The sequence below is a fragment of the Rhodomicrobium sp. Az07 genome, assembly GCF_018619475.1.
Classification (GTDB): Bacteria; Pseudomonadota; Alphaproteobacteria; order Rhizobiales; family Rhodomicrobiaceae; genus Rhodomicrobium.
Window position 1 is genome coordinate 1 of the sequence record NZ_JAHFZG010000014.1, and the last position, 104819, is coordinate 104819.

Annotated in this window: 102 protein-coding genes, 1 tRNA gene and 1 riboswitch; of the genes, 64 read left to right on the top strand and 39 right to left on the bottom strand. The window is 61.1% G+C overall.

What is annotated here, in order from left to right:
- Positions 1–153 precede the first annotated feature (153 nt).
- Genes KKP04_RS11060 through KKP04_RS11070 form a run of 3 tightly spaced genes read left to right on the top strand, consistent with a single transcriptional unit; the run spans position 154 to position 1883 of the window.
- A complete protein-coding gene (locus KKP04_RS11060) occupies positions 154–756 on the top strand; it encodes a hypothetical protein (protein WP_215030926.1) in 603 nt (200 codons plus the stop codon).
- A complete protein-coding gene (locus tag KKP04_RS11065; protein WP_215030929.1) occupies positions 757–1326 on the top strand; it encodes a hypothetical protein in 570 nt (189 codons plus the stop codon).
- A 56-nt stretch (positions 1327–1382) separates the two neighbouring features.
- Positions 1383–1883: a hypothetical protein gene (locus KKP04_RS11070; RefSeq protein ID WP_215030931.1), complete on the top strand. Its 501-nt coding sequence runs from the start codon at positions 1383–1385 to the stop codon at positions 1881–1883.
- A gap of 321 nt (positions 1884–2204) precedes the next feature.
- Here KKP04_RS11070 and KKP04_RS11075 read toward each other — a convergent pair whose 3' ends face one another.
- The 3 genes from KKP04_RS11075 to KKP04_RS11085 form a co-directional block, all read right to left on the bottom strand.
- Entirely contained in the window at positions 2205–3608 is a 1404-nt protein-coding gene (locus KKP04_RS11075; protein ID WP_215030934.1) for a tail fiber domain-containing protein, read from the bottom strand.
- Positions 3609–3634: 26 nt separating this feature from the next.
- A protein-coding gene (locus KKP04_RS11080) for an IS5 family transposase (RefSeq protein WP_215030937.1) occupies positions 3635–4413 on the bottom strand; the annotation gives its coding sequence in 2 pieces (ribosomal slippage) (positions 3635–4071 and positions 4071–4413; 780 coding nt in all).
- Between the two features lie 49 nt (positions 4414–4462).
- A complete protein-coding gene (locus tag KKP04_RS11085; RefSeq protein ID WP_215030940.1) occupies positions 4463–5050 on the bottom strand; it encodes a hypothetical protein in 588 nt (195 codons plus the stop codon).
- Between the two features lie 191 nt (positions 5051–5241).
- Here KKP04_RS11085 and KKP04_RS11090 point away from each other — a divergent pair, with 191 nt between their 5' ends.
- A complete protein-coding gene (locus KKP04_RS11090; RefSeq protein ID WP_215030943.1) occupies positions 5242–5796 on the top strand; it encodes a recombinase family protein in 555 nt (184 codons plus the stop codon).
- A gap of 3 nt (positions 5797–5799) precedes the next feature.
- Here the strand turns inward: KKP04_RS11090 and KKP04_RS11095 are convergent, their stop codons facing one another.
- Together KKP04_RS11095 and KKP04_RS11100 are read right to left on the bottom strand one after the other, a co-directional pair.
- Positions 5800–6087: a hypothetical protein gene (locus KKP04_RS11095; protein ID WP_215030946.1), complete on the bottom strand. Its 288-nt coding sequence runs from the start codon at positions 6085–6087 to the stop codon at positions 5800–5802.
- A gap of 15 nt (positions 6088–6102) precedes the next feature.
- Complete coding sequence (locus tag KKP04_RS11100) at positions 6103–6561, bottom strand: N-6 DNA methylase (RefSeq protein ID WP_215030949.1); 459 nt, start codon at positions 6559–6561, stop codon at positions 6103–6105.
- 370 nt (positions 6562–6931) lie between these two features.
- Between KKP04_RS11100 and KKP04_RS11105 the strand changes: the two genes are divergently transcribed.
- Positions 6932–8113, top strand: a complete 1182-nt coding sequence (locus tag KKP04_RS11105; RefSeq protein ID WP_215030952.1) for a hypothetical protein — start codon at positions 6932–6934, stop codon at positions 8111–8113.
- 46 nt (positions 8114–8159) lie between these two features.
- Here the strand turns inward: KKP04_RS11105 and KKP04_RS11110 are convergent, their stop codons facing one another.
- Positions 8160–8372 carry a histidine kinase gene (locus KKP04_RS11110; protein ID WP_215030954.1) on the bottom strand — a complete coding sequence of 71 codons (213 nt, stop codon included), beginning with the start codon at positions 8370–8372 and terminating at the stop codon, positions 8160–8162.
- A 70-nt stretch (positions 8373–8442) separates the two neighbouring features.
- Here KKP04_RS11110 and KKP04_RS11115 point away from each other — a divergent pair, with 70 nt between their 5' ends.
- The 4 genes from KKP04_RS11115 to KKP04_RS11130 all read left to right on the top strand — a co-directional run bounded on the left by KKP04_RS11115 (position 8443) and on the right by KKP04_RS11130 (position 11331).
- Positions 8443–8889, top strand: coding sequence for a helix-turn-helix domain-containing protein (locus KKP04_RS11115; RefSeq protein WP_371818771.1), 447 nt, complete (start codon positions 8443–8445; stop codon positions 8887–8889).
- A gap of 177 nt (positions 8890–9066) precedes the next feature.
- Positions 9067–9882, top strand: coding sequence for a hypothetical protein (locus KKP04_RS11120; protein WP_215030956.1), 816 nt, complete (start codon positions 9067–9069; stop codon positions 9880–9882).
- Positions 9883–10051: 169 nt separating this feature from the next.
- Positions 10052–10510: a GNAT family N-acetyltransferase gene (locus tag KKP04_RS11125; protein ID WP_215030958.1), complete on the top strand. Its 459-nt coding sequence runs from the start codon at positions 10052–10054 to the stop codon at positions 10508–10510.
- A gap of 11 nt (positions 10511–10521) precedes the next feature.
- Entirely contained in the window at positions 10522–11331 is an 810-nt protein-coding gene (locus KKP04_RS11130) for a nicotianamine synthase family protein (protein WP_215030959.1), read from the top strand.
- A gap of 614 nt (positions 11332–11945) precedes the next feature.
- On the opposite strand, the gene KKP04_RS11135 is transcribed toward KKP04_RS11130, so the two are convergent.
- The 16 genes from KKP04_RS11135 to KKP04_RS11210 form a co-directional block, all read right to left on the bottom strand.
- Entirely contained in the window at positions 11946–13079 is a 1134-nt protein-coding gene (locus KKP04_RS11135; RefSeq protein WP_215030961.1) for an ATP-binding protein, read from the bottom strand.
- A gap of 266 nt (positions 13080–13345) precedes the next feature.
- Positions 13346–14299 carry a tyrosine-type recombinase/integrase gene (locus tag KKP04_RS11140; RefSeq protein WP_215030964.1) on the bottom strand — a complete coding sequence of 318 codons (954 nt, stop codon included), beginning with the start codon at positions 14297–14299 and terminating at the stop codon, positions 13346–13348.
- Positions 14300–14302: 3 nt separating this feature from the next.
- The gene (locus KKP04_RS11145) at positions 14303–14653 is read right to left on the bottom strand and encodes a nucleotidyltransferase family protein (RefSeq protein ID WP_215030967.1); all 351 of its coding nucleotides are present in this window, start codon (positions 14651–14653) and stop codon (positions 14303–14305) included.
- A complete protein-coding gene (locus KKP04_RS11150) occupies positions 14634–15089 on the bottom strand; it encodes a nucleotidyltransferase substrate binding protein (RefSeq protein ID WP_215030970.1) in 456 nt (151 codons plus the stop codon). Before KKP04_RS11150 ends, KKP04_RS11145 begins: the two co-directional genes overlap by 20 nt.
- A gap of 99 nt (positions 15090–15188) precedes the next feature.
- Complete coding sequence (locus KKP04_RS11155; protein WP_215030973.1) at positions 15189–15416, bottom strand: hypothetical protein; 228 nt, start codon at positions 15414–15416, stop codon at positions 15189–15191.
- Entirely contained in the window at positions 15413–15694 is a 282-nt protein-coding gene (locus KKP04_RS11160; RefSeq protein ID WP_215030976.1) for a type II toxin-antitoxin system RelE/ParE family toxin, read from the bottom strand. The genes KKP04_RS11155 and KKP04_RS11160 overlap by 4 nt, the downstream gene beginning before the upstream one ends.
- Positions 15691–15933 carry a CopG family ribbon-helix-helix protein gene (locus tag KKP04_RS11165; RefSeq protein WP_215030979.1) on the bottom strand — a complete coding sequence of 81 codons (243 nt, stop codon included), beginning with the start codon at positions 15931–15933 and terminating at the stop codon, positions 15691–15693. The genes KKP04_RS11160 and KKP04_RS11165 overlap by 4 nt, the downstream gene beginning before the upstream one ends.
- Before the next feature lie 318 nt (positions 15934–16251).
- Positions 16252–16488: a hypothetical protein gene (locus tag KKP04_RS11170; protein ID WP_215030993.1), complete on the bottom strand. Its 237-nt coding sequence runs from the start codon at positions 16486–16488 to the stop codon at positions 16252–16254.
- A gap of 436 nt (positions 16489–16924) precedes the next feature.
- The gene (locus tag KKP04_RS15940) at positions 16925–17443 is read right to left on the bottom strand and encodes a Mov34/MPN/PAD-1 family protein (protein ID WP_215030996.1); all 519 of its coding nucleotides are present in this window, start codon (positions 17441–17443) and stop codon (positions 16925–16927) included.
- Complete coding sequence (locus KKP04_RS15945) at positions 17431–19185, bottom strand: ThiF family adenylyltransferase (RefSeq protein ID WP_215030999.1); 1755 nt, start codon at positions 19183–19185, stop codon at positions 17431–17433. Before KKP04_RS15945 ends, KKP04_RS15940 begins: the two co-directional genes overlap by 13 nt.
- Positions 19186–19188: 3 nt before the next feature.
- A complete protein-coding gene (locus tag KKP04_RS11185) occupies positions 19189–20229 on the bottom strand; it encodes a cyclic GMP-AMP synthase DncV-like nucleotidyltransferase (RefSeq protein WP_215031002.1) in 1041 nt (346 codons plus the stop codon).
- A complete protein-coding gene (locus tag KKP04_RS11190) occupies positions 20222–21328 on the bottom strand; it encodes a patatin-like phospholipase family protein (RefSeq protein ID WP_215031005.1) in 1107 nt (368 codons plus the stop codon). The genes KKP04_RS11185 and KKP04_RS11190 overlap by 8 nt, the downstream gene beginning before the upstream one ends.
- A 63-nt stretch (positions 21329–21391) precedes the next feature.
- Positions 21392–24580, bottom strand: a complete 3189-nt coding sequence (locus KKP04_RS11195; protein ID WP_215031008.1) for a type I restriction endonuclease subunit R — start codon at positions 24578–24580, stop codon at positions 21392–21394.
- Positions 24577–25902 (bottom strand): restriction endonuclease subunit S, encoded by a 1326-nt coding sequence (locus KKP04_RS11200; protein WP_215031011.1) that lies wholly within the window; start codon positions 25900–25902, stop codon positions 24577–24579. Before KKP04_RS11200 ends, KKP04_RS11195 begins: the two co-directional genes overlap by 4 nt.
- The gene (locus tag KKP04_RS11205) at positions 25902–26996 is read right to left on the bottom strand and encodes a Fic family protein (protein ID WP_215031013.1); all 1095 of its coding nucleotides are present in this window, start codon (positions 26994–26996) and stop codon (positions 25902–25904) included. Before KKP04_RS11205 ends, KKP04_RS11200 begins: the two co-directional genes overlap by 1 nt.
- Before the next feature lie 82 nt (positions 26997–27078).
- Positions 27079–28662 carry a class I SAM-dependent DNA methyltransferase gene (locus tag KKP04_RS11210; RefSeq protein ID WP_215031015.1) on the bottom strand — a complete coding sequence of 528 codons (1584 nt, stop codon included), beginning with the start codon at positions 28660–28662 and terminating at the stop codon, positions 27079–27081.
- A 348-nt stretch (positions 28663–29010) separates the two neighbouring features.
- Between KKP04_RS11210 and KKP04_RS11215 the strand changes: the two genes are divergently transcribed.
- Positions 29011–29895 (top strand): ArdC family protein, encoded by an 885-nt coding sequence (locus tag KKP04_RS11215; RefSeq protein ID WP_215031025.1) that lies wholly within the window; start codon positions 29011–29013, stop codon positions 29893–29895.
- 514 nt (positions 29896–30409) lie between these two features.
- Here KKP04_RS11215 and KKP04_RS11220 read toward each other — a convergent pair.
- Positions 30410–31897: an ATP-binding protein gene (locus KKP04_RS11220; RefSeq protein ID WP_215031028.1), complete on the bottom strand. Its 1488-nt coding sequence runs from the start codon at positions 31895–31897 to the stop codon at positions 30410–30412.
- Between the two features lie 489 nt (positions 31898–32386).
- Here KKP04_RS11220 and KKP04_RS11225 point away from each other — a divergent pair, with 489 nt between their 5' ends.
- Genes KKP04_RS11225 through KKP04_RS11245 form a run of 5 tightly spaced genes read left to right on the top strand, consistent with a single transcriptional unit; the run spans position 32387 to position 33825 of the window.
- Positions 32387–32611 carry a hypothetical protein gene (locus KKP04_RS11225; protein ID WP_215031031.1) on the top strand — a complete coding sequence of 75 codons (225 nt, stop codon included), beginning with the start codon at positions 32387–32389 and terminating at the stop codon, positions 32609–32611.
- Positions 32608–32775, top strand: a complete 168-nt coding sequence (locus KKP04_RS11230; protein ID WP_215031034.1) for a hypothetical protein — start codon at positions 32608–32610, stop codon at positions 32773–32775. The genes KKP04_RS11225 and KKP04_RS11230 overlap by 4 nt, the downstream gene beginning before the upstream one ends.
- Positions 32772–32969 (top strand): hypothetical protein, encoded by a 198-nt coding sequence (locus KKP04_RS11235; RefSeq protein ID WP_215031039.1) that lies wholly within the window; start codon positions 32772–32774, stop codon positions 32967–32969. The genes KKP04_RS11230 and KKP04_RS11235 overlap by 4 nt, the downstream gene beginning before the upstream one ends.
- The gene (locus KKP04_RS11240) at positions 32966–33175 is read left to right on the top strand and encodes a hypothetical protein (RefSeq protein WP_215031041.1); all 210 of its coding nucleotides are present in this window, start codon (positions 32966–32968) and stop codon (positions 33173–33175) included. Before KKP04_RS11235 ends, KKP04_RS11240 begins: the two co-directional genes overlap by 4 nt.
- Positions 33172–33825: a hypothetical protein gene (locus KKP04_RS11245; RefSeq protein WP_215031044.1), complete on the top strand. Its 654-nt coding sequence runs from the start codon at positions 33172–33174 to the stop codon at positions 33823–33825. The genes KKP04_RS11240 and KKP04_RS11245 overlap by 4 nt, the downstream gene beginning before the upstream one ends.
- Positions 33826–33929: 104 nt before the next feature.
- On the opposite strand, the gene KKP04_RS11250 is transcribed toward KKP04_RS11245, so the two are convergent.
- Together KKP04_RS11250 and KKP04_RS11255 are read right to left on the bottom strand one after the other, a co-directional pair.
- The gene (locus tag KKP04_RS11250) at positions 33930–34382 is read right to left on the bottom strand and encodes a hypothetical protein (protein ID WP_215031046.1); all 453 of its coding nucleotides are present in this window, start codon (positions 34380–34382) and stop codon (positions 33930–33932) included.
- On the bottom strand, positions 34366–35073 hold the full coding sequence (locus KKP04_RS11255; protein WP_215031048.1) for a ParA family protein: 708 nt from the start codon (positions 35071–35073) through the stop codon (positions 34366–34368). The genes KKP04_RS11250 and KKP04_RS11255 overlap by 17 nt, the downstream gene beginning before the upstream one ends.
- A gap of 343 nt (positions 35074–35416) precedes the next feature.
- Here KKP04_RS11255 and KKP04_RS11260 point away from each other — a divergent pair, with 343 nt between their 5' ends.
- On the top strand, positions 35417–36472 hold the full coding sequence (locus tag KKP04_RS11260; RefSeq protein ID WP_215031050.1) for a replication protein RepA: 1056 nt from the start codon (positions 35417–35419) through the stop codon (positions 36470–36472).
- Between the two features lie 432 nt (positions 36473–36904).
- Here KKP04_RS11260 and KKP04_RS11265 read toward each other — a convergent pair whose 3' ends face one another.
- On the bottom strand, positions 36905–38050 hold the full coding sequence (locus KKP04_RS11265) for a hypothetical protein (protein ID WP_215031052.1): 1146 nt from the start codon (positions 38048–38050) through the stop codon (positions 36905–36907).
- Positions 38031–38441: a hypothetical protein gene (locus tag KKP04_RS11270; protein ID WP_215031054.1), complete on the bottom strand. Its 411-nt coding sequence runs from the start codon at positions 38439–38441 to the stop codon at positions 38031–38033. Before KKP04_RS11270 ends, KKP04_RS11265 begins: the two co-directional genes overlap by 20 nt.
- 231 nt (positions 38442–38672) lie before the next feature.
- On the opposite strand from KKP04_RS11270, the gene KKP04_RS11275 reads away from it, so the two are divergent.
- On the top strand, positions 38673–38891 hold the full coding sequence (locus KKP04_RS11275; RefSeq protein WP_215031057.1) for a hypothetical protein: 219 nt from the start codon (positions 38673–38675) through the stop codon (positions 38889–38891).
- 238 nt (positions 38892–39129) lie between these two features.
- A complete protein-coding gene (locus tag KKP04_RS11280) occupies positions 39130–40251 on the top strand; it encodes a Fic family protein (RefSeq protein WP_215031060.1) in 1122 nt (373 codons plus the stop codon).
- A gap of 289 nt (positions 40252–40540) precedes the next feature.
- Here KKP04_RS11280 and KKP04_RS11285 read toward each other — a convergent pair whose 3' ends face one another.
- The 3 genes from KKP04_RS11285 to KKP04_RS11295 all read right to left on the bottom strand — a co-directional run bounded on the left by KKP04_RS11285 (position 40541) and on the right by KKP04_RS11295 (position 43493).
- Positions 40541–41719: a site-specific integrase gene (locus tag KKP04_RS11285; protein ID WP_215031065.1), complete on the bottom strand. Its 1179-nt coding sequence runs from the start codon at positions 41717–41719 to the stop codon at positions 40541–40543.
- 869 nt (positions 41720–42588) lie between these two features.
- Positions 42589–42807, bottom strand: coding sequence for a hypothetical protein (locus KKP04_RS11290; RefSeq protein WP_215031068.1), 219 nt, complete (start codon positions 42805–42807; stop codon positions 42589–42591).
- A gap of 212 nt (positions 42808–43019) precedes the next feature.
- A complete protein-coding gene (locus tag KKP04_RS11295) occupies positions 43020–43493 on the bottom strand; it encodes a DUF2059 domain-containing protein (RefSeq protein WP_215031071.1) in 474 nt (157 codons plus the stop codon).
- 178 nt (positions 43494–43671) lie between these two features.
- Here KKP04_RS11295 and ahcY point away from each other — a divergent pair, with 178 nt between their 5' ends.
- Positions 43672–45072, top strand: coding sequence for an adenosylhomocysteinase (ahcY, locus tag KKP04_RS11300; protein ID WP_215031073.1), 1401 nt, complete (start codon positions 43672–43674; stop codon positions 45070–45072).
- Positions 45073–45194: 122 nt separating this feature from the next.
- On the opposite strand, the gene radC is transcribed toward ahcY, so the two are convergent.
- Both radC and KKP04_RS11310 read right to left on the bottom strand, forming a co-directional pair.
- Positions 45195–45956 carry a DNA repair protein RadC gene (radC, locus tag KKP04_RS11305; protein WP_215031076.1) on the bottom strand — a complete coding sequence of 254 codons (762 nt, stop codon included), beginning with the start codon at positions 45954–45956 and terminating at the stop codon, positions 45195–45197.
- 192 nt (positions 45957–46148) lie between these two features.
- Complete coding sequence (locus KKP04_RS11310; RefSeq protein WP_215031079.1) at positions 46149–46730, bottom strand: TIGR00730 family Rossman fold protein; 582 nt, start codon at positions 46728–46730, stop codon at positions 46149–46151.
- A gap of 197 nt (positions 46731–46927) precedes the next feature.
- Here KKP04_RS11310 and KKP04_RS11315 point away from each other — a divergent pair, with 197 nt between their 5' ends.
- The 16 genes from KKP04_RS11315 (at position 46928) to KKP04_RS11390 (ending at position 61103) form a co-directional block, all read left to right on the top strand.
- Positions 46928–48922: an ABC transporter ATP-binding protein/permease gene (locus tag KKP04_RS11315; RefSeq protein WP_215031082.1), complete on the top strand. Its 1995-nt coding sequence runs from the start codon at positions 46928–46930 to the stop codon at positions 48920–48922.
- A gap of 148 nt (positions 48923–49070) precedes the next feature.
- The gene (locus KKP04_RS11320) at positions 49071–49856 is read left to right on the top strand and encodes an outer membrane protein (protein ID WP_215031085.1); all 786 of its coding nucleotides are present in this window, start codon (positions 49071–49073) and stop codon (positions 49854–49856) included.
- A gap of 413 nt (positions 49857–50269) precedes the next feature.
- Complete coding sequence (gene infA / locus KKP04_RS11325) at positions 50270–50488, top strand: translation initiation factor IF-1 (RefSeq protein ID WP_013417974.1); 219 nt, start codon at positions 50270–50272, stop codon at positions 50486–50488.
- Positions 50448–51188 carry a Maf family nucleotide pyrophosphatase gene (locus KKP04_RS11330; protein WP_215031088.1) on the top strand — a complete coding sequence of 247 codons (741 nt, stop codon included), beginning with the start codon at positions 50448–50450 and terminating at the stop codon, positions 51186–51188. The genes infA and KKP04_RS11330 overlap by 41 nt, the downstream gene beginning before the upstream one ends.
- Positions 51166–51459, top strand: a complete 294-nt coding sequence (locus tag KKP04_RS11335) for a hypothetical protein (RefSeq protein ID WP_215031091.1) — start codon at positions 51166–51168, stop codon at positions 51457–51459. Before KKP04_RS11330 ends, KKP04_RS11335 begins: the two co-directional genes overlap by 23 nt.
- Entirely contained in the window at positions 51444–51647 is a 204-nt protein-coding gene (gene yacG, locus KKP04_RS11340; RefSeq protein WP_215031107.1) for a DNA gyrase inhibitor YacG, read from the top strand. Before KKP04_RS11335 ends, yacG begins: the two co-directional genes overlap by 16 nt.
- Positions 51648–51875: 228 nt before the next feature.
- Positions 51876–51961: transfer RNA gene (locus KKP04_RS11345), tRNA-Leu, on the top strand.
- A gap of 16 nt (positions 51962–51977) precedes the next feature.
- Entirely contained in the window at positions 51978–53081 is a 1104-nt protein-coding gene (locus KKP04_RS11350) for a D-alanyl-D-alanine carboxypeptidase family protein (protein ID WP_215031110.1), read from the top strand.
- Positions 53082–53480: 399 nt separating this feature from the next.
- Positions 53481–53747: a helix-turn-helix domain-containing protein gene (locus KKP04_RS11355; RefSeq protein ID WP_215031113.1), complete on the top strand. Its 267-nt coding sequence runs from the start codon at positions 53481–53483 to the stop codon at positions 53745–53747.
- Positions 53744–55762, top strand: coding sequence for a hydrogenase 4 subunit B (gene hyfB, locus KKP04_RS11360; protein ID WP_215031116.1), 2019 nt, complete (start codon positions 53744–53746; stop codon positions 55760–55762). Before KKP04_RS11355 ends, hyfB begins: the two co-directional genes overlap by 4 nt.
- Positions 55762–56727 carry a respiratory chain complex I subunit 1 family protein gene (locus tag KKP04_RS11365; RefSeq protein WP_215031119.1) on the top strand — a complete coding sequence of 322 codons (966 nt, stop codon included), beginning with the start codon at positions 55762–55764 and terminating at the stop codon, positions 56725–56727. The genes hyfB and KKP04_RS11365 overlap by 1 nt, the downstream gene beginning before the upstream one ends.
- The gene (locus tag KKP04_RS11370) at positions 56724–57389 is read left to right on the top strand and encodes a hydrogenase-4 component E (RefSeq protein ID WP_371818774.1); all 666 of its coding nucleotides are present in this window, start codon (positions 56724–56726) and stop codon (positions 57387–57389) included. The genes KKP04_RS11365 and KKP04_RS11370 overlap by 4 nt, the downstream gene beginning before the upstream one ends.
- Positions 57386–58822: a hydrogenase 4 subunit F gene (locus KKP04_RS11375; RefSeq protein ID WP_215031133.1), complete on the top strand. Its 1437-nt coding sequence runs from the start codon at positions 57386–57388 to the stop codon at positions 58820–58822. The genes KKP04_RS11370 and KKP04_RS11375 overlap by 4 nt, the downstream gene beginning before the upstream one ends.
- Positions 58819–60333 carry an NADH-quinone oxidoreductase subunit C gene (locus KKP04_RS11380; RefSeq protein ID WP_215031135.1) on the top strand — a complete coding sequence of 505 codons (1515 nt, stop codon included), beginning with the start codon at positions 58819–58821 and terminating at the stop codon, positions 60331–60333. The genes KKP04_RS11375 and KKP04_RS11380 overlap by 4 nt, the downstream gene beginning before the upstream one ends.
- Before the next feature lie 9 nt (positions 60334–60342).
- A complete protein-coding gene (locus KKP04_RS11385; RefSeq protein ID WP_215031138.1) occupies positions 60343–60864 on the top strand; it encodes an NADH-quinone oxidoreductase subunit B family protein in 522 nt (173 codons plus the stop codon).
- 2 nt (positions 60865–60866) lie between these two features.
- A complete protein-coding gene (locus tag KKP04_RS11390; RefSeq protein WP_215031141.1) occupies positions 60867–61103 on the top strand; it encodes a sulfurtransferase TusA family protein in 237 nt (78 codons plus the stop codon).
- Between the two features lie 26 nt (positions 61104–61129).
- On the opposite strand, the gene KKP04_RS11395 is transcribed toward KKP04_RS11390, so the two are convergent.
- The 4 genes from KKP04_RS11395 to KKP04_RS11410 form a co-directional block, all read right to left on the bottom strand.
- Complete coding sequence (locus tag KKP04_RS11395) at positions 61130–61879, bottom strand: molybdopterin-binding protein (RefSeq protein ID WP_215031144.1); 750 nt, start codon at positions 61877–61879, stop codon at positions 61130–61132.
- A 98-nt stretch (positions 61880–61977) separates the two neighbouring features.
- The gene (locus tag KKP04_RS11400; protein WP_215031147.1) at positions 61978–62442 is read right to left on the bottom strand and encodes a YbgC/FadM family acyl-CoA thioesterase; all 465 of its coding nucleotides are present in this window, start codon (positions 62440–62442) and stop codon (positions 61978–61980) included.
- 144 nt (positions 62443–62586) lie between these two features.
- Positions 62587–63078, bottom strand: a complete 492-nt coding sequence (locus tag KKP04_RS11405; RefSeq protein WP_215031150.1) for a ferritin-like domain-containing protein — start codon at positions 63076–63078, stop codon at positions 62587–62589.
- A 98-nt stretch (positions 63079–63176) separates the two neighbouring features.
- Positions 63177–63866 carry a PRC-barrel domain-containing protein gene (locus KKP04_RS11410; RefSeq protein WP_251134055.1) on the bottom strand — a complete coding sequence of 230 codons (690 nt, stop codon included), beginning with the start codon at positions 63864–63866 and terminating at the stop codon, positions 63177–63179.
- A gap of 346 nt (positions 63867–64212) precedes the next feature.
- On the opposite strand from KKP04_RS11410, the gene purD reads away from it, so the two are divergent.
- The 19 genes from purD (at position 64213) to KKP04_RS15950 (ending at position 88087) form a co-directional block, all read left to right on the top strand.
- Entirely contained in the window at positions 64213–65469 is a 1257-nt protein-coding gene (gene purD / locus KKP04_RS11415) for a phosphoribosylamine--glycine ligase (protein WP_215031153.1), read from the top strand.
- 176 nt (positions 65470–65645) lie between these two features.
- Positions 65646–69101 (top strand): DNA polymerase III subunit alpha, encoded by a 3456-nt coding sequence (gene dnaE / locus KKP04_RS11420; protein WP_215031156.1) that lies wholly within the window; start codon positions 65646–65648, stop codon positions 69099–69101.
- A gap of 67 nt (positions 69102–69168) precedes the next feature.
- The gene (locus tag KKP04_RS11425; protein WP_215031174.1) at positions 69169–70794 is read left to right on the top strand and encodes an SUMF1/EgtB/PvdO family nonheme iron enzyme; all 1626 of its coding nucleotides are present in this window, start codon (positions 69169–69171) and stop codon (positions 70792–70794) included.
- Positions 70795–71062: 268 nt separating this feature from the next.
- A complete protein-coding gene (locus tag KKP04_RS11430) occupies positions 71063–72136 on the top strand; it encodes a 30S ribosomal protein S2 (RefSeq protein WP_215031177.1) in 1074 nt (357 codons plus the stop codon).
- Between the two features lie 57 nt (positions 72137–72193).
- Positions 72194–73123 carry a translation elongation factor Ts gene (gene tsf, locus KKP04_RS11435; RefSeq protein WP_215031180.1) on the top strand — a complete coding sequence of 310 codons (930 nt, stop codon included), beginning with the start codon at positions 72194–72196 and terminating at the stop codon, positions 73121–73123.
- A gap of 64 nt (positions 73124–73187) precedes the next feature.
- The gene (pyrH, locus tag KKP04_RS11440; protein ID WP_215031183.1) at positions 73188–73916 is read left to right on the top strand and encodes a UMP kinase; all 729 of its coding nucleotides are present in this window, start codon (positions 73188–73190) and stop codon (positions 73914–73916) included.
- Positions 73917–73958: 42 nt separating this feature from the next.
- Positions 73959–74525 (top strand): ribosome recycling factor, encoded by a 567-nt coding sequence (frr, locus tag KKP04_RS11445; RefSeq protein ID WP_215031186.1) that lies wholly within the window; start codon positions 73959–73961, stop codon positions 74523–74525.
- A 382-nt stretch (positions 74526–74907) separates the two neighbouring features.
- Positions 74908–75630, top strand: coding sequence for an isoprenyl transferase (locus KKP04_RS11450; RefSeq protein ID WP_256437991.1), 723 nt, complete (start codon positions 74908–74910; stop codon positions 75628–75630).
- Between the two features lie 42 nt (positions 75631–75672).
- Complete coding sequence (locus KKP04_RS11455) at positions 75673–76506, top strand: phosphatidate cytidylyltransferase (RefSeq protein WP_215031189.1); 834 nt, start codon at positions 75673–75675, stop codon at positions 76504–76506.
- 7 nt (positions 76507–76513) lie between these two features.
- Positions 76514–77767 (top strand): 1-deoxy-D-xylulose-5-phosphate reductoisomerase, encoded by a 1254-nt coding sequence (dxr, locus tag KKP04_RS11460; RefSeq protein ID WP_215031192.1) that lies wholly within the window; start codon positions 76514–76516, stop codon positions 77765–77767.
- A gap of 114 nt (positions 77768–77881) precedes the next feature.
- Positions 77882–79042: an RIP metalloprotease RseP gene (rseP, locus tag KKP04_RS11465; RefSeq protein WP_215031195.1), complete on the top strand. Its 1161-nt coding sequence runs from the start codon at positions 77882–77884 to the stop codon at positions 79040–79042.
- A gap of 203 nt (positions 79043–79245) precedes the next feature.
- Positions 79246–81606 carry an outer membrane protein assembly factor BamA gene (gene bamA / locus KKP04_RS11470; RefSeq protein ID WP_215031198.1) on the top strand — a complete coding sequence of 787 codons (2361 nt, stop codon included), beginning with the start codon at positions 79246–79248 and terminating at the stop codon, positions 81604–81606.
- Between the two features lie 100 nt (positions 81607–81706).
- A complete protein-coding gene (gene lpxD / locus KKP04_RS11475) occupies positions 81707–82759 on the top strand; it encodes a UDP-3-O-(3-hydroxymyristoyl)glucosamine N-acyltransferase (protein WP_215031201.1) in 1053 nt (350 codons plus the stop codon).
- Between the two features lie 11 nt (positions 82760–82770).
- Entirely contained in the window at positions 82771–83292 is a 522-nt protein-coding gene (fabZ, locus tag KKP04_RS11480; RefSeq protein WP_215031204.1) for a 3-hydroxyacyl-ACP dehydratase FabZ, read from the top strand.
- A gap of 7 nt (positions 83293–83299) precedes the next feature.
- Positions 83300–84100 carry an acyl-ACP--UDP-N-acetylglucosamine O-acyltransferase gene (gene lpxA / locus KKP04_RS11485; protein ID WP_215031206.1) on the top strand — a complete coding sequence of 267 codons (801 nt, stop codon included), beginning with the start codon at positions 83300–83302 and terminating at the stop codon, positions 84098–84100.
- 84 nt (positions 84101–84184) lie between these two features.
- Positions 84185–85030 carry an LpxI family protein gene (locus KKP04_RS11490; RefSeq protein WP_215031210.1) on the top strand — a complete coding sequence of 282 codons (846 nt, stop codon included), beginning with the start codon at positions 84185–84187 and terminating at the stop codon, positions 85028–85030.
- 240 nt (positions 85031–85270) lie between these two features.
- Positions 85271–85504 carry a FeoA family protein gene (locus tag KKP04_RS11495; protein ID WP_215031213.1) on the top strand — a complete coding sequence of 78 codons (234 nt, stop codon included), beginning with the start codon at positions 85271–85273 and terminating at the stop codon, positions 85502–85504.
- On the top strand, positions 85501–87834 hold the full coding sequence (feoB, locus tag KKP04_RS11500) for a Fe(2+) transporter permease subunit FeoB (protein WP_215031216.1): 2334 nt from the start codon (positions 85501–85503) through the stop codon (positions 87832–87834). Before KKP04_RS11495 ends, feoB begins: the two co-directional genes overlap by 4 nt.
- Positions 87835–87841: 7 nt before the next feature.
- On the top strand, positions 87842–88087 hold the full coding sequence (locus KKP04_RS15950; protein ID WP_215031219.1) for a FeoC-like transcriptional regulator: 246 nt from the start codon (positions 87842–87844) through the stop codon (positions 88085–88087).
- A gap of 96 nt (positions 88088–88183) precedes the next feature.
- Here KKP04_RS15950 and KKP04_RS11510 read toward each other — a convergent pair whose 3' ends face one another.
- Positions 88184–89809: an acyl-CoA synthetase gene (locus KKP04_RS11510; protein WP_215031222.1), complete on the bottom strand. Its 1626-nt coding sequence runs from the start codon at positions 89807–89809 to the stop codon at positions 88184–88186.
- A 412-nt stretch (positions 89810–90221) separates the two neighbouring features.
- Here KKP04_RS11510 and KKP04_RS11515 point away from each other — a divergent pair, with 412 nt between their 5' ends.
- Positions 90222–91517 carry a Ppx/GppA phosphatase family protein gene (locus KKP04_RS11515; protein WP_215031225.1) on the top strand — a complete coding sequence of 432 codons (1296 nt, stop codon included), beginning with the start codon at positions 90222–90224 and terminating at the stop codon, positions 91515–91517.
- Positions 91480–92202, top strand: a complete 723-nt coding sequence (locus tag KKP04_RS11520) for an RlmE family RNA methyltransferase (protein ID WP_215031227.1) — start codon at positions 91480–91482, stop codon at positions 92200–92202. Before KKP04_RS11515 ends, KKP04_RS11520 begins: the two co-directional genes overlap by 38 nt.
- A gap of 35 nt (positions 92203–92237) precedes the next feature.
- On the opposite strand, the gene KKP04_RS11525 is transcribed toward KKP04_RS11520, so the two are convergent.
- Positions 92238–93482, bottom strand: coding sequence for a DUF2865 domain-containing protein (locus KKP04_RS11525; protein ID WP_215031229.1), 1245 nt, complete (start codon positions 93480–93482; stop codon positions 92238–92240).
- A 283-nt stretch (positions 93483–93765) separates the two neighbouring features.
- Between KKP04_RS11525 and cysS the strand changes: the two genes are divergently transcribed.
- Both cysS and cimA read left to right on the top strand, forming a co-directional pair.
- Positions 93766–95184 (top strand): cysteine--tRNA ligase, encoded by a 1419-nt coding sequence (cysS, locus tag KKP04_RS11530; protein ID WP_215031232.1) that lies wholly within the window; start codon positions 93766–93768, stop codon positions 95182–95184.
- A 100-nt stretch (positions 95185–95284) separates the two neighbouring features.
- Positions 95285–96940 carry a citramalate synthase gene (gene cimA / locus KKP04_RS11535; RefSeq protein WP_215031235.1) on the top strand — a complete coding sequence of 552 codons (1656 nt, stop codon included), beginning with the start codon at positions 95285–95287 and terminating at the stop codon, positions 96938–96940.
- On the opposite strand, the gene phaR is transcribed toward cimA, so the two are convergent.
- Entirely contained in the window at positions 96937–97647 is a 711-nt protein-coding gene (gene phaR / locus KKP04_RS11540) for a polyhydroxyalkanoate synthesis repressor PhaR (protein ID WP_215031238.1), read from the bottom strand. The two genes, cimA and phaR, sit on opposite strands and share 4 nt — an antisense overlap.
- Positions 97648–97862: 215 nt before the next feature.
- On the opposite strand from phaR, the gene KKP04_RS11545 reads away from it, so the two are divergent.
- The 6 genes from KKP04_RS11545 to def all read left to right on the top strand — a co-directional run bounded on the left by KKP04_RS11545 (position 97863) and on the right by def (position 104713).
- Positions 97863–99053, top strand: coding sequence for an acetyl-CoA C-acetyltransferase (locus KKP04_RS11545; protein WP_215031241.1), 1191 nt, complete (start codon positions 97863–97865; stop codon positions 99051–99053).
- Between the two features lie 320 nt (positions 99054–99373).
- Positions 99374–100099: an acetoacetyl-CoA reductase gene (gene phbB / locus KKP04_RS11550; protein ID WP_215031244.1), complete on the top strand. Its 726-nt coding sequence runs from the start codon at positions 99374–99376 to the stop codon at positions 100097–100099.
- Between the two features lie 352 nt (positions 100100–100451).
- Positions 100452–101729: a DUF2254 domain-containing protein gene (locus tag KKP04_RS11555; protein ID WP_256437987.1), complete on the top strand. Its 1278-nt coding sequence runs from the start codon at positions 100452–100454 to the stop codon at positions 101727–101729.
- A gap of 87 nt (positions 101730–101816) precedes the next feature.
- Positions 101817–102015: riboswitch (cobalamin riboswitch) on the top strand.
- Positions 102016–102164: 149 nt separating this feature from the next.
- Positions 102165–102509: a cysteine-rich small domain-containing protein gene (locus tag KKP04_RS11560; protein ID WP_215031248.1), complete on the top strand. Its 345-nt coding sequence runs from the start codon at positions 102165–102167 to the stop codon at positions 102507–102509.
- Positions 102506–104095, top strand: coding sequence for a cobyric acid synthase (locus tag KKP04_RS11565; RefSeq protein WP_215031252.1), 1590 nt, complete (start codon positions 102506–102508; stop codon positions 104093–104095). Before KKP04_RS11560 ends, KKP04_RS11565 begins: the two co-directional genes overlap by 4 nt.
- 87 nt (positions 104096–104182) lie before the next feature.
- On the top strand, positions 104183–104713 hold the full coding sequence (gene def, locus KKP04_RS11570) for a peptide deformylase (RefSeq protein ID WP_215031255.1): 531 nt from the start codon (positions 104183–104185) through the stop codon (positions 104711–104713).
- The last annotated feature ends 106 nt before the right edge of the window (positions 104714–104819 follow it).

The window sequence follows — 104819 nt, forward strand, 5'->3', positions numbered from 1 at the left end:
TGTTCAGGTCGGTATCGTAGCCCATGCCATGTCTCCTTCTTATGGCATCATATTATAACTATTATATTAGTTGTTCAACAGGCTCTTAGGCAGCCCGGTTGCCCCGCGCGCGTGCTCTTGGCAGTCTCCTTTACAAAAAGGAGAACAAAAACAATGAGCGAAGCGCCAGCACGCGGCAATTTCATTGCCGGTCTCAATCGGGGCAAGGAGATGGGATCGAAGGATCCTGATTTTACGGGCCGTCTCGGCGTTCCCGGACGCGAGCATGAGCACCGGCTCGTGCTGTGGACGCACCGGGACTCCCGGGGGCGGGCCTATTTTGCAGGGTCCATCAACGGGCTTCCCATTGACGGGAACGCGCTTGCACAGATCGAGCGGCTGGCCGACCAGCACCAGACCGCGACAGGCGAAGTGCTTGAGGTCGCGCCGAACCTGGAGCTTGGGCCGCGTCAGGTCATCCTGTTTCCTAACGGCTTCAAGGAACCGCAAGCGACCGACACGCCCGAAGAGGCGGAAAAGCGGGCGAAGCGGCCTGATTTCTGGGGGCGGTTGAATCCCGGCGACGGCACGCCGCCAGTGGCCCTGTCGGTCTGGCTTCGGACGGACCGCTACCAGAACCCTTTGCTGACCGGCAGCACCGGCTATCCCATACCGGGCCGGAGGGATGGGCTCGACGAGCAGGCTCCCGATCAGGCATCCGCCGATACGGGTCGCCGGAGCCGTCGCCGTTCGGCTGAAGAGGGGGTGGAACGATAGGTGTCTGACGGCACCGCCCGCTATCTCACCGAGCGGGCAATGGCGGAGCTGGAGCAGTTCCGGGTGCGATTGCGCCGGTCGGTTCTGGATGAAACCACGGCCCTATCGGCGGCGCTGGTGCGGCAATTGCCTGATGTTGGGGTGACCTTGAATGGCAGGGCCGCTCCGCCCGCGTCTTGGACGGGGCGGATGCTCACCCTCCATGTGTTCGTAAAGCGAGCCCGCGACAGCCTGCTTCTTCTCAGTCACACGATGCTCGACCAGACAGCGCGGCAGGATGAGGACGGGCGTCCGTTCGGCTGGACGTGCTCTCTCCGGCAGGAGTTGCATGGGGCCGATCTTGCCGTTTTGCGCGCGCGGGAGATTGCGGTCACCTATTCCGGGGCGCTGGGGGATGAGCCGCTGCCGGTGAAGCTTTCGGAGGCGGCGCAGGAATTTGCGGCTGCGCTGGAGGCTGGGCGGTTCGCCATCGGGGTTTCCGGGCTGGTGCAGGAGATGGCTTCTGCCGCACGGCCTTTTCTGCGCCAGAAACCCGAGCACCGTTCCGGCAGATCTGTGCGCGGGCGGTGAAGCGGCGGCAGGCGAGGACTGTTCTCTATCGTCCGAAGGAGGCGTTCATCACCGGCATGACGCAATCCGTATGTCTTCAGCTTTACCGGCATTGGGCTTCGGGGGAGGGACCGTTCCGGGAAGCGTTGGAGCCGTCGTTGTCAGCTTTTATGGGGGCAACGAGGCATTGCTACCGGACGCGCGAGGAGCAGGAGGTTCAGTGGCGGGCGATGGTTCTGGAACGACTTGAGAGGGCGCCGGAGCGGCTTGCGGTGCTTTTGGGGGAGCGTTCCGGGCTTCCATCCGTCGTGATGGCGGAAGAGCGTCTCCGGAACATCCTGCGGCGTTGCCCGGTGCTGCCGTCGCCAGCCGCGTGGGGCCTGATGGATGCCGGGCTCCGGCAGGCCTATGTGGATGGGGTGCTTTATGCGCTGGCCGAGGTTGGGGTCGAGACGGAGGTCTCTGCGCGGGTGGAGCGGGGGCGGGAGGTGGTAACTCATACCTTTCAGAGTGTGCAGGCGGTTACAAATGAAACCTGCTGCCAGAGAGGTTCAGCACCAATCAGGGTGAGTAGGTAATCACCAGCAACCCGCCGGTGCCCGCACCGCCCGCTCCACCGGCGGAACCGCCGCCGCCACCGCCGCCGTATTGATAGGCTGCCGTTCCAGATACAAACGTACCTCCCATCCCTCCGGCACCGGATCCGACGGTTCCCCATTCGGTACCAGCCGCCATCACTGTCCCGTTATTCGCATACCCGGGGCTTGGACCGATACCCGAGGCTCCGTTAGGGCCGGTTATAGGCTGGGTGGCTCCCGCTGCCATCGTTGTGCCGTCGGAGGCGGATGCATTATAGCTCCAGAGCAACCCCATGATAATCAGTATACGGAGTAATAGGATCATGGATGGGCTGCTTTGTAAGCGTTGAATTCCCGGCGCAGGCTATCATTGGCAGCTTTGAGCTCGGCGATGGCTTCATGGTTGGCCTCAAAAAGGCTCTTGAGCTCCCTGATGGCTTGGATGACCGGGGCCATCAGGCTATCGTAGCTGACGGATTTCATGCCCTGGCCATCGGTATTCACCGCCTCGGGCATCACCTTCTCCACATCCTGAGCGATAACACCGGCGGAAGGCGTGCCGTCCTTTTTCCAGTTGAAGGTCACCCCCTGAAGCCGCGAGACAACATCCAGCCCCGCCGCAGGTGCGATATTGTCCTTCAGTCGGCGGTCCGAGTGTTGGAAATGGTTGTTGGCGTAGATATCCCCGCTGGTCCACATGCCTCCCGCACCATATATTACTGAAGTCGTAGTACCACTTCCATTGAAAACGTGGAGGTTTGCATTTGCATAACCGGAATAATTGAATGCAAACTCGCAGTATGTACACCCATCTTGGATATTAAATTGATTGCCTTGCATCTCGATATTATTACCAACATAAAGGGAATTATATCCTTCAATCAGCACGTTTCCATTAATAGCAAGTTTTTGACTTGGCGTTGTCGTTCCAATCCCCACATTCCCGACAGCGTTCACGAACAAGCGGTCGGCGTTGTTTGTCCGTATGGATACCGTGCCAGCTTCTTCTGCCGTGATATAAAGTGTACCTGTTCCTCTATGGACAAGTGCGCTGTAGGTGTTTGGCCCCGTGTTTCCCCTTAGCAACCGCAACCCATAATCTGCGTATGTAGCATCTCCCGTAAGATCTAAATAAGCGAAATTGTTTGAAGTTGAGTCTTTGCCGATTTCAATCGAGCCGCCTTCATGGCCAACAATAAGGGATTGGTATGTCTTATCCCAATAGAAGTTGGCGTCGGCGGCAAGAGCGTTTGCTTCGTTGTATTGGACATAACCGTTGGACCCCGCTGCCGCCCCGGCGCTGGCGAGTTGGGCGGGGGTTCTGCAATTTGCTCCGTCTCTATCGCAAAGATAACTTGTTCTAAGTTGCGTGTCGGCAAGGATCGTTCCCGCCGTATAGATATTTTTGTTGCCAGCGGCGCGAATCCAGACGTTGTCGGCCATATACCACCCGCCGCCATAAGTTTGGCTATACCATCCCTGGGATCCGTCTGTGCGTAGCCAGCCTGTCGCGTGAATGTCTCCGGCAACGTCAAGGGAGTAGCTTGGGCTCGTTATCCCGATGCCGACGTTACCGGTGGGGCCGAGAATCGTCATGGGCACACTGGCTACAGACCCTGAAACGTTTGCGAAAATGAAATTAAAGCCGCCCATCCCAAGACCGGGGAAATTGACAAAATCGGTTTCACCGCGCCCACCGCCATTGCCATTCCATCCGATAGCCAAGCCACCTCTTAGAGCCTGTAGAAAAACTATATATAGCTAAACAGCCTATTAACGACAAAGAAGCAAAAAGAGGCCTGAAACCATGCTTCGGAGGTCGAGCAATGTTCCTCGTAATCCTTTGATAAACGGCGATTGTTGTCGCTCCACCCGAAAGACCTCTCGACGATCCAGCGCTTGGGGAGCACCACAAAGCCCTTCGCCTTGTCGCTCCGTTTGACGATTTCCAGCGCAATTCCGGCACTTTTCCTGAACCATTTTACGAGTTCACCGGCATAACCGCCGTCTGCAAATGCCCGTTTCAAAAAGCGGTAAAACCGCTTCGTCCTTTCGATCACAAGCTTCGCGCCGTCACGATCCTGGACGTCGGCTGGCGTCACCACCACCGCCATCGGAATGCCAAGAACATCAACGTTTATATGGCGTTTACGGCCCTTGATTTTCTTTCCCGCGTCGTAGCCACGAGCCCTTTTTTTGAGGCGCTCTTCACCGTCTGGCTGTCGATAATACCCACTGAGGGTTGCACATTCCGATGGTCGAGCGAGCGCGCCAAGGCGTGCAACATGCGCAGGGCATGTTCCCAGACACCGTTTTTGCGCCATGTGGTAAACTGTTTAAAAACAGTGGTATAAGGTGGAAAATCTTTGGGAAGAAGACGCCATTGGCACCCTGTTTTAAGAACGTAATGAATGGCATTGAGAATTTCGCGGGTCTTGTGTTTGCGCTTTCTTCCGGTGGTATAGGGTTTTTCAAAAAGAGGTTTTAAAACAGCCCATTGTTCGTTGTTCAGGTCGGTATCGTAGCCCATGCCATGTCTCCTTCTTATGGCATCATATTATAACTATTATATTAGTTGTTCAACAGGCTCTTAGGCCTGCGCTCTCACTATAGCTTGGATAGATGCCATTATAATTTACGGAAAAATAGGCTGTTCCCCTAACGTCCAGCTCCTCCTCGGGCGTCGCCGTGCCAATCCCCACATACCCATTCGTGCCCACATAAAGGCTGGGGTTGGTGGATTGGCCCGTAGAGGACACAATTAAGCTCCCCGACACCTGCAACGTTGCGGTTGGCGAAGACGTGCCCACGCCCAGCAGCCCGCCGCTGGTGAGATACGGCCCGTAAGCCGGGCAGCCGATGTCGGCTTGTTTTGTGGAGCTGTAGCCCCCGACGCAGACCCGGTTGGAGACGTCGCCAAGCGTTGAAGAGATGAATGCGATCTTGTCGAAAGACAGCGCCAGCACAGGCACGGCAAAACCGGCAAGCCCGAAAACGACAAGCACCACACGAATCGCTGACGCGCCAAAGCTAGGGCAGCGCCATCGCTTTGGGTTCCCGGAGGACGAAGGCGATCGCATCAGCCGCATCCACAAGTCAGGAATAGTGCAACGGCTGCGCCGGGTGATAGGTTTTGCCTGCATGGCGGCACTCGCAAATAAAAACATGTGCCCATTTATCCATTTGGCGCATAGGCACACAAGTATAGCCGTGATGAATCTGCCATATCTTGTAGCAATAAAGCATGTTGCACATGTCCTAACTCGCGCAGAATGGTCTAAGTCTCCCTTCGGCGTCGTTCTTAATCACGAACGACGTTCCTTGACCACCATTCAGTACTTCCGCAGGGTGCGCGCCCATGCTTATCGGATATGCCCGCGTCAGTACGCACACGCAGAACCTTGACCGCCAGCTGGCGGCGCTGGGGGAGGCGGGTTGCGAAAGGATCTTCAAGGAAAAGGCATCCGGGCGGGATACGCGCAACAGGCCGAAGCTCGAACAGGCCTTGCGGCTGCTGAAGTCGGGGGATGTCCTGGTACTGGCGGAATGGGACCGGGCAACGCGCTCGATGAGCGACGGACTTGCCATCATCAACCGCATCGCACGCAAGGGAGCGACCATCCGGGTGCTCGACCGCGCCTATCTTGACCTGACAAGCCCGGTCGGCAAGGGGCTGCTGGCCTTCCTGTCGGCATTGGCCGAAGACGAGCGGCAACGGATTGTGGCGCGCGCCGCGCAGGGGCGGATCGCTGCCCGCAGACGAGGTGTCCGGTTCGGTGCGCCCCTGAAACTCAGCGCCGAGGCCCGCGCGGAGATCCTGGAACGCCTGGCGCGGGGGGAAACCTACCGCGCCATCGCCAGCCACTATGGTGTCCATGCCAGCACCATCGCGCGGTTGCGTGGCAGGAAGTAACCCTCACAGATCCATCTCAAACTGCCCGCGCTTGCCCTCACGGGCGGGAACGATGACAGGTGCGGGCTCGGGGCCGGGTTGCGGCTGCATCTTCCGCACGGAATCTTCCAGCAGCTTCTGCGCTTCCGGCTCGGGGAGCCAGCGAAGCTGGCCGCCGAGGATGGTGGAGACGGTGGCCCAGCCGCCGCGCCCCTTGAGGCGCAGCGTATCGCCCCAGATGATGGTGGAATCCACGTTGCGCCAGAGCATGTTGAGCGCCGCCATCTTGGCGCAGGTGCGGTCGAGGTCCACCCCGAAAAAATACCCCTAGGGCCGAAGCGGAATGCAGGCCATGAGCATCCGCCCGCTGCCGCAGGCGGGGTCGGCGATGGAGGCCCGTTCGGGCGTCGTGTCATCGATGAGCATGGACGCCATCATCCGGCAGAGCGGCATGGGCGAGAAATACTGCGACATGGCGCGCTCATTGCTGCCTTCGGCCTCGTAGATCTCGCCGAGATGGTCGCGAAGTTCGCCGGTTTCGTTGTCCTTGTGCATCTCCAGCTGGATGGCGCCGAGCGCATGGGCGAAGTGGTCGGCGGGATGCTCCTTGCCCGCTTCGCGCGGGCCGTAGCGGCGCATCACCTCCATGTAGCGGTCTTCCTCGCGGGCGTAGGCCGCGAGGGCCAGTTCAAGCCAGTCGTCGAACACCCGGAAGAACCGCTCACCCGCGATCTTGCGGAGTTCCTGCGTGGCGGGATGGGGCGCGGCCATGCGCCAGTCTGGCATCCGCGTCTTTGCCGGTGAATCCCTCCGGATGTGCTGTTGCCGCCTCGGACGGCAGCGTCATGGCGAAATTGCTGTGTCAGATGAAGGACAACCCGCCCGAACCCACCAAAAACCTGCCCCGGCCGAGGCAGGCGAGGCGGAGGCCGTCACGGGCCGCCCCGCTGGGCGCGGGGTGTAGGCGGCCCGTGACGGACGGCTCCGAAAACCTGCCCTTTGCCGGGGGGGGGGAAGATGGTTGACTTTTCGCTGGCAGCCGAGTTGACGAGCGTCATAACCAGAGGTGCTATTGGCATGTAGGTAGACTTGTATTATTAACCTCTTAAAATTTATACCTCGGGTGACCGTAGTTTTACGCCAAAGATAAAAATTGATGCAAAAAGAAATCCCCGAATATCTTGAGTCGGTAAGGACGGCGGCCCTGCGTGCGTTAGGAAAGCTCAAGCCAGCTGATGGTCAAACGCGAGCGCCGAAGGATTTGCTCTTCACAGCGAAACGTACGAACGCAGGACGAAGCTTGCCCCCATATTACCTAGTTTATTTTCTATTGGTTGATTTGCTTAAATTCCGAAATTTAGGGCGGTTTGAGAAAGTCGCGTGGTCAGTCCCTGTAGACCTCGATGGGGAGGCATTTCTTATTGAACATCGCAAGTTCGGATTGGGGATTTTTGCTTCAGATGGGCCTGAGGTTGAGGCGAAGGCAGCTGAGGTCGTAAGCCTCATTAAGAAATCAGTCAAAGTGTCACGGCCGTATTTCGAATGGCGCGCCAAGGAGGCCGCTGCGTCCTCGCAGCTTAATGTAACTAACAGAAGCTACGAGCTCTTCGCTCAATACAATTACTTCTTGCAGGAATATCAAGCCAAGACGAAAGAAGCCGACAAACGCAGGAAAGAGAAAATCGTCAAAAAACACCGTTCTGGCGGAGAAACGTGGACATTTCCGGCATCTGCTTTGCGGCGGGAAGCGAATTTTCTTGCACTGGCTGCGATCGAAGCGTTCTTCAGCTGGACGGAACACGTCTTCATACATATTGCAATTCTTCGAGGCTTAGTAACCACCGGTAAGGATGTGGAGGCACTCGCGACCAAACAATGGGCCGATAAATTCAAAGCAGCACTCGACCTGAGCAACTCATCTACGAAGTCTCATTACGACGAGCTCACTCTCTTACGCAGGAAGGTTCGTAATTTTATCGCTCACGGCTCTTTTGGAAAAGATGGGGAAGCTTTAAGTTTCCATTCTGGCGCTGGAGCGGTGCCTCTTCGCTTGCCCGACCGAACAGAAGCCTCCTCGCGCCATATATTTTCTTTCGCAGAAGGAATAGAGTTTCGGGAAGAAGAGGCGCTTGATCTCATTCAGCGCTTTATCATTCACCTCTGGTCCGGTGACCTTGAGCCAGCTAAGATATATATCCAAGACTATGGATTGCCACTCATACTGACTTATGTCGCTGACGGTAGTTACAAACAGGCTATGGCTTCGGTAAAGCAGATGGAAGATTTCGCAGATCGTTTAACTTATGAGTTTGATCGGGACGCCAATATGGACTTTTAGCTGGGTACGTGCATTTCTTTTGAGCGTCGAGCTTTGTCAAACACTGTTAGCCTTCCCCATGCTCATCCCGCTCGGCAACGGCAAGCCGGGCGTCCATCTCGGCCTGCACATCCTTGGCGCGGAACAGCAGTGTCTTGACCTTCGCGGTCACGGCGACATCGTTGCCGTTCTCGGCAACGATGAGCGCGTCTTCGATGAAGACCCGCGCGCGGGAAAGCAGCGCGCAAACGCTCTTGAGCTCCTGCACACACAGGGACATGGTCAGCCGCCAACAGATTGTGCTAGTGTCACTTTCATGGATTATTATCATATGACAATGGCACATTCAAGTGACTAAAGTCTCTGTCACACCCACCCAGTTCCGCATGGCGCGGGCCGCGCTGCTGCTGACCGTGCGCGAGCTCGCCGAGATCGCAGGCGTCCACCGCAACACCATCATCCGCATTGAGGCAGGCGAAGCTTCGCACGGGCCGACTGTGGCGGCCGTCCAGCGCGCGCTGGAGGAGGCCGGGATCATGTTCCTGATGCCGGGTGAGACGCACGGGCCGGGCGTCGCCCTGAAGCCCGGCGTGGCGGAGCCGCGCCGCGTTCCGGGTGCCACCTCAGCATCAGAGGGCAGCGACGGCGGCATGAAGGCGCGGGATCCGGAGCTTGCGGCGTTTTGGGAAGCCCGTCCCGCCGGATGGGCGGAACTGTCGGAGGAAGGGCGGCGGGTGATCTCAGAAGCCGCGTTCGGCGACGCGTTTGTTATGGAAGACGGCAGGTTGCGGGGCTGATTCGGGTTCTTGGACACTCTCTTTGAAGAAATAAACGGGATTTGCCCCAGGTATTGGCATGCGTCGCGCCGCTGGCCCACAGCTTTGTTGTGACAGGATTCCAACACCTCGACCGGCCGAGTGCCGTCCGGTGGGAAGTGCAGTCAGAAACTCTTTTATTCGATGATATAAAGAATCATGAAGACAATACGCACTCTCGTCTGTTCCCTCAGCATCCTTGGTGTATCCGGGTTTGCTTCGCCCTACGCTCTGGAAAGCACGGCGTTGGCACCCACCAGCCAGTCCGGCAACCTTTCTGCCCAGATGCAGGTGGAGGCCATCCGCGCTTCACTGCAGGCCGTAATCAACCAGATGCTCGTATGCAACGCCAAGGCCAGGTTCTTCACACCCAGCGCCAGCACTCCGGGCCGTGATGCAGACGGCTGCATTGCCAACCCACCCCAATGGCTGAACGGTGCAAGCAATGCCCTCTACTACAATGCAGGCAACGTGGGCATTGGCACGTCTACCCCCAATGACAAGCTCCATGTAGCGGGAGGCCTTTTCACCAATGGTTGGCACCGCATCAATGAAGGATGGTCCCCCGCGCAGGAACTGGCCATCAACAGCAACCAGATATGGAAATCCATCACCGCCGGGGATTCGTCTCTGTACTTCCAATGGTCTAATCCCGGCGGCGCGGTGGTCGTGGGAGGACAATCCGGCGCCACCAACAACATGGATGTGTATGGTCGGCTTTATATCCGCGACGGGATCATGTTCGGCAACGGGTCTGTTCTTACAACAGCCCCCGCTACATCGGCGATGCCCACCCAAGTTACCGTAAACACAGGCGACTGCAATGATATGAGCAACAGGGTTAATGGCATATCTTCGAACATGTTTGTTTGCCCGGCGGGAAAAGTCCTTGTAGGCTTTCAGCAACAAGGGCTGACAACAGGCGACAAGAAATGGGGTGGAAACTTCAGATGTTGCAGCCTGAGGCTGAACTAAAATCAGCACGTCAGCTGTAAAACCCCATACAGTTTATGGTAGTTTTTGCCGGAGAGGCGGCTATCTTCGGCCGATGGCCGCCCCATTACCTTCAGGCATCCGCGTCATTCGCCTGCAAAACGATACTCCGCGTTATGTGCGGTAGGGAGCGCGGGCCTTTTGCCTGCGGATGATCAATGAGGTCTACGGGTATAGCTATCGCCCCGACTGGCATGGGGATCTGGATACCCTTCCGGAGCAAGATTCTCCCTATTTTCCTGAACAGCGCGGAGCCTTCTTCGTTCTGCTGAACGCAGAGGACGACATCATTGGCACGGCAGGCTTGCGTGCCCTCAGCTCCCGCCCGGATATCGTCGCATTGACGAAGGGGCGTTTCCCCAACCCGGACAGCGTGGCATCCCACTGGCGGATGTATGTGGATAGCCGCTATCGCCGTATGGGATTGGGCCGGGTTCTGATTGACCTTCGGCGTGAGGCGGGCACCGAAATGGGCTATGACAGCATCTACTTCCACTGCGACAGGACGAGGGAACGCCTGCGCCGTTTCTGGGAGGGGAACGGGTTCTCCTGCTTTCTGGAGGACGAGATGTCGGCTCACTACGCAGGGCCGATCAGACCAGTTGAATAAAGGGGGAGAGTATGACGGGGGTCACATCCAACGAAATCAGGATCCTGTCCAAGAGGATCACCGTGTCGTTCCAGTCTCTTAAGGCGCAGACAGATCTTTCTCCCGCCAACCCGGATGTCAACCAGATCCTGACGCGCCTCGTTGAAACGCTGGTTGCGTACCGGCCGTTCAATCTGGGCCAGCGCCTGCTGGAGCGGCGCAGCATCCGGATGGCGTGGCATGAACTCCCTTCCCTGTGCTCCCAGGCCGAAGGCCTGATGGAGAAGCACTGGACGCGTATTTTCCTCAACCGTCCGAACCTGCGGTTTGAGGACCTTAAAGACTTCTGGTACTTCGACAACTATCAAAAACTGTGGGTGAAGGAGCAAGTCTATCTCCGGCCCTCCTGCCGGAGGATGGTGTTCCTCGGCTCGGGCGCCCTGCCGCTGACGGCGATCCTTGCCGCCCGCAGCCATCCGGGCTGCCGGATAATTTGCGTGGATGACGATTCGGACGCGGTTGCGCTGTCAGCCCGGCTGGTCGAACGGCTGGGGTTGGCACCGCAGGTAAGCTGCTGGCAGGGGCAGGCGCTGGAATTTGGGTTCGAGCCGGAGGATACGGTGTTCTGTGCCAGTCTCCTGACCGACAAGGCCAGCCTCTACCGGGTGCTTCACCAACGGGGGGTGACGGACCTTCTGGCACGGGACGCGGAAGACATTTACACCTTCCTCTACCGCCCGATCGATGTCCCGGAGGAGAGCCTTTTCGAAAAGTGCGGTTCAACGGAACCCTGCCCGTTCTGCATCAACACGACCATCCACTTCCGGAAGAAGGTGTGCTGAGCGGCAAAGGCAGTCACTCACCGGCTGCGCGATCGCGTACGCCTGCGGGAGCGCTCCGGCCCGTGTGACGGTTGCGGAAAGTCCGGCTCCGGCGTCGGAATGAACACCCTGGCCTCGACACGCGGCACCGGTATGGGTTCGGCCCGCTTCCATTCCTGCGGCTTTGGGGCAGTTGGTTCGATAACTGGGGCGTTCCGCATGGCGGGCGCGGGCTTTGGCGCCGGTGCGGGAGCCACTGGCTTAGGTTTTGCGGGCTGCGGCTTCTTTGTGGGCCGCATGGCACGCCACGCTCCTCTGGACACCCGGAGAAGGCGACGGAGAAAGCCGCGTTTTGGGGCAAGGGAAGGACGATCGGGCTTGGGCTGCCGGGAGACAGCCCCGCCGGGGCCGGAGGAAGGGTGCGACCCAAACAGAATGGGCAAATACTTGAACAGGGGGAAGAACGGCCACGTATAAAAGAGGCCCGGTCCTCGCGTGAAGAAGCGCCAAAGCCCCGATGAATCGTTTCCAGCCATGCGGGCGACCCCGAGTGTATCTCCTTGCAAAGGTATAACAGCCTTTGCTTGCGCGCAGATATCGCAACAGGTGAGGACTTCCCCCGCCAACCCGCGCTCTCAAACCATGCCGACCGGAAATGCCCCAATGGTCTCCGATAACGGATAGATCTTGTCCACCATGCAGACGATGGCTCCTTGTCCCTGCTCCAGTTTCAGGGTGTCGCCGACCATCAACCGGCGTGCCGTACGGCCGTCAGGCCGTGACGTTGCCTTCACTTCGATGGGCACGACAGTTCTGTCCTCGATGGAGAGGATATCCACCTCGCGGTCATCGTGGTCACGATAGAACTTGAAGTCAGGCCGCTGTCCGCCGTTATAGGCGCCCTTCAAGGCCTCGCTCACGACGTAGTTCTCAAGGAAGGCGCCTGCGGCTGCACCCCTTGCCAGCGATTCAGGAGACTTCCAGCCGCCAAGCCAGGCCGCGAGGCCGGTATCAAGAAAGTACATCTTCCTGGCTTTCACCAAACGGCTGTTTGCATTGCTGTGATAGGGCTCAAGAAAAGCGATAATACCCGAGGCTTCAAGGATCGAAAGCCAGTGTCGTACCGAGGGATTGGAAATGTCCGCCGCGTTGGCAATTTCGTTCATGTTTGCCAGTTGTCCCGTTCGCGCAGCCACAAGCTGCATGAACAGGAAGAAGGCGCTCTCATCGCCCACGCGCGCCAAGTCGCGCACGTCGCGTTGGAGGTAGGTTTGCACATACGCCGGGTAAAACTCTTCCGGTGTCAAACCGCGCCCATCATGCAGGGCCGGATAACTGCCCCGCCATATCCTCTCGAAGACGTCACCGACCGGAAGAGCCTTCACCGGTGTCGACAGGCGTCGGGAAAGGGGGGCTGCATCAGGTTCGCCGAGCAATTCACGGGTTGAAATACCGGCAAGATTGAGGATGGCTACCCGTCCCGCCAGCGATTCCGTCACGTTCTTCATCATATGGAAATACTGTGATCCGCTCAGCCAGAACTGACCCTTATGCGGATCCTCATCGACGCGCATCTTGAGCAAGGGGAACAGTTCCGGCGCGTATTGCACTTCATCAATGATGGTTGGTCCTTTGAAGCGGGATAGGAACAGCTTCGGCTCCTTCTGCGCCTGAATGCGATCTTCCGGGTCATCCAGGGTCACATATTCAGCATCGGGCAGGGTGTGACGGAGCAGGGTGGACTTCCCAACCTGGCGTGCACCGGTCACAAGAACGATCGAGTATTTACTTCCATAGTTTAGAAGGGATGCTTCAAGTGATCGTTGGATAAACAATGCCGGGTACTTTCATTTACAAAGTAAAACTACCCGATGTTTTGGCGATGGTCTAGATGGGGTGATGAGAGAATTCGGAAAAAATTGCACGCTAAGGCGTGCCACCCTGATTTAACGCTTTGTTATATTTGTAATTACGTTTCACCCATACGTAGTCACCCGTAAGATTGATGTGTTCCAAGGCGAGCAGATACAGGTATCTACCCCAACCGGATGAGCTCCACATCATCCAGAGTAGCCCGATCATTGCGCCGGTCATAGAGCTGGGTGGTGCGGGTGGACGAGTGGTTGGCCATCGCCCGCGCGCGTTCCAGGACGCCGCCGTTTTCGAGGTAGCTGGTGATGCCTGTGGCGCGGAAGGTGTGGTTCACCACGGCCGTTTTAAGCCCTGCGGCTTGGGCGCGGCGCCGCACCATCGCCCAGGCTTCCACCCGATGCAGGGGCCGGTTGGTGAGTTCACGGGAACGCGACAGGGAAGGAAACAGCGGCCGTGCCGACTGACCGTCCAGCCCGGTCTTTTCAAGATAGTCGCGGAGGTATTCCTCAAGGGTGTGATGGCAGGGCATTTCATGCCGCTTGCCGCCCTTTTCGTGCAGGCGAACCCAGAGGCGGTTCCGCTCGTGGAAAAGATCCCCCACCGTCATGTGGGTGACGGCGCCGATGCGGGCGAAGGTGTAGGTCATGAGCGCAATGAGCGCGCGGTCGCGGAGCCCGGCCGTGGTGGTGACATCGATGGCGTTCAGGAGCTGCGCGGCCTGGGCGCCGGTGAGGACCGGCGTCTTGCCGCGTGTGGCACTGTATTTGGGGCCACGGACGCTGATGGCCGGGTTGGTGGGGATGACGCCGCCGGTGGCAAGGTAATCAAGAAAGCCCTTCACGGCGGCGAGCCGCTGCTTGATGGTGGCGGTTTCCAGGTCGGAGGCCTTCATCTCCTGCACCCATTGCGAGACGACCACCGGCGTCACCTGCGAAAAGTGCTCCAAGCCCCGTTTGCGGATCCACAGGAAGAAGACCTTGACTGCCCGCTGGTAGGCGGCGCGCGTGTTCGGGTTCTCGATGTGGGCGAAGAAGAATTCCTCGGCACGGGCGAGGGCGGGACCGGCGTCCTGCCCGAGGACGGGAAAGGTGGCGGAGAGGTTGAGATGATCGGGCATGGGCTAGGTGGTGTCGCCGGGATGCCCGGTGAGATCCTCGCGGGTGAACAAGGTCTTCTCGACGGCGTCGATGTGCTCCTGAAGAGGCGGGTACGCGATAAGGTCGTATCCGACGAGATCGACCTTAAGGGGCAGGGAGCTGGCATCAAAAAGGGTCCACAGACGGTCGACCAAGGCATCGGTGATTTGACCGTGCAAGACCATGTCGATATCGGAATCGGGCCGGAAGGTTCCGGTTGCCCGCAAGCCGAAGACGCCTACGCGGGTAATGGAATCCGCAAACGGCGCCAGCACATCGCGCAGGATCTGCATCTGGCGGGGAGACAACCCGTGGTCAAACGTCGGCGCCGTCATCGGTCACCCGCGCGAACATATCCATGTACAAGGCATCAAAGATGCCGAGGAAGTGCGTTTCGATAGCGGCAATCGTCTGCTCGAAAACCCGGAAGTTATAAGTGTGGGACATCTTGTTGCGGGTATCCAAAGCGCTCATCCAGACGTCGCCGTCTTCGATGATTCTGGCCGACAGGGCGGCCCTTATGACGGCACTGGGGGTAATGGTGTCGAGGACCACGCCGCTGTGGCCGAGGTAATCGCGCAGGAGCTTCCAGGCGAGCTCCCAGGTATATTCGAACCGCTGGATGACCCCTTCTTTCTCCAGTTGGGAAAGTTCCCTTGTTTCCGAGGATTCAATGGCTTCGCGCAGAAGAGAGAAGGCGCGGCTGTAGTTATCGAAACGATAAACCCACCGGGGTTTGTTATCTGCGGGTAAAGTCAGGGTCTCCGTCACGATCCTAACACTGCCACAATTGCAGCCGTTTGCCCATTATGTAGAGAAAGATTATTCGCCGGAGCTTGTTCGTTGTTTTGCCTTCACTGACCCCGGAGCTCATCCGAGAATCCTCTCGGCATGGGCTTCGTCACAACGCCGGGCAACTTCCACCTGCGAGGCGTGACGTCGGTGTTCGAACTCCAGCAGGCTGTCCACAGCGGCGTTAAATGCGGAATTCAGGTTAGGATATGTCCCCTCTTCGACCAGCGCCCGCATCGCCAGGCCTTTTTCAGTTTTCAGGCGGATGCTGAACCGCATGGTATCAGGCTTGGTCAGGGCTTTCATTGGGATTGGGAAGGCCATTGACGAGCTGCGTGCATGAGATTGAGGATCTGCACTTCATCTGCAGTGATGCGATAGATGATGATATAGGGGAATCGGGCCAAGACCGCTTCGCGGGTTCCGTAGACCCTCCCACTGCGGCCAGCCTGAGGAAACGACTGCAGCTGACCTACCGCTACAGTCACCCGACGTTCGAAATCGTTGGCGGCACCGGCATTGTCAAAAGTCTCGGCCGCCTTTTGAAACTCAAGTCTGGCCGAAATCAACCATCTGATTTTCACGCAAGACGAGCCTTTATCCGGACTTCTGATTCAGCGACAACATCTTCATGGGAAATGAAGGGGCCTCCTGCGTCGGCCGTGGCTATGGCCTTTTCAACCGAGGCCACAAACCATTCGTGGTAAGAAAGATACTGCTCCAGGGCTTCGACACCGATCCACGACATCGGGCGGTCCAAATCCTTGGCAACTTTCTCCAGCCGTGCGCGCAGCGCGTCATCAATTCTCAAAGACAGGCTCATGTACTCTCCCTCCATCATGAGTATTATGATGTATTGCTCAAGCGGACGCAATACTACTATTGCCGTATTTGTATTGAGAATTGCTGAAATGTGTTCAAATTCAACCAATATATTACATAACGTCCTTTATGTTATGCTTAGCCGCCGGACAGATCAATCACACCAAATATCTCACTCGACATCAGAGAGTGACGAGATGGCGGGCGTGACATGGATGTTGGGTCTACTCCAGGTTGAAGTGGAATACATCGCCGGGTTCGAGCAACTTGCTTTGTGAATGACGTCGGTTGCACGAGCCCGGCTTTTCCCGCTCGGAGGCTAAATTACGCCTTCATCTCTCGCCCGTCTTAATGCTTGCAATTCCCTTTGTTTCTTTCTTGCAAGCCATTCCTTTTTCTCCCGAGCTTCGTATTGCTCCTGAAGAAAACGCCTCCCCGCAGCGGATTGAAGGAAGCGCATCTCGTGCTTTTTTCGTTCCTCTTCCCAATGACGCTTAAGCTGCCAGTATGGAACATATATGAGATCAGGGCTAAGTGTCGGACCATGTTGTGCCATTGTTTTGTCTCCAGAAATTGCTGCTTGAGCGTCACAGAACGGTACTCCTTAGGGGAAGCAGCATTCCCCTGCCCCAGAACCCCTTTGCCCTCCGAACTTTACCTTCACGTTTTCGTGATAGCTGTGGACCTGCATGCCGACGCTTGGCCGCCGTTGATCCGCCCACGCCGAATAGGCCCAGGTGAAGGGGGCGAACGCTGGTCGTCGGGCCGTTTCGAAAAGAAGGCGAACCAATGGGCAGCCGAACCTATTCCAGATCCAATAGCATCATAACCGGCACTGCGCCTAGCTCGGTTATCTTTCATTATGCCAGGGGAAGTCGATGCCCCCCGTTCCTGTCTCGTCAATAATCAATCAATACGACCCTATCCTGACATGGTATCGCCGCAACACCTGACATCAGGTTAGGGTATACTTCAACATGACGGGAATCCGGCTAGGTATGATTCGAAGTTAATTGCGCATCCGGCTCTAAATATACACGTTCAGACTTTCCACTCTTAGAATGGAAAGATATCCAAAGTCCGTGCCCGGATAGTTCCGTGCCCACTATAACCATTAAGAAGCCAGGCAGCTCATGAACAGAACGTCGAACCATTTCGTCCATGCTGTGCAGGTCCATATATGATGGGGTCGGCCTGCTCTCAGGGTGCGTATGCCAATCTCCCACATAATGTAAGCCCTCTCGAAAAAGCCGCTCTATTTCGATCTGCTCGTCTCGTCTGCTTGGGAAAAAGCGGAACCTGCGCCGGAAGTCAGAGACACGCGGACCAGTTGCGCGAACGACGGTCCATTCAGGCCCTCTAATTGTCGCAAAAAGTTGCCCCCCAGATTCTCTGCTCCAAAACGAGCTTTGTCTGTTTCGCTCAAAATGGCCTAAAACGGCAGCATCAAAATGAATAGACACTTCGGGAACTCCTACTTTTAAAACACTGGGCTGGCTCAGGAATGGCATACGCAGTTCTCATTCTGACGCCAGAAGCCAGCTGTTATAGTACCACCGCAAGGCGGCTCTCCGTATTGCGAGAGCCATTCGAAAGAGTAATCGGCGTCGGCGGAAGCGAAGGTTGCCTTAGGCGAGATGGAAACCCGGTAGACGGGAGCGCTTGCTCTTCCTAGCAGCAGATCCAGAGCCAAGCTTGCAATCATCGCCTGAGTAGGAGCCATATCAATTGCACCATACGGACTGGCCCCGCCTCCACATCCGGGAACGTGAGGAGGAGCAGATCGCGAAACCGGCACCAGCACTTCACCGGTCTTGCTAAATCCGCAGCGCAGGCAGGTGCCGCCTCCGCCAATAGCTAAAGCATGTCCTGCAATCGCATAATCTTCGAGCCAGCCATAAAGAACCGGACCCGAAAACTGACCCGCTCGGTGAGCGTCGTTGAGAGCACACTCCGCATTCCAATTGGCACAAGTGGATAGAACAAGGTCTGCCTTACCAAACATTTCAGGCTCTGCCCTCAAAACTTCCTGCCATTGATTTTTATAGGCGATAACACCGCCGCAAAGCGGGTAGTTTCGAGAGAAGTGGTTAGCTAATTCTTGTGCCTTATTCTTGCCAACCGACGCAGCCCCCAGTTCGTGTCGCTCGGTGTTGGCCCAAGTCATCACCTCGGGATCAATCAATTTCAACGACCCAACCCCACTCTGAAGAAGCAGTTTGGCCACACCCGACCCCAGAGATCCGCAACCGATAACACACACTGTCTTCGTCAGAAGCTCGTTGGACAAATAGGCTGGTCGACGGCTTTTGGCCTGTTCGATGCGGTTCACCGATAACCTACTCAAACGATATCGCTGGGCCATAACTTGTGCCGGTGTGTGCCCGCGCCGAAATCCGCGATTTAGATTGTCTTGAATGGCCCTGCGGGCTCGATTGTCGGATACTGCATCGATTACCACTCCTCCTGCAGCACCAATGCCATTCTTGGTCGGCCCCATCAAAACGGCGTGTAGCTTGTCGTGCCCCTCTTCAAGCAGCTCATCAAGGATGGCCAACCCGGCATCGGAACATTTTTCAACAAGATCCCGAAGCCCCACTACATCACTTGGATATTCGGCAGGAGCAGGCAGTGAGTTAAGCCAAAGGGCACAAGCAGCTTGGGTTGAAACCCCTTGCGCACGACCCTGGTAGTTCCGGAAGAATTGCCGTGCCACCTGTTCGTTTTCTGCCACTACCGTGAGGGCGTGGCCGTAAGCCGTCACAACCAAACGGCTTGGCGGTCTTAGTTCGAAAAGCGTGTGCAGCCGTTTGTCGTCTCCGACTGATCTGGACCAATAAGCAACAAAGTCATCGATGAAATCAGCATCGTTTTCCCCGGCCGCATTCGCTTCTAGCAGCCTCTCGACCTGAGAGAACAGCTCCTCAACAACAACGGATGGGCTATCTGGATCGACGCGGCCGGTGTTGCCAGTCACGCATATCTTTCCACCACGTTCGATATGCGGACTTTGCAGAAGGGCTGGAGATCCCGTCACACAAAAAATAGGCTCGGAATAGGGGAAAAAGCGGTCCAGAAGCAGATGCAGGCACCCACTAGGCTCCCGTGGGATAATCCACCCCGCAGTAATATCCCATGCTGACCACCTTGTGAGGTCGACTGAACTTAATTGAGTTGCCTCGCGAAAGCGGCCCCGCACCCACCCAGCCACTTTTGCGACTGCTTCATCGTGGCGAACACCGAGAAACGCCACGTGCTAGCCAAACCTTTTGCCATAGCGCCCGCCTCCTTGCTTTTGCACTGCAGCAGAAGGTGCCCCTAACGCCTCAGCGAAGGCCTTTTTTCCCTCGGGCTCAGGTTGTTTCGCAAACCAGTCCGAAGCGAAAAACTTGTCCCACGCCGCCATCGCTTGCGCATGGGTGCACTCGGGATCGTTTAGAATATCCAGATGAGCCAGTTTTTCTTCCAATTGAAGACGAAAGAATTCAGGTCTTCCGTCTTCCTCGCGATTAATGTTCTCATTCAACGTCGGATGAGTGATAAGCTTTTGAGTCTGAAGCCTACTTTCGATTGCCTTGCAGGTTCTTATGAGCGATTCATCGTCGCGTCCCGCGTACTTAACAAAATTATCCGAGGTCAACTTTGTGATCATGAATCCGGTCGCGATTTGTCCTTTCCAGGAAGTCCGGCTCCGCGCAAACGCTTTCAGAAGCTTGACCACCCGCAAAAACTGCCCCTCCGATTCCTCAAAATCAGGGCTTAGGGCCTTGTTCTGGCGCTTGAACCAATCAGTAACAGCTCGCGGATCGGAGGTTTTCCAATCTGCACTAGCGAGCTCATACTTCTTTTCCTCCTGCCCCGTCCACGGGTTTCGTTCAATGACTCTTCTATAAGAGGGTAGGTCGATGTGGTAGCCTTCGTTGTAATAGACGCGAACGCAATTCTTTAGGACCTCGGGTGCCTTCTTAAATCGATCATCTTGAGCCGCATCACAAATCATCTGACGCACCTGAAGCGCGCTCAGTTCGCCACCCTTGGGGCCAACCAGGTCTTCCTTTCGGAAGTAAATGCCGTCGTCAATATCGTAATCGTTGCTTGCCTCCTGAATCATCGTGTGCATCGAATACGAACCTTGAGAATGCATACCGATCAGCTTCGGTTTATCGGCCGCGGCAAGATTACTGCGAACGCGATCTCTATTTGAATTACGCCTTTTACGCATTGCAGTGACGTCTTCAGAAGGCAATGCAACCGCGTCGCTGTAAAATGACAAAATCAGAGCAGAGGTGTTATACATTCTCTTGCACTTTCTCGTTTTCCGGTAAGCTCATAAAGAGTGACCTGATTGCAGCCCCATCCGGGTCGTTGGGGTCGTCACATCTGCTTTTTGTTAAATCCACGTCGGTGCGGGCCTGGTTGACCAGCGCATCCATGGCGCGTGGCGTGGCATTATCCATATCAAGGTAAGGAAGAAGGCTGGCCGCCACTTTATCGCTTGGGAAACGGTAAACTTTTACCGTTCGTCCTTGCCTCGCGAGTTCATTCGCAAGCAACCGTGCCATATGGTCAAAAGCTGATTCTTGAGCCGCTAGGCTGAGCTGAGCGGCTTTCGCACCGAACTTCCAGCCCCATAGACCTCGGTCCAGATCATCGGAAGAAACCTGTTCACCCTCAGGACGGGGGCAGGTGCCCATAGCGAATATCTCTATGGGAATTGAGGGCTCCGTTGCCCTCAAGGCATCCAAGAGGCCCACAAGAACAGGGTTATTAGCCCAAAGCCCACCATCGGCGAAGACCCGCTCCACACCCAGGCCGTCATTCGGTTTGACGGCAGCCAGCGAGCGGAAAATCGGCGCAGCAGTCGTCGCGAGGCACACATCTACAAGTCGGTAATCGTCGTCCCGTTTGCCACCAAGGTGAGCGGTTTTAAACACATAGGCACGATGGCGGCTTAACTCCACGCTTGGAACGGCTACCGCAATTTGGCGCTGGCTATAGAGGCTTCCCAAGGTGGCCTCGCCCAGCACGCCGGTCAGAGCTTTTTCCAGCGCTTCCGCACCTCGCGCGAGGCTTCGACTTCGTCCGATAAAATTTCGGATAACCCGCCAGTCATTGTAGATCGGTTGCTGGAAAATTTGCGGACCATGTTGACGGTAAAGATCAACAACCTTGTCCATACTCACACCAGCTGCCGCAGCACACCCTACGAGGGCACCAGTGCTGGTGCCGACGATCAGGTCGAACCCCTTTCCAAGGTCTAGAGATTGAACCCCACGGAGGCGCGCATATACGTTCAGAAGACCGTGCAAATAGGCGGCGGTGTAGATACCACGCGTACCTCCACCGTCCAGGCTCAATACCCTATAAGCTCGAGGTTTGTTTTCATGTAGAATCATAGCGGGAGCGTAGGCTTACCCGCTGATTCGCGCAAGTACGAAAGGTGAACTTTTCTCAGTGGCTTATGCGGCCTGAGCCCACGACGCAGAAAGTAACTCCGCCTGCCTAAGCACGGTCTGAACCGCAGAATCCTGCAAATCTGGCGGATATCCATACTTGCGGAGGATCTTTTTCACGAGCACGCGGAGACGCGCACGCGCGGCGTCGCGATGCATCCAGTCGACCGTGATATTGGATTTGAGGCTGTTGAGGAGCTCAAAGGCGATGACCTTCAGCTTCGGCTCGCCCATGAGTTCCCGCGCGCTCTGGTTCTCGGCCAGAGCGTCATAAAAAGCGATCTCCTGTTCATTAAGGCCCGTCTCCTCACCACGTTGACGCGCTGCCTTGATGTCCTTGGCGAGCTTGATCAGCTCTTCCAATACCTGCACCGTCGTGAGGGCGTTGCTGTGGTAGCGCGCGATGGCTTCCTCCAGCCGCTCTGAAAACGCTTTCGAGAGGGTAGCATTGACCCGCGCCTGCGCCCGGACTTCCCCATTTATAAGCTTACGCAGGGCCTCCAGCGCGAGGTTCTTCTTGTCCAGGTTCTGGACCTCGGCCAAAAACTCATCCGAAAGGATGGAAATATCCGGGGTCTCCATCCCGACGGCGCCCATGATGTCCACGATTTCCGTCGAGACAACCGCCCGGCTGAGTATCTGCCGGATGGCGAGTTCCCGATCGGCCAGGCTCTTCCCGGTGCCGGGGGTGCTTTTGCTCAGCGCCACCCGAATGGCCTGGAAGAAGCCCACTTCATCCCGTATTTCCTGAGCCTCCTCACTCGCAGCGGCCAGCGCATACGCCTTTCCCAGATTCAGCACCACATCGTCGAGGCGCCGGAGCGCTCGTTTCTTACCCTCTTCGGTGGTTTCGCGCGCGGCATCGCGTTGCTGGAGGCCGAGGACCCAATCTATCGCCCCGGCCATCGTCGCCAGGCGCAGTTTAGCGCTGCCGTCGACTTCCAGCGCAGGCCGGTAATCGAAGCCGCCCGCCGTATCGGGCTGGAACATCGCCCGCACGATCTCGTACTTCTCCTGCATCACGGCGACGGCCTCGCCTTCGTCGATGCCGACCTGCGTGCGGTCCTGCGTGGAGTATTGATTCAGTGCCGATTTGAGGTTCTGCGCAATGCCGATGTAATCGACTATGAGCCCGGCGGGCTTGTCGCGGAACACCCGGTTGACCCGCGCGATGGCCTGCATCAGGCCGTGTCCCTGCATCGGCTTGTCGATATACATTGTGTGCATGCACGGGGCATCGAAGCCGGTCAGCCACATGTCGCGTACGATGACGAGCTTCAACGGATCGTCAGCTGCCTTTGCACGCTTGGCGAGGAGGTCACGCCGGGCTTTGGGCCGTTTCCCGATATGGGGCTGGTAGGAGGCCGGATCGGAGGCCGCTCCCGTCATCACGACCTTGATGGCCCCCTTCTCATCGTCATCGCTGTGCCACTCAGGGCGCAGCTTGACGATCTCCTCATAGAGGGCGACGGCGATGCGGCGGCTCATGCAGACAATCATCGCCTTGCCGTTCAGGGCCGCGACCCGCTCTTCAAAATGCTTGACCAGGTCAGCCGCGATCAGGCGGAGGCGTTTCGGCGCACCGACGACTTCCTCCACCGATGACAGCCGCTTGCTGAGGCGCGCCTCATCGGCTTCGCTAAGGTCCTCGGTCTCTGCAGCAACTGCTGCGTCAATCGTCGGCTTCTCGTCTTCTGCAAGCTCCACCCGCGCCAGACGGCTCTCGTAGTAGATGGGGACGGTGGCGCCATCCTCGACGGCACGGCTGATGTCGTAAACGTCGATGTATTGGCCGAAGACCGCCGGTGTGTTGACATCGGTCGCTTCAATCGGGGTGCCGGTAAAGCCAATGAAGGAGGCGTTCGGCAATGCGTCCCGCAGGTATTTGGCGAAGCCGTAGGAAATCTCGCCGGTCTTGGCCGCGACCTTGGCTTTGAACCCGTACTGGCTGCGATGCGCTTCGTCGGCGATGACGACGACGTTGTGGCGGTTTGTGAGCAGCGGAAAATCCCGCTCTCCGTCTTCCGGCGAGAACTTCTGGATGGTGGTGAAGATCACCCCACCCGATGGCCGATCAAGCAAGTCCCGAAGCTTCGCCCTGGAATCCGCCTGCACCGGCGTCTGCCGCAGCAGCGCCTTGCACATGGCGAATGTGCCGAGCAACTGATCGTCGAGATCGTTGCGGTCGGTCAGCACCACGAGCGTCGGGTTAGCGAGCGCGGGGTGCTTGATGATTTGCCCGGCGTAAAACGCCATGAGGAGGCTCTTGCCGGAGCCCTGCGTATGCCAGATGACGCCGATGCGGCGATCCCCTTCCGGCCGCGTCGCGGCCACCGTGCTCTTCACGGCTTCGCGCACAGCGTGGAACTGGTGATAGCCCGCGAGGATCTTCACCGTCTCGCTCTGGCCGTCCTTCGTTTCGATCTGCCCGAAGACGATGAAATCGCGCAGCAGGTCGAGGAAGCGCCTTTTCTCGAAGACGCCCTTGAGGGTGGTTTCAAGCTCGGGTGTGCCCTTTGGCGCCACATCCTGGCCGTCGATGGTCCGCCACGGCATGAACCGCTCGCGGTCGGCGGTGAGCGACCCGACGCGCGCGTTCAAACCGTCCGAAATCACAAGCGCGGCGTTGATGCGGAAAACCGACGGGATCTGCGCCTTGTAGGTCTGAAGCTGGTTGAACGCCCCCTCAAGCGTGGCGTTCTCATCGCCGGGGTTCTTGAGCTCCACGACGGCGAGCGGCAGGCCGTTGATGAAAATCACCACGTCGGGACGGCGGTTGGCCTTGTTCTCGATGACCGTAAACTGGTTCACGGCGAGCCAGTCGTTTGCCTCCACATCATCGAAATCGATCAGGCGGACGGCATCGCCCTTGAGGACGCCGTCTTCGCCGTAAAACTGGACCGGCACGCCCTCAATGAGAAATTGATGCAGGCGCTGGTTTTCGTCGATGAGGTCCGGGTATGCCGCCTGCTGGAGGCGGCGCAGGGCGTCGTCGCGCGCGTCGGGCGGGATGGCGGGGTTGAGCCTTGCAATGGCGCTCTTGAGGCGCGCAAGCAGGAACACGTCGCCATAGCTGAGCCGTTCAGAAGCGTTGGTATCGGGAGCGATTTCGGGGCCGGGCCTGTAGCCGTAGCCAAGCTCCTGCAAATAGGCGATGGCTGCTTCTTCGACGTGGTTTTCGTTGAAGGTGCTCATGCTGCTGCCTCCACAAGCTTCTCCGCTTCGCGAAGGTGGATTTCGCCGGACATCAGTTTGGGGAGAAGGAGATCGCGGGTTTGAGTCAGTGAACAATTTTCATTTTGATTCAAAAGAATCCTCATGAACAGTGGCTCAACGACTTTCTCAAATTTATTAAGCATTTCTGAGGAAGGCACAGTAAGCGTCGCTGCTTCGATTGTACGAGTTGTTATGGTGTCGAACACGGAACCATGCGCGTTGAATACGAGTTCATCGACCAGGAAGCTAAATGCACAGTAGATGAAAAATGGACGCCCGGAGGCCAATGCATAGCACGTCTGGTTCATCGCCATATCGCCGCCGAACATACAGTAACGGCCGGTTGTGGCTCCTCTTGCGACCATCACCGTTGCGAATCTTGGGATTATTCGCGTTGCGCTGTTTTCGAGACCGGCCTCAGTAATTGAGCGCTCGGTTTGAATTAAATATGTATTTGCACATTGACTAACATCTTTGGCGCTAGCCCATTGTATAGAGCCGTTCCAGTAAGCTGACTCGTCCGTTTTTGGAGTTCCGCCCGAAACAAGGCGAGCTTGGTTGAGAAGGCGGTCGACAGCCCACCCTTCCGGCTTGCCGTCATCGACGAGCTTGTCAGGGAAGAGCGCCCACAGGTCGGGGGCAAGATAAGGCGCGCGGCCTTCCATCTTGGCGCGCGTGGGGCCGAAATCGACGAACCAATCCTTGAAGATCGCCCGCGCCATCGCCTCCAGCGTTTCGTTCATCCGCCGGTTCAGCTCGATCTTGTCGTCAAGGGCACTCAGAAACGATGCAACAATTCGTTGTTCTGCGTAGGGAGGAAGTGAAAAAGAAAATGATCGAATAATCCCTTCATTAAGGTTGGGCATTGTCGCCCCAATCGCATGAAACTTGAGCCATTGAATTGATTGAGGGTTGGCCAGCACATGGGAAAGATATTCCCCATCTAAAATACGGGAGTTTTCGTTTACTCGAAGTCGAATAGCTCCGGTTCCGCACACAAAGCCATCCTCAGCGTCACGCACGTAGCCGATATGTCCTGTCGCCTGCACACCGCGACGAGCAAATAGGATATCTCCGCGCATCAATCGATGGCGGGAAAGCTCTCCCGCTTTATGAGGCGTAATCTTTGGCAGTGAAGATAAGTCTATCCGTCGGTTTCGAATAGCTTCTGTCGGAACGACAGGTATTCCAAGATCTGTATAATCATGTGCATGGAGCTGGGAACCGAAAGGTCCGGTTTGAAGCTCTACCAGTCCTTGTTCACAAAGGGATCCTATTGTTATAACGTGACGCCCCTCCATCACCGCCCCCCCGACACATCTAGAAAGAGCCGCACGAGAGGCGCGTTGATGTAGTAGTTCGCACGTCCGGCATGATGTTTGTCCACAAACCCGTGTTCGGCCAGAGTATCCAGATACTTGGCCGCCGTCTGCCGGGTCACACCGAGATCCGCCACCACGAACTCAATTCGCGTATAGGGGTGGCGGAACATGTTGTTCAGCAGGTCCTGCGAGTAGAGCTTCGGGAGCTTGTCCCGCATCCGGTGTTTCACGTCAGCCATCTGGCTGCGAATGCCTTCGATCAAGGCGAGTGTGGTCTGGGCCGTCACCGCAACCGCCTCCAGCATGTAAAGCACCCATGCTTCCCAGGCGCCCTCGTCGCGAACGGCTTGCAAGAGGCGGTAATAATCATCCTTGGTCCGGGTGATGTGTCGGCTGAGATAAAGGCTTGGGATATCCAGCAAACCGGCGCGCGTGAGGTAGAGCACATTTAGAATGCGCCCGATGCGGCCATTTCCGTCCGAAAACGGATGGATGCTTTCAAACTGGTGGTGGATGAGCGTCATCTTGATCAGCGGATCAAGCGTGCATGCCTCGTCGTCATTGATGAATCGCTCCAGCGCGGTCATGTGAGCCACGATCTCATTGGCGTCTTGCGGCGGCACGTAAACGGTATCGCCGGTCCGGTCATGCTTAAGGGCGGTACCCGGCGTCGTCCGAAAACCGTCGTCGCGCCCCTTCAGGAGGCGGTACATCGCGATCAGCGTATTGTTGGCGATGACACCATGTGTCCGATGCAGGCGGTCAAAACCCAGCTTCAGCGCGTCGCGATAGAGCGCGACCTCCTTGGCTGCCGGGGAGTCCGGTCCTTCCGGAAACAATTCTGCCTGAAATAGCTCGTCCTGCGTGGTGACGATGTTTTCGATTTCCGAACTTGCCTTTGCCTCCTGCAAGGCGAGCGTATCGATAAGGATGCCCTGATTGGGGATAACAGCCGCGCGTCCCTTAAGCTCCGCCAAAGCCCGATTGGCTTTCGCCAACGCCTTCAGGACCGCCACGGTTTCAAGTTCCACGGGCGGGGGCAATGGAGGAATAGAGTACGTCGGTTTTAACATGTCGGGTCTTATATGTTAAAGAAACGGGCTTTTGTTAACATGTCAGCGGGATATGTCAGGGAATAGCGGCTTCGTTGACACATCACGGCCTCACCAACGTCAGACGTTCTCGGATGGTCGCCGTCAAAGCCTCGCTTTCCGCAAACTGCTCCTCCAGCCTGGCCTGAAGCGCCGCGAAACGCTCCTTGAAGGGCACCTCGTCGTCTTCGGCATCCGCCGCGCCGACATAGCGGCCGGGGGTGAGCACGAAGCCGTGGCCCTTGATTTCTTCCACCTTGGCGGATTTGCAGAAACCCGGCTCATCGACGTAATCGCCCGCCCCGTCTTCCCCGCGCCAGGCGTGGTAGGCTTTCGCGATCCTCTCGATGTCGTCGTCCGAGAACTCCTTGCGCGTGCGGTCCACCAGCGTGCCGAGCTTGCGCGCATCGATGAACAGCACCTCGCCGCGCCGGTCGCGGAAGCGGCCGTTCCTCTTGTTTCGCGCCAGAAACCAGAGACAGGCCGGGATCTGCGTCGAGTAGAAGAGTTGCCCCGGCAGCGCGATCATGCAGTCGACTACGTCCTCCTCGACCATTGCCTTGCGGATGTCGCCTTCGCCGCTCTGCATGGATGACATGGAGCCGTTGGCCAGCACCACACCAGCGGTGCCGCTTGGCGCAAGCTGCCAGAGGATATGTTGAAGCCACGCATAGTTGGCGTTCCCGGCTGGCGGGATGCCGTATTTCCAGCGGGGGTCTTCCTTCAGGCGTTCGCCGCCCCAGTCCGACACGTTGAACGGCGGATTGGCGAGGATGAAGTCGAAGCGCTTGTCGCGCCACTCGTTCTTGAGAAAGCTGCCTTCATTGTTCCAGGCGATGCCGCTGGCGTCGATGCCGCGCACCGCGAGGTTCATCTTGGCGAGGCGCCAGGTCGTGTAGTTGCTTTCCTGCCCGTAGATTGCGAGGTCGCCGATGCGGCCGCCATGCGCCTTCAAGAAGCGCTCAGCCTGGACGAACATGCCGCCGGAGCCGCAGCATGGGTCATAGACGCGCCCTTCGATCCCCTTCGCCGGGTTGGGGAAGGGTTCGAGCATCTCCACAAGCACGCGCACGACCGAGCGGGGCGTGTAGAATTCGCCGCCGCGCTTGCCTTCCGACCCGGCAAATCCGCCGAGGAAATATTCGTAGACGCGCCCGAGGAGATCGCGGGCCTGCCCCGCTTCCTGATGCAGGGCTATCCCGGAAATCAGGTCGATCAACTCGCCCAGCATGATCTTGTCGAGAGCCGGACGGGCATAATCCTTGGGCAGAACGCCTTTCAGTGTCGGGTTGGCATTTTCGATGGCACCCATCGCATCGTCGATGAGCTTGCCGATGGTCGGGAGCTTGGCGTTAGCCTGCAAATGCGCCCAGCGGGCCTCCTTGGGCACCCAGAAGATGTTCTCGGCCAGATATTCGTCCTGATCCTCGGCCGTGGCCGGATCGTCGGCGAGAAGTTCCGCATGCTTGGCTTCGAACCGCTGCGAGATGTGGCGCAGGAAAATGAGTCCCAGCACAACGTGCTTGTAATCGGAGGGCTCAAGGTTCTTGCGGAGCTTGTCGGCCGCCAGAAAGAGCTGGGCTTCAAAGCCGAGATTGGCGCCATTGCCGTTCTTTGCTTTGGCAGATCCGTTTGGTTTCCGAGCCATAGCCTAACAGTATCACCTTTGTTCAATGCGTTGAAAATAGTTATGCCATTTCTGGCAGAGGTTAAGATTCCCGGCAAGGGCCTGGCAGCAATTATCCTGTCGGCTTCCCCTCTCATTCGGCCCCGATCAACGGCGCTTCCGCCCAACGGCGAGCCGCGCGCGAGCCCGCCGTGTCCCCTTCCCGCCGGACCTGCCCGGCTTTCCCCAGCGCCTAAGCCCTTCGGCGGCGCCCCGCAAGGGGCAAGCCCTCCGCTGACGCGGCCCTGACGGGTGCGGGTCCCCGCGCGCGCGGGCTTTCCGGGGCGCGGAGCCGGGCAATCAGGCCCGGCGAAGGAAAGGACACCTTCCATGACCCGCGCCGCACCCTCCCTCGACGTCTACCAGGCCGTCACCGACCGCATCGTCGCCGCCCTTGAATCCGCCGGGGAAGCCTCCCTGCCGTGGCATCGCCCCGGCCTCGACAGCCTCCTGCCGAAGAACGCCTCCACCGGCAACGGCTACCGGGGCATCAACATCGTCTCCCTGTGGGCCGAAGCCCAGCTTGCCGGATACACCCGCAACCTTTGGGCCAGCTACCGGCAGTGGCAGGAGCTCGGAGCCCAGGTGAAGAAGGGCGCCAAGAGCTCCATCGTCATCTTCTACAAGGAGTTCGAGGTCGAGCCCGAAACCGCCAACCCCGATGACGACGGCAAGCGCCGGGTCGCCAAAGCGAGCCGCGTGTTCAACGCGAGCCAGGTCGAGGGGTTCGAGCTGCCGCCCATGCCGGAAGACCTCGGGCCGATCGCCCGCAATGCCCGTGCGGATGAGGTGGTTGCCGCCACCGGCGCCGACATCCGCCACGGCGGGGAAGCGGCCTATTACCGCCCTTCCGCCGATTACATCCAGATGCCCGAGGAAGGGCTGTTCATGGATACCGCCCATCGGTGCCGGTCGGAGGCATACTATTCCGTGCTGTTCCACGAGCTCGGGCACTGGAGCGGTGCCGAACGCCGCCTCAATCGCAAGCTCGGCAACAAGTTCGGGTCGCCCGACTACGCCCTGGAGGAGCTGATTGCGGAGCTGACGAGCGCCTTCCTCTGCGCCGAGCTCCGGTTCTCCCCGCAGCCGCGTCCCGACCACACGCAGTACATCGCGAACTGGCTCAAGGCTCTGAAATCCGACAAGCGCGCCGTGTTCACCGCATCCGCGCGGGCCGCCGAAGCCGCCGCTTTCCTCGTGAAGCCCTCCTCGTGAGGGCTAATCTTTGGCATCTACATAGAATCTGGATTAATTCGCTATAAAATCGCTCTCATCCACCATAACTTATGGGCTCACCTAAACGATTATGGGCGCGCCCATAATTTATGGAGCGGCCTCAGGTTTTCGGCGACAGGTTGAATCATAACACCCTGAGCTTGACCAGACCTATCGCTGTGCGGGACCGCATCAAGGCAGCAGGTGTGCGCGGTTTTGAACAGCGTTCTCATGCCGGACCAGTCACCGGCCGGTGAATACCCCGAGCGTAAGGTCGGCAGTGCTGGTTCTCGGACCACGCCTTGAATAAGACCTCGTTCAACCCGGGCCATCGAAGCCCCCGCGTTCTTTGTGAGGCCTCTTGGCGCCCGCTGTGAGCCTCAACAGGAGGTGCGGATGGATGCGTCCGCAAGGGCCGCAGTCAACTACCCGTCAACTACGAAGTTTTCGGGTAAACGGTTGTTGTACCATCAAAAAAATACGAGAGCGCGGCCGGGCAGGAGGCAAAGCGGGTTTACCTGTCAACTAAGGATGATCGTGCCCAATGTGGGATATATTTCATGAGCTTGGGCGCCGCATGCTCGTCATATGGCAATATTTTCCTGGCATCTAACGCCTCTTTGATAAACCTGGAGGCCTGAGCCTTATTGCCCTCTTTGATCCCAAAACGCTCCCTGAGGCTCGTGTTGGTCATGAAGTCATGGCTCACATATCGCAGCGAGGCATGCTGATAGCAGGCTCGGATGCGATCAAGCTTGTCCATTTTCGTCAACGGACGTTGGGCAAACAGTACGGCGATTGTGCTTTCACCACGTGCTTCGAAAAGAGCGGCGGGGAGCTGATAGAACTCGATCTCAAACACAACCTTATCGATGCCGCTACCTCGTTCTTCGCAAATACCGAACCGTCTCATCAAGGCGGCAAGCTTTTCGTTTCGTGAGCGCGGGGGGATGTCCAGAAATCGCTCCGGCGCAATCAGGGGAACACCTGGATTTGAAATCTCCATGCGATCATCGAAGATCTCCACCATAGGCCCAGTGCCTGTGACCATGAAGTCCTGATGAATGAGGGCGTTTGCGACCAACTCCCGAACCGCCAAGGCGGGAAACATCGGCACGACACTCCGCAATGCTTTCCCAATCACCTCATTCGTGGGCAACAGGCCGTTAATGAATCCTATGAGCCCCTCGAACCCGCTTGCATAGCCCTTCGCTCCAACCTGCTCCTTCAGGGTTTCAACGCGATTGGTTCCCTTATAAACGACCACGCGCATCGCTTTGCGACCGAGGCCGGGAAAGTCGGCCAGACGCTTGGCGAGAAGGATCGCACCGAGGTTTGTGATATTCCAGCTCCCTCCTTCGGCACGAATGATAAGGGCATCAGACTCTAGCGTTTCGAGAATACCGGATTTTCCCTCCGGCAGCGGTCGCTTAAGAAGCTCAAAGTAGGCCGGATAATCCAACATCTGAAGCACGTCATCCGCACCAATGGCAGAAGCGGCATGCAAGTCCTCAAAAGTAGTTCCCTCGAAGATGCGCCAAAGCATCCGCTCCTTTTCAGGGAATTCCTTAAGCTTTTTCTTTTGGGAGCCAATTCGGATGTATTCTTGCCCCTGGAACTGTACCGGCTGACCAAAGGCCCGGGGAATTTCAAGGAGTGTTACATTCTTGCCGTCGATAGAGATCTCGCAAAACCGTAAGTTCAAGCGCGGAGTGAGGAGCCGTGACAGCCAATTCTCAAGCGCTTCACCGCCCTTTTTTGCGGTCCGATATTGAAAGCCAGTGCCCACAATGTCGTGCGTCCCATCTTCGATTCCCCACAACAGATATCCAAACGGCTTATCAACTAATGCCGCCGAGTTTGCCAGCGCGGAGACGTACTCCCCTATCTCGTCTGGGTTCTCGTTATTGTGCTTGAACTCGGCCCATTCGGTTTCTGCAGGCAAAGCGCATAAATCGCGAACGAGATCTGTTAATTGTGCCGAAGAGCGGCTGCGGCTCATGCGTTTTTATTTCCCGTTGTCCCCTGTACAGTGGTGACGAGTCGCTTCCGAATCTGTCCCAAGGCGATGCATCATCCGAGCTGAGTCCCCATGATGCAAGTCTGTTGCCCGTAGAAAGTGCATACACCGAAATGGGTGCTGCAATTTAGGGTCAGCAGAGGCGCCCCTCTCCTACCTTCCCATTTATCCAGAACGCCGCTCATTCGGGCTCCGGCATGCCATACCCCCGAGGAAGAGCGTGGTGCGTCCGGCTGCCGATGCCCTGACGGGATCTCCTTTGGCGAGGCAATCCTCCCCAAGCGGCCTTGAAATGTCGGGTGGTCTGGACCCCGGCGCGTACCAGCCAAGGGGTTTCCCCAGCTTCCGCGCTACGCTTGTGCAGCCGGGCGATGCCCCTCCCCGTTGGCAGGCCCGCTCATGGCCGGTGTCCCTCTCCTTACCCGACAGGCCGCAAAGGGTGCGGTCTCGAACCAAAAGGAGAAACCCATCATGAGCAACAAGCAGCAACCCGGAAGAAAGCCCACCCACGGCGTCTTCCACATCCGGGGCGAAGGCAAGAGCGCCTACTGGACGAAGATCGGCGCCGCCTGGATCCACGAGGACGGCGAGGGCCTGAACCTCAGCCTCGACTTCATCCCGACCGATGCCAGCGGACGCCTCGTCATCCGCGCCAACAAAGCCGACTCGCAAACCCAAGGGGAGGCCGCCCGATGAGCCGCAGCGACTACGCCTTCCTCGCCGACCAGTTCCCGGAGTTCAGGCTCCGGGCACGCAGCGACCAGGAGCTGGAGGACCTGCTCGATGCCTGGTTCGCCCACGACCACCTCGACGATAATCCCGTCTACAGCTGGAACGACGACGAAGGAGACGCCCAATGAGCCAGATCAAGAACTACACCGTCGCGATGATCATGTGGGAGACCTGGAACATCTGCGTCGATGCCGCCTCGGAGGATGAGGCCAAGGCGCAAGCCCGGGCCTCTTACGAAAGGCACGGTCGTGAAGAATTCTCCTGCCAGGCCAGCGGCGTCGACGGTTTCGAGATCATTGACGAACAGGAGGCCGACGAATGAGCACCGTTAATCCCTCCTGCAAGGACTTCACCATCATCCTGTACGAACGGAACGTGTTTCAGTTCACGGTCAGGGCCGAAGACGGGGACGTTGCCGAAGACATCGCCCTGGAAACCTACTACGGCTGGTCGGAAGCCGACCGCGCCCGATACATCTCCGATGAACAGGGCGGCGTGGAGCTGAACATCGAGGAGGCCGCCCAATGAATACGCCTCGCCTCCTCCTCCCCCACGAGCTGCGCACACGCCATCTCGTCACCGAAACCGCCCGCGCCTTCCGGTTCGGACCAAGGCTGCATCCCAACCGGGCTGCCTATGAGTTCTACCCGACGCCACCGGAGGCAACCCGCGCTCTTCTCTCGGTGGAGCGCTTCGACGGCCCCATCTGGGAGCCTGCGTGCGGAACCGGCTGGATCTCGACGGAACTGATTGCTGCCGGGTACGACGTCGTGTCCACCGACCTGGTCGATTACGGTTACGGCGAACCGGGCCGGGATTTCCTTGCCGAACGGAAGCCGCTGGCGAAGCACATCGTCACCAATCCACCCTACGGGCGCGGGCTTGCCGATATGTTCGTGAAGCACGCGCTGGAGCTGACCGCCGAGAGCGGGGGCACGGTCGCGATGCTGGTCAACCTCCTGAGCCTTTGCCATCCCTTGCGCCACGACTTCTATGTCGGCCATCCCCCAGCGGTCATCTATGCGCTCGATGAATGCACCTGCTGGCCCTACGGCGATCCGTCCCAAGCCACCACGAACATCGCGAAGCAACGGTATTGCTGGCTGGTGTGGAAACATGAGCATGCCGGGGCGACGGAGTTCCGGTGGCTGCGGGTGAGCGAGTTCGCACCCCCGTAATGAGAAAGCCGGTGAGAACCGGCTTTCCTGTAGTTGGGTTATGGGAGGCGAGAGAATTGCGACTGGCGGGGCTTCTGCAAAGCAGGGCACTGGAATCAGAAACGTCAATCCCTCAGGATATCGATCCGAGCGGCGGAGTCGGACTTCCTGCCGTCACAAAGGAGATCTTCCTTCCTCACCGGGATTTTTGCCAGCGCCAGCGCATGAAGGATATAGGCCGTCACCGTCATGTCCTTCTCGAACGCGCGTTTCCTGAGGGCCTTTGAGACATACTCGGGCGCATAGATCGTGATGGAGGTCCGTTTTCCAGATACGGCATCGGGCTCGCTCTGCTCGGCTTTCGGCCTGACGGGCTTCGGCCGGAGTCGCACGGGCTCGGGCTGCGGCGCGATTGAATGCACCACGGATTGGCGGGGCGCGCTGTCGGCGACGTCCTGAGGGACAGCCTCGGGCACCACCAGCGCCGGGATCTGCTTCTCGTCCATGAACTCTTCCATCGCGGGGCCAAGGCCGAGGTTGAACGTATCCCGGCGTTTCAGTTTAAGCGGCGAGTTCATGGACGGCCTCCTCCGGATTGATGATGTCGAGGACTTCACCCAGGAGGGCATCGATCTCCTCAATGGTCTTTTTGACGGGAGCCCGTGTGTCGTCGGCAAAATGCGGGGGCTTCCCGGTGAGGAAGGCTTCCCGGTAGGCCGCCCGGTTATAAAGGAGCGTCCGGAATCTTGGCAATCCGGCCGCATCGATCTGCTCGACGGCGGCTGTCTGATAGGCCGGATGAAGCGGGTGCACATCGTTCAGGAGAATGAGGTGCGGGATCTTCTTGATCTGGCCGCGCGTGACAGCGCGAATGTCACGCAGAAGCCGCGTCGCCTGCACGAGGTCGGGGCCGCTGATGCGGGCGGGTGTGATGATCAGATCCGCAGCCGTGGCGGCGATGTACAGAGCCCTCTCCGCCGAACCGGCGACATCGATGAGGATGGAATCATACCCGGCGTCAACCTGGGATTCGAGGGTATCGGTTAGCTGGTCGCTGGCCAGCGCCTTGACGGTGAGGCCTGGAACAGCGTCGGGATACTTTTCGTACCAGTCGGCGAGGGTTTTGTTGTTGTCGAGGTCAAGGATCAGAACCTTGCCCCCACCCCTGACGATCGCCCCTGCCAAGGCAAGGCAAAGGGTCGATTTGCCGACGCCGCCCTTGGGAGACCCAAAGACGATGACGCTGGCGCGTTCTTGCAGTTGTTCCATGCAGGCAATATCCGGACATCAGGAGATATGGTCAACAGGACAACCAAAGATATGGAGAACTGAACTGCCTGTCTTCAGTAAATCACGAACTCCGGTGTGACGGAAATGCAGCAATATTGAGATGCATATTTGGTGAAATACGTTAATCCATAACTATTGATTTCCATCAATACGGCATTCAGGTTTAGATGAATTCCACACATCAAGAGAAACAGAAGTCAGTAGAACATGACAAACATAAATCTGAAGAACCACATTCATGCTTATCAGGATTTCCATAAATCTTTTCATTCAACAGTCGAAGCCGATTCCCTGAAACGCAAATCCGCGCTAATGTCTTCTCGTGAAATTGACCGACGCCCCAAACATCCGCGACCAGGACCTTCTGGCCGAGCTGGAGCGTCAGCGCACGAGCCCCGTTCTGGAAGTCATTGTCCGCCAGCTGGAGCAGAAGCAGGCGAGACGCGATGAACTGGCGGCGCTTCCGCGCGACCAGCGGCGGCGCGTGGTGACGGCGGGAGCGCTTGAGCTCTCGGAGCCGTCGAAGCAGGACCTTCGCCATATCCACAGCGTGCTTGCCATCTGCGGCCTGCCTTACGACCGGCTGCCCATCGAGCAGCGGGAGTTCGAGCGCAAGCAGGGCAACATGGCGCTGGATGTCACGGCCGGTTTCCTGCGCGATCCCAATGGCGAAAAAATCCACCAGCCGGTGCCCTTCGGGCCGAAGGCGAGGCTGATCCTGATGCACCTTTGCTCGGAAGCCATCCGTCAGAAATCCCCGACCATCGAAATCGCCGACACGCTGACCGGCTTCGTCCGCGACATGGGCTTCCCGAAAAGCGGCGGCAAGAAAGGCCCGCTGACCGCGTTCAAGGAACAGCTCAACGCGCTTGCCGCCTGTACGATGAAGCTTACCGTCTGGAACGGGGAGCGGGTACGGACACGCTCCATCACGCCCATTGACGAGATGGACCTGTGGCTTCCGACCCATCCGGACCAGCGCAGCCTCTGGCCTTCGACCGTCACATTCAGCCCGGCCATGTATGAGAGCTTGCAGAAGCACGCCCTTCCCATCAACACGCATGTTGTCAGGGCTTTTGCCGGGTCCGCGCGGAAACTTGACCTGTATTTCTGGCTCGGCTACCGCATCCACAACATCGAAGAGCCGGTCACCATCAGCTGGGAGGCGCTGAAGGACCAGTTCGGGTCCGGCTTCAAGCGGGACAGGGACTTCCGGGCAAACCTTGCCCGCGAGCTCAACGAAATCAAGGAAACGCTAAGAAAGCTGCCGGTGAGCGTCACCGAGAACGGCCTGAAGCTCACGCCCGCCGAACCGAGCGCGCTCGCGCTGCCCGTGGCGAAGTCGGTCAAGCCGACCCTCATCCCGAAGGCATCCTGAGCACCCTTTCTGGCGCAGACTTACTCGCGCGCAGCCGATAATTTTTCCGCAGGTTTTCAGGCCATTTTGGCGCTATAGCGCAGACTTGCTCGCACCTTGGCGCAGACTTACTCGCGGGGAGGCCCGATTTGGCGCAGACTTACTCGCGCCCTGACGCAGACTTGGTCGCGCTTTGGCGCAGACTTGCTCGCGCTGTAATATAGAACAGAACATTCCAGAACACTCCCAGAACATCTTTTTTACAGAAAAGAATCAGAATTTCAGAAAAGGAACTCAAAATTTCGGTACGATTAAATTCCTGTCGCACGGGGCAGGCCAGACCATTTCACCTGAGCCTCACGCAACGTCGGGCAATCAGAAGGCATGGAAGGCGGCCAGAGGCGGTTTTTTACACCCTGATAGAACCACCTTCGTTCGGGGCGTCAAAAACCCTTATAAAGCCCGTTCAGGAAGTGCTGGCACGGGTGTAAACGAGACGTTTCGCCATGCCGCATCGGTTCCGACCGAGCCGCGTTCGATCCCGAGCTCATCGGCGATCGCATGAAAGGCCGTGATGAAGGCGGGCACGGTGAAGGGTGCCAGCCCGCCTTCCCGGCACCAGCCGAGATAGGCCTCATACAGCATCGGCGCGGTAAGCACGCCATCGGTCGCCGGATGGAGACGCGCCAGCATGAAGGCGTCGACCTCGCCCAGCCGCTTGACGGGCATGACCGGAAGCTTTGGCGGCATGGTGGATTCCTTCGGAGCGGGGAGGGCGGCGTCGCGCCAGGGCGTGGTGACGAGATAGAGGCCGAGCCCGCTTCCCGCTTCGACGAGCAGTGCAAGCAGCAGCGCGAGGCCGAGTTGCACGTCGTCGCTCCGGAAGGTCCTGTCGAACCAGCCGCCGAGCTTCGAGATGGCGGCGGCCTGCGGGTCCTCGGTGGTTGACGCGGCGGGGACCGTGTCGAGCTTTTGACGCACGTCGGTCAGTTCACCGTCGAGGCGGCCTGCTTCCTTCGCGGTGGCGAGTTCGACCCCGAGGCGGCGCCAGCGCTCGCAGGGCTCGCGCGCTTCGAGCCGGTTGAGCGTGCATTCGCCCGAGAGGTCACCGATTGTTCTTCGTCCGTAAACCGGTGTTGCGAGGATATCCGCCCGTTCCTGTTCGATGACGGATGGAGCGCGGGGGGTGCCGAGCGCGTCGCGGGCCGACTTGGCGCGGGTATAGCGGTCCTTGAGATCCTGATACTTTTCGGCGCCGCCCTGCCGTTCGGCAGCCTTGGCGATGCGATGCTGGGCCGCGAAGCCGACCGCGCTTGAGAACGAATAGAGCGTGAATATGCCGAACACCGCTGCCGCGCCGATGACCGCCAGCCGGTCTCGCTTGCGGATGCCCCAGGCGATGGCAAACGGCATCATGGCCTTGATGCAATCTGCGGCGCCCGCAACGACGCCGTAGAGCCAGGCGTCGAACTCGGTGTCGGCGCTCCGGTAAGCCATGCGGAAGTTGAGGAGAACGGAGCCGACGATCAGCACAAGACTGGCCGCGATCCCGAGGATCACCAGCACGTCGACGAAGTGGTCAGAATCCCTTTCCTTCACGGACACAGCGTAAGATGCCTTCCCATTCCTCGGGCTTGTAGCGCTGGCGGACCTGTTCGAGCTGATTTTCAATCGCCGAGCTCAGGACTTGTTCGCAGAAGGCATTCTTGTCAACTCCCGATGCAAGGCAAAGCACAGCCAAATCCTGGGCGAGGGGGTCTGGAAGGCGAAGATTGAGGCGGCGGCGCTCGCCCTTGTAGTCACAGCGGCGCGCCAAAGCTTTGGGAGCGGGTTTTAGTGCAACCGGCGTAGGGATTTCGATTGCGGGAGCGGTTTTCTCGACAGGCGCATGGGTTTGGGGAACCGGGGGAGCGGCTGGGACCGGGGGCGCCAACGGCTTAACCGGCGCGAACCGCCGCTTGAGTTCTTCCTGCCGCGCTGCCTTGTCCATACGTCGCTCTTTCCTGCGGTTGCAGCCTACTCAAATTCGCAACCGGGGACAATCGGATGTCTGGTCTTTTGCACTCCCGCGTTTGAAGACTTGCGCAGATGAAAAGCGTTGGATATACGCAAGTCCTCACATGAGAAGCGCCGCATATGCTTGATATCGCAGATGCTCACCTGTTCAGCACCGGCGTTGCGGCGTCTTGACGTATACAGGTCTTGGCCCGACGCTTTGGGCATGAGCTCCGCACCACCCTCCAGCGTCAGGCCCGCCGCAAAGCTTGTAAAGCTCAGCGTGGAAGTGCCCGACTACGTGATGAAGAAGCTGAAGCAGCGCGCGCTCGATGAGGAGCGCTCCCTCCGCGCCGTGGTGCTGCGGGCCTTGCATCAGTCCGGCATCGAGGTCGCCGAGCAGGACTTCATCGACGACGGACGCCGGAAGGAACGGCAAGCGTAAAAAAGGGAGCCGAAGCTCCCTCGGGAAGACTTTCGTCATCACCGGCCCGGCCCTGGCGTCCCCGCTGTACCTTGGTGCCAATCTTGTGACAAAAGCCCGGGTGGGGCAACGGCTTGGCCAACCTGATTGCCAACGGCATCAGCACCGATGGAGAGCCCCCGAGGTTGAGGTAAAAAGGCTGGATTTCTACCTCAAGATGGGCGCATATTGTGAGGCATAAAAGGGAAGTTTTTGCCTCATGGTGTGGAATTGGCAGCAAGATCAATGGCCTCAATTCAGCTGGAGGCCCGAGGAGCTTGAGGGCCTGGAGAAGGCCTTCCTCAAGCAATCCGGCGTCCTGATCGGGGCGTATTTTCACGTCGACCCCGCCGACAAGGACCAGCTTGCCATCGACCTTATGAGCAACGAGGCCCTCAAAACCTCCCAGATCGAAGGGGAAATCCTTGATCGGGAGAGCCTTCAGCAATCCATCCGGCGTGATCTTGGCCTCGCCACCCTGCCGTTCAAGGCGCCCCCCGCCGAGCAGGGCATTTCAAGGATGATGGTGACGCTCTATCGGACGTTTGGCGAACCGTTATCCGCCGTCGCGTTGCGGCAGTGGCATGCGATGCTGATGAACGGCCGCGTGGATATCCAGTGCATTGGCCGATACCGGACCGATCCCGAGCCGATGCAGGTGGTATCCGGGCGGCTCGACCGTCCTGAGGTTCACTTCGAGGCCCCTCCCGCCGGGCAGCTTTCCCGGGAAATGGCGCGGTTCATCCGGTGGTTCAACGAAACTGCCCCCGATGGGAAGAAGCCGCTCCCGCCCGTCACGCGGGCAGGGCTGGCCCACCTGCACTTTGTTTCCGTCCACCCCTTCGAGGACGGTAATGGCCGGATTGCCCGTGCGCTAGCCGACAAAGCGCTGGCGCAGGGACTGGAGCAGCCGAGCCTGTCAAGCCTTTCGCAGGTCATCCAAAAGCGGAAGAAGGATTATTACGACGCGCTGGCGCGTAACAACCGGGAGCTTGATATCACGGACTGGCTGGTCACGTTCGGGGGCATGATCGTGGATGCCCAAGCCTATACCGAAACCATGATCCGGTTTCTGATTGAAAAGACACGCCTCTATGACCGCATTCGGGGGCAGCTCAATCCGCGTCAGGAGAAGGCTCTCGCGCGGATGTTCCGGGAGGGGCCGGACGGGTTCACGGGCGGGCTCAGCGTTGGCAACTACATCTCCATCACCGGCACCTCGCGGGCGACCGCTACCCGCGATCTTCAGGAACTGGTGGCGCTTGGGGCGCTCATCCGGACGGGCGAGATGAAGTCCACGCGGTATCACCTGCCCGCTCAGTTGCAGGCAACGGGGACGTAAACAAAAAGCCGGTTCGAGACCGGCTTTGTCGGAGGGGAGGCAGCGCACTTTCGCGCGCTGCCTCGTGTGATCAGCCAATGACCGCTATCGCGGCCAGAAGGCCGAGGATATAAAGGGCAACGATGGCCCCTCCCAGCTTCCAGCTCATCCCAACCTCCTTGGTACGGCGGTACCCCCTTGGCCGGGATGGCCAAATGAACAGGTACGCCAATGAGCAGAGGCTTATAGGTGGCTAGGCGAAAGCCCCTGACAGGGCTCTCTGCTGACGGTCGCATTTCGCAGAAAAGCCTTATTGCGGCGTGGAGGGTTTGCTCCCGGATTGAAGCGCAGTCCCGATAAGTGCTCCCGTCGCTTCCACCAGTTCGGCCGCCACCTTGTCGGCCACATGGGCATAGCGCGCCGTGGTCGCTGGCTGGGAATGGCCTAAAACCCGCCCGATGACGGGCAGGGAGCCGCCGAGGCCCACGCTGACGCTCGCGAAGGAATGGCGGAGATCGTGAATGCGAACATCGTCGAGGCCCGCTTCCTTACGGATCCTCCGCCACGGCTTTTGCAGGTTGACGAGATGCTGGCCTTCAATGAGCCCCGGCAAGACAAACGGGTTGTGTTTAAACCTTGGAAGGCCTGACAACAGATCGAGCGCCGGTTGGCTAAGGGGAATGACCTTGGCGCCGGTTTTGCTGTCGGGAAGGGCCAGAACACGCCGATGGCGGTCGATGTAGCTCCAGCGCAGGGTGAGAATCTCGGAGAGACGCGCGCCGGTGAGAAGCAACAGACGGATGGCCGCCAACACATAAGGATTTTCGCGCTTCTCCGAGTCGGCGAGCACTTTTCCCAAGCGTTCAAGTTCCTCGGGCGACAAATAACGCTCCCGCTTGTTCTCGCGGTATTTGGGAATCTTGCGACAGGGATTGCTGTTGGCGGGGCGCAGTCCCTGATCTTCCGACCAACCCAACATCGCGGAAAGGACGGCCATCGCGTAATTAGCGGCAGAGGGCGTTTCACACAGAGCGATGTTCAATTTAGAGATATCGGCAACGGAGAGCTTTCCCAATGCTATTTTTCCAAGCTCGGGCTGCAAGTGCCTGCGCCAGGAGGTTTGATAATTTTCGAAGGTCACAGGCTTCAGCAGCGGCTTGTGATGATTGAAATATTCAACTGCCAATTCGCCGAGCGTGAACGTGCTGGCACGTTCACGGCGCTTTTCCTCTGTGCGGTCTTTGCCTTCCGCCGCGTTGGCAAGGATTGCCAGCGCCTCCCGTCGCGCGGTTTCAACCGTCCACGGGCTGCCGCGCTTTCCGATTGTGAACCAGCGTTGCTTGCCGTTGACCCGTGTCTTGACGAAGAACGTCACCGTGCCGTTGGCGTTCGCCTTGGCGCCGAAGCCTTTTAAGCTGTCGTCCCAGGCGACTTGCTGGGGAGGAAGCGTTTTCAAGGTCGCGAGATTAATCCGGCTTCTATCTGCCATGTGAGCCATCCAGCAGCGCCCAACCTACCACCAACCTACCACTTTGCGCCGAGGATAGCCAGACCACGTCGTAATGATGCGGAAAAATAATATGTAAAAACGGTATCTTACAGGCTACTTGGTAAAGAGCCGTAGCCGCATTACCTCATTCGTAATGAGGGGGTCGCGTGTTCGAGTCACGCAAGCGGCACCACTTCCCTGCCAATTCCGAATTGCAAAACGCCGTTCCCGAGCGCACTCCGGTGCAATCGGGAGTAACGGCGAACGGTGTCGATAGCTGCGGTCTATCCCGCTGACTCTCCTATTGAAACGCGTTTTGGCCGGGCTCCTGGCAACTCTCTCCAAGCGGAGCCGCCGCAATATTGTTGCCGGGGGCACCTGACCGTCAAGCTCCTCAGCGGCGTGGTCGCTGTGGCGCAACCCGCTGTCTGCACGTGAAGGCCCAAGACGTAAAATATCATGCGTCTGCCGCAGCAGGGGCGTGGCGGCAGACGGTCTCTGCTGGCTCGTCCTGGCCGGGACCTGCACCTGCCTCTGCAGGCGGCATCGAACCGAGCAACTCACGCAGCCGCGCGATAGGCGGCGCGGCCCGCCTAAAGCCGGATCCGATCAGGTTGACTCAACCTGATCGGTGAATCCGTCTTTAAACTTCAAGAAGAGACCGTTTTACCGATCTGATTGCAATTCAATCAGATCGGAACCGGCTCGAATTTGACTAGTGGAGCTTCTGAATTTGACATCTGAGCGAGAGCTTTCAGCAACCGGGACTGCTGGTGGTCCCTTGATTCCGGCATTGGCTTGCGAGGGTGCTGCAAACGGATGCAAATGTCGGAATCGGACCACTAGCGAACAGCCCGTAACGGCGAGCCTCAATGCGCTTCCTTGTAATGATCCTGGCAGCGCGGAAGCAGGTTTCGCTCGTTCTTTGCCAGACACGCCTTGAGATCGCGCAAGCGCCTGGCCTTGATGTCCTTGCAATACTGTTCCATGTCGAACTTGCACACGTCTTTGATCTTGTACGTCGTCATTGTGGCGTCGGCGCTTGTTGCCAACAGGCAAACGAGCGCGAAGGCTGCTGCGCGTTCCATGGCATTCTCCGTCAACAAAACCTGCAAACGGACTTAAGCCGCCGCTTGGGCAAAAGTTGGACACAAAGGGCGGTATGGCGCGATGGCAAGACCGAGGGCGCAGGGGTGCCGTCTCATGTGCAGCAGTGAGAGCTTCGCCATGAGCGAAAGACGGATGCAGCCGCTTCGGAAGCGTTGCCTGAACGCTTCCGAGCGGCATGATCGCATAAGCGTTATTTCTTTTCTTCGGCGGGTTGCGCACCACCCGTGCCCTGCGGATGCAGTTCTGCCTGCACCTTCGCAAGCGCCGCTTGAAGCTCCTCCTCGGTCGCAGGCAGAACTTCGTTCCGGTAGGCATCCATCTTGCCCACGGCGGACTTGGCAACCGTCGAGCCGTAGAAGTCGGCGAGCGCCTTAAGTTCGTCCGCGGTGAACGTCTTCACCATCGCTTGCCGGATCGCCACAGACACCTTGTCGATATTGAAATATTTGAGCATCAGCGCCTTGAACTGCTCGCGCTGCTCGGGGGGCACGGTCTCGGCCAGCCCCGCCACGGTATCGGCGATCTGCGATTTGGGCGGTACGGCCGCGAGATAGCGATCCGCCTGCGCCTCGCGATTCGGTGGCGTGTCATCGAGCGCGAGGGCGGGCAGCGAAAACGGCAGCAGGACCGCAAGGAAAAGGATGCGAGCGGATAATGCGGGCATGGTCGAAATTCCTTCGTTCGGGAGTGAGAGGGAGGGTCTGTGACCTGGTTTTAATACGTACGGAAGTCGGGGAAAGACATAAAGCAATGTTTATGTCTTTATTGCTTTTCGATAGCACACGAGATAGGACTGCCCCAAACCATCTTGCCGCTGCGGCAAACAAGCCTGGGAGAAGCCTGTGTCGAACGATTATCTGGTCAAGGATTTAAGCCTCGCGGACTGGGGCCGCAAGGAAATGGACATCGCCGAAACGGAAATGCCGGGCCTTATGGCCGTGCGCGAAAAGTTCGGCAAGGAGCAGCCGCTGAAGGGCGCGCGCGTCGCGGGCTGTCTTCACATGACGATCCAGACCGCCGTGCTGATCGAGAGCCTTCAGGCGCTCGGCGCGGAAGTCCGCTGGGCTTCGTGCAACATCTTCTCGACGCAGGACCACGCCGCAGCCGCCATCGCCGCGCGCGGCACGCCCGTGTTCGCCGTGAAGGGCGAGACGCTCGACGAATATTGGGACTATGTGGACCGCATCCTTGAATGGCCGAACGGCGAAACCGCCAACATGATCCTCGACGACGGCGGCGACGCGACGCTGATCGTGCTGCTCGGCGCGGAAGCCGAGACGAACCCGACGGTGCTCGAAAATCCGCACAGCGAGGAAGAAGCAAGCCTCTTCAAGACGATCAAGGCGCGCCTCGCGAAGACGCCCGGCTGGTATTCCAAGGTAAAGGCCAACATCAAGGGCGTGTCCGAAGAGACGACGACCGGCGTGCTGCGCCTCTACCAGATGGAGAAGAAGGGCACGCTCGCCTTCCCGGCCATCAACGTGAACGACAGCGTCACGAAGTCGAAGTTCGACAACCGCTACGGCTGCCGCGAAAGCCTCGTGGACGGTATCCGCCGCGCGACCGACGTCATGATGGCGGGCAAGGTTGCCGTGGTGGCCGGCTATGGCGACGTCGGCAAGGGCTCGGCTCAGTCGCTGCGCGGCGCTGGCGCGCGCGTCGTCGTCACCGAAATCGACCCGATCTGCGCGCTTCAGGCGGCGATGGACGGCTTCTCGGTGCAGACGCTCGACGACGTGGCCGACAAGGCCGACATCTTCGTGACGGCGACCGGCAACAAGGACGTCATCACGCTTGAGCACATGCGCAAGATGAAGGACATGGCCATCGTCTGCAACATCGGCCATTTCGACAACGAAATTCAGATTGCGAACCTGAAGAATTACAAGTGGACGAACGTCAAGCCTCAGGTGGACATGATCGAGTTCCCCGGCGGCAACCGCATCCTGCTTCTGTCCGAAGGCCGCCTCGTGAACCTCGGCAACGCAACGGGGCATCCGAGCTTCGTGATGAGCGCGTCCTTCTCGAACCAGGTGCTCGCGCAGATCGAGCTTTGGTCCAATGTCGGCAAGGGCAAGTATGAGAACAAGGTGTATGTGCTGCCGAAGCATCTCGACGAGATGGTCGCGCGCCTGCACCTCGAAAAGCTCGGCGTGCAGCTGACGCAACTCTCGAACGAGCAGGCCGACTATATCGGCGTGCCGATCGACGGACCGTTCAAGTCCGACCTCTACAAGTATTGAGGACGCCGCGCCGCGCGTTATCGCGGCGTGCATCCCGACAGGCAACGCGCGGCGGCGCGTTGCCATTTTTGCGTCGCGCGCATTTCGCGGAATCATCGCAACCCTTTGCGCACCCCCTGCCCTCAGAAAGCCCCGACCGATTTCAGGCTCAGATGGCCGTCGCGGCCGAGGATGATGTGGTCGTGAACGGTGACGCCAAGCTTCTGGCCCACTTCCGCGATTTCCTTCGTCATCTCGATATCGGCGCGCGACGGCGTCGGGTCGCCCGACGGGTGGTTGTGCGCGAGAATCACGGCCGAAGCCGACAGTTCAAGCGCACGCTTCACCACTTCGCGCGTATAGACCGATGTGTGGTCGATGGTGCCGCGCGATTGCACCTCGTCGGCGATCAGCTTGTTTCGCCGGTCGAGGAACAGGATGCGAAACTGTTCGCGGTCCTCGAATGCCATGGCCGAACGGAGATAGTCGAGAACCGTCGACATCGAAGCGAAAATGGGCCGCTTCTTCACCTCGCCCTGCGCGGTTCGCAGCGCCGCCGCCCGCACGATGCGGAACTCGGTGACGACGGCTTCGGTCACGCCCTCCAGTTCGAGGAGCCGGTCGCGCGGGGCGTTCATCACCTCGCCGAACGAGCCGAACCGCGCGAGGAGATCCTTCGCAAGCGGCTTCACGTCGCGTCGCGCAATCGCGCGGAACAACACGAGTTCAAGCAGTTCGTAATCGGGCAGCGGATCGGCTCCGCCATCGAGGAAGCGCTTCCTCAGGCGGTCCCGATGGCCCCAGTAGTGCGGGATGGGGCGCGGTGGCTGAGGCGGCGGGACACTCGCACCCGCTTCGAGCGAGAGGAGTTCGAACAGAGGGCTTTCTTCGAAGCAGTTCGCCATGGATGGTACGCACAACTGACACGACACGGAAACGGACTTTCAACGAGACGAATAAACATCAGATTTTACGAAAAGAAAAGTAGCATTTGAAGCAATGAGCGCACGTTCGCGCGCCTGACGCCTTTGTTGCGCGGGCGGCGCGAGAGACGCACTGCGAATGCTTCACCTTCGCCGCAAAAGCGCGGTGAGAGATCAGGCGCGGATGAGCGTCGGCGGCGGCGCTTTCTTCGACGGACGCTGCTTGAGGAAAAGCGGCACCACGTCCTCGACCTTGTCGACGACGAAATACCGCGTATCGAGACCCGGCCGGATGAAGAGCTGGTCGCGCATGCGGTCGAACATGGCAAGCAGCAGATCCCAGTAGCCCGCCGTGTTCACGATGAACACGGGCTTCTCGTGGTGGCCGAGTTGCGTCCAGGTGAGTTGCTCGACCAGCTCTTCCAGCGTGCCGACGCCGCCCGGCAGGGCCACGAACCCGTCTGACAGGTTGAACATCAGCATCTTGCGCTCGTGAAAGCCGTTGGTGACGTAACGCTCGCTGATGGTTTCGAGCGCGTTCTCGATTTCGAGGAGGGAGGCCGGGATGATGCCGGTAACGTGGCCGCCATGATCGATGACGGTCTGCGCGACCGTACCCATCATGCCGTTGCCGCCGCCGCCATAGACGAGGCCGATGCGCGCTTCGGCCATCGTTCGGCCGAGAGTTCGCGCCGCGTCGAGAAAACGCGGATCGAGTCCGGAGCCCGAGCCGCAATAAACACACAAACGCTTCATTTTCTCTGCTTTCATACCGCCGCTTTCACATCCTGAGCGTGTCTGTCCAAGAGCTTACCAGCGCGACACTTGCCCGCCGCTTAAAGCCGCCGGGTCTCGCCTGACACGGGAATCCGCTTATATGGAGAGAAGGCGCCGCCGCAGCCATACACTCGCCGAAGCTCGAAGTTCCGGCTTCACCGTCAACGAGGCATTTTTTGCACCACCACGCATCGCACTCCGTCCCGCCCGAAAAACACGGCAAGACAGACCATAAAGCCATTTTCCGGTATCTTCTGCCGTTCGCCTGGCCGAAGGGCCGCGCCGACCTCAAGGTCAAGCTTGTGCTCGCCGCGCTGGCGCTCGTGGCGGCCAAGGTCGTCACCGTGTTCATGCCCGTTACATACAAATACGCGGTGGATGCGCTGACGGCGATGCCGAAGACGGACGCGGCGCAAACGGCGTGGACGATCGCTGCGGTGCCGCTTTTCATGACGGTTGCCTATGCGGTCGCGCGTGTGTCCATGACCGGCTTCCAGCAGCTTCGCGACGTGCTGTTCGCGCCCATCGAGCAGAACGCGACGCGGATGCTGACGACGAGCGCATTCCGCCATGTCCACGATTTGTCGCTTCGCTTCCACCTCGACCGGAAAACGGGCGCTCTCACGCGCGTCTTCGACCGGGGAAAGATGGCCGTCGACCTCATCATCCGCATGGGCGTGCTGAACCTTGTGCCCACGATCCTCGAAGTGCTTTTCGTATGCCTTCTGTTCGGCTGGTATTTCGGCTGGACTTTCGTGGCCATCGTGCTGGCGATGATCGTGCTCTATACGTGGTACAGCATCGCGGTGAGCGAGCGTCGCATTGCGATCCGCCGCGAATATATCGAGGCCGACACCGACGCCACGACCAAGGCCGTCGACAGCCTTCTCAACTACGAGACGGTGAAATATTTCGGCAACGAGCGCTGGGAGGCGGACCGTTTCGACCGCTCGATGCGCCGCTACGAGCGTGCGAGCATCAAGACCGCGACTTCGCTCGCCGCGCTGAACTTCGGCCAGACCGTCATCTTTACGGCGGGCATGGCGACCGCGATGGCGCTCTCGGCGCACGGCGTCGCAACTGGCGCGATGACGGTCGGCGACTTCGTGCTTATCAACGCGGTGTTCATCCAGCTCTACCAGCCGCTCAACCTGATGGGCGTCATCTATCGCGAGATCAAGCAGGCTTTCGTTGATATCGAAGCCCTGTTCGAACTCATCGGCCAGAAGCCCGAGGTGAAGGACAAGCCGGGCGCGAAGCCGCTCATCGTGGGTGCGGGCGCGATCCGCTTCGACAACGTTACATTCAGCTATGACGGCGTGCGCCCGATCCTGAAGGGCGTCGATTTCGAGGTGCCACCCGGACACATGGTAGCGCTCGTCGGGCCGTCCGGCGCGGGCAAGTCGACGATTTCGCGCTTGCTCTACCGCTTCTACGACGTGAAGACGGGGCGCGTCACAATCGACGGGCAGGATCTTCGCGACATCACGCAGGAGTCCTTGCGCGCCGCCATCGGCATCGTTCCGCAGGATACGGTGCTGTTCAACGACACCATCGAATATAACATCCGCTATGGGCGCGTCGACGCGACGGAGGCAGAGGTGCGCGAGGCCGCGAGGATGGCGCAGATCGACGGTTTCATCAGGCAATTGCCGGATGGCTACAAGTCGATGGTCGGCGAGCGCGGGCTGAAGCTGTCCGGCGGCGAGAAGCAGCGCGTCGCCATCGCGCGCACGATCCTCAAGGGTCCGCCGATTCTCATCCTCGACGAGGCGACGTCCGCGCTCGACAGCTTCACGGAAAAGGAAATCCAGTCGGCGCTCGACAGTGTCGCGAAAGGCCGCACAACGCTCGTCATCGCGCACCGGCTTTCGACGGTCGTCGGGGCCGACACGATCCTCGTGCTCGACAAGGGCCGCATCGTCGAGCGCGGCACGCATGCTTCGCTGCTTGAAGCGCGGGGGCTTTACGCCGCGCTCTGGACGCGGCAGCAGGAAGCGGAGGAGGCGCGGCGGAAGCTCGCCGAGATGGTCGAGGAAGGCGCCCTGCCGACCGTGGAGCCGAACGCGAGCGGCGGGACTTACCCGGCTCGCCCGCTTGAACAGCGATCCCGCCCCCTGTGTGACCTTGAAGAAACAGCGGAAGATAAGGGCGTTACTTCAGCCACCTAGGCGCCGTCGCGCTCTGCTTATCCACAGGCTGTTCACGCGCTGGCTGCGCCGGCCCTTCAACGCACGCTTGCGTTGCATTTCCGTTAATGCCACAGCTTTTACGCAGTAACGTGTAGAGCTTCTCTGTGGCAACGTAAGCGGGATAGTCATGTCAGTTGTAAAGTCAGTTGGTGGGGCCGCTGTCGGTTTGGTCTTCGCGGCCCAGGTGGCCTATGCAGCCGATCCATATTATGGTGGAGGCTATGGCGGAGGCTATCGCGGATACAAGGATCCCTACGTCCTCCAGCCCGTCGCGCCGATCCCCCTCTGGCGTGGCTTTTATATCGGCGGAAACATCGGCGGCGCATGGTCCACGATAGACACCGCCAGCAATGTGGTGTTCGTCAACGGCGTCACAACCGTCTTGTCGGACCGAAGCTTTGAAGGGTCCGGCTTTCTCGGCGGCCTTCAGCTTGGCTACAACATCCCGATCGGCAACTTCCTCTGGGGAATCGAGGGCGACATCGGCGGCCTCGGCAACGACGCCAGCAGGAGCTTTGCCATAAGCACCCTGCCGCCGAGCGTTCTGTCGGTGTCGTCGGATGGCGGCTGGTATGGAGACGTAACGCTCAGGGGCGGCTTTCTCTATGGCGCCGCCCTGATCTATCTCAAGGGCGGCTTCGGCTTCTACACGGGCGAAACCAATGTAACACTCGTCACGGATGGCATCAGTGCCCTACGCCAGTCGAGCGGCACCTTCACCGGCTGGACGCTCGGCGGCGGGCTCGAATATCGGGTCGGCCCGCGCTGGTCCATCAAGGCCGAGTATCTCTATTTCGACTTCGGAGACAGCACGTTCAACTCCGATGACGCGCACTTCAACAACGACATGTCGGTCAGCACGTTCAAGATCGGATTCAACGTCTTCCTGAACGGCGTAGGGCCGCTTTACTGACGAGCGCCAACGTCTTTGTCCGCGTACGATCTTCTGTAACGCGAGCTTGGCCATGCCGCTGCGGTCGGTCCGCGACCGAGGATCGCCGGCGAACATGCGCTCAATACGCGCACCCGCCGGGATTTCGATCACGATGAGCTTTTCGTCTGACGTCGCCGAAACGCGGGAAGATTGGTCAGGCAGCGTTACCTTCGCGGCGCGCGGATCCGCCCTCAAGGCACCCGCCGGGCCGACGTGGACGTGTGTTTTCAACCGCCGCTGGTTCGCCGCAGCCGATCCGTCTTGATTTTGGCGGGCCAAGCGGCCATTCTCCGGCGCATTCACAGATCGCTGCGTTTCTCTTCGTAATCTCAAGACGCACATCCGGCTTAGATGGCGTTTTGACAGCGCAGCGGCTTTTCATGGCAGGAGATATGTCGAAAGAAGAACTACTGGAATTTCCTGGTATCATTAGCGAACTTCTTCCCAACGCGACATTCCGGGTGAAGCTCGACAACGGCCACGAAATCATAGCGCACACCGCCGGGCGCATGCGGAAGAACCGAATCCGTGTGCTCGCCGGAGACAAGGTTTTGGTCGAGATGACGCCCTATGATCTTACCAAGGGACGCATCACTTATCGCTTCAAGTAGGGGAACGGTCCTGTCCCTGAAGCAACATCCCGAAGAACGTGGCCATCCCGCCGCCGTGCAATCGGCTGCGCGGAAGCTTCTCGTTCTGGCAAGCGCCTCGCCTCGGCGCCTTGCCCTGCTGGAGCAGGTCGGCATCGAACCCGACGCGCTCCGTCCCGCCTCCATCGACGAAACGCCAAAGAAAGGCGAAGCGCCCCGCTCTTACGCGCAGCGGCTTGCTCGGCAAAAGGCCCTCACCGCAAGGGAGAGGCTGGAGCGCGAGCCCAATCTGGCCGGAGCGTTCGTCCTGGCCGCCGACACCGTCGTCGCCGTCAACCGCAAGATCATCGGCAAGCCCGATTATCTCAACGACGCCGCCGCCGCCCTGCAAACCCTTTCCGGGCGTTCGCATCGTGTCTTCACATCGGTATGCCTCATCACCGATACGGGCTCGGTGAAAATGCGCACGGTCGAGACGCGCGTCCGTTTCAAGCGACTGTCGGCCGAGGAACTCGACAGCTATCTCGCCTGCGGCGAATGGCGTGGGAAAGCGGGCGGCTACGCGATCCAGGGGATCGCGGGCGCGTTCGTGCAGAAGATCGTCGGCTCATATACCAACGTCGTCGGCCTTCCGCTGATCGAGGTGGTGCAGCTTCTGATCGGGGAGGGTTTCCCCGTCTATTTCAATTGGCTCAATCGTGCGGAAGTCGATTCGCTCTAAACGCCAAGGGAGAGAAAGGATGCACATGGATGATGAACAGGCCCGGTGGTCCGAAAGCGCCGAAAACGCAACAAGAGAAGCCCTCGATGAGTTCGCCGCTCTTCCGGCTGCCGATTTTCTCGCGTTGAAAAACATCGACGGTCGGTTCGCGACCCTGTCGATCGGGAACTGGCTCGCGAAACAGGCAAGAATCGTCGATCGATCCACCGGCGAGGAAATGGCGTTTGCAAATACGGATGACCTCATCCGCGCCGGATGGGTGATCGATTGACGGGAGAGCCGAACGAGTCTGAAGCTTTATGCGTGATTTGCGGTCGGCAGCCGCAGGTGCCGGAATATCGGCCGTTCTGCTCGCGGCGATGTGCGGACGTCGATCTTCACCGCTGGCTCGGCGGCGTCTACGCTATTCCCGGCAAACCGGAAGAAGAGGAAGACGAGGAACGCAACGGAAGCGGCTAACGTCACGCTTCTGCCGCTCCTTCGAACGGCACAAACCGCCGATCGGCGTGTTTTCGCGCTGTCCATGCACGCTCCGTCAACCGATACGGGGTATCGTCGTGAGGCACCGCACAACGCGGAAAAAAGTGCTCGCGCTCCACAAGTTCCGTTCAAGTCCGCTGTGCTTTCCTGAAGCGAGCAGTTGACGCACGGTAAAGCCTCGCTATGATCCAGCTTCCCGATGCGAGTGCCCCAGTGGCGGAACGGTAGACGCGGCAGACTCAAAATCTGTTGCCTGCAAGGGCGTGCTGGTTCGAGTCCGGCCTGGGGCACCAAATCGAGCGATCAATCATGCACTCAGCATTGTGGAAGAAAACGCGGTCTATCCTTCTCGGAATGGCGGCGTTGTTCTCTGGCGCGCAAGGCGCCGTAGCCGGCCCGGCGCTTCTGACCGAACCCGCGACAGGCCTTGTGCTCTACGCCGAAGACGCCGACCTCCCCTGGCGCCCCGCTTCGCTCACAAAGCTCATGACCGCCTATCTCGCCTTCGAGGCGATCCGCGACGGCAGGCTCTCGCCCGAAGACATGCTGACCTCGACGGCTCTCTCGCGCAGCCAGCCGCCCAGCAAATTCGGGCTTCCGCTCGGCGCGCAGATCAAGGTCGATCTTGGCATCAAGGCCCTGATCGTGAAATCGGCCAACGATGTCGCGGTCATGCTCGCCGAGAAGATCGGCGGTTCGAACGAAGCGTTTGTCGACCAGATGAACCGCACCGCGAAGCGGCTCGGCATGACGAACACGAAATTCGTCAACCCGAACGGCCTGCCCCAGTTCAACCCCGACGGCACCGAGACGCCGGATCAGGCAGTGACGACCGCGCGCGATATGGCGCTTCTCTCGAACATGATCCTGAAGGAATTTCCGCAATACGGTCACATATTCTCGATGACCGAGGTGCGCGTCGGCAATCGGCTGCTCACCTCGCATAACAGCATCCTCAAGCGATACGACGGCGCTGACGGCATGAAAACCGGCTTTGTCTGCGCGGCGGGATATAATGTCGTCGCCAGCGCGACAAGGAACGGCCGCCAGCTTGTCGCGGTGGTGCTCGGCGAGCGCTCATCGGGAGCCAGGACAATCCGCGCCGCCGCGCTGTTCGAGCACGGCTTCGAGATCTATCCATGGAAGGCGGTGCTGGCACCGACGCTCGCCACATGGCCTGTCGAAACGCTTGAGGGGGCGCAGCCCGCCGACATGCGCGGCATCGTGTGCAGCGGTCGCAAACCAGCCGTCAGCGCGAAGCAGAAGCCCAAGCGGCCGAAGTCGAAACCCGGCCACGGCGCATCGGCCGCGAAGCCGAGGGCAGCGAACGCTCCTGGTGAGAAAAAGAAGCCCGCGCCAAAGGCCGCGCATCCGGCTCCGTCAAGCCCCGCCGCTGCTCGCACGAACGGGTAAGTGTGCGCGGATCGGCTGATTCCTGTCGACCGGTCGCCCGCAGCGAAGCATCCCTCGCGCTGGAACGACATCACCGGCCCGTGGCTTCGCGGCGCCTCGCGAACGAGCACGCCGCGCTCATCCTTGGCTGAAGAACCGCGAGTCGTTGTAGAACCGCCCCCGTCGCCGCGAGGTTTTCAACCGTTGGAGCAATCAGAAGTGGACAACGCGGCTCGCCGCCGAGCCTTGCGGCTTTTCCATCTGAATTGATGCTTGAGACATCAGCGTTAGGGGTTTAAGTTTCACGTCCGGAGCCTTTTGCGTCGTTGTCGCCAGAGGCTGCCTACGGATCCAACGCATTTTCGCCACGCCAACCGGGCGTTCGCACGAAAGCGCTTCAGGAGTTCGAGGGAAAAGTTCGTGCTCACCGGAGCCCAGTTGCGCGCTGCACGCTCACTCATCGGCATCGACCAGAAGACACTGGCCGATCAGGCTGGCGTGTCCCTGCCCACCGTTCAGCGCATGGAAGCAAGTCCGGGGATCGTTCGCGGCGTGGTGGACAGCCTCACGAAGATCGTCGAGGCGCTGGATCGCGCGGGCGTCGAACTGATCGGCGAGGGGGCCGTTTCAAACGGCGGCGGACGCGGCGTGCGCCTGAAGAAACCGCCGGAGAGGGCCGAGGAATGATCGGCGCGGGCTGGCAGCTTCAGGCGCTTTTCGTGGCGCTTGCGATCTACGCCGGCGCCGCGCTCGCTGCTGTTTTCCTGCCCCGGCGCCGGCTCGGCCTCGTCTACGCGGCCTCCGCAGCCGCCGCTTCGCTCGCGGTAGTGGCCGAAATTTCCGCCTTCTTCGGCGAGGTCGTGCTGAAGGAACACCTGCCCGTCGGGCTTCCCGGCGTCGGCCTCCACATCCGCCTCGACGGGCTTTCCGCCTTCTTCGGCTTCATCGTGAATGTCGGCGTGCTGATGACAAGCATCTACGGCGCGGGCATCAAGCGAGACGACCTCTCGAAACGCATCGAGCCGCTCTACCCTGCCTTCTGCGGCGCGATGAATGCCGTCCTTCTCGCGGACGATGCATACGGCTTTCTGTTCTTCTGGGAATTGATGTCGCTGTCGTCGTGGGCGCTGGTGGTGTCGCGGCATGACGACCCCGAGAGCCGCAAGGCGGGCTATGTCTATCTTGTCATGGCGGCGGGCGGAACGATGGCGCTGCTGTTCGCCTTCGGCGGCCTCGCGGGCGCCTCCGGCGGCTACGCGTTCGATACGATGCGCGCGAGCCATCTGACGCCGCTCGTCTCTGCTCTCGTGCTTGGCGCGGCGCTGATCGGCGCGGGGTCGAAGGCGGGCATCATGCCTCTTCATGCGTGGCTGCCCCTCGCCCACCCCGCCGCACCGAGCCACGTTTCGGCGCTGATGAGCGGCGTCATGACGAAAGTTGCGATCTATGCGCTGATCCGGGTGGTTTTCGACCTGCTCGGCGATCCGCAATGGTGGTGGTCGCTGCCGTTCATCCTCCTCGGCGCCACGTCGGCGGTCGGCGCGCTGCTCTATGCCGTGCAGGATCAGGATCTGAAGCGGCTGCTCGCTTATTCCACCATCGAGAACGTCGGTATCATCTTCGCAGGCCTGGGCCTTGCCATCGCGTTCAAGTCGTCGAACATCCCGCCGGCGGCGGGCATCGCGCTGGCCGCCGCGCTGATCCACGCGCTGAACCACTCCTGGTTCAAGTCGCTCCTGTTCCTCGGGGCGGGCGCGGTGTTGCACGCGACCGGCACGAAGCAACTCGACCGGCTCGGCGGCCTCATACATCGCATGCCGAAGACCTCGGCTTTCTGGCTCATCGGCGCGCTTGCCATCTCGGCGCTGCCGCCGCTCAACGGCTTCGTCTCGGAATGGCTGCTGTTTCAGGCGGTGCTGACCGGCCCCGTATTCCCCGAGCCGATCCTGCAATTCCTGTCGCCCGTGCTCGGCGCGATGCTGGCGCTCGCGGCCGGGCTTGCCGCCGCCTGTTTCGTGCGCGCCTTCGGCACCGTGTTCCTTGGCCGCCCCAGGAGCCCCGAAGCGGCCACCGCACATGAGGCTCCGTTCGCGCAGACGCTCGCCATCGGCCTTCTCGCGTTGCTCTGCATTCTCGGCGGACTCCTCGGCGGCTTGACGGCCTTCGCGCTCAATCCGCTGCTCGTCGAATACGCCGGGGCCGCCGCCGCGATCAACACGCAGACCGGCCCCACGCCCTTCTCGCTCATCGCCTTCGATCAGGGCCGCGCGATCTACGACGCGCCGACGATCGCGTTCTTCGTCGCGGTGTCGTCGTTCACCACAATGGCGGCAATTCACCTGTTTGCGACCAAGAAGACGCGTCGCTCGCCCGCATGGGATTGCGGCTTCCCCGACCCTTCGCCCGCCACGCAATACACCGCGTCGAGCTACAGCCAGCCGCTGCGCCGGGTCTATGGCGGCGTGGTGTACAGCGCGACCGAGACCGTGGACATGCCGCCGCCGGGGAGCCTGCGCGAAGGGCACTTCCGCATCCGGTTCTCGGACTATCTCTGGCGCTTCCTCTACGTCATGCCAGCCAACGCGCTCTGGGCGATTTCGGAGCGTTTCGACCTCATCCACTACCTGACGATCCGCCGCTATCTCGTGCTGATGTTCTCCACGCTGATCGTGCTGCTCGTCATAACCGCGACGTTCATGTGATGCCCGCAACCATTCAATCCTTCGTCGCTCAGGGCGCGCAAATGTTCTTCGTGCTGGCCATCGCGCCTGCGGTGACGGGCATCACGCGGAAGGTGAAGGCGCGGCTCATGCGGCGGCGCGGGCCCTCCATCTTCCAGCCCTACCGCGATCTCTTGAAGCTCGTGAGGAAGGACTCGGTGCTCGCGCCGAACGCCACCTGGTTCTTCCGTTCCGCGCCCTACATGATCTTTGCCTTCACCTGGGTCGCCGCCGCGCTGGTGCCGACGCTCGCCTCGGGGCTGATGTTCAACTGGGCCGCCGACGTCGTGGCCCTCGTCGCGCTGATCGGCGCCGCCCGCGCGCTGCTCGCGCTCGCCGCCATGGACGCTGGCACCGCTTTCGGCGGCATCGGCTCGTCGCGCGAAATGATGATCGCCTCGCTTGCGGAGCCTGCGTCGCTTCTCGTCGCGCTCACCATCGCGTTCGCGGCGGGCACCACGCGGCTGCCCGAAGTGGCGCAATTCTTGATCGCGCAGCCGCTCGAAATCCGCGTCTCCTTCGCGCTGGCCTTCGTCGCGCTTGTCATCGTGGCGCTCGCCGAAAACGCCCGAATCCCGGTCGACAACCCCGCCACGCATCTCGAACTCACCATGGTTCACGAAGCGATGGTGCTCGAATATTCCGGGCGACACCTCGCCATGATCGAGGCGGCGGGCCACCTGAAGCTCACGCTCTACATTTCGCTCATCATCTGCCTGTTCCTGCCCTTCGGCATGGCTCCGTTCGACGGGACCGCCGGGGCGTGGGCCATCGGCATCGGCAGCTATCTCGCGAAGCTCGGGCTTGCGGCGGTCGCGCTCGGCGTTTGGGAAGTCAGCATCGCGAAGATGCGCGTCTTCCGCGTGAGCGAGTTCCTCGGCGGCGCGTTCACCTTCGCTTTCCTCGCGATCCTGCTCGAATTCCTGTCCCGGGAGGTGCAGCGGTGACGAACGCCTATGACGTCGCACACTTCCTCGCGGGCATGATGCTCGTGTGCAGTTTCACGCTCCTTTATCAGGATCGCATCCTGGCGGTGCTGAACACGTTTGCGGTGCAAGCGATCATGCTGTCGCTCGCCGTCGCCTGGCAGGGCTACGTCCGCAACGCGCCGGACCTGTTCATCACGGCGGCCATGGCGTTCGGGCTGAAGGGCATCATCATTCCCGTCGCGCTGAACCGGATGGTCGAAAAGCTCGGCATCAAACGCGGCGTCGATCAGGTGGTGAATGTCGGCGTCGCGATGTTCCTCGGCCTCGGCCTGACGAGCCTCGCGCTGCTGCTCGTGCTGAAGGTCACGCCGGGCGCGGCATCCTTTACGCGCGAAGGGCTTGCGCTCGCGCTGGCGATCATCCTGTTGGGTTTGCTCCAGATGATCCTGCGCCGCAACGCGGTCACGCAGATCGTCGGCTTCATGTCGATCGAGAATGGCCTCATCCTCGCGGCAACGGGCGCGCGCGGCATGCCGCTCGTGGTCGAGGTCAGCGTCGCGTTTTCCGTGCTCATCGCGCTGTTCGTCTTCGCGGTGTTCCTGTTCCGCATCCGCGAGCGCTTCGACAGCGTGGACGTGGAAAGCCTCGACAAGGTTCGGGCGGCGAGGGCGCATCGATGAACGAGGCCGTTTACGCCGTCTTCGGGATTCCGTTCCTCTCCGCGCTCCTGCTCGCGCTCATCCCGAGCTATCGGTTGACCGCGCTCGGCAACGTGCTCGCTTCGGGCCTCACCTTTGCGGCGGGGCTATCGTTCCTCACGCTGCCGCCGGTCACCGAGACGTACGTCATCCTCGACGACCTCAACAAGTTCTTCATCATCCTGAACACGCTCGTCGGCTTCACAACGTCGCTGTTCAGCCGCAGCTACATCGGCCACGAGATCGCGACCGGGCACCTCACGCCGCTGTTCGTGCGTTTCTACCACGCGATGTTTCAGGGGATGATGGGCGCGATGAACCTCGCGCTGCTCGCCAACAACATCGGGCTGATGTGGGTGGGCCTCGAATTCGCGACGCTCATGACCGTCATCATGGTCGGCATCTACCGCACGCCCGCAGCCCTCGAAGCGGCGTGGAAATACTTCATCCTCGGCATCGTCGGCATCTCGCTCGCCTTCTTCGGCACGATCCTCGTCTATCTCGCCGGACAGGGCGTGCTCGGCGAGGGCGAGGCGGCGATGACCTGGAGCGAACTCATCAAGATCGCGCCGCAGCTTGACGCGCCGCTGCTCAACATCGCGTTCATCTTCCTGCTCGTGGGCTACGGCACGAAGGTCGGCCTTGCGCCGCTGCATGCGTGGCTGCCCGATGCCCACGCCGAAGGGCCGACGCCGATTTCCGCCGTGCTGTCCGGTCTCCTCCTCAACGTCGCGCTGTTCGCACTGCTCCGCTTCAAGATGCTGATCGCGGCGAACCCGAACGCGCTTGCACCCGGCCCGATCCTCATTACCATGGGCCTCGTCTCGCTCATCTTCGCGGCGTTCATGCTCTACCAGCGGCAGGACATCAAACGGCTGTTCGCGTATTCGTCCATCGAGCATATGGGGCTCATCACCTTCGCCTTTGGCCTCGGCGGGCCGTTGTTGAACTTCGCAGCGCTGTTGCACATGGTGATGCACAGCCTCACGAAATCGGCGATCTTCTTCGCGGTCGGCCATGTGACGCAGGCGAAGGGCACGCAGGAACTGTCCGCCATTCGCGGGCTGTCCGTTTCGAACCCGGTCCTCGCGTTCGCGCTCGCGGCGGGAGTGATCGCGATTTCCGGCCTGCCGCCGTTCGGAGCCTTCATGAGCGAATTCCTCATCATCACCGCCACCTTTGCTCGCGAGCCGCTGCTCGCCCTTGCGGTGGCGTTCGGGCTCCTCATCGCGCTGGGGGCGCTTCTCATGCGGCTTCAGGACATCCTTTTCGGCGAACCCACCACGCCAAACCATCCGGTCAGCGCGGCGTCGGCTCCGATCTTCGTTCACCTGTCGCTGATCCTGATCGCGGGGATGTTCCTGCCGCCAGCAATCGTCGTCTGGTTCAGGCGCGCAGCGGAGATGCTCGGATGATCGCCATAGACGAGAATGCGCGCGATAGAGACCCGGTTGCGCTGGCCGACGCGATGGGCGCCGCGCTTCAGGTTCGCGCCGATGGCTTCGCGCGTATCGAAGCGGACGCGGCGCTATGGATCGGCCTCGCGAGAGGGTGCGCGGCGGGCTGGCACGATCTCGGCGCGCTCTGGGTCGACGATCACCACGTTCGCATGGCGCTGTGGGATGCGCGGGAAAACTGCCGCGCCATCGTCTCGCTCACGCTCAAGGCGGGCGCTTACCCGTCCGTCGGCCTCCGTCACGCGCCCGCGCTCCGCCTCGAACGCGCGATGCGCGACCTCTACGGCGCGATACCGGAGGGGATCCCCGACGAGCGCCGCTGGCTCGATCACGGCGTCTGGCCGGGGCGCGAGCACGAACCGGGCTATCATTTCCTTCCCGTCGAGGGCAACGGGCTGCATCAGATCCCCGTCGGCCCGGTGCATGCGGGCATTATCGAGCCGGGGCATTTCCGCTTCACCGCCAACGGCGAGACGATCGCGCGGCTCGAAGCGCGGCTCGGATATGTTCACAAGGGCGTCGAAGCGCTGGCGGAAGGCGCACCGGTCGAAAGGGCGGCGAAGCTTGCCGCGCGCATGTCGGGCGACAGCACCGTCGCCTACAGCTTCGCGTTTGCGCGCGCTGTCGAGGCGGCGCTCGGCTGGGACGTGCCGCCGCGCGCGCAGATCCTTCGCGGCGTGATGGCCGAGCTTGAACGCCTTTCGCACCACGTGAGCGATGTCGGCGGCATCTGCAACGACGCCGCCGTCGCCGCGCTTCTCGCCCGCTGCTCGCTCATCCGCGAAGACATCCTGCGTGCGCAGGCCGCGCTTTTCGGGCATCGCATGATGATGGACGCCATCCTGCCGGGTGGCGTCGCCCGCGACATCGACGCAGGGGGCGTGGCGGAGATCCGCGCGCTGCTGGAGCGCATCGAGATGGGTTTCCACCGCGTCATCCGCGCCTACGACCAGTCGCCGTCTATTCAAAATCGTACGCACGGCACCGGCTTCGTGAAACCCGAGTACATTCGCCAGTTCGGCGCGGGCGGCTTCGTCGGTCGCGCGGGCGGCCGCGCTTTCGACGCGCGCAGGGCGTTCCCCTACGCGCCCTACGACGCCGTCGCCTTCAAGGTGCCGACGCGCGAGGACAGCGATGTGGACGCGCGCATCTGGATCCGCATCGAGGAAATCGCGGAGAGCGCCGGCATCATACGCCAATTGCTCGGAAAGCTCGTAGCCGGGCCGATCCTCGCCGCGCCGCCGCCGTTCGAGCCGGGCGCGGGCGTGGCGCTGGTGGAAGCCTTCCGCGGCGACCTGTTCCTTGCCGTGCGCATCGAGGACGAAGGCCGCGTCGCACACATGCACGCCCGCGACGCCTCGTGGTTCCAGTGGCCGCTGCTCGAAGCCTCGATAGAGGGCAACATCGTGGCCGATTTCCCGTTGTGCAACAAATCGTTCAACTGCTCCTATTCGGGCGTGGATCTATAGGGACCGCCGATGCACATTCTGCTTCTCGACGCGCTCCTGAAAGGCCCGGCCACGGAACGCGCGCCCTCCCCCGATGAAGCGGCGGTTGCCGACCTCGCCCGCGCGCTCGGCAACCGCGCCAGCGCGCGCCTCGGCCGGTCGCTCGCCATCCGCGAGGTCGATGCGGGATCCTGCAACGCCTGCGAACTCGAAATCCACGCTCTCGGCAACCCGGTCTACGATGTGGAGCGCTTCGGCCTGAAGTTCGTCGCCTCGCCGCGCCACGCCGACGTGCTGCTCGTGACCGGCCCCGTCTCCTGGAACATGCGCGAGGGGCTGGAGCGCACCTACGCCGCGACGCCCGATCCGAAATGGGTCGTCGCGGCGGGCGATTGCGCGGTGGGCTGCGGCGTATTCGCGGAAAGCCGTGCCTGCGCGGGCGCCGTTGCGAAAATCATCCCGGTCGACCTCGTGATCCCGGGCTGCCCGCCGACGCCGACCGACCTTCTCAAGGGGCTGCTGGCGCTGGTGGAAGGCACGACGCGACCTTAGCGATGACGGACGCCATCACCATCGACACGCGGGGGCTGTCCTGCCCGATGCCGGTTCTGCTCGCGAAGAAGCAGTTGCGCGCCATCGCGCCCGGCGCGCTCGTGCGCATCCTCGCCACCGATCCGCTCGCGCCGGAAGACTTCCGCGACTTCTGCCGCGTCTCGGGCTGCACCTGGATCGGCGCGGGCGAAACGGAAGACGGCGCGCTCGAAATCACGATCCGGCAGACCGAAGCCTGAAGAAGCCGCGCTCTGCCACTGCCGCCTCACGCACAGAAAACGGCGGCGAGCCGCGCTTCGAGGTCCGCTTTCGCCGCCGCAAGCCGTGCCTCATCGACGGAACGCAGCACGAGCGTCGTGCCATAGCGCCCCTCGTCCATGAACGGATAGCTGCCCATCGGCACATCCGGGAACGCGCGCTGGCATGCTTCGAGCGGCGCCGCAACCGCGCCCTCGGGCCGGTCGACCCTCACCGAGATCGATAACATTTTCGCGCCCGTGCGGAGCCTCGGCGTCACCGCCTTCAGCATCGCTTGCATGATCGAGGGCACGCCCGCCATGACGATGACGTTGCCGATCATGAAGCCGGGGGCCTTGGAGACGGCGTTCTCGATCAGCTCCGCGCCGACGGGAATGCGCGCCATGCGCAGCCGCGCGGGCGTCATCTCGCCCTCGGGGATGCGTTCGAGCAGGAGCGCGCGGGCGCGTTCATCGATGGGAAGCGCCACGCCGAACGCCTTCGCGATGGCGTCGGCCGTGATGTCGTCATGCGTCGGGCCGATCCCCCCCGTGGTGAAGACGTAGTCGTAGGCCGCGCGCAGTGCGTCGACCGCAGCGACAATGGCAGGCTCGTCGTCGGCGACGACGCGCACTTCCTTCAGACGGATGCCGATGTCGGTGCAATGATCGGCGATGGTGCCGATGTTCTTGTCCTTGGTGCGCCCGGACAGGATCTCGTCGCCGATGACGAGCAGCGCGGCGGTGACTTCGGAAGCGGTTGCGGGCGCGCCGGACATGGGAGCCTCGTTAAAATGCGGATACGCGCCTCCTTAGCAGGAAAGCGAGCACGCCGCCAACGGCGGTGCAGGACCGGTCTGCGGACCGTCTGAGAGGCTTAACCCCGCGTCAGCAGCGCCACGAGCGCGGGCGGCAGGCGCAGCACACGCCCCGACATCGACAGCAGCACGCATTGCACCTCAAGCTCGAAGACGCGCTCGCCGCCGCGCACGACATGCTGCGCAATCGTGATGGTCGCCTTGGTGAAGGTGCCGTAGGCCGTGTGGACCTCAAGCTCGTCGTCGATACGCGCGCCGCGCAGGAATTCGGCCTTGAGGCGGCGCACGGCGAACACGGACGGTTCGCCCGTCAACGAGCCATCGGCCAGCTTGTTATGATGCACGCCGAGAAGGCGCAGGAAGTCGGAGCGACCGCGTTCGCACCAGCGCAGATAAGTCGCGTGGTAGCAACTGCCGGAAAAATCCGTGTCCTCGAAATAGACGCGCACGGGCAGCACGTGGCCCGCTTCGCCCACGCGGCCCGAAAGATCTGGCCAGGCGGAGCCTCGGGCGACGCCGGTCATTTCTGAAGTCCGTACACTGCCATCTCCCCGCCAGACGGGCATCCTCTCGCCCGCGATCCGCCACCTCCACAAAAACTAAGGCGGGTCCATGGCAGAACCCGCCCTGCGACTAATAAAGAGACGGAATGTCTCGGGGGCAGCGTGTCAGGCCGCCTTCTTGTTGACACCGCTCATGGCGACCTTGGTCAGAAGGGCGTCGGTGTCCTTTTCTTCCTTGAGCGTCTGCTTGAGAAGCTTGGCGGCTTCCGGCATGCCGAGCTGCTCCGCCCACGCACACAAGGTGCCGTAGCGGGCGATTTCATAATGCTCCACGGCCTGGGCGGCGGCGATCAGACCGGCGTCCATCACTTCGCCCGGCTCGGTCTCGCTCATGACTTCCTTGCCTTCCTCGACGAGGCCTTCGACGGCTTCGCAGGTCTTGCCGCGCGCCGACTTGTCGAGCATTTCGAACACCTGCTGGAGGCGCTCGATCTGACCTTCCGTCTGCTCGACGTGCAGCTGGAACGCCTTCTTGAGTTCCGGAGTCGTGGCGTTTTTCGCCATTCTGGGAAGCGCTTTCAGGATCTGCTTCTCGCCGTGATAGATGTCCTGAAGCGTCGCGTAGAACAGTTCGTTCAGGGTTTTTGCGGTTGGCATGATGGGTTTCCTTTTCTAGGAACGTTCTGGCGTTTGTTTTGCTTGTCTTAGCCGTCGCAAAAGAGGGCCGCGAAGGCCCTCTCTGAACTTCGAATGCCTTAGCGCCTGTCGCTGTCGCTGCTGCCCATCAGACCGCCGCTGCCCGAGCCTTGGCGCTGGAAGCTCGGAGCGTTGTTAAGGTCTTGCTTCGACATGTTGATGGTGACGCGGTCGGGGGTGATACCGCCGTCCTTCTTCAGATGGCCGTAGTCCACCGCGACGTTCTTCTCGCCGAGGCCGAGAAAGCCGCCTACGCCCACAACGACGGCGGCAATGCGGCCGTCCTTGTCGATCACGAGGTCGTTCAGGTTGCCGATCGACTCGCCAGCGGAATTATAGACGTTCTTGTTCCAGAGATTGGCGACAAGCCATTGATCGGCGCCTTTGGTCTGGCGGAAGCGTTCGGCCGAGCCGGTCTTCAGGCCCCGATCCTCCGTATCCATCTGCGCTTGCGTGCCGCTCTGGCTGGACTGCCCCGTCTGGCTTGTCCCTGTCTGGTTTCGCGAGTCCATCCGCTCCTGAGCAGATTGGCCCTGAGTTGTCTGCGCCATTCGCTCGCGGCTGGCGCGGTTCGACTGTTCCGCACGGATCGCGCCCGGATCGCCGGGACCGCGCGTTCCGAGGCTCGAGCCCGCGTTTCCGGGGGGATAGGATTCCTGAGGTAGCGGGGAATTCTGCTGGGTCTGTTGAGCTTGAGCCGCCGTCGCAAGCAGCAGCACTGCCGCAGCCGTGGTGGTTATACACTTCATGGTCGAGTCCTCCGTTTCGTGATGGGTATTTCGCAAACGCTCAAGTCGGCGTGAAGTTCCGAATTTTTGAACGGGAACGCGCTCTCCTCTTGACGTGTTTCAACAGTCGTTTCGTCAACAGGAGGAAGATGATGAAGGGAATTATGCTTTGGGCAATCGGGCTGCCGATTCCGCTTATCATACTCGGCTATTTACTTGGTTGGCTTTAAGCTTCTTGGGCGTGACTATTTGTTGAAAATTGTCAACTATATTGTTAAAAGGACTATGAGGCGTTCCGTCCTTGTGCCTTTTGATAACGCGGCTTTTCGGTGTTAACGCCCGGCGGTTTCGTTGCTAAGAAGCGTGCATGAACGTTCTTCTCATCGGCGGCGGTGGCCGCGAACATGCGCTGGCGTGGAAGCTCACGCAGAGCGCTGCGCTTGGCGCATTTTATTGCTCGCCCGGCAATGCGGGGATCGCGCGAATTGCGGCGCCGGGGCCGGCGAACCCCGACGACTTCGCGCAGGTCGCTGAGTTCTGCCGCGAGGCGGCCATCGGCCTCGTGGTGGTCGGCCCGGAAGCGCCTCTCGTGGCAGGTCTCGCGGATTACCTCCGCGCCGCAGGCTTTGCGGTTTTCGGGCCATCGGCCGCCGCCGCGCAGCTTGAGGCGTCGAAATCCTTCACCAAGGCCGTTTGCGACGAGCGCGGCATTCCCACCGCCGCCTACGGCTATTTCGTGAGCCGCGAGGAAGCGATGGCCTATGCGCGGGAGAAGGGCGCCCCGCTTGTGGTGAAAGCGGACGGATTGGCGGCGGGCAAGGGCGTGACCGTTTGCGAGACGCTTGCCGAGGCTGAAGCCGCCATCGCGTCCTGTTTCGAGGGCGCATATGGGGCGGGCGGCTCCTCCGTCGTGATCGAGGAAAAACTTGTCGGCGAGGAAGCGAGCTTTTTCGCCATCTGCGACGGTGCGCGAGCCGTGCCCTTCGGCAGCGGCAAGGACCACAAGCGCGCGTTCGACGGCGACGAGGGACCGAATACCGGCGGCATGGGCGTCGTTTCGCCCGCGCCGGGGATGACGCCCGCGCTTGCCGACCGCGTCATGCGTGAGATCGTGATGCCGACGCTCGAAGCCATGGCCGCGCGCGGAACGCCCTTTCAGGGCGTGCTCTATGCCGGGCTGATGATCACGGCGGACGGCCCGAAACTCATCGAATACAATGTGCGCTTCGGCGATCCGGAATGTCAGGTGCTGATGCTTCGGCTGAAATCCGACCTGCTTCCGCTGCTCGATGCGGCCGCGAAGGGCGACCTCACCGGCGCGGCACCCGAGTGGAGCGACGAAACGGCGGTCACGGTGGTGATGGCTGCGGAAGGCTACCCCGGCGATTATACGAAGGGCAGCGTCATTTCCGGGCTGGACGCGGCGGCCGCGCTTCCCGGCGTGACCGTGTTTCATGCCGGAACGAAGCGCGGGGCGGATGGCGCGGTTCTGGCCAATGGCGGACGTGTGCTGAATGTGAGCGCGGTCGGCCGCGACGTGGCGGAAGCGCGCGCTCGCGCCTATTCGGCGGCGGCGGCCATCGACTGGCCGGAGGGCTTCTATCGCCGCGATATCGGGGCTTAAGTCAGCGTTACGCCCGCGGTGTCCAGGCTTGCGCAAGCTCTTGACAACCTGTGACCAAGCCTGTGGACGGGGTCGAGGGAAGTTTGGCACAACCTTTTGATATTTTTTGGTTGCGCTAAATTGTCAAAGACTCGCGTATGCCTTCCTTCCGCTCGAAGGAAGGAGGACGAGGCTTAATGACGAAACCGGGCTTCATCCACCTCCACGTCCATTCCGCCTTTTCGCTGCTGGAAGGCGCGTTGCCGGTCAAGGCGCTCATCAAGGCCGCCGCCGCCGATGGCCAGCCCGCGCTCGCCATCACCGACCGCAACAACCTCTTCGGCGCGCTCGAATTCTCCGAATACATGGCGGGAGAGGGCATTCAGCCCATCATCGGCTGCGCCCTGACCCTCGCCTTTCCCGCGCCGGCCGACGAAACGACGCGTTCCGGTCAGCGGCCAGCCGCGCATGGTGGAACGATCGTCCTTCTGGCCAAGGATGAGGAGGGCTATGGCAACCTCATGCGCCTGTCGAGCCGGGCGTTTCTCGATTCGGGCGACGGCTCGAACCCGCATGTAGAGGTTGAGTTTCTCGCGGAGCAAGCGCGCGGTCTGATCGCGCTTTCGGGCGGCCCGGACGGCCCGGCGGATCGCGCCTTCGCCGCCGGAAACGCAGCCGCGGCGGAAGCGCGTCTCGCGGCGCTGGCCGAGGCGTTCGGCGACCGCCTCTATGTCGAAATCCAGCGCCACGGGCTCGCCCGCGAGCGCGCGGTGGAGCCGCAGCTTCTGCGCTGGGCCTACGATAATGGCGTGCCGCTGGTCGCCACCAACGAAGCGTATTTTCCGAAGCGCGCCGTCTTCGAGGCGCACGACGCGCTTCTCTGCATCGCCGAGGGCCGTTACGTCGCCGAAGACGACCGCCGCCGCCTCTCGCCCGACCACTGGCTGAAGCCGCAAGCCGACATGGTGAAGCTGTTCGCCGACCTGCCCGAGGCGGTTGCGAACACGGTCGAGATCGCGCGGCGCTGCGCGTTCCGACCGCGCCCGCGAAAGCCGATCCTGCCGCAATTCGTCGTCGGCACCGAAGACACGCACGAGGCCGAGGCCGCAGAGCTTCGCAAGCAGGCGCAGGAGGGCCTTGCGCGCCGTCTCGCCGTCATACCCAAGTCCCAGCGCGCCGCGAGCGATGAAGACTACGAGAAGCGCCTCGACTTCGAACTCGACGTCATCACGCGCATGAAGTTCCCCGGCTACTTCCTGATCGTGGCGGACTTCATCAAATGGGCGAAGGCGCAAGGCATTCCGGTGGGACCGGGGCGCGGCTCCGGCGCGGGCTCGGTCGTCGCGTGGTCGCTCACCATCACCGACCTCGACCCGATCCGCTTCGGCCTCCTGTTCGAGCGCTTCCTGAACCCGGAACGCGTGTCGATGCCCGACTTCGACATCGATTTCTGCCAGGATCGCCGCGACGAGGTGATCCAGTATGTGCGCGCGAAATACGGCGCGGACCGCGTCGCGCAGATCATAACCTTCGGCAAGCTTCAGGCGCGCGCGGTGCTGCGCGATGTCGGTCGCGTGCTGCAAATGCCCTACGGGCAGGTGGACCGCCTCTGCAAGCTCGTGCCGAACAACCCGGCGAACCCGGTGACGCTCGCTGAAGCCATCGAGGGCGAGCCGAAGCTTCAGGAGGCGCGCGACGGCGAGGAGATCGTGGCGCAGCTTCTCGACACGGCGCAGAAGCTGGAAGGGCTGTACCGCCACGCCTCCACGCATGCCGCGGGCGTCGTGATCGGCGACCGCGACCTTGTGGAGCTTGTGCCGCTCTATCGCGATCCGAAATCCGACATGCTCGTCACCCAGTTCAACATGAAGTGGGTGGAGCAGGCGGGCCTGGTGAAGTTCGACTTCCTCGGCCTGAAGACGCTGACCGTCTTGCAGAAGGCGTGCGCGCTGCTCGAAAAGGCGGGCAGGCCCGTCGACCTCGGACATCTGCCGCTCGACGACCGGCCCACCTACGAGATGCTGGCGAAGGGCGATACCGGCGGCGTGTTCCAGCTGGAAAGCACGGGCATGCGCGAGGCGCTGCGCAAGCTGAAGCCCGACCGCTTCGGCGACATCATCGCCATGGTGGCGCTCTATCGCCCCGGCCCGATGGACAACATCGAAACCTACGTCAACCGCAAGCACGGCATCGAGGTGCCGGACTACCTGCATCCGCTCGCGAAGCCGATCCTCGAAGAGACCTACGGCGTCATCATCTATCAGGAGCAGGTGATGCAGCTCGCGCAGGTTCTGTCGGGCTACAGCCTCGGCGAGGCCGACCTGCTGCGCCGCGCCATGGGCAAGAAGATCAAGGCGGAGATGGACGCGCAAGGCGCGCGCTTCGTGAAGGGTGCGCTGGAAAAGGACATCCCCGAAGCCCGCGCGCGCTACATCTTCGAGCTTGTCGCGAAGTTCGCGGGCTACGGCTTCAACAAGAGCCACGCGGCGGCCTATGCGCTGATCGCCTATCACACGGCCTACCTGAAGGCGAACCACCCGCAGGAATTCATCGCGGCGTCGATGACGCTCGACATGGCGAACACGGACAAGCTTTACGCCTTCACGCGCGAGGCGCGGCGCAACGGCATCGCGATCCTGCCGCCCTCGGTGAACAGATCGGCGGTCGAGTTCGAGCCCGAGGGCGACAACGCCATCCGCTACGCGCTCGCGGCGCTGAAGAATATGGGGCACGCAGCCGCAGCGCATATCGTCGAGGAGCGCGGCGGCAAGCCCTACCGCGATCTCGCCGACTTCATGCTGCGCATCAACCCCAAGGCGGTGAACAAGCGCGGCATCGAGACGCTGAACGCGGCGGGCGCCTTCGAGGACATGGAGACGAACCGCGCGAAGGTGGCGAAGAACCTCGACCGGCTCATGGAATTCGGCTCGAAGGCCGCCGAGGACCGCGCGCGCGGGCAGGTGGACATGTTCGGCGGCGGGCTGGCGGGCGGCCCCGCGCCGCGCCTCGACCTCGCGGATGCGCCCGAATGGAGCCTCGTCGAAAAGCTCGAAAACGAACTCGCGGCGGCGGGCTTCTATCTCTCCGGCCATCCGCTCGACGATTTCACCGACCAGCTCGCCCGCATGAACGTGCTGAAATGGAGCGATTTTTCGGCGCGCGTGCAGGCCTATGGCCGCGCCGAGTCGCGCCTCGCTGCCACCGTCACCTACCGGCAAGATCGCAAGGCCAAGTCCGGCAACCGCTTCGCCTTCGCGGGCTTCTCCGATCCGACCGGGCAGTTCGAGGCCGTCATCTTCGCGGACACGCTGAACGTCGCGGGCGACAAGCTCGAAGCGGGCAAGAACGTGCTGATCCACGTGGAAGGCGAGGCCGACGGCGAGGCGATCAAGGTCCGCGTGCAGGCCGTGCAGGCGCTGGACGAGGTGCTCGGCAAGACCACGCGGCAGGTGTCCATCACAGCGACGGAGCGCTTGCAGGTGGCCGAACTCGTGAAGCATCTCGGCCGCGAGGGCGGCATTCAGGTGACGCTCGTGGTGCAGATCCCCGAGGCACGGAAGGCCGTGGAGTTCAAGCTCGGCGACAATTTCTCGATTTCCGCGCGGCAGCTCGCGACGCTGAAGACGCTGCCCGGCGTTTTGCAGGTGGGGTGAGGGGCGGGCGGGGCGCTTGACCTAAGCTTTCATTTTCGTCTTCATGCCTTGAAACGGGGATCAAGACATGGCCGATATTTTCATTTCATATTCGAAAGCCAACAGATCGCTCGCCGAAGCGCTGGCGAACGATTTGCTGGGCGCCGGTTATTCCGTCTGGTGGGACACCGAGCTTGTCGGGGGCGAGGAGTTCAAGAACGTCATCCTGAAAGAACTCGACGCGGCGCAGGCCGTGATCGTGATCTGGACGCCCGCTTCGGTCACGTCCAACTGGGTTTATTCCGAGGCGAGCCGGGCGCAGGCGCAGAAGAAGCTCATCACCGTCAAGTCGGCCGATCTCGATATGCGCCTCATTCCCCCGCCCTTCGACACCTTGCATGTCGATCCGCTGGACCAGCGCGCGCGGCTCTTCGTGGCGCTCGGCAAGCTTGGGGTCGAGGCGGGCCGGAATGGCGGCGCGCCGCGCAACGAGGCGGACGAAGCGCTGTGGGAAGAAGTGTTGAGCCTTCGCGATCCGCAGCTCTATATCCACTACCTCAAGACCTTCCCGTTCGGAACGCACGCCCATGAAGCCGACGAGATCATCTGGCGCGACGTGCGCATACAGGATTCGGCCAGCGGTTATCTCTGGTATCTTCGCGAGTTTCCCGCGGGCAACTTTTCGACCGAGGCCGAGGATGCGTATTGGCGCATCCAGCGCGCGGTCGATACGTTTGAGGCGTTTGCCGATTACCTGAAGAATCGTCCGCAAGGCCGACATCGCCGCGATGCCGATTTGCTGCTTTGGAAACGGACTGAAAGCCAAAATACCGTCGCAGCCTACGAGGCCTACATTGCCGCATCGCCATCTGGCATCAAAATCGAGGTTGCAAAGCTGAGACCACAAAGGCTCAGATCGGAGCAGGAACGTCAACGGGAGATCAAACTTATCGAGTCGGGGGGTAGCTTCCGCGATTTCCCCAACGCGCCAGAGATGGTAGTAATTCCCGCTGGCGCGTTCTGGATGGGATCGAAGGACGACGAGGGTGATGATAGCGAGCGGCCACGGCATCGGGTGACGATCCCGCAGGCATTTGCGCTGGGAAAATATCCGGTCACGTTCGAGGAGTGGGACGCTTACGTGGCCGATGGCGGTGGCGGATTTCTCGGATTTGGCACGCGCTACAAGCCCGACGACAATGGCTGGGGGCGCGGGCGGCGTCCGGTGATCGACGTATCGTGGGACAATGCGCAGGCCTATGTTAAATGGCTGTCGGAGAAGACGGGAAAGCTCTACCGCCTGCCGAGCGAGGCCGAGTGGGAATATGCCTGCCGGGCGGGGACGGAGACCGCCTGGTTCTTCGGCAGCTCCGAAAGCGATCTGGACCGCTATGGTTGGTATAAAGATAATTCTGGCCGCAAGACGCATCCGGTTGGCGAGAAACTACCGAACGCTTTCGGCTTGCACGACCTGCACGGCAATGTCTGGGAGTGGTGCGAGGATTGCTGGAATGACAGCTACGCGGCCAAGCCTGAAGCGCTGAAGCAGAGCGGCGGAGCGTGGACAGCCGGAGACTGTTTTCTTCGCGTTCTTCGCGGCGGCTCGTGGGGCGATGGCCCGCAGAGCCTTCGCTCGGCCGACCGCTTCTGGAGCAGCTCCGACTTCCGTCTCAACTTCGTCGGCTTCCGGGCTGCCAGGACGTTAAATCCTTAATCTTTACCTCTTTACCCCTTGTGTTTTCTTTTGTCGGGGGGTCCAGGGGGCTTGCCCCCTGGCAGTCCCGCCGAAGGCGGGCCGCCCGGTTTGCCGCATCGCCCGCAAAGCCGCGCGGCTCTTGCAATTTTATCCGTCGCCCCCTATACAGAGCGCATCTCACACGCGGGGATCATGTCAGGGCCGTTACACGGCCCTTTTTGGCATTCCGGTGATGGCATCGCCATCCACACGCCCCGCGGCGGCTTAACCGGACGAAGGACATAGCATGACTCTGCCCCAATTCACGATGCGCCAGCTCCTCGAAGCTGGCGTGCATTTCGGTCACCAGACGCACCGCTGGAACCCGAAAATGTCGGACTACCTGTTCGGCACGCGCAACAAGATCCACATCATCGACCTGTCGAAGACCGTGCCGCTGCTGCATCAGGCGGTTGTGACCGCGAGCGACGTGGTGGCCCAGGGCGGGCGCATCCTGTTCGTCGGCACGAAGCGGCAGGCGTCGGACCCGGTCGCGGAAGCGGCGAAGCGCAGCGCGCAATATTACGTCAATCACCGCTGGCTCGGCGGCATGCTGACCAACTGGAAGACGATCACCAATTCGATCAAGCGGCTGCGCTATCTCGACGACCTCGTGTCGGGCGAAGGGCAGGGCTTCACCAAGAAAGAGCTTCTGAACCTGACGCGCGAGCGCGACAAGCTTGAGCAGGAACTCGGCGGCATCAAGGACATGGGCGGCGTGCCCGACCTTCTGTTCGTGATCGACACGAACAAGGAATCCATCGCGATCCAGGAAGCGAAGAAGCTCAAGATCCCGGTCATCGCCATCATCGACTCGAACTCGAACCCGGACGGCGTCAACTATCCGATCCCCGGCAACGACGACGCGGGCCGCGCCATCACGCTGTATTGCGATCTGATTTCGCGCGCGGCCATCGACGGGATCGAGCGCGCTCAGGGCGTGTCGGGCATCGACATCGGCGAATCGGAAGACGTGGCCGAAGCCGCGCTTGAGGAAGTGCCGGAAGTGGCGGAAGCGCCGGAAGCGCCCGCGACCAACGGCAAGAACGGCGCGCATGTCGCCGTCGCCGCCAAGGAAGGCGACGCGGAAACCACGCTTGAAGGTCTGGCCGAGCCGCAGGGCGAAAAGGACGACCTCAAGAAGGTGCGCGGCATCACCAAGGCGCACGAGAAGAAGCTCAACGAGCGCGGCATCTTCCACTTCTGGCAGGTCGCGGCGTTCACGCAGGACAATCTGGACGAAATCGACCGTCTGCTGCACGGCAACGGCCAGATCGCCAAGGGCGACTGGGTCGATCAGGCGCGCGAGCTGACGAGCTAAGGATAGTAATGCGGAGCGCGCGCGAGCGCGCTCCAGCGCAACCCAATGAGGTAGAGAATGGCTGCGATTACTGCCGGCATGGTGAAGGATCTTCGCGAGAAGACCGGCGCGGGTATGATGGACTGCAAGACCGCGCTTTCGGAATCGGATGGCGACATGGAAGCAGCCGTCGACTGGCTTCGCGCGAAAGGCCTGTCCAAGGCCGCGAAGAAGGCGGACCGCGTGGCTGCCGAGGGTCTGATCGGCGTGTCGTCCGGCGCGAAGTGCGGCGCGGTGGTCGAGGTCAATTCGGAAACCGACTTCGTGGCGCGCAATCCCGAGTTCCAGAAGGTCGTGGCCGAAGTCGCGAAGCTCGCGCTTTCCGCTGGCGGCGACGTCGAGAAACTCGCCGCGACCGAATATCCGGGCAAGACGGCGTCCGTCGCCGACCACCTCAAGGAACTCGTCGCCACCATCGGCGAGAACATTTCGCTGCGCCGCACGGCCGCTTTGTCGGTGAACGACGGCGTCGTGGCGACCTACGTCCACAACCAGGCGGCTCCGGGCCTCGGCAAGATCGGCGTGCTCGTCGCGCTCGAATCGACGGGCAAGGCGGAAAAGCTCACCGAGATCGGCCGTCAGATCGCGATGCATGTCGCGGCGACGAACCCGCTTGCGCTGAAGGATGAGGAAGTCGATCCGGAAGTCGTCGAGCGCGAACGCGCGATCTTCACCGAACAGGCGAGGGAAAGCGGCAAGCCGGAAAAGGTCATCGCGCAGATGATCGAGGGCCGTATCCGGAAGTTCTATCAGGAGGTCGTCCTCCTGAAGCAGGCTTTCGTGATCAATCCCGATCTCACCGTCGAGAAGGCGGTGAAGGAAGCCGAGACGGAAGCCGGCGCGCCGATCACGGTCACGGGCTTCGTTCGCTTCGAACTCGGCGAGGGCATTGTCACCGAGAAGGGCGATTTCGCGGCGGAAGTGGCGGCGGCCGCTGGAAATCAATAACGGTATACCGATATAGCGGGCGGCAGCTTTGCCGTCCGTCCTCCCGCAGCCTCAGGGAAAAGCCATGGCGCACCTTCCTTTTACCCGCCCGCTCATCAAGATTTCGGGCGAGGCGCTTATGGGCAGCGGACAATACGGCATCGACCCGCAGGCGCTCGACGCGATCGCGCGCGACGTGGCGGATGTGGCAAACAGCGGCAAGCGCATCGCGCTCGTGGTCGGCGGCGGGAACATTTATCGCGGCCTCGCTGGCTCCGCGAAGGGCATTGACCGCGTGAAGGCCGACTTCATGGGCATGCTCGCGACCGTGATGAACGGCGTGGCATTGCAGCAGACGCTGGTTCGCATCGGCCAGCCCGCGACAATCTATACCGGGCTTCCGGTACCGCAGGTATGCCCCACATTCTCGCGCGACGCGGCCGTCGAGGATCTTGAAGCGGGCAAGGTCGTCGTGCTTGCTGGCGGCACGGGCAACCCGTTCTTTACCACCGACACCACGGCCGCGCTTCGCGCCGCCGAACTCGGTTGCGATTCGCTGCTCAAGGCGACACAGGTTGACGGCATTTATTCCGCCGACCCGAAGAAAGACCCACGCGCCGAACGCTACGACCGGCTCACCTTTTCGGAGGTGCTGGCACGCGATCTCAAGGTGATGGACGCAGCGGCCATCGCGCTTGCCCGCGACAACGCGATTCCCGTCGTGGTATTCTCGCTGCACGAACAAGGCGCAATCGGCAAGGTTATGCGCGGTGAGGCCCTTTGCAGCGTTGTGGGAAACGACGCGGACGCATAAATCTGGGCCTGAAGAAACTTATCAGACTCGAAGGGGACGGAGATGGCTACCGGCAATTTCGACATCAAGGAAATCGAGAAGCGCATGAAGGGCTCCGTCGCCTCGCTGAAAAGCGAATTCGGCGGCCTTCGCACGGGACGGGCCAGCACCACGCTGCTCGACCCGATCATGGTTCAGACGTCCTACGGCGCAAAGATGCCGATCCAGCAGGTTGCTGCTGTCAACGCGCCGGAGCCGCGCCTCATCACGGTGCAGGTGTGGGACAAGAGCAACCTTCACGGCGTTGAGAAGGCAATCCGCGAGTCGAACCTCGGCCTCAATCCGGTTGTGGACGGGCTGACGCTGCGTCTGCCGATTCCGGAACTGAACCAGGAGCGCCGCCAGGAACTCGTGAAGATCGCGAAGAGGTATGCCGAAACGGCACGCGTCGCCGTGCGCAACGTGCGCAAGGACGGCATGGACCAGATCAAGAAGCTCGAAAAAGACGGCAAGATCAGCGAAGACGAGAGCGGCAAGTCTTCGACCAAGGTGCAGGATCTCACCGACAAGACCATCAAGGAAATCGACGGAATGCTCGCCACGAAAGAGCAGGAAATCATGCAGGTCTAGTGGCTCAATTCCGATTACCTGTCGTACACCGGCGAGCAAATGTCGGACTCAAGAGAACCCACGTGCGCTTAACTATTCCAGTACCGATCGGATGCTGCGCCATCTGATCGGTACGGCTACAGGTCGAGAGGGCTGGTGCCGAATCTCGAAATCACTCGGCAGTTGTATTGTGTCTGGTAGAGCTTTGAATTTTGACATTGCACGCGAGCATGTTGCATGTGTGCAAGTCGCTCCACTCGTGTCTTTTCAAGCCCGGCGCAGGTTCCGGAGTGTAAGTTGGGGTTTCGGCGTGACGGGGCCGGAAAGCGCAGGAACCCGACGGGTCTAGCGGCAAATCGCCTCGTAATCATGGGTGCTCGAAGTGAGATTGCGTGAACAGGCTCTGGCCGCTGGAAATGAGCGCCCTTGTCCGAAGCATATCGCCATCATCATGGATGGTAACGGCCGTTGGGCGGCGCAGCGAGGTTTGCCGCGCTCCGAGGGACATCGCCGCGGTGTGGAGAGTACGCGGGAATGCGTTCGCGCGGCCGCCGAGCTTGGCATTTCCTATCTGACGCTGTTCAGTTTTTCGTCGGAGAACTGGAAGCGTCCGCCGCTGGAAGTCACCTATCTCATGGGGCTTCTTCGCCGGTTCATCCGCCGGGATCTCGCGGAAATCCATCAGAACAACATCAAGGTGCGCGTCATCGGGTCGGATGAGGGCGTGCCGCCCGATCTGGTCGCCATGTTCCGCGACGCGATGGTTCTGACGGGCGGCAACACGGGAATGGAACTCATCATCGCCTTCAATTACGGCGCGCGCGATGAAATCGTGCGTGCGGCGAAGCGTCTCGCGGAACAGGCGAAGGCGGGCGAAATCGACCCCGCCGACATCACGCAGGAGATGTTCGCCAAGCAGTTCGATACCGCCGGTATTCCCGATCCCGATCTCCTCATCCGGACGAGCGGGGAGCAGCGCATTTCGAACTTCCTTCTGTGGCAGTGCGCGTACTCCGAATTTTTATTCGTTGATAATTTCTGGCCGGACTTTACAAGACAGACGTTAGAAAGCGCGATCGCGTCTTATCAGCAGCGTGAACGCCGTTTCGGCGGCCTTGCGGGATAGCGCCAGCGCGCACCTAGCAGCCGCCAGAACGGGCGAAGGATAATGGTCAAACCTCTCAGTTCAGAGCTGGTTCTCAGGATCAATTCGGCCCTGGTCATGGTCGTTCTGACCTTGGCTCTGACCTACGCCGGGACAACGACCTTCGCGGGGCTGATCCTCTTCGCCGCGACGCTGATGAGCTGGGAATGGGGCCGCGTCGTGCGCGGGTCCGGCATCGACCGGATCTTCATCATCCAGACTGTCGCCATCATCGCCGCGGGTTACTCCACGCTGATCGGGGAGCGCGTGCTCGCCATCGCTCTCATCGTCACGGCAACCTGGCTTGTCTTTCGCGTGCACAAAAACAGCGAACTCACGAGCGATCCATGGTGGTCGGCGGCCGGCGTTTACTACGCGGGCTTTCCCGCCATCGCGCTCATCGCGATCCGGCAGGATCCCGATTACGGGTTTCACGCCATCATCTACCTGTTTATCGTGGTGTGGTCGGCGGACACCGGCGCCTTCTTCGTCGGCAGGCTTCTCGGCGGCCCGAAACTGGCGCCCAGCATCTCGCCCAACAAGACATGGTCGGGCTTCATCGGCGGCGCCGCGACGGCGGGCATCGCGGGCGTGCTGTTCGCGCTCTGGTTCGAGCATACCTCCGTCGAAATCATGGCGGGTCTCAGCGTCTTGCTCGCGATCGTCTCGATGGGGGGCGATCTCGGCGAATCATTCATCAAACGCGCCTTCGGCGTAAAGAATTCAAGCGGCCTGATTCCCGGCCATGGCGGCGTTCTCGACCGCCTCGACGGACTTGTCTTCGCGGCGATGGGCGCTGGCCTGATCGCGGCGGCGGCCGATCCGCTGAAGCCGGGGCGCGCGCTGCTGATCTGGTGAGGCATCAATGACCAAGAACGGGCAGGCACACGGTTTGAATGGGGCGGGGTCCAGAAAGCGCATCAGCGTGCTGGGCGCGACCGGCACCATCGGCGACAGCACCTGCGATCTCCTTGCACAGAACCCCGACCGATTCGAAGTCGTGGCTCTCTCGGCGAACCGCAACGCGAAGAAGCTCGCGAGCCTTGCCGTTCAGTTCAAGGCGAGCTTCGCGGCAATCGCCGATGAAGGCGCGGGCGCGGAACTGCGCGACCTCCTCGCCGGGACGGGAATCGAATGCGGCGCGGGCAAGTCGGCGGTGGTCGATGCCGGTGCCCGCGACGCCGATGTCGTGATGGCCTCCATCGTCGGCTATGCGGGCCTCGCGCCGACGCTTGCGGCGCTGAAGCAGGGGCGCACGGTGGCGCTCGCCAACAAGGAATGTCTCGTCTGCGCGGGCGTGTACTTCATGAACGAGCGCGAACGCTACGGCACGACGCTGCTGCCGGTTGATTCGGAGCATTCGGCCGTGTTCCAGTCGCTCGACGAGCAGGACGGCCGCCACGTCGAAAAGATCGTCCTCACCGCGTCGGGCGGGCCGTTCCGCACGTGGACGAAGGAGCAGATCGCGGCGGCGCGCGTCGAGGATGCGCTGAAGCATCCGAACTGGACGATGGGGCAGAAAATCACCATCGACAGCGCCACGCTCATGAACAAGGGCCTCGAAATCATCGAGGCGTTTCACCTCTTCAAGGTGCGCGCCGATCAGCTCGATGCCGTCGTGCATCCGCAGTCGATCATCCACGCGCTCGTCTACTACACCGACGGCTCTGTGATCGCGCAGGCGAGCGTGCCCGACATGCGCACACCCATCGCGTTGAGTCTCGCCTGGCCGGAGCGGCTCAAGGCGGAGAGCATCAAGCGGCTCGACCTTGCAGAGTCCGCGACGCTCACCTTCGAGAAGCCCGACGAGGTGCGCTTTCCGGCGCTGCGTCTCGCAAAGGAGGTGCTGAAGTCGGGCGGCAATACGCCAACCGTGCTCAATGCGGCGAACGAAGTGGCGGTGGAAGCCTTCCTGAACCGCCAGATTTCGTTTCCCGGCATCTCCGAAGCCGTGGAACGTACGCTCGACAAGGCGGCTTCCGCGCTCGCCGGTGTCCTGCCCGACAGCCTCGAAGCGGTCACGCACATCGACGAGCGCGCCCGCGATATCGCCAGATCGGCGCTTTGTTCCGCTCGTCCCGCCGTCACCGTCGCGGAAGCGGCGGCTCCGCGTATTTAAGCATTCCGTCGAACGCCTTATATTCCTTCTGATCAAGCCGCAGGCTGCGGCAAGTTCCGGAAGCGATAAGGCATCCCACGTGTCGCTTTCCGCCTCCTCGCTGTAAGGTTCCCCATGATTCTCTCGGATTTATCCTCGGCGTTCGGGCAGTTCTTCCTCTGGACGGTGCCTTTCCTCCTCGTGCTCGGCGTCGTGGTCATCATCCACGAACTGGGCCACTTCCTGGCGGCGCGCGCGCTCGGCGTCAAGGTGGAGACCTTTTCGGTCGGCTTCGGCCCCGAGATCGCGGCCTTCGTCGACCGGAGCGGTATTCGCTGGCGGCTCGCCTGGGTTCCGCTCGGCGGCTATGTGAAGTTCAAGGGGGACGAGAACGCATCGAGCGTCGCCTCCGCCGAAGACATCGCAAAGCTGACGCCGGAGGAGCGAAAAGGCAATTTCCACACAGCCGATCTCTGGCGGCGCACGCTGATCGTGCTCGCGGGACCGTTCGCAAATTTCGCGCTCGGCATCGCGATTTTCGCCGGCCTCGCGCTGGCGAACGGCATCAGCTACCAGGAACCGCGAATCGTTTGCGTCGAGCCGAACACGCCTGCCGCCAAGGCTGGCCTCGAAGCGGGAGACAAGATCCTGTCCATCGGGGGAAGGCCGGTCAAAAGCTTCGAGGATTTCAGCTATCATGTGAAGCTGAACGCGCGATCCCCGCTCGACATCGAAGTGGAGCGTGGCGGTCGCGTCATGGCCCTCACTGCCGTGCCGGAACTCACCGAAAACGAATGCGTGGGTCGGCTCGGCGTGATGGGCGGTTCCAGACGGGAAAACGTCCGGGTCGAAAGCGTCGGCCTTGCGCAGTCCGTAGGTATCGGCGTGGAGCGCACCTGGCAGATCATCGAGGGTCCGTTTCAGTTTTTTGGACAACTTTTCAAGGGCAATGCCTGTGCCAGCACGCTCGGCGGTCCGGTGAAGATCGCGGAGGTCGCGAAGACCTTCGCATCCGACGGTTTTCTCAACCTCATCCCGTTGATCGCGTTCATTTCCATCAGCGTTGGACTCTTCAACCTGTTCCCCATCCCGGTTTTGGATGGCGGCCACCTTTTGTTCTATGGCGCGGAAGCCATACTCGGCCGTCCATTGAGCCAGCGGGCCCAGGAAATCGGTTTTCAATTTGGATTCACTTTGCTTATCATGTTAATGATTTTCGTGACGTGGAATAACATAGCCGACATCACACGCGGCCCAACGCCTGCACCGCAGGTGGAAAGCGTTTGCCGTCGCTAGCGTTGGTTGAGGGGAAGTGAGTGGTCTGCCGCATGGTGCCGGGGGGCAACATACGGTTCGTAAACAGACTGATTGGTGGGGGACAAGCCACCGTGGCGTCACAAATTGCTAGTCTCTGGCAAATTGAACTGCTGTGGTGGGGATCCGGCGTAATAGGGGCAACAAAACAGATGCTTCGCTCGAGCATAATCCGTGGGGTCTGCATGACCCTCGTTCTACTCGCGGCCGCGATGACGGTGACCGTCACGGCCGGCGCGATCTATTCAACGGAAGTGTTCGCCCAGGGAGGTGGCGTCGTTCGCGACATAAAAGTCGTGGGCAATCGCCGCATCGAGCCGGAAACCGTCAAGTCCTACCTGACCTTCACGGCAGGCCAGCGCTATGACGCCTACAAGGCCGATGAAAGCCTGCGCGCGCTTTTCGCCACAGGACTTTTCCAGGACGTCCGTATCACTCCTCAGGGGGGCACGGTGGTCATCGCGGTTGTGGAAAACCCGCTGATCAATCGCGTTGCTTTCGAAGGAAACCGCGAGGTCAAGAGCGACACGCTCTCGGCAGAGGTGCAGCTGAAGGCTCGCACGATGTACACGCGGGCCAAGGTTCAGGCGGACGTTCAGCGCGTGCTCGACGTTTATCGCCGTCAGGGCTATTACGCGACCCAGGTCGATGCGCAGATCATCCAGCTCGACAACAACCGCATCGACCTCGTTTTCGAGATCCGCGAGGGACCGGAGACCAAGGTCGTCGGCATCAACTTCATCGGCAATCTGTCCTTCTCGGACACAGAGCTGCGCGGCGTCATCACGACGTCTGAATCGAGCTTCCTCGACTTCCTGAAGCCGACATCGGTCTATGACCCCGATCGCTTCAATCTCGATCGCGAGCTTTTGCGCCGCTACTACCTCAGGAACGGCTATGCGGACATGCGGGTCATGTCTGCGGTTGCGGACGTTGATCGGGAAGGCAAAGGCTTCTTCCTGACATTCACCATCGACGAAGGGCAGCAATATTTCTTCGGCGGCGTGGACGTCGAATCGACGCTTCCGACATTCGCGGCGGAGACGGTTCGGGGCAATCTGCTGACGAAGCCGGGCGACGTTTACAACGCCGAGCTCGTGGACCGTACCGCTGAACGCCTGACGGTGGCTGTCGCCGAGCAGGGCTTTGCCTTCGGGCAGGTCCGGCCCCGCATAGACCGCGATCCGGTGAACCGCACCATCTCCGTGACCTATGTCGTGGAGCAGGGCCCGCGCATCTATATCGAGCGCATCAATGTTGTCGGCAACTACCGCACCGAAGACTTCGTCATCCGGCGTGAGTTCCGCGTGGCGGAAGGCGACGCCTACAACAAGATCATGGTGGATCAGGCCCGTCTGCGCCTTCTTGCTCTCGGCTTCTTCAAGAATGTTAAGGTTGACAGGGAGCCGGGCTCCGCGCCGGATCGTGTGGTGCTGAACGTCGCGGTCGAAGAGCAGTCCACGGGCGAACTCTCCTTCGCGGCAGGCTATTCTTCGGCTGAAGGTCTTCTCGGTGAGGTGTCCTATACCGAGCGCAACCTCCTTGGCACCGGTCAGTATCTCCAGGTCAAGGTTACGGGCAGCCAGATCAGCGGCGGCGCTGAAGTGAGCTGGACGGAGCCGCGCTTCCTCGATCGCAACCTCTCGTTCGGTCTCGACGCCTTCGCTCGCAATTCCGACTACACCTCGTCGTCCTATACCGACGCCGGATATGCAGACCTGAAGATTGGCGGCAGCGTCCGGTTCGGCTTCGCGCTCATCGACCACCTGTGGCTCAACACGAACTACACGCTGATGTCGGATGAAGTGTACGACGTGGCCGACGGTTCGTCGCTCGCCGTGAAGCAGATCGAAGGGACGTCCGTGATTTCGTCGGTCGGCTACTCGATGATCTACGATACCCGCAACAACCGCAAGAACCCGTCGCGAGGCTTCTACTTCTCCTTCGCGCAGGATGTGGCCGGTATCGGCGGCGACGTGAACTACATCCGCTCCGTCGCGGAAGGTCGCGGCTACTATCCGATCACGAAGCAGATCACCCTCGTCGGTCGCGCCATCGGCGGCAACATAACCGGCTGGGACGATCAGAACGTCCGTATCGTGGACAGCTTCTTCAAAGGCGGCGAGACCGTGCGCGGCTTCGCTACGGCTGGCCTCGGCCCGCGTGACAAGTATACCGACGACCCGGTCGGCGGTAAGAACTTCTGGGCGGCCACGGCTGAAGTCCGCTTCCCGCTGCCCTTCATCCCGGACGACCTCGGCTTCGGTGGCGCGGTGTTCGCGGATGCGGGTTCGGTCTGGGGCTCGGATGCTGGGGCTTATGCAATTCAGTATGCGAACAGCGCAAAGAGCGGTTGCGGCGGCGATTTGGTGGCCTGCGGTTACAAAGGCACCTACGACTCCAACGACATCCGGGCATCGGTCGGCGCCTCGATCCTCTGGAACTCGCCGGTCGGTCCGCTCCGCGCAGACTTCGCCTATGCCTTGGCCAAGGCAAGCTACGACGAAACGCAGGTCTTCCGTTTCGGCGCGGCAACCAAGTTCTGATCGCGTCTTTCGGCCTCGCGCCTTGGACTTTACGATCGCCATTAACGATGCTAAGCGGGCTCAAGCTCGCTTGGCATTTTAACTTTTGGGCCAGGTTCATATGGATCATCCCGGCTTCTGGGCGCCCGCGGGGCCTCACACACTCTTCGAACTCGTCGCTCATGCGGATGCGACGATCCCGGAAGCGTTCCTGTCTCTCGGTGGGCGCAAGATCGCGGCGATCAGAACGCTCGACGACGCTGGCCCGGACGACGTGTCCTTCTTCGACAACCGCAAATATCTCGCGGCGCTCAAGGTCACCGAGGCTGCAGCAGTCTTTGTGTCACGGGATGCGGCAGCCAAGCTTCCCGAAACCGCCGTGCCTCTCGTTGCGCGCGATCCTTATCGCGCATTCGCCCGCGCACTCGAACTGTTCTTTCCCGATGCCGGCACACCGAAAGTTGCGCCCGGCGCTTCGCTTGTCGACGAAACCGCGCAGATCGAAGAGGGCGCGTTCATCGAGCCGGGCGCGGTTGTCGGCCCTGGCGCATCCATCGGCCGGGGCACGCGCATCGCGGCAGGCGCGGTAATCGGTTACCGCGTCGCCATCGGCCGTTACAGCTTCATCGGTCCCGGCGCATCGATCACGCACGCGCTTATTGGCAATCGCGTCATCATCCACGCTGGCGCGCGCGTTGGGCAGGACGGGTTCGGCTTCGCAATGGGGCCCGGCGGCCATTATAAGGTCCGGCAAGTCGGCCGCGTCATCATTCAGGACGACGTCGAGATCGGCGCGAACAGCGCCATCGACAGGGGCGCGCTGAGGGATACGATCATCGGCGAAGGTACGAAGATCGACAATCTCGTCCAGATCGCCCATAACGTCGTCATCGGGCGGCATTGCGTCATTGCTGCTCTGACAGGTATCTCAGGCAGCACCGTCCTCGAAGACTACGTCGCGATGGGCGGCCAATGCGGGACAGTCGGGCATATCAGAATCGGAGCGGGCGCCCAGATCGGCGCGCAGAGCGGCGTTTCGTCAGATATTCCTCGCGGCGAACGATGGGGAGGCACCCCAGCCAAGCCCATGGCGGCATGGGCGCGCGAAGTGGCGACACTCAAGCGTCTAGCGAAGCGCAAGGGCGCGGATACCTCCGGTGATACGAACGAATAGAAGTCATGAGCATGTCAAACACATCCGAAGACCAACTGAACGGCGACGCGCGGCCCGAACGCAAGGAGCTTGGCACTGCCGACATTGCGCGCGTTATGAAGCTGCTGCCCCATCGCTACCCCTTCCTGCTCGTCGACCGTATCATCGAGATGGATGGCGACAATTCCGCGATCGGCATCAAGAACGTCACCATAAACGAGCCGTTCTTTCAGGGGCATTTTCCGGGTTTTCCGGTGATGCCAGGCGTACTTCTCATCGAGGGCATGGCGCAAACGGCCGGTGCGCTCTGCATGGCGAGCCTGTCGAACTTCGAGCCGCAACTCGTTTACTTCATGTCTATCGACCGCGCCCGGTTCCGCCGGCCTGTGCTGCCGGGCGATCAGGTCCACTTCCACATGACGAAGAAACGTAATCGCGGGCGCGTCTGGCGGTTCGACGGCGAAGCCAGGGTGAACGGTCAGCTTGTGGCGGAAGCGGAGATCAGCGCCATGATCGTCGACGCAAACGACAACAAGGGCGCTGAGAACGCGTAGGTCTGTCATGACAGAGATGCTGGTGCATTCTTCGGCGGCAATCGATCCGCGCGCAACGCTCGAAGAGGGCGTTGAAATCGGGCCGTTCGCGGTGATCGGACCGAATGTCACGTTGCGCAAGAACGTCAGGGTTCACGCGCACGCCGTCATAACCGGCGCGACGGAAATAGGTGAGGGGTGCGAAATTCATCCCTTCGCTGTGCTGGGCGGCCCGCCGCAGGACGTAAAATACAAGGGCGAGCGCAGCGAGCTTCTCGTCGGGGCTCACACCACCGTTCGCGAGCATGTCACCATGAACGGCGGCACGGCAGGCGGCGGCCATGTGACGCGCGTCGGCAGCCATTGCCTCTTTCTCGCCGGCAGTCATGTCGCGCATGATTGCCAGATCGGCGATCATGTCTTCCTCATCAACAATGCGACACTCGCGGGCCATGTCACGGTCGAAGACTACGCGATTCTTGGCGGGCTTTCGGCGGTTCACCAATGGGTTCGCGTCGGCGCGCACGCTTTCGTCGGCGGCATGTCGGGTGTCGAATCGGACGTCATCCCGTTCGGCATGGTATTGGGAAATCGTGCGGCCCTTGCCGGGCTCAACATCGTCGGCTTGAAGCGGCACGGCTTCGAGCGGGAGCAGATCCACTCGCTGCGCAAGGCCTATCGCCTTCTCTTTTCGGCGGAAGGCACCCTGGGCGAGCGTCTCGACGACGTCGAGAAAATGTTCGCGGACGATCCCGCCGTGCAGCGCATCCTGTCGTTCATGCGGGCAAAGACGGATCGCTCGTTCTGCGTGCCGCGCCCTCAGGCGTGAGCGTCGCGCGGTTCTTGAGGGGCGCATTCAGAGCATGCGGCAGTAGACCGCCAAATAACGTCAGAGCACCAGGTGGACAAACGCATGCGCAACGGCATCAACGCTTCGCGCATCGGCATCGTCGCGGGAGGCGGGACACTGCCGCTCGCCGTTGCCGAAGCGGCAGCAGCGCGGGGCGAACGTCCCTTCATCGTCGGCCTCAGCGGCAATGCCCACCCCGCCATCGAACGCTTTCCGCACTGCTATGCCGGTATCGGCCAGATCGGCCGCATCCTCGGTACGCTCCGCCGCGAGGGCTGCGAGCGCATTGTGTTCGTCGGCAGTTTGCGTCGGCCCAATCTCTTGCGTCTGAGGATCGACACCGGTTTCGTGCGCTACCTGCCGGAAATTCTCCGTCTTCTGCGCGGGGGGGATGATTCCGTGTTGCGCGCGGTGGCTCGGTTTTTCGAGGCGCGCGGCTTTGAAGTTCTGGCGGCGCATGAGGTCGCACCGCGCCTGCTTGCCCCTACAGGCGTATTCTCGGGGGCTGCGCCGGACGCCGAAGCGCTTGCCGATATCCGCCTCGCCTTTAATGTTGCGCGCGCGCTGGGCGAGTACGATATCGGGCAGGGCGCTGTCGTGGCGCGCGGCTACGTCCTCGCGGTGGAGGCGGCGGAGGGGACCGACGCGATGCTCACGCGTTGTCGCGATCTCAACCGCTGGGGCTTCAAGAACAGGCAAGGCGTGCTTGTGAAGACGCCGAAGCCGGGTCAGGATCTCCGCCTCGACATGCCGGCCATAGGCCCGCGCACGGTTGAACTCGCGGCCGAGGCCGGGCTTGCCGGGATCGCTGTTGCGGCAGGAGCCGTCCTGCTGGCGGAACAGCAGGCCATCGTGGAAAAGGCGGACGCGCTCGGGCTTTTTCTCTATGGGATGGACAGGGCAGAATGACGCGGTCAAACCCTTGCTGGAAAATGCTCAATCATTCGCCAGAAACACATTAGAATTACTCCAGTTTCAAATAAAACAAATATGTTGACCTTTTGATATTTGCGAATCTATTTTACAAATGTTGTACAGGTCTCTCGTTCCAAGCACTATCTCATCATTGAGAGGGTGGGGCGGATTCGTTATCGAATCCGTCGGCAGGACGCTGTTTCCTCCCGTTAATTGAAGGTTCTCCCGCGCACCATGATCACTCTCGAAAATCTCAGGGTTGGAGAAAACGCCCGCGTTGTCGGGTTTTCTTCAGGCGACCGAGGCTATCGCCAGCGCCTTCTCGCGATGGGCCTGACGCCCGGCGCGACGTTCTCGGTTCAGCGCCGCGCCCCGCTCGGCGATCCGATCGAAATCAAGGTGAGAAACTTCAAACTCACGCTTCGGAAAGGTGAAGCGGCCATTCTGGAAGTCGAGCGCCTCTCATGAAAACCAATTCCACGATTGCATTTGCCGGCAATCCAAACTGCGGCAAAACAACACTTTTCAATATGCTGACCGGGGCGACCCAAACCATCGGCAACTGGCCGGGCGTTACCGTGGAGAAAAAGCTCGGGGCCTATGCGTGGAAGGGCACGCGGTTTGATATCGTCGATCTGCCGGGCGTTTACCTGCTTGCAAATGTCGGGCGGGGCTCTGAAGACGAGCGCGTCGCGCGCGATTACATCCTGAGCGGCGAAGCGAACCTCGTTGTCAACATCGTCGATGCGTCGAACCTCGAACGAAATCTGTATCTCACCACGCAGTTGCTTGAGATGGGCGTTCCGCTCGTCATCGCGCTGAACATGTCCGACCTCGCCGAAAGGGGCGGGGTTGCGATCGACGCTGCGGCGCTCGGTCAGGCGCTCGGCTGCCCCGTGGTGCCCATGGTCGCGAGCAAGCGCAGGGGTGGCGACGCGCTCAAGGCGGAGATCGCCAAGGCAGCGCAGACCGCTCCGGCCCCTTGCGTCCGGCCGACACAGGTTCCTGCGGTCGAACAGGCGATCGAGGCTCTGACGCCCGGCTTGTCCGATGCGGCCGCGGCAGCGGGCGTCGATCCGCGGTGGGTCGCGCTGAAGCTCATCGAGGGCGACGATCTGGCCGAGCGGATCGCCGGCCCGAGCCTCGCTGCTGAGGCGAAACGCCTTCGCGCCGACATCGAAAAGGAATGCGGCGAGGACGCCGACATCGTCATCGCGGACGGGCGGTTCGGTTTCATCGCCGGGATCATGGAGGCGTGCCATCGCCAGAAGCGCCAGGTCTCGACAACGCTGACGAACCGCATCGACGCCGTTGCGCTCAATCGCTTCCTCGGCGTACCGATCTTCCTCGTCGCGATGTATTTGATGTTCCTCTTCACCATCGTGGTCGGCGGCGCCTTCATCGACTTCTTCGACAAGGGTGGCGAAGCGCTGTTCATCGATCTGCCCGAGCAGGGGCTCACCGCCATCGGCGCCCCGGACCTGTTCCAGGTGTTGGTGAAGGGCTTCGGCAGTGGCTTGCAGACCGTAGCGACCTTCGTTCCGATCATCGCCTGTCTCTTCCTGTTCCTCTCATTCCTTGAGGACTCGGGCTACATGGCGCGCGCGGCTTTCGTCATGGACCGCGCCATGCGGGCCATCGGGTTGCCCGGCAAATCCTTCGTTCCGCTCATCGTCGGCTTCGGCTGCAACGTACCGGCGGTGATGGCTACGCGCACGCTCGAAACGCGCCGCGACCGCATCCTCACCATCATGATGGCCCCGTTCATGTCATGCGGGGCGAGATTGCCGGTGTTCGCGCTGTTCGCCGCCGCGTTCTTCCCGTGGAGTGGGCAGAACATCGTTTTCCTCCTCTACATCATCGGCATCCTGTTCGCCGTGATGACCGGCCTCATCCTGAAGCACACGCTGCTTCGCGGCGAGGTTTCGCCCTTCATCATGGAACTGCCGCCCTATCATGTGCCGACGATACGGACCGTCGTCATTCAGGCGTGGCAGCGACTGCGCCGGTTCATCCTCAACGCGGGCCAGATCATCGTGCCGATGGTCATGGTGTTGAGCGTGCTCGCCAACACGGGAACGGACGGCAGCATCGGCCGCGAGAACACCAAGGATTCGGTGCTCGCCTCGGTCAGTCAAGAACTCGTCCCGGTGTTCAGGCCCATCGGTTTGACCGATGAGAACTGGCCCGCCGCCGTCGGCCTGTTCACCGGCATTTTCGCGAAGGAAGCCGTTGTCGGCACGCTGAACGCCTTGTACTCGCAGGTCGACGCCGCTGAGGGCGAAGGCGGCGAGAAGGCGGCGGAGGAAAGCCCGACCGTGCTCGACAAACTCAGCGAAGCGGCGGCAACCGTTCCTGCCAATCTCGCCGAGATCGGCGGCAAGCTGCTCGATCCGCTCGGCATCGACGTCGGCTATGTGGGCGACTCGACACAGGCGGCCGAAAAGCTCGAAGTCAACAGCCAGGTGTTCGGCGCCATGCAGTCGCGCTTCGACGGGATGGCAGGCGCTTTCGCCTATATGCTGCTGATCCTGCTTTATGTGCCATGCGTGGCCGCTCTTGGCGCCATCCGGCATGAGATCGGCATGGGGTGGACGGCCTTCGCAACTGTCTGGACGACTGGCCTTGGCTACATCACGGCGGTGTCGTTCTACCAGATCGCCACATACAGCCGCGATCCGGCGACGGCGCAAAGCTGGCTCATGATATGCGCGCTCGTCTTCTGCGTGACGCTGGTGTCGATGTGGCTCGCAGGTTTCGCGCAAGGGCGTCGCCTTGCGGCGGTTCCGGCGAAATGAGGGCCGCATGATCACCTTGTCCGAACTCAGCCGCTACCTTCAGAACCGGAGGCAAGCCACGCTTTCTGAAATGTCGATCTATTTCGGATCGTCTCAGGATGCCGTTCGCGGCGCGCTCGATCTCATGGTTTCCAAGGGGCGCGTTCGGAAATTGCCCGTCGCTGAGGCGCCGTGCGGCCGCGGGTGTTCCGCATCCTGCGAATGCGTGGAAGTGTTTGAATGGGTTGGGCCGACGTCCAGTTCCTCCCATTGACGGCATCGCCGCGAGGGGCTTCGAGCGCTCCTCGCGGCGCCCTTCCGCGAACCGGCATGCGAGTCGCGGAAGGTTTTTTTGCCTGAGCTATGAGGTTTACGAGGTCTTCGCCATCTCGCGCAGGATGTATTTCTGGATCTTGCCGGTAGACGTCTTCGGCAGTTCGTTGAACACCACATGGCGCGGGCATTTGTACGCCGCGAGATGCTGACGGCACCACGCGATGATTTCCTCGGCCGTCACGGTCGCGCCCGGCTTCAACTCGATGAACGCGCAGGGCGTCTCGCCCCATTTCTCGTCATGCTTCGCCACCACGGACGCCGCCTGCACCGCCGGATGCTTGAACAGCACGTCCTCGACTTCGATGGACGAGATGTTCTCGCCGCCCGAGATGATGATGTCCTTCGAGCGATCCTTGAGCTGGATGTAGCCGTCCGGGTGCATGACGCCGAGGTCGCCCGAGTGGAACCAGCCGCCCGCAAGCGCGTCCTCGGTGGCGTCCTTGTTCTTGAGATAGCCCTTCATGACGACGTTGCCGCGAAACATGACTTCGCCGAGCGTCTCGCCGTCGGCGGGAACGTGCTGCATGGTGAGCGGGTCGATCACGGAGAGGTCTTCGAGCGGCACGTAGCGCACGCCCTGCCGCGCCTTCTTCTGCGCCTGCGCGGCGCCGTCGAGCGCGTCCCATTCGCCCTTCCACTCGTTCACAACCGACGGGCCGTAAGTTTCCGTCAGGCCGTAGACGTGGGTGACGTTGAAGCCCGCCTCGCGCATTTCGGCGAGCACCACTTCCGGCGGCGGGGCGGCGGCCGTGAGGAACTGCACCTTGTGATTCAGCTTGCGCTTTACTTCGGCGGGCGCGTTGAGGATCGTGGACATGACGATGGGCGCGCCGCAGAGATGCGTGATTTCGTGCTCGTAAAGCGAAGTCCAGATCGCGTCCGGGCGCACATAGCGCAGGCACACCTGTGTGCCGCCCACGAGCGGGATCGTCCAGCCGAAGCACCAGCCGTCGCAATGGAACATCGGCAGCGTCCAGAGATAGGTCGGGTGTCGGCCGATTTGCCCGGCGAGCACGTTGCCGAGGCTCAATAGATACGCGCCGCGATGATGATAGACGACGCCCTTAGGGTTGCCGGTGGTGCCGGACGTGTAATTGAGCGAGATCGCGTCCCACTCGTCGTCGGGCATCTTCCATGCGAATTCCGGATCGCCGTCCGCGATGAAGTCTTCGTATTCGACATCCGAAAGCCGCGCGCCGAGACCGGGAAACTCCGTATCCGCATAGTCGATGATGGCGGGCTTCCGGTCCGTAAGCTTCAGCGCCTCGGCCATGACCTTCGCATATTCGGTGTCGGTGATGATCACCTTCGTTTCGGCGTGGTCGAGCATGAAGGCGATGTTGGCCGCGTCGAGGCGCGTATTGATCGAGTGCAGCACCGCGCCCGCCATGGGCACACCATACTTCGCGTCGAGCATCGCGGGCACGTTCGGCAGCATCACCGACACGGTGTCGTTCTTGCCGATGCCGAGCTTCGACAGCGCCGAGGCCAGTCGGCGCGAGCGGGCGTAAAATTCGGCGTAGGTGTAGGTCTTCGAGCCGTGCACCACAGCCGGGTGGTTCGGGTAGACCCGCGCCGCGCGCGCGAGAAAGCCGAGCGGCGTCAGCGGCTGGTGGTTGGCAGGGGTCTTGTCGAGATTTTGCGTGTAGGCGGCGGTCATGGTGGCCCTCGGAGCAGCGCCGTCAGCGCGAGCGGAAGCCAACAAAATCCGGGGCCTCTTCAGGGCCGGAAGCGTTCTGCCCGTGATGACGCCTCATCAAACAGCTATACCGGTTTTTAGCGTAAATCGTCGGCTCGAAAAACCGAAACCTTGGCGCATCAGACCAAGGGATACAACTTCAGTGGATCATTTCCGGAAACAGGCCGAGCGCGCACGGCCGATGCCTGCACCGAGGTGACGTTGCGCCCAGTCGACAGGCTGCAAGGATGCCAACCGGCCCTGCCTTGCATTTCATCCTGCCTCCGCCCCGAGCGATGTCTTTCGTTTGCGGATGCTAAAAAAACTGTTAGTCTTCTCTGTTAGTGGGGCGACAAGACGTAAACTGCGAAAAATAACGCAGACGGAGGTTCGTTTGGCCATCGGAGAAAGAGGCGGCGCCATCTCGGGAGAGCAAGACACCGCCGTCTTCGAAGAGAAGGCCGGAGTTTCTTTTCCTGTTTCCGTCGCCCCTTGCGCCTCCACGGCCACTCCAGGTTCAGCCATCACGGTCAATCCGCCGGTCTATCGTTCGGGTACAGTCGCTCGCGGGACCGACGCGACGGAATCTCCATCATCCGCCATTTACGGCGCGCTCGACCTCGGCACCAACAATTGCCGCCTTCTCGTGGCGCGCCCCTCGCGTCGCGGCTTCTTCGTGATCGACGCCTTCTCGCGCATCATCAAGCTCGGCGAAGGGGTCAGCGTGTCCGGCGTGCTGTCGGAAGAGGCCATCGCCCGCACCATCGAGGCGCTCAAGGTCTGCTCCGCCAAGATGACGCGCCGCGGCGTCACGCGGTCGCGGCTTGTGGCAACCGAAGCCTGCCGGATCGCGAAGAACGGGCCGGATTTCATCGCCCGCGTGAAGCGCGAGACCGGCCTCTCGCTCGAAATCATCGGCCGGGAGACGGAAGCGCGCCTTGCCGTTTCAGGCTGCGCCTCGCTCATCGACAAGCAGAGCGACTATGCGCTCATCTTCGATATCGGCGGCGGCTCGTCGGAATTCGTCTGGCTCAACCTCAAGACCGGACGGCGCGCGCGGCGCATTTCCATCGAGGACCGGTTGCGCATCCAGGATTGCATCGAGGCGTGGACCTCTCTGCCTTTCGGCGTGGTGACGCTCGCCGAGCGCTTCGGGTCGAGCCGGGCCGAGGGCTTCCAGTTCGAGGACATGGTGCGCTTCGTGCAGGCGGAACTCGAACCTTTCAGCCGGACGAACGGCATCGGCGCGAAGATCGCAAGCGCCGATACGCATCTGCTCGGCACGTCGGGCACCGTGACAACGATCGCGGGCGTCTATCTCGGCCTCGCCGAATATACGCGTGCGAAGGTTGACGGCTGCTGGCTTTCGACCGACAGCATCCGCGACGTGTCGAAGCGCATCGCGGCGATGGACTGGGCGGAGCGCGCGGCGCAGCCCTGCATCGGAGCGGAGCGCGCCGATCTCATCCTCGCGGGCTGCGCGATCATGGAAGCGATGATCCGCGTCTGGCCCGTGACGTCGCTTCGCGTCGCCGACAGAGGCTTGCGCGAAGGCATCCTTGCGACGCTGATCGCCGAAGATGCCATCCGCGAGCGCGGTCTCGCCGAAAAAAATGTCGGCAAACTTCGTCTCGATCCGGCATTATCGGCGCATGACGAAGCGAGAGCAAAATCCGGACCGATCCTTTAAGGTCAAGCTGAAGAAGACGCGCGGGCGCACGGCCTCGCAGCGCCAATGGCTTGAGCGGCAGTTGAACGACCCTTACGTCGCCGCGGCAAAGCGTGACGGCTATCGCAGCCGCGCCGCTTACAAGCTCGAAGAGATCGCCGAAAAATATGGGCTTCTGAAGCCGGGCGACATCGTCGTCGACCTCGGCGCCGCGCCGGGCGGCTGGAGTCAGGTCGCGGCGACTCGTGTGAAAGCGGCGGACGGGCGCGGCGCGGTGGTGGCGCTCGACTATCTCGTATTCGACGACATTCCGGGCGTGACCATCCTCCAGCAGGATTTCTCCGATCCCGCCGCCGACGAGCGCCTGCTCGAAGTGCTGGCGGGCCGCCGCCCGAACGCGGTGCTGTCGGACATGGCCGCGCCCACGACAGGCCACCGCCCGACCGATCATTTGCGTATCATGGGGCTTGCCGAGGAAGCGCTGGCCTTCGCGTTGCGCGTGATGGCGCCCGGCGGCTTCTTCCTCGCCAAGGTGTTTCAGGGGGGCAGCGAGAAAAGCTTGCTCGACGTTTTGAAGCGAGATTTCGCGACCGTGCGCCACATCAAGCCGAAGGCGAGCCGCGCGGAGAGCCCCGAGCTTTACGTGCTCGCGACGGGCTATCGCGGGAAGCTTGATGAGGGCGAAGGCGCGGACGAAGAACAGTAGCCGCTCGGGCGCGACAGCGGAAGCGCCACCCAGCGTCAGCGGCTCCTCGGAATCGGCGTCACGGTCAGATCGCCATCGGTCGCCACGCTTGGCGAAGAAGAGGGCAGGGGTTGCGTGGTGGCAGGATTGGCGGGCGGCGTAGCCGGTGCATTCTGCACGGCCTGCGAGATGCGTTGAGCGAAGCCCGGATCGCCGCCTGTGATCGGCGTCGCAGGCGCCGGAGCGACGGCGACCGCCTTGCCGGTCTTGCCGCCACTCGCATCCGCGCGCTTCGATGTCCGTAGCGTTTCCTCGAACTTCACGATTTCCTCGCGCGAATACTCGTTCGCCTTGCACGAGCACCCTTTCACGTAAACCTTGCGGTTCCGGAACGCGAAAGGCTGCGTCACATAGAGGCGCCCCGAGAGGGAAACCATCTGGTCCACGTCCTGATCGGAGCGGTGATAATAAAGCTCGGCCGGCGAAGCGCATTGCGACCGGCAGCGCTCCGCGTCGGCCTGAAACTGGTCTTCGGTCGTGGCGGTGGAGATTGGATAATAGAAGCCGTCGCATTCGCGCACGCACAGCGTCCGATAGGTCGACGCGCCGCCATAGGTCGGCGTCGTGGTCCACGGTGAAGGCGTCCCGGAGGGTTCGGAATCTTCCTCGTTGCTGAAGAACGAGAAGATCGAGTTGTCGCGTCTTCGCTGCGCCTCGTATTCGCGCGTATATTGATCGCCGCAGCGGTTCCGCGCGAGTTCGGCGACAATGTCGTCGTGGCGGGCGCGGGGGGCGCTGCCGCGCACGATGGCGTCGCGCCGCGACTTCAGCCGCGTGAGATTGGCCTTCGCGTCCTGCACCTGCCGGTCGAGGTCGAGGCAACGCGGCGTGCGACGCAGCGTTCTGCCGAAAAGGAACATGTCTTCATAACAATCTGAACGATCGGCCTCGGTCTGCGCGCGGCGAAACGCCATGTCGGCGGTGCGCATGTCGGCGTCGATCCTCGGCAATTGATCTTGGCCGGTGTTTGCCCCGCCGCCGGAAAGCTGCGCTTCGAGATCGCGGCAACGCGGGTTCTGATTCCCATAGGGCGAGGCAGCGGGCGCGCCGTAGGGCTGGCCATAGGGCGGCTGCTGGCTTTGCCCGTAAGGCGCCGGATTCTGTCCGTAGACCGTTTGCTGCTGGCCGTAAGGCTGCGAATCGTAACGGCCGCCCCACTGCGCCGCGCTCTCCGAAGCACCGAAAGCCAGCGTCGCCGCCACCCAGCAAACCAAGCTCGCACCGCGAAATAAAGTCGTCATGACACCTGCCGCCGTCGGGCCGGGCGGCCCCTGCTTCGAAGTATTAGCCCCGATTGTCGCCATTCGCAAACCGGCCCTTAAGACTCACGCGAAATTTCAACGCGAAATCGGTGAGTCCCGCACCGTGCGACTTGACCTCGTACAAATTTGCGGCAATGTTCCGATCATGAGACAAAATGTTTCGACCTGCAGCCGGTGCATTATCAACGCGAGCTAGAGAAACGCTGGCGCGGCACAGGATTTTTGTTTCATAGACAAGCCCCGCCAGCAAGGGCCAGGGCTTATGAACCTCAAGCTTTACAATACGCGGACGCGACGCAAGGAAATCTTCCGGCCCATCGATGAGAAGGCCGTACGGATGTACGTCTGCGGCCCGACCGTCTACGACTTCGCGCATATCGGCAACGCGCGCCCCGTGATCGTTTTCGATGTGCTGTTCCGGCTGCTTCGGCATGTGTACGGCGCGGACCGCGTGATCTATGTTCGTAACATCACCGACGTCGATGACAAGATCAACGCGCGCGCGGCGGCCGAGGGCATTTCGATTCGCGAACTGACGGAGCGCACCACCGCGCAGTTTCACGCGGATGTGGCTGCCATCGGCGCGCTGCCGCCGACCATCGAGCCGCGTGCGACCGAGCATATCTCCGAGATGATCGCGCTCGTGGAGCGGCTGGTGGAGCGCGACCACGCCTACGCGGCTGAAGGTCACGTGCTGTTCAATGTGCCGTCCGACGACGATTATGGCGAGCTTTCCCGCCGCTCCGTCGAGGACATGCGGGCGGGCGCGCGAGTCGAGGTTGCGCCCTACAAGCGCGACCCGATGGACTTCGTGCTGTGGAAGCCGAGCGAAGGCGCGGAACCGGGATGGGAAAGCCCGTGGGGCTACGGCCGCCCCGGCTGGCATCTCGAATGCTCCGCCATGGCCGCGAAACACCTTGGCACGGTCTTCGACATCCACGGCGGCGGCATCGACCTGCTTTTCCCGCACCACGAGAACGAGGTGGCGCAATCGACCTGCGCGCATGGCACCGAAATCATGGCGAATTACTGGGTGCACAACGGCCATCTTCAGGTCGAGGGCCAGAAGATGTCGAAGTCGCTCGGCAATTTCATCACCATCCGGGAAGCTCTTCAGCAACAATCGCTCTTCAGCAAGCGTCCTGGTGACATTATTCGTCTCGCCATGCTCATGACAAACTATCGGCAGCCAATCGACTATACAAGCGATAGGCTCGCAGAAGCGCGAGCTATTCTGAAAGATATAAAGTACGCGATCCGTGGGGTGGATCCCAACGAAGCCAAAGTGAATCAAGAAATACTGGACGCGCTAAGCGATGATCTTAATACATATGAGGCGAAGAACATTCTGTACCGTCTAGCAGTGCAGGCCCGATCCAAAGACTGCGATACAGCGATGGACTCTGCCCGAGAGTTGGTTTGGTCGCTAAATTTATTAGGCTTTGACGAGCTTGTTGTGGAGGAAACGAGGCAGAACACCGCTCTCGATGCTGCAGTCGATTCGGCTCGTCGGATTTTTATCGATGAGCGAATTACCGCGCGGCTGGCGGCCCGCAAGTCGAAGAACTGGGCGGAGGCTGATCGCATCCGCGACGAGCTTGCCGCGATGGGCGTCGCGTTGAAGGACGCGAAGAACCCCGCGACAGGCGAAATCGAAACGACATGGGAAATCGCGCGGTAGCGTGGCCCGCCAACCGGAAACGGGGCGAAGCTTGCAAGCGTGCGCGATTTTCGGCGCTCCCGACTGGCGAGGAGCGCGTTCCTATTTGATTGGGCAAGACATGAAAAAGCGGCTGTATCTGTTCGACACCACGCTGCGCGATGGTGCGCAAACCCTCGGCATCGATTTCTCGCTCGAAGACAAGCATCTCATCGCAAAGCGGCTCGACGTGCTCGGCATCGACTATCTCGAGGGCGGCTATCCCGGCGCGAACCCGGTTGACACGGCGTTTTTCGAGGCGCCGCCGAAGCTTTCAGCGAAGCTCGTCGCCTTCGGCATGACGAAGCGCGCGGGGCGCTCCACCTCGAACGATCCCGGTTTCCAGCAGCTTCTTGCGGCGAAGGCGGACGCGGTTTGTCTCGTGGCGAAGTCGTGGGATTTCCACGTCGACCTGCAACTCGGCATCACGCTCGACGAAAACCTCGACGCGATCCGCGCGTCGGTCGCGGCGGTGGTCGAGCGCGGGCGCGAATCGATCATCGATTGCGAGCACTTCTTCGACGGCTACAAGGCGAACCCGGATTATGCGCTCGCCTGCGCGAAGGCGGCGCATGAGGCGGGCGCGCGCTGGGTGGTGCTGTGCGACACGAACGGCGGCACGCTGCCGCATGAGGTCGCGAAGATCGTGGCGGCGGTGACAAGCGTGCTTCCCGGCGACCATGTCGGCATCCACGCGCATAACGATACGGAACAGGGGGTGGCGAATTCTCTGGCGGCCGTGCTTTCGGGCGCTTGTCAGGTTCAGGGCACGCTGAACGGTCTCGGCGAGCGCTGCGGCAACGCGAACCTGACCTCGATCATCCCGACGGTGCTCCTGAAGGACGATTTCGCGGGCGCGTTCGAGACCCGCGTCACGCCCGCCGCGCTGAAGACGCTGACCTCCGTCTCGCGCCAGTTCGACGAACTCATGAACCGCCAGCCGAACCGCCACGCGCCCTATGTCGGAGAATCGGCCTTCGCGCACAAGGGCGGCATCCACGCTTCTGCCGTGAACAAGGAGCCGAAATCCTACGAGCACGTGCCGCCGGAAAGCGTCGGCAATGCGAGGAAGCTGCTCGTTTCCAATCAGGCGGGGCGCTCTAACATTCTGGCGGAACTCGCCCGCATCGGCATGGAGGTGGACAAGGACGATCCGCGCCTTGCCGCGCTCCTCGACGAAGTGAAGACGCGCGAGGCGCAGGGCTATGCCTATGAGGCGGCGGACGCGTCCTTCGAGCTTCTCGCGCGGCGTTCACTTGGCGAGGTGCCCGATTTCTTCGACGTGGACCAGTTCCGCGTCATGGTGGAGCGTCGCCACAACGCGAAGGGCGTGCTCGTCACAGTCTCGGAGGCCGTCGTCAAGGTGCGCATCGGCGACGAGGTTCTCATGAACGCGGGTGAAGGCAACGGCCCGGTGCATGCGCTCGATCAGGCGCTCAGGAAGGATCTCGGCGCCTATCAGCCGAGCATCCAGGATCTCGAACTCGTGGATTTTCGCGTGCGTATCCTGACGGGCGGCACCGACGCGATCACCCGAGTGCTCATCGAGTGCCGCGAAAAGTCTTCGGGCGCGCGCTGGTTCACGGTCGGCGTGTCGCCCAATATTGTCGATGCCTCGTTCGAGGCCCTGCTCGACTCGATCAATTTCAAACTTCTGAGAGACGGCGTGGCGACCGTCGCGCGCACCGAAAGCCTGGTGCGCTTTGACGAGGCGGCCGGGCGGAGAAGCGCGCTTTAGCGCTTTTCCTGATCGGCCTTCGCTTTCGTAAGCTGGTCGATCTGCGCCTGCATGGCGGCGAGCTGTTTCTTCAGTTCCGCAAGCTCGGGCGTTGAGGGAGTCTCCGTCGCTTCAGGCTTCTTGCCGTGCTGCGGTTTCTCCCCTTCGGCCGGCATTTCGATCTTCGCGAAGGGCGCGAACATCGAAAAGGCCCGCTCGAAGATCGCCATATTCTGACGCGCCTGCTCCTGCATCGCTCCGAAAGCAACGTTGCCGAAAGTATCGGTGAACTGTTTGTGGTATTTTTCCTGCTCGCGGGTGAGCGCGGTCAGGCTGAATTCCAGATATTTCGGGACGATCTGCTCGATGGAGTGTCCGTAGAAGCGAATCAATTGCCGAAGAAAGCCGATGGGCAAAAGGTTCGACCCGGTCTTGCCTTCCTCTTCCACAATGATCTGCGTGAGAACGGTGTGGGTCAGATCTTCGGCGGTTTTTGCGTCGTAGACGAGGAAATCGCGCTCGGAGCGAACCATCTCGCCAAGATCTTCGAGCGTGACGTAGCTGCTCGTCTCGGTGTTGTAGAGCCGCCGGTTCGCATATTTCTTGATTATGACGGGCTTCGACTTGTCGGACTCAGACGCTTTCTTGCTCACGGCGCTCAAGGGGACGGGTTTTGCACCGTCTCCATATCCGCTTCCACGAGACAACTTTTCCGCAGGTTCGGTCATTAATTTTTGCCCGTTGGATTATAGTGATAACATCATAGTGCAAGTTTCAGCTTTGCGCGATTTTTTTTCGCACCCGCGAAATTTCTCTTGCGTTGCCGCCAGACAGCATTTCGCGTTGAAGCGCGCCATGCAATTCCGCCTATTTGGTCATACCCGCGCAGGCTTAATGTTGTTAAGCTTCGCGCCAAAACATGAGGCTCGAAAGGAAGACAATAATGGCAAGGCACGACGACGATATCGTCATCGCAAGCGCGGCGCGCACTCCGGTCGGCTCATTCAATGGAAGCCTTGCGACGCTTCCCGCCCACGAACTCGGGCGCATCGTCATCACCGAGGCGCTGAAGCGCGCGAATGTCGAAGCGGCGGACGTTTCCGAGGTGATCCTCGGCCAGGTGTTGACCGCAGGCCAGGGGCAGAACCCGGCGCGTCAGGCGTCGATTGCGGCGTCCCTGCCGATCGAAACCACCGCCATGTCCGTCAACTTCGTGTGCGGGTCCGGCCTTCGCACCGTCGCGATGGCCGCGCAGGCGATCCGCAACGGCGACAGCGATATCGTGATCGCTGGCGGTCAGGAAAACATGAGCCTTTCGCCCCACGTGGCCTATCTGCGCAACGGCCAGCGCATGGGCAACCTCGAAATGATCGACACCATGATCAAGGACGGGCTGTGGGACGCCTTCAACGGCTATCATATGGGCATCACGGCCGAGAACGTGGCGCGGCAGTGGCAGATCACGCGCGAGGATCAGGACGCGCTTGCGCTCGGCTCGCAGCACAAAGCCGCTGCGGCCAAGAAAGAGGGCCGCTTCAAGGATGAAATCATCCCCGTCACGATCAAGACGCGCAAGGGCGAGATCGTGTTCGCCGAAGACGAATTCATCCGCGAGAATGCCACCGTGGAAGACCTCGCGAAGCTTCGCCCGGCCTTCAATCCGAAGGAAGGCACCGTGACCGCTGGCAACGCGAGCGGCATCAACGATGGCGCGGCCGCGCTCGTTGTGATGAAGCGCTCCGACGCGGAAAAGCGCGGTCTTGAGCCGCTCGCGCGCATCGTGTCGTTCGCGACGGCGGGCGTCGACCCCTCCATCATGGGCACCGGCCCGATCCCGGCGTCGAAGCGCGCGCTTGAGAAGGCTGGCTGGTCGAAGGACGACCTCGACCTCATCGAGGCGAACGAGGCGTTCGCCGCGCAGGCCGCCGCCGTAAACAAGGGCCTCGGCTGGGACATCGAGAAGGTGAACGTCAATGGCGGCGCAATCGCGATCGGCCACCCCATCGGCGCTTCGGGCGCTCGGATTTTGACCACGCTCCTGCACGAGTTGAAGCGCCGTGACGCGAAGAAGGGCCTTGCCACGCTCTGCATCGGTGGCGGCATGGGCATCGCCATGTGCGTGGAGCGCGACTAGCGGGACACGACCGCGGACCCTTGTCCAGCGGAAGGCCGCGCAATTACCTCCCGCGCGGTGGATTTCGCCGGTCGCCCGCCAGCTGCGGTCTCCTGCATCGGGCGGGCTGCCGGGACACCTCGGAAGACGTGTCCCGGAGATGTCACGCAAAGCCGACGCAAGGCATTTGTGCAAATCTGAGGTCGCAAGATAGCAGCGCCTCGGGCCCGTTGCAGACCGCGTGGCGCAGGACTGCGCGCGAGTGACTTTCGTCTCGGTTACAATCGGCCTGCGAAGAAGCTAGGGCTGAAAGCAACACACTTTATTGTTACGGAGGGAATGTGAGCAAGGTAGCAGTCGTTACGGGCGGCACCCGCGGTATCGGTCAGGCGATTTCGTTGGAACTCAAGCATCGCGGCTACAGCGTGGCGGCCAATTACGGCGGCAATGACGAAGCCGCACAGAAGTTCAAGGCCGAAACCGGCATCCCGGTCTTCAAGTGGGACGTGGGCGACTATGACGCCTGCGCGGCGGGTCTTGCCGACGTCGAGAAGGAACTCGGCCCCATCGCGGTGATCGTCAACAATGCGGGCATTACGCGCGACGCGATGCTGCATCGCATGACGCCCCAGCAGTGGCGCGACGTCATCCGCGTCGACCTCGACAGCATGTTCAACATGGTGCAGCCGGTCATCAACGGCATGCGCGATCGCAATTTCGGCCGCATCGTCAACATTTCTTCCATCAACGGCCAGAAGGGCCAGATGGGCCAGACGAACTACTCCGCCGCCAAGGCAGGCGTGATCGGCTTCACGAAGGCGCTGGCGCAGGAGAACGCGAAGAAGGGCATCACGGTGAACGTCGTGGCGCCGGGCTATATCGACACGGAGATGGTGCAGGCCGTGCCGGAAAAGGTACTCGAAAGCATCATCGCGCAGATCCCGGTCGGCCGTCTCGGCAAGGCGGAAGAAATCGCGAAAGCCGTGGCTTTCCTCGCGAGCGACGATTCGGGTTTCATCACCGGCTCGACGATCACCGCGAACGGCGGCCAGTACATCGCCACGTAACGGGCCATCGGCAAGATACGCAAAAATAAGGGCAGCCATCCCAGGAGGCGTCGGAAGTTGTAACCGGCGGCGGCGGAGGCTGCGCTGATGGCGTCGCCGTCACGGTGGGCAAGGAAGTTCCGGCCCATGCGGTGATCCTCCTTGAACGGCATGGTCTCCACCCAGGCAGAAACGCGGCAAAACCGGCGCTGCATCGACCCTTGCGATACGGCGCAAGGCAAGAAACGATTCCGATGCACGCCATTTGTCCGACACGGCGACGTCTGTTCTGCCGCGCCGGTGGGAACGGGATGCTCCGAGGCTTGTTGCGGAAACAACTGCTTTCTGTCTTCATCCCAGCCAGCGATGCCGAATGCGAACCCTGTCACTCTCTCCTATTTGGAATATAACGAAATCCTTCTGGTTCTTGCCGAGCGCACTCGGTTTGCTGGGCTTGCTGCTTGCTGCAACAACGATCTGGCTCGACCGCACCTATTCCGGGCTCATCCCCTTTGTTCAGGATCTCGGCCCGGTAACGACCAGGAGCGTACTCCAGACAATTGCCACAGCGACTATTACAATCATAAGCCTCACATACTCGATAACGCTTGTCGTGTTTACGCTTGCGGCCGGGAACATCGGCCCGCGCCTTCTGACGCGCTTCCGCGAAAGCACGCTGACGAGGTTCAGCATTGGTGTATTCTGTTGCACATTCCTGTTCACAATCTCGACCTTGAGTTTTGTCGGCGACGATTATACGCCGAGGCTTTCCGCTTTCGTCGCCTTTCTGCTGGGGATCATCACCGTCTATGTCCTGATCCTTTATGTTCAGCATGTTTCATCTCAGGTGCTTGTCGACAACGAAGTCGCCGAAGTTTCCGCTGAAATGCACGCGGCCGTTGAGGGCTTCCTTGACGAGAGGGATCGCCAGCAAGATCGCGAGCCACCGCCGCTACCGGCAGAACCTCCGACGACGGTTCATGCCACGAAGACGGGTTATGTGCGAAGGCTGGAAGTCGAGTCGATGGTTGACGCAGCCCGGAAACACGATTGCTTCATATTTCTCAAGGTGGCCCCTGGGGATTTTCTTATCGAAGGCCTCCCCGTTGCGCTCGTCCACGGACGCGGTGCCCCTGAAGTGCGGGAATGTATTGCCCGCGACGGGGTAATCGTGGGGCGGAGCCGTTCACCTGACGCGGACGTCAGCTTCTTGATCCATCTCCTTAACGAGATTGCGCTTCGTGCGCTTTCACCCGGCGTGAACGACTCCTACACGGCAATTACCTGTATCGATAATCTCTCGGCAACGCTCGCTGAACTTTTGCGGCACAAACCACCCTCAAAAATTCACTGTGACAGCGACGGCAACCCGCGCCTTTATTCCGAAACTCTGAATATAAAGACCGTCATGGATAACACGCTTCGCCCGCTACGTGTAAGCGCGCGAGGAAATATACTAGTAACGCGAAGTCTTCTGCGCGCATTGAATAATGCAAACGAGCTATGTTTGCCGGAGTACCATCATCTTGTCCGTTTTCATATACGCCTCATCATCGAAGATGCAAAAAAGTACATCTCTCAACGCGATGACCTCGATTATATCATGCTCGGAGTAGCCGCGCCCAGCAAGGAAGAGCAATTGGCAACCTAGAGCAGCGAATTTTACATTTAAGTCCCGTTCGCCGCGCGCTCCGTTCGCCGCGCCCTTCGTCGGGCTTGCTCGCCCTGAGACTCGACCTATTTTAAGGAAAGCTTCGGTGCCCGTTCGATACGGGTGAAACGGGAACGCGGTCGGCAAATTTCGCCCATTCCGCGGCTGCCCCCGCAACTGTAGGCGGATGTCTTGATCGAAAAGCCACTGGGCCGGTGCCGGTTCGGGAAGGCGGTCGGGGCGATATCCGTGAGCCAGGAGACCGGCCGGAGCGGCGCGTTCAGGGCGGTTCAGCCCAGCGCGCAAACGCATTTTCGTATCGGCGGAGGGCCGAAACGGCGTCATGCCATTCGCAAGTTCGCTGTGCGTCGTCGCCGGCGGCTCGTCTGTCATAGCCGTTAGCCTTTCTCCGAAGACACACGTAAAGGCCACGGCATGGAACCGAAAGACACCACCACAAACGAAGGCTTCAAGGGCTTCACCAACGAGGCGTGCCCTTTTCTGCCGTGTCACAAGGGCGTTCGCGGCAAATTCAATTGCCTCTTTTGCTATTGCCCGCTAATCGCCTACGAATGCCCCGGCCCGTACCTCGTCTTCACAGACGCGAACGGCATGCGGCGAAAGGATTGCTCCAATTGCACCCTGCCGCATAATGGCCATCGCGGAAGCTGGAACTTCATCCAGAAATGGCTGAAGAAGCCGGAAATCTGGGACGGGCACGATCAGACGCGCGAATTCCGGCTGAAAGCGCCGCCGGTAGAAAACGAAACAGAAGAATGAACGCCGACACGATCCCCGCACAGGCCGCCGAACTCATCGCCCGCATCGCCTATAACCCCGCGCCCGAGGGGCTGCGACGCCGCGCGCGCTCGCTGATGATCCAGGGCACGGCGTCGGACGTCGGCAAGAGCATGGTCGTCGCTGGGCTATGCCGGGCGTACACGCGGCGCGGCCTCGTCGTGCGCCCGTTCAAGGCGCAGAACATGTCGAACAACGCCGCCGTGGCCGCGGACAGCGACCTGCCGCCCGGCCCCGATGGCGAGATCGTCTATGGCGAGATCGGCCGCGCGCAGGCGATGCAGGCGCGCGCATCGAAGGCAGCGCCGTCGATCCACATGAACCCGGTGCTTTTGAAGCCGCAGACGGATATAGGCTCGCAGGTGGTGCTGCGCGGGCGCGTGCTCGGCAACTGTCCGGCCCGCATCTATCACCACATGCGCCAGCGGATGATGCCCGCCGTGATCGACAGCCTCGACCGGCTGCGCGCGGAAGCCGACCTCGTCGTCGTGGAGGGCGCGGGCAGCGGCGCGGAGGTCTATCTTCGCAATTCCGACATCACGAACATGCACCTCGCCGAAGCGGGCGGCCTGCCGGTGGTGATCCTCTCGGACATCGACCGGGGCGGCACCATGGCGGCCATCGTCGGCAGTCACCTGCTGCTGTCGGAGGCAGACCGCGCGCGGGTGAAGGGCTACATCGTCAACAAGTTTCGCGGCGATTTCTCGCTGTTCGAGCCGGGCGTGGCGACGATCACCGAGGCGACGGGCTGGCCGTTCCTTGGCGCGCTGCGCTGGTTCGACAGCGCGGAGCGCCTCCCGGCCGAGGACTCGCTTGCGCTGGAGCGTCCCGCGGAGGGCGAAGGGCGCGGCGTCAATGTCGCGGTGCCGCGCCTGTCGCGCGTGGCGAATTTCGACGACCTCGATCCCCTCGCGGCAGAGCCCGGCGTTTCGCTGCGGTGGATCCAGCCGGGCAACCCGATCCCCGCCGATACCGATGTCGTCATCCTCCCCGGCTCGAAGGCGACGCGCACCGACCTCGACGTGCTGCGCAGCGAGGGCTGGGACATCGACATCCTCGCCCATGCGCGGCGCGGCGGTCGCGTGATCGGCCTATGCGCAGGCTACCAGATGCTGGGCCGCGTGGTGAGCGATCCGCAGGGCATCGAAGGGCCTGCGGGTGAGACGGCTGGCCTCGGGCTGCTCGATATCGAAACCGAGATCGGCGGGGAGAAACGGCTGATCGACATCGACACGACCGACCGCGCGTCGGGCTGCCGCGTCACGGGCTACGAGATGCATATGGGGCGGACGACCGGCGCGGGGCTCGAACGCCCGTGGCTCGTGCTGGAAGACGAGCGCGGCGGCGCACGGCCCGAGGGTGCGCTTTCGGCGAACGGCCTCATCGCGGGCGCGTATGTTCATGGCCTGTTCGGCTCGAACGAGTTCCGCGCGCATTGGCTTCAAGGCGTCGGCGCGGCGGCCTCCGGCCTCGACTTCGACGCGCGCACGGAAGCGGCGCTCGAAGCGCTCGCCGACCATGTCGAAAAGAACCTCGACCTCGACGCGTTGCTCACGCTGGCCGTTTGAATCGCGACCGTAACCTTCAGAAACCGGCGACCGCTCGCCGCAAACGAAGCCGTTGACCGCGCCGCGCGCCTCGCTTATCTGCTGCGCATGGCAATACGATCCATCATCACGATCCCCGACGCGATCCTGCGCGAAACATCGAAAACCGTCGAAACAGTCGACGACGACGTGCGCGCACTCGCAAACGACATGCTCGAAACCATGTACGCCGCGCCGGGCATCGGGCTCGCGGCGGTGCAGATCGGCGTTCTTCGCCGCCTCATCGTGATGGATGCGCAAAAGGGCGACGAGAAGGGCAAGAACCCCGTCGTTCTCATCAACCCCGAAATTCTTACGCACGGCGACACGCCCCGCGTGCATGAGGAGGGGTGTCTTTCCATTCCGCAGATGTATGCCGAGGTGGAGCGGCCCGCGCTCGTACGCGTTCGCTATGTCGACGCCGATGGCAAGCAGCAGGAGCGAGACTTCTCCGATCTTGAGGCAACGCTCGTGCAACACGAGATCGACCACCTCGAAGGACGGCTGTTCATCGATCACCTTTCGCGGCTGAAGCGGACGCTGCTCATCCGGAAATACCACAAGCTGCAACGCGAGCGCGCCAAGGCAGACGTGCTTTAGGTGATAAACCCATAAAGGGGATTCCCGAATCGGGCGTGTCGTGATTCAAACTCCCAAACGAGGGAGTTTCTCATGGCGCGCTTCGATCTGACGGAGTTCGAGTGGT

Coding starts and splice junctions, on each gene's coding strand:
- KKP04_RS11100 (WP_215030949.1), bottom strand. CDS start 6,561: ATGCCAGACTGGCGCATGGCCGCGCCCCATCCCGCCACGCAGGAACTC.
- radC (WP_215031076.1), bottom strand. CDS start 45,956: ATGGCGAACTGCTTCGAAGAAAGCCCTCTGTTCGAACTCCTCTCGCTC.
- KKP04_RS11250 (WP_215031046.1), bottom strand. CDS start 34,382: ATGAACTCGCCGCTTAAACTGAAACGCCGGGATACGTTCAACCTCGGC.
- cysS (WP_215031232.1), top strand. CDS start 93,766: ATGAACCTCAAGCTTTACAATACGCGGACGCGACGCAAGGAAATCTTC.
- KKP04_RS11185 (WP_215031002.1), bottom strand. CDS start 20,229: ATGTATAACACCTCTGCTCTGATTTTGTCATTTTACAGCGACGCGGTT.
- KKP04_RS11555 (WP_256437987.1), top strand. CDS start 100,452: ATGCGAACCCTGTCACTCTCTCCTATTTGGAATATAACGAAATCCTTC.
- KKP04_RS11225 (WP_215031031.1), top strand. CDS start 32,387: ATGAGCAACAAGCAGCAACCCGGAAGAAAGCCCACCCACGGCGTCTTC.
- KKP04_RS11195 (WP_215031008.1), bottom strand. CDS start 24,580: ATGAGCACCTTCAACGAAAACCACGTCGAAGAAGCAGCCATCGCCTAT.
- KKP04_RS11385 (WP_215031138.1), top strand. CDS start 60,343: ATGCACATTCTGCTTCTCGACGCGCTCCTGAAAGGCCCGGCCACGGAA.
- lpxA (WP_215031206.1), top strand. CDS start 83,300: ATGACAGAGATGCTGGTGCATTCTTCGGCGGCAATCGATCCGCGCGCA.
- KKP04_RS11560 (WP_215031248.1), top strand. CDS start 102,165: ATGGAACCGAAAGACACCACCACAAACGAAGGCTTCAAGGGCTTCACC.
- KKP04_RS11405 (WP_215031150.1), bottom strand. CDS start 63,078: ATGCCAACCGCAAAAACCCTGAACGAACTGTTCTACGCGACGCTTCAG.
- KKP04_RS11290 (WP_215031068.1), bottom strand. CDS start 42,807: ATGGAACGCGCAGCAGCCTTCGCGCTCGTTTGCCTGTTGGCAACAAGC.
- dnaE (WP_215031156.1), top strand. CDS start 65,646: ATGACGAAACCGGGCTTCATCCACCTCCACGTCCATTCCGCCTTTTCG.
- KKP04_RS11220 (WP_215031028.1), bottom strand. CDS start 31,897: ATGAGCCGCAGCCGCTCTTCGGCACAATTAACAGATCTCGTTCGCGAT.
- KKP04_RS11070 (WP_215030931.1), top strand. CDS start 1,383: ATGACGCAATCCGTATGTCTTCAGCTTTACCGGCATTGGGCTTCGGGG.
- KKP04_RS11170 (WP_215030993.1), bottom strand. CDS start 16,488: ATGGCACAACATGGTCCGACACTTAGCCCTGATCTCATATATGTTCCA.
- KKP04_RS11280 (WP_215031060.1), top strand. CDS start 39,130: ATGGTGTGGAATTGGCAGCAAGATCAATGGCCTCAATTCAGCTGGAGG.
- KKP04_RS11525 (WP_215031229.1), bottom strand. CDS start 93,482: ATGACGACTTTATTTCGCGGTGCGAGCTTGGTTTGCTGGGTGGCGGCG.
- rseP (WP_215031195.1), top strand. CDS start 77,882: ATGATTCTCTCGGATTTATCCTCGGCGTTCGGGCAGTTCTTCCTCTGG.
- def (WP_215031255.1), top strand. CDS start 104,183: ATGGCAATACGATCCATCATCACGATCCCCGACGCGATCCTGCGCGAA.
- KKP04_RS11455 (WP_215031189.1), top strand. CDS start 75,673: ATGGTCAAACCTCTCAGTTCAGAGCTGGTTCTCAGGATCAATTCGGCC.
- KKP04_RS11295 (WP_215031071.1), bottom strand. CDS start 43,493: ATGCCCGCATTATCCGCTCGCATCCTTTTCCTTGCGGTCCTGCTGCCG.
- KKP04_RS11310 (WP_215031079.1), bottom strand. CDS start 46,730: ATGAAGCGTTTGTGTGTTTATTGCGGCTCGGGCTCCGGACTCGATCCG.
- KKP04_RS11200 (WP_215031011.1), bottom strand. CDS start 25,902: ATGGAGGGGCGTCACGTTATAACAATAGGATCCCTTTGTGAACAAGGA.
- KKP04_RS11245 (WP_215031044.1), top strand. CDS start 33,172: ATGAATACGCCTCGCCTCCTCCTCCCCCACGAGCTGCGCACACGCCAT.
- KKP04_RS11155 (WP_215030973.1), bottom strand. CDS start 15,416: ATGAAAGCCCTGACCAAGCCTGATACCATGCGGTTCAGCATCCGCCTG.
- KKP04_RS11165 (WP_215030979.1), bottom strand. CDS start 15,933: ATGAGCCTGTCTTTGAGAATTGATGACGCGCTGCGCGCACGGCTGGAG.
- KKP04_RS15940 (WP_215030996.1), bottom strand. CDS start 17,443: ATGCCATTCCTGAGCCAGCCCAGTGTTTTAAAAGTAGGAGTTCCCGAA.
- KKP04_RS11190 (WP_215031005.1), bottom strand. CDS start 21,328: ATGATTCTACATGAAAACAAACCTCGAGCTTATAGGGTATTGAGCCTG.
- KKP04_RS11380 (WP_215031135.1), top strand. CDS start 58,819: ATGATCGCCATAGACGAGAATGCGCGCGATAGAGACCCGGTTGCGCTG.
- KKP04_RS11270 (WP_215031054.1), bottom strand. CDS start 38,441: ATGGACAAGGCAGCGCGGCAGGAAGAACTCAAGCGGCGGTTCGCGCCG.
- KKP04_RS11490 (WP_215031210.1), top strand. CDS start 84,185: ATGCGCAACGGCATCAACGCTTCGCGCATCGGCATCGTCGCGGGAGGC.
- purD (WP_215031153.1), top strand. CDS start 64,213: ATGAACGTTCTTCTCATCGGCGGCGGTGGCCGCGAACATGCGCTGGCG.
- KKP04_RS11510 (WP_215031222.1), bottom strand. CDS start 89,809: ATGACCGCCGCCTACACGCAAAATCTCGACAAGACCCCTGCCAACCAC.
- bamA (WP_215031198.1), top strand. CDS start 79,246: ATGACCCTCGTTCTACTCGCGGCCGCGATGACGGTGACCGTCACGGCC.
- KKP04_RS11090 (WP_215030943.1), top strand. CDS start 5,242: ATGCTTATCGGATATGCCCGCGTCAGTACGCACACGCAGAACCTTGAC.
- KKP04_RS11215 (WP_215031025.1), top strand. CDS start 29,011: ATGACCCGCGCCGCACCCTCCCTCGACGTCTACCAGGCCGTCACCGAC.
- pyrH (WP_215031183.1), top strand. CDS start 73,188: ATGGCGCACCTTCCTTTTACCCGCCCGCTCATCAAGATTTCGGGCGAG.
- tsf (WP_215031180.1), top strand. CDS start 72,194: ATGGCTGCGATTACTGCCGGCATGGTGAAGGATCTTCGCGAGAAGACC.
- KKP04_RS11330 (WP_215031088.1), top strand. CDS start 50,448: ATGATCTTACCAAGGGACGCATCACTTATCGCTTCAAGTAGGGGAACG.
- KKP04_RS11365 (WP_215031119.1), top strand. CDS start 55,762: ATGCCCGCAACCATTCAATCCTTCGTCGCTCAGGGCGCGCAAATGTTC.
- cimA (WP_215031235.1), top strand. CDS start 95,285: ATGAAAAAGCGGCTGTATCTGTTCGACACCACGCTGCGCGATGGTGCG.
- frr (WP_215031186.1), top strand. CDS start 73,959: ATGGCTACCGGCAATTTCGACATCAAGGAAATCGAGAAGCGCATGAAG.
- lpxD (WP_215031201.1), top strand. CDS start 81,707: ATGGATCATCCCGGCTTCTGGGCGCCCGCGGGGCCTCACACACTCTTC.
- KKP04_RS11125 (WP_215030958.1), top strand. CDS start 10,052: ATGATCAATGAGGTCTACGGGTATAGCTATCGCCCCGACTGGCATGGG.
- KKP04_RS11230 (WP_215031034.1), top strand. CDS start 32,608: ATGAGCCGCAGCGACTACGCCTTCCTCGCCGACCAGTTCCCGGAGTTC.
- KKP04_RS11275 (WP_215031057.1), top strand. CDS start 38,673: ATGAGCTCCGCACCACCCTCCAGCGTCAGGCCCGCCGCAAAGCTTGTA.
- hyfB (WP_215031116.1), top strand. CDS start 53,744: ATGATCGGCGCGGGCTGGCAGCTTCAGGCGCTTTTCGTGGCGCTTGCG.
- KKP04_RS11085 (WP_215030940.1), bottom strand. CDS start 5,050: ATGTTTTTATTTGCGAGTGCCGCCATGCAGGCAAAACCTATCACCCGG.
- KKP04_RS11320 (WP_215031085.1), top strand. CDS start 49,071: ATGTCAGTTGTAAAGTCAGTTGGTGGGGCCGCTGTCGGTTTGGTCTTC.
- KKP04_RS15950 (WP_215031219.1), top strand. CDS start 87,842: ATGATCACCTTGTCCGAACTCAGCCGCTACCTTCAGAACCGGAGGCAA.
- KKP04_RS11210 (WP_215031015.1), bottom strand. CDS start 28,662: ATGGCTCGGAAACCAAACGGATCTGCCAAAGCAAAGAACGGCAATGGC.
- KKP04_RS11425 (WP_215031174.1), top strand. CDS start 69,169: ATGGCCGATATTTTCATTTCATATTCGAAAGCCAACAGATCGCTCGCC.
- KKP04_RS11390 (WP_215031141.1), top strand. CDS start 60,867: ATGACGGACGCCATCACCATCGACACGCGGGGGCTGTCCTGCCCGATG.
- KKP04_RS11060 (WP_215030926.1), top strand. CDS start 154: ATGAGCGAAGCGCCAGCACGCGGCAATTTCATTGCCGGTCTCAATCGG.
- fabZ (WP_215031204.1), top strand. CDS start 82,771: ATGTCAAACACATCCGAAGACCAACTGAACGGCGACGCGCGGCCCGAA.
- phaR (WP_215031238.1), bottom strand. CDS start 97,647: ATGACCGAACCTGCGGAAAAGTTGTCTCGTGGAAGCGGATATGGAGAC.
- KKP04_RS11495 (WP_215031213.1), top strand. CDS start 85,271: ATGATCACTCTCGAAAATCTCAGGGTTGGAGAAAACGCCCGCGTTGTC.
- yacG (WP_215031107.1), top strand. CDS start 51,444: ATGGGTGATCGATTGACGGGAGAGCCGAACGAGTCTGAAGCTTTATGC.
- KKP04_RS11395 (WP_215031144.1), bottom strand. CDS start 61,879: ATGTCCGGCGCGCCCGCAACCGCTTCCGAAGTCACCGCCGCGCTGCTC.
- KKP04_RS11375 (WP_215031133.1), top strand. CDS start 57,386: ATGAACGAGGCCGTTTACGCCGTCTTCGGGATTCCGTTCCTCTCCGCG.
- KKP04_RS11520 (WP_215031227.1), top strand. CDS start 91,480: ATGACGAAGCGAGAGCAAAATCCGGACCGATCCTTTAAGGTCAAGCTG.
- dxr (WP_215031192.1), top strand. CDS start 76,514: ATGACCAAGAACGGGCAGGCACACGGTTTGAATGGGGCGGGGTCCAGA.
- KKP04_RS11205 (WP_215031013.1), bottom strand. CDS start 26,996: ATGTTAAAACCGACGTACTCTATTCCTCCATTGCCCCCGCCCGTGGAA.
- KKP04_RS11235 (WP_215031039.1), top strand. CDS start 32,772: ATGAGCCAGATCAAGAACTACACCGTCGCGATGATCATGTGGGAGACC.
- infA (WP_013417974.1), top strand. CDS start 50,270: ATGTCGAAAGAAGAACTACTGGAATTTCCTGGTATCATTAGCGAACTT.
- KKP04_RS11565 (WP_215031252.1), top strand. CDS start 102,506: ATGAACGCCGACACGATCCCCGCACAGGCCGCCGAACTCATCGCCCGC.
- KKP04_RS11545 (WP_215031241.1), top strand. CDS start 97,863: ATGGCAAGGCACGACGACGATATCGTCATCGCAAGCGCGGCGCGCACT.
- KKP04_RS11120 (WP_215030956.1), top strand. CDS start 9,067: ATGAAGACAATACGCACTCTCGTCTGTTCCCTCAGCATCCTTGGTGTA.
- KKP04_RS11410 (WP_251134055.1), bottom strand. CDS start 63,866: ATGAAGTGTATAACCACCACGGCTGCGGCAGTGCTGCTGCTTGCGACG.
- KKP04_RS11130 (WP_215030959.1), top strand. CDS start 10,522: ATGACGGGGGTCACATCCAACGAAATCAGGATCCTGTCCAAGAGGATC.
- KKP04_RS11255 (WP_215031048.1), bottom strand. CDS start 35,073: ATGGAACAACTGCAAGAACGCGCCAGCGTCATCGTCTTTGGGTCTCCC.
- KKP04_RS11105 (WP_215030952.1), top strand. CDS start 6,932: ATGCAAAAAGAAATCCCCGAATATCTTGAGTCGGTAAGGACGGCGGCC.
- KKP04_RS11285 (WP_215031065.1), bottom strand. CDS start 41,719: ATGGCAGATAGAAGCCGGATTAATCTCGCGACCTTGAAAACGCTTCCT.
- KKP04_RS11140 (WP_215030964.1), bottom strand. CDS start 14,299: ATGCCCGATCATCTCAACCTCTCCGCCACCTTTCCCGTCCTCGGGCAG.
- KKP04_RS11350 (WP_215031110.1), top strand. CDS start 51,978: ATGCACTCAGCATTGTGGAAGAAAACGCGGTCTATCCTTCTCGGAATG.
- feoB (WP_215031216.1), top strand. CDS start 85,501: ATGAAAACCAATTCCACGATTGCATTTGCCGGCAATCCAAACTGCGGC.
- KKP04_RS11145 (WP_215030967.1), bottom strand. CDS start 14,653: ATGACGGCGCCGACGTTTGACCACGGGTTGTCTCCCCGCCAGATGCAG.
- KKP04_RS11240 (WP_215031041.1), top strand. CDS start 32,966: ATGAGCACCGTTAATCCCTCCTGCAAGGACTTCACCATCATCCTGTAC.
- KKP04_RS11400 (WP_215031147.1), bottom strand. CDS start 62,442: ATGACCGGCGTCGCCCGAGGCTCCGCCTGGCCAGATCTTTCGGGCCGC.
- KKP04_RS11110 (WP_215030954.1), bottom strand. CDS start 8,372: ATGTCCCTGTGTGTGCAGGAGCTCAAGAGCGTTTGCGCGCTGCTTTCC.
- KKP04_RS11430 (WP_215031177.1), top strand. CDS start 71,063: ATGACTCTGCCCCAATTCACGATGCGCCAGCTCCTCGAAGCTGGCGTG.